Annotated in this window: 117 protein-coding genes, 1 pseudogene and 1 other annotated feature (1 of these 119 cut by a window edge); of the genes and pseudogenes, 27 read left to right on the top strand and 91 right to left on the bottom strand. The window is 40.5% G+C overall.

Annotated elements, in window-relative coordinates:
• From J7E38_RS18490 to J7E38_RS18505, 4 genes are all read right to left on the bottom strand, one after another.
• Positions 1–458 carry the start of a DUF6449 domain-containing protein gene (locus tag J7E38_RS18490; RefSeq protein WP_214708661.1) on the bottom strand. 1,498 nt of this gene lie to the left of the window's left edge, so only the first 458 of its 1,956 coding nucleotides appear in the window; it begins with the start codon at positions 456–458; the stop codon falls past the left edge of the window.
• Positions 433–1,332: an ABC transporter ATP-binding protein gene (locus J7E38_RS18495; RefSeq protein ID WP_214708663.1), complete on the bottom strand. Its 900-nt coding sequence runs from the start codon at positions 1,330–1,332 to the stop codon at positions 433–435. Before J7E38_RS18495 ends, J7E38_RS18490 begins: the two co-directional genes overlap by 26 nt.
• Positions 1,307–1,714 carry a GntR family transcriptional regulator gene (locus J7E38_RS18500; RefSeq protein ID WP_214708665.1) on the bottom strand — a complete coding sequence of 136 codons (408 nt, stop codon included), beginning with the start codon at positions 1,712–1,714 and terminating at the stop codon, positions 1,307–1,309. Before J7E38_RS18500 ends, J7E38_RS18495 begins: the two co-directional genes overlap by 26 nt.
• A gap of 253 nt (positions 1,715–1,967) precedes the next feature.
• Positions 1,968–2,450, bottom strand: a complete 483-nt coding sequence (locus J7E38_RS18505; protein ID WP_214708667.1) for a GNAT family N-acetyltransferase — start codon at positions 2,448–2,450, stop codon at positions 1,968–1,970.
• Between the two features lie 198 nt (positions 2,451–2,648).
• On the opposite strand from J7E38_RS18505, the gene J7E38_RS18510 reads away from it, so the two are divergent.
• Together J7E38_RS18510 and J7E38_RS18515 are read left to right on the top strand one after the other, a co-directional pair.
• A complete protein-coding gene (locus J7E38_RS18510) occupies positions 2,649–3,557 on the top strand; it encodes a VanW family protein (protein ID WP_214708669.1) in 909 nt (302 codons plus the stop codon).
• A 235-nt stretch (positions 3,558–3,792) separates the two neighbouring features.
• Positions 3,793–5,877: a peptidoglycan D,D-transpeptidase FtsI family protein gene (locus tag J7E38_RS18515; RefSeq protein WP_483297184.1), complete on the top strand. Its 2,085-nt coding sequence runs from the start codon at positions 3,793–3,795 to the stop codon at positions 5,875–5,877.
• A 41-nt stretch (positions 5,878–5,918) separates the two neighbouring features.
• Here J7E38_RS18515 and J7E38_RS18520 read toward each other — a convergent pair whose 3' ends face one another.
• Complete coding sequence (locus tag J7E38_RS18520; RefSeq protein ID WP_214708673.1) at positions 5,919–6,419, bottom strand: hypothetical protein; 501 nt, start codon at positions 6,417–6,419, stop codon at positions 5,919–5,921.
• 158 nt (positions 6,420–6,577) lie between these two features.
• The gene (locus J7E38_RS18525; protein WP_353049962.1) at positions 6,578–7,039 is read right to left on the bottom strand and encodes a GNAT family N-acetyltransferase; all 462 of its coding nucleotides are present in this window, start codon (positions 7,037–7,039) and stop codon (positions 6,578–6,580) included.
• Between the two features lie 443 nt (positions 7,040–7,482).
• Here J7E38_RS18525 and J7E38_RS18530 point away from each other — a divergent pair, with 443 nt between their 5' ends.
• Entirely contained in the window at positions 7,483–8,046 is a 564-nt protein-coding gene (locus tag J7E38_RS18530; RefSeq protein ID WP_214708677.1) for a GNAT family N-acetyltransferase, read from the top strand.
• 171 nt (positions 8,047–8,217) lie between these two features.
• On the opposite strand, the gene J7E38_RS18535 is transcribed toward J7E38_RS18530, so the two are convergent.
• From J7E38_RS18535 to J7E38_RS18555, 5 genes are all read right to left on the bottom strand, one after another.
• Positions 8,218–8,715, bottom strand: a complete 498-nt coding sequence (locus J7E38_RS18535) for a GNAT family N-acetyltransferase (RefSeq protein ID WP_214708679.1) — start codon at positions 8,713–8,715, stop codon at positions 8,218–8,220.
• Positions 8,716–8,775: 60 nt separating this feature from the next.
• On the bottom strand, positions 8,776–9,696 hold the full coding sequence (locus J7E38_RS18540) for a DUF1002 domain-containing protein (RefSeq protein ID WP_215038790.1): 921 nt from the start codon (positions 9,694–9,696) through the stop codon (positions 8,776–8,778).
• A 171-nt stretch (positions 9,697–9,867) separates the two neighbouring features.
• Positions 9,868–10,617: a hypothetical protein gene (locus J7E38_RS18545; RefSeq protein WP_214708683.1), complete on the bottom strand. Its 750-nt coding sequence runs from the start codon at positions 10,615–10,617 to the stop codon at positions 9,868–9,870.
• 1 nt (position 10,618) lies between these two features.
• A complete protein-coding gene (locus tag J7E38_RS18550) occupies positions 10,619–11,323 on the bottom strand; it encodes a hypothetical protein (RefSeq protein ID WP_214708685.1) in 705 nt (234 codons plus the stop codon).
• A gap of 29 nt (positions 11,324–11,352) precedes the next feature.
• Positions 11,353–11,943: a YdcF family protein gene (locus J7E38_RS18555; RefSeq protein WP_214708687.1), complete on the bottom strand. Its 591-nt coding sequence runs from the start codon at positions 11,941–11,943 to the stop codon at positions 11,353–11,355.
• Between the two features lie 242 nt (positions 11,944–12,185).
• Here J7E38_RS18555 and J7E38_RS18560 point away from each other — a divergent pair, with 242 nt between their 5' ends.
• A complete protein-coding gene (locus J7E38_RS18560) occupies positions 12,186–12,707 on the top strand; it encodes a MerR family transcriptional regulator (RefSeq protein WP_214708689.1) in 522 nt (173 codons plus the stop codon).
• An 85-nt stretch (positions 12,708–12,792) separates the two neighbouring features.
• On the opposite strand, the gene J7E38_RS18565 is transcribed toward J7E38_RS18560, so the two are convergent.
• The 7 genes from J7E38_RS18565 to J7E38_RS24190 all read right to left on the bottom strand — a co-directional run bounded on the left by J7E38_RS18565 (position 12,793) and on the right by J7E38_RS24190 (position 17,100).
• Positions 12,793–12,993 (bottom strand): cold-shock protein, encoded by a 201-nt coding sequence (locus tag J7E38_RS18565; protein ID WP_144480592.1) that lies wholly within the window; start codon positions 12,991–12,993, stop codon positions 12,793–12,795.
• Positions 12,994–13,131: 138 nt separating this feature from the next.
• On the bottom strand, positions 13,132–14,160 hold the full coding sequence (locus tag J7E38_RS18570; protein WP_214708691.1) for an ion channel: 1,029 nt from the start codon (positions 14,158–14,160) through the stop codon (positions 13,132–13,134).
• A 16-nt stretch (positions 14,161–14,176) separates the two neighbouring features.
• Entirely contained in the window at positions 14,177–15,409 is a 1,233-nt protein-coding gene (locus tag J7E38_RS18575; protein WP_214708693.1) for a glutathionylspermidine synthase family protein, read from the bottom strand.
• A 10-nt stretch (positions 15,410–15,419) separates the two neighbouring features.
• Entirely contained in the window at positions 15,420–15,884 is a 465-nt protein-coding gene (locus tag J7E38_RS18580) for a hypothetical protein (protein WP_214708695.1), read from the bottom strand.
• 15 nt (positions 15,885–15,899) lie between these two features.
• Positions 15,900–16,298, bottom strand: coding sequence for a DUF350 domain-containing protein (locus J7E38_RS18585; RefSeq protein WP_214708697.1), 399 nt, complete (start codon positions 16,296–16,298; stop codon positions 15,900–15,902).
• Positions 16,299–16,313: 15 nt separating this feature from the next.
• A complete protein-coding gene (locus tag J7E38_RS18590; RefSeq protein WP_214708699.1) occupies positions 16,314–16,754 on the bottom strand; it encodes a hypothetical protein in 441 nt (146 codons plus the stop codon).
• A gap of 220 nt (positions 16,755–16,974) precedes the next feature.
• On the bottom strand, positions 16,975–17,100 hold the full coding sequence (locus tag J7E38_RS24190; protein ID WP_285291757.1) for a hypothetical protein: 126 nt from the start codon (positions 17,098–17,100) through the stop codon (positions 16,975–16,977).
• An 87-nt stretch (positions 17,101–17,187) separates the two neighbouring features.
• On the opposite strand from J7E38_RS24190, the gene J7E38_RS18595 reads away from it, so the two are divergent.
• The gene (locus tag J7E38_RS18595) at positions 17,188–18,162 is read left to right on the top strand and encodes a LacI family DNA-binding transcriptional regulator (RefSeq protein ID WP_214708701.1); all 975 of its coding nucleotides are present in this window, start codon (positions 17,188–17,190) and stop codon (positions 18,160–18,162) included.
• Positions 18,163–18,213: 51 nt separating this feature from the next.
• Here the strand turns inward: J7E38_RS18595 and J7E38_RS18600 are convergent, their stop codons facing one another.
• The 8 genes from J7E38_RS18600 to J7E38_RS18635 all read right to left on the bottom strand — a co-directional run bounded on the left by J7E38_RS18600 (position 18,214) and on the right by J7E38_RS18635 (position 24,060).
• The gene (locus tag J7E38_RS18600; RefSeq protein ID WP_214708702.1) at positions 18,214–18,783 is read right to left on the bottom strand and encodes an MEDS domain-containing protein; all 570 of its coding nucleotides are present in this window, start codon (positions 18,781–18,783) and stop codon (positions 18,214–18,216) included.
• A gap of 207 nt (positions 18,784–18,990) precedes the next feature.
• The gene (locus J7E38_RS18605; protein ID WP_214708705.1) at positions 18,991–19,989 is read right to left on the bottom strand and encodes an NAD(P)H-dependent flavin oxidoreductase; all 999 of its coding nucleotides are present in this window, start codon (positions 19,987–19,989) and stop codon (positions 18,991–18,993) included.
• Positions 19,990–20,105: 116 nt separating this feature from the next.
• Entirely contained in the window at positions 20,106–20,294 is a 189-nt protein-coding gene (locus J7E38_RS18610; protein ID WP_214708707.1) for a hypothetical protein, read from the bottom strand.
• A gap of 105 nt (positions 20,295–20,399) precedes the next feature.
• Entirely contained in the window at positions 20,400–20,960 is a 561-nt protein-coding gene (locus tag J7E38_RS18615) for a glycerol-3-phosphate acyltransferase (RefSeq protein WP_214708709.1), read from the bottom strand.
• Between the two features lie 108 nt (positions 20,961–21,068).
• Positions 21,069–22,322: an MFS transporter gene (locus J7E38_RS18620; RefSeq protein WP_214708711.1), complete on the bottom strand. Its 1,254-nt coding sequence runs from the start codon at positions 22,320–22,322 to the stop codon at positions 21,069–21,071.
• A 173-nt stretch (positions 22,323–22,495) separates the two neighbouring features.
• The gene (locus J7E38_RS18625; protein WP_214708713.1) at positions 22,496–22,729 is read right to left on the bottom strand and encodes a hypothetical protein; all 234 of its coding nucleotides are present in this window, start codon (positions 22,727–22,729) and stop codon (positions 22,496–22,498) included.
• 122 nt (positions 22,730–22,851) lie between these two features.
• Positions 22,852–23,583, bottom strand: coding sequence for a ZIP family metal transporter (locus tag J7E38_RS18630; RefSeq protein WP_214708716.1), 732 nt, complete (start codon positions 23,581–23,583; stop codon positions 22,852–22,854).
• Positions 23,584–23,676: 93 nt separating this feature from the next.
• Positions 23,677–24,060: a VOC family protein gene (locus J7E38_RS18635; RefSeq protein WP_214708718.1), complete on the bottom strand. Its 384-nt coding sequence runs from the start codon at positions 24,058–24,060 to the stop codon at positions 23,677–23,679.
• Positions 24,061–24,148: 88 nt separating this feature from the next.
• On the opposite strand from J7E38_RS18635, the gene J7E38_RS18640 reads away from it, so the two are divergent.
• Together J7E38_RS18640 and corA are read left to right on the top strand one after the other, a co-directional pair.
• A complete protein-coding gene (locus J7E38_RS18640; RefSeq protein ID WP_214708720.1) occupies positions 24,149–24,661 on the top strand; it encodes a CBO0543 family protein in 513 nt (170 codons plus the stop codon).
• A gap of 97 nt (positions 24,662–24,758) precedes the next feature.
• The gene (gene corA, locus J7E38_RS18645) at positions 24,759–25,709 is read left to right on the top strand and encodes a magnesium/cobalt transporter CorA (RefSeq protein ID WP_214708722.1); all 951 of its coding nucleotides are present in this window, start codon (positions 24,759–24,761) and stop codon (positions 25,707–25,709) included.
• 60 nt (positions 25,710–25,769) lie between these two features.
• Here corA and J7E38_RS18650 read toward each other — a convergent pair whose 3' ends face one another.
• From J7E38_RS18650 to J7E38_RS18660, 3 genes are all read right to left on the bottom strand, one after another.
• Complete coding sequence (locus tag J7E38_RS18650) at positions 25,770–25,943, bottom strand: hypothetical protein (RefSeq protein WP_214708724.1); 174 nt, start codon at positions 25,941–25,943, stop codon at positions 25,770–25,772.
• Complete coding sequence (gene spoIIP, locus J7E38_RS18655; RefSeq protein WP_214708726.1) at positions 25,936–27,066, bottom strand: stage II sporulation protein P; 1,131 nt, start codon at positions 27,064–27,066, stop codon at positions 25,936–25,938. Before spoIIP ends, J7E38_RS18650 begins: the two co-directional genes overlap by 8 nt.
• Positions 27,067–27,204: 138 nt before the next feature.
• The gene (locus J7E38_RS18660) at positions 27,205–28,143 is read right to left on the bottom strand and encodes a magnesium transporter CorA family protein (RefSeq protein ID WP_214708728.1); all 939 of its coding nucleotides are present in this window, start codon (positions 28,141–28,143) and stop codon (positions 27,205–27,207) included.
• 458 nt (positions 28,144–28,601) lie between these two features.
• On the opposite strand from J7E38_RS18660, the gene J7E38_RS18665 reads away from it, so the two are divergent.
• Complete coding sequence (locus J7E38_RS18665; RefSeq protein ID WP_214708730.1) at positions 28,602–29,000, top strand: hypothetical protein; 399 nt, start codon at positions 28,602–28,604, stop codon at positions 28,998–29,000.
• Between the two features lie 1,088 nt (positions 29,001–30,088).
• Positions 30,089–32,197, top strand: a complete 2,109-nt coding sequence (locus J7E38_RS18670; protein ID WP_214708732.1) for a transglycosylase domain-containing protein — start codon at positions 30,089–30,091, stop codon at positions 32,195–32,197.
• 57 nt (positions 32,198–32,254) lie between these two features.
• On the opposite strand, the gene J7E38_RS18675 is transcribed toward J7E38_RS18670, so the two are convergent.
• The 3 genes from J7E38_RS18675 to J7E38_RS18685 form a co-directional block, all read right to left on the bottom strand.
• Positions 32,255–32,815, bottom strand: coding sequence for a GNAT family N-acetyltransferase (locus J7E38_RS18675; RefSeq protein WP_214708734.1), 561 nt, complete (start codon positions 32,813–32,815; stop codon positions 32,255–32,257).
• Positions 32,816–32,884: 69 nt separating this feature from the next.
• Positions 32,885–33,829 carry an ABC transporter permease gene (locus J7E38_RS18680; protein ID WP_214708736.1) on the bottom strand — a complete coding sequence of 315 codons (945 nt, stop codon included), beginning with the start codon at positions 33,827–33,829 and terminating at the stop codon, positions 32,885–32,887.
• The gene (locus J7E38_RS18685) at positions 33,826–34,767 is read right to left on the bottom strand and encodes an ABC transporter ATP-binding protein (protein WP_214708738.1); all 942 of its coding nucleotides are present in this window, start codon (positions 34,765–34,767) and stop codon (positions 33,826–33,828) included. The genes J7E38_RS18680 and J7E38_RS18685 overlap by 4 nt, the downstream gene beginning before the upstream one ends.
• A gap of 200 nt (positions 34,768–34,967) precedes the next feature.
• Here J7E38_RS18685 and J7E38_RS18690 point away from each other — a divergent pair, with 200 nt between their 5' ends.
• Positions 34,968–35,120 carry a YpzG family protein gene (locus J7E38_RS18690; RefSeq protein ID WP_214708740.1) on the top strand — a complete coding sequence of 51 codons (153 nt, stop codon included), beginning with the start codon at positions 34,968–34,970 and terminating at the stop codon, positions 35,118–35,120.
• 68 nt (positions 35,121–35,188) lie between these two features.
• Here J7E38_RS18690 and J7E38_RS18695 read toward each other — a convergent pair whose 3' ends face one another.
• The 6 genes from J7E38_RS18695 to J7E38_RS18720 all read right to left on the bottom strand — a co-directional run bounded on the left by J7E38_RS18695 (position 35,189) and on the right by J7E38_RS18720 (position 41,502).
• The gene (locus J7E38_RS18695; RefSeq protein WP_214708742.1) at positions 35,189–36,016 is read right to left on the bottom strand and encodes an undecaprenyl-diphosphate phosphatase; all 828 of its coding nucleotides are present in this window, start codon (positions 36,014–36,016) and stop codon (positions 35,189–35,191) included.
• Positions 36,017–36,329: 313 nt separating this feature from the next.
• Positions 36,330–36,824, bottom strand: a complete 495-nt coding sequence (locus J7E38_RS18700) for a GtrA family protein (protein ID WP_214708744.1) — start codon at positions 36,822–36,824, stop codon at positions 36,330–36,332.
• On the bottom strand, positions 36,781–37,815 hold the full coding sequence (locus J7E38_RS18705; protein ID WP_214708746.1) for a glycosyltransferase family 2 protein: 1,035 nt from the start codon (positions 37,813–37,815) through the stop codon (positions 36,781–36,783). The genes J7E38_RS18700 and J7E38_RS18705 overlap by 44 nt, the downstream gene beginning before the upstream one ends.
• 18 nt (positions 37,816–37,833) lie before the next feature.
• Entirely contained in the window at positions 37,834–39,504 is a 1,671-nt protein-coding gene (locus J7E38_RS18710) for a DUF6044 family protein (RefSeq protein WP_214708748.1), read from the bottom strand.
• Between the two features lie 99 nt (positions 39,505–39,603).
• Complete coding sequence (locus J7E38_RS18715; protein ID WP_214708750.1) at positions 39,604–40,107, bottom strand: CBO0543 family protein; 504 nt, start codon at positions 40,105–40,107, stop codon at positions 39,604–39,606.
• A gap of 159 nt (positions 40,108–40,266) precedes the next feature.
• The gene (locus tag J7E38_RS18720) at positions 40,267–41,502 is read right to left on the bottom strand and encodes an MFS transporter (RefSeq protein WP_214708751.1); all 1,236 of its coding nucleotides are present in this window, start codon (positions 41,500–41,502) and stop codon (positions 40,267–40,269) included.
• A 325-nt stretch (positions 41,503–41,827) separates the two neighbouring features.
• On the opposite strand from J7E38_RS18720, the gene J7E38_RS18725 reads away from it, so the two are divergent.
• Positions 41,828–43,570 (top strand): AAA family ATPase, encoded by a 1,743-nt coding sequence (locus J7E38_RS18725; protein ID WP_214708753.1) that lies wholly within the window; start codon positions 41,828–41,830, stop codon positions 43,568–43,570.
• 48 nt (positions 43,571–43,618) lie between these two features.
• On the opposite strand, the gene J7E38_RS18730 is transcribed toward J7E38_RS18725, so the two are convergent.
• The 3 genes from J7E38_RS18730 to J7E38_RS18740 form a co-directional block, all read right to left on the bottom strand.
• The gene (locus tag J7E38_RS18730) at positions 43,619–44,449 is read right to left on the bottom strand and encodes an STAS domain-containing protein (protein WP_214708755.1); all 831 of its coding nucleotides are present in this window, start codon (positions 44,447–44,449) and stop codon (positions 43,619–43,621) included.
• A 113-nt stretch (positions 44,450–44,562) separates the two neighbouring features.
• On the bottom strand, positions 44,563–44,838 hold the full coding sequence (locus J7E38_RS18735; RefSeq protein WP_214708757.1) for a YkvA family protein: 276 nt from the start codon (positions 44,836–44,838) through the stop codon (positions 44,563–44,565).
• A 222-nt stretch (positions 44,839–45,060) separates the two neighbouring features.
• Positions 45,061–45,822: a MerR family transcriptional regulator gene (locus J7E38_RS18740; RefSeq protein ID WP_214708759.1), complete on the bottom strand. Its 762-nt coding sequence runs from the start codon at positions 45,820–45,822 to the stop codon at positions 45,061–45,063.
• A gap of 461 nt (positions 45,823–46,283) precedes the next feature.
• On the opposite strand from J7E38_RS18740, the gene J7E38_RS18745 reads away from it, so the two are divergent.
• Positions 46,284–47,015 (top strand): uracil-DNA glycosylase family protein, encoded by a 732-nt coding sequence (locus J7E38_RS18745; protein WP_214708761.1) that lies wholly within the window; start codon positions 46,284–46,286, stop codon positions 47,013–47,015.
• Positions 47,016–47,113: 98 nt separating this feature from the next.
• Here the strand turns inward: J7E38_RS18745 and J7E38_RS18750 are convergent, their stop codons facing one another.
• The 10 genes and pseudogenes from J7E38_RS18750 to J7E38_RS18790 all read right to left on the bottom strand — a co-directional run bounded on the left by J7E38_RS18750 (position 47,114) and on the right by J7E38_RS18790 (position 56,452).
• On the bottom strand, positions 47,114–47,746 hold the full coding sequence (locus tag J7E38_RS18750; RefSeq protein ID WP_214708763.1) for a hypothetical protein: 633 nt from the start codon (positions 47,744–47,746) through the stop codon (positions 47,114–47,116).
• Complete coding sequence (locus J7E38_RS18755; protein WP_214708765.1) at positions 47,736–48,260, bottom strand: sigma-70 family RNA polymerase sigma factor; 525 nt, start codon at positions 48,258–48,260, stop codon at positions 47,736–47,738. The genes J7E38_RS18750 and J7E38_RS18755 overlap by 11 nt, the downstream gene beginning before the upstream one ends.
• A gap of 147 nt (positions 48,261–48,407) precedes the next feature.
• Positions 48,408–50,699, bottom strand: a complete 2,292-nt coding sequence (locus J7E38_RS18760) for an ATP-dependent DNA helicase (RefSeq protein WP_214708767.1) — start codon at positions 50,697–50,699, stop codon at positions 48,408–48,410.
• Between the two features lie 109 nt (positions 50,700–50,808).
• The gene (locus tag J7E38_RS24195) at positions 50,809–50,937 is read right to left on the bottom strand and encodes a hypothetical protein (protein ID WP_260983664.1); all 129 of its coding nucleotides are present in this window, start codon (positions 50,935–50,937) and stop codon (positions 50,809–50,811) included.
• A gap of 363 nt (positions 50,938–51,300) precedes the next feature.
• Complete coding sequence (locus tag J7E38_RS18765; RefSeq protein WP_214708769.1) at positions 51,301–52,521, bottom strand: tetratricopeptide repeat protein; 1,221 nt, start codon at positions 52,519–52,521, stop codon at positions 51,301–51,303.
• A gap of 184 nt (positions 52,522–52,705) precedes the next feature.
• A complete protein-coding gene (locus J7E38_RS18770; RefSeq protein WP_214708771.1) occupies positions 52,706–53,992 on the bottom strand; it encodes a S8 family peptidase in 1,287 nt (428 codons plus the stop codon).
• Between the two features lie 390 nt (positions 53,993–54,382).
• On the bottom strand, positions 54,383–55,129 hold the full coding sequence (locus tag J7E38_RS18775; RefSeq protein WP_214708773.1) for an STAS domain-containing protein: 747 nt from the start codon (positions 55,127–55,129) through the stop codon (positions 54,383–54,385).
• Entirely contained in the window at positions 55,116–55,775 is a 660-nt protein-coding gene (locus J7E38_RS18780) for a cobalamin B12-binding domain-containing protein (RefSeq protein ID WP_214708775.1), read from the bottom strand. Before J7E38_RS18780 ends, J7E38_RS18775 begins: the two co-directional genes overlap by 14 nt.
• Before the next feature lie 22 nt (positions 55,776–55,797).
• Positions 55,798–56,151 (bottom strand): hypothetical protein, encoded by a 354-nt coding sequence (locus tag J7E38_RS18785; protein WP_214708777.1) that lies wholly within the window; start codon positions 56,149–56,151, stop codon positions 55,798–55,800.
• Positions 56,148–56,452 (bottom strand): annotated as a pseudogene (locus J7E38_RS18790) (antibiotic biosynthesis monooxygenase family protein). The gene J7E38_RS18785 and the pseudogene J7E38_RS18790 overlap by 4 nt, the downstream one beginning before the upstream one ends.
• A 166-nt stretch (positions 56,453–56,618) precedes the next feature.
• On the opposite strand from J7E38_RS18790, the gene J7E38_RS18795 reads away from it, so the two are divergent.
• The gene (locus tag J7E38_RS18795; RefSeq protein ID WP_214708780.1) at positions 56,619–57,401 is read left to right on the top strand and encodes a GNAT family N-acetyltransferase; all 783 of its coding nucleotides are present in this window, start codon (positions 56,619–56,621) and stop codon (positions 57,399–57,401) included.
• 36 nt (positions 57,402–57,437) lie between these two features.
• Here J7E38_RS18795 and ltaE read toward each other — a convergent pair whose 3' ends face one another.
• Positions 57,438–58,463 carry a low-specificity L-threonine aldolase gene (ltaE, locus tag J7E38_RS18800; RefSeq protein WP_214708782.1) on the bottom strand — a complete coding sequence of 342 codons (1,026 nt, stop codon included), beginning with the start codon at positions 58,461–58,463 and terminating at the stop codon, positions 57,438–57,440.
• 250 nt (positions 58,464–58,713) lie between these two features.
• Here ltaE and J7E38_RS18805 point away from each other — a divergent pair, with 250 nt between their 5' ends.
• Complete coding sequence (locus tag J7E38_RS18805; RefSeq protein ID WP_214708784.1) at positions 58,714–59,139, top strand: CBS domain-containing protein; 426 nt, start codon at positions 58,714–58,716, stop codon at positions 59,137–59,139.
• 18 nt (positions 59,140–59,157) lie between these two features.
• On the opposite strand, the gene J7E38_RS18810 is transcribed toward J7E38_RS18805, so the two are convergent.
• The gene (locus tag J7E38_RS18810) at positions 59,158–59,640 is read right to left on the bottom strand and encodes an STAS domain-containing protein (RefSeq protein ID WP_214708786.1); all 483 of its coding nucleotides are present in this window, start codon (positions 59,638–59,640) and stop codon (positions 59,158–59,160) included.
• 115 nt (positions 59,641–59,755) lie between these two features.
• The gene (locus tag J7E38_RS18815) at positions 59,756–59,893 is read right to left on the bottom strand and encodes a hypothetical protein (RefSeq protein ID WP_214708788.1); all 138 of its coding nucleotides are present in this window, start codon (positions 59,891–59,893) and stop codon (positions 59,756–59,758) included.
• Between the two features lie 153 nt (positions 59,894–60,046).
• Here J7E38_RS18815 and J7E38_RS18820 point away from each other — a divergent pair, with 153 nt between their 5' ends.
• Positions 60,047–60,499 (top strand): hypothetical protein, encoded by a 453-nt coding sequence (locus tag J7E38_RS18820; RefSeq protein ID WP_214708790.1) that lies wholly within the window; start codon positions 60,047–60,049, stop codon positions 60,497–60,499.
• Between the two features lie 231 nt (positions 60,500–60,730).
• Here the strand turns inward: J7E38_RS18820 and J7E38_RS18825 are convergent, their stop codons facing one another.
• Complete coding sequence (locus J7E38_RS18825) at positions 60,731–61,336, bottom strand: hypothetical protein (RefSeq protein WP_214708792.1); 606 nt, start codon at positions 61,334–61,336, stop codon at positions 60,731–60,733.
• Between the two features lie 339 nt (positions 61,337–61,675).
• Positions 61,676–61,825, bottom strand: coding sequence for a hypothetical protein (locus tag J7E38_RS18830; protein ID WP_214708794.1), 150 nt, complete (start codon positions 61,823–61,825; stop codon positions 61,676–61,678).
• Between the two features lie 264 nt (positions 61,826–62,089).
• On the opposite strand from J7E38_RS18830, the gene J7E38_RS18835 reads away from it, so the two are divergent.
• Positions 62,090–62,224 (top strand): BA3454 family stress response protein, encoded by a 135-nt coding sequence (locus tag J7E38_RS18835; protein ID WP_214708796.1) that lies wholly within the window; start codon positions 62,090–62,092, stop codon positions 62,222–62,224.
• Between the two features lie 230 nt (positions 62,225–62,454).
• Here the strand turns inward: J7E38_RS18835 and gloA2 are convergent, their stop codons facing one another.
• The 9 genes from gloA2 to J7E38_RS18880 form a co-directional block, all read right to left on the bottom strand.
• A complete protein-coding gene (gloA2, locus tag J7E38_RS18840; protein WP_214708798.1) occupies positions 62,455–62,841 on the bottom strand; it encodes an SMU1112c/YaeR family gloxylase I-like metalloprotein in 387 nt (128 codons plus the stop codon).
• A gap of 12 nt (positions 62,842–62,853) precedes the next feature.
• A complete protein-coding gene (locus J7E38_RS18845; protein WP_214708800.1) occupies positions 62,854–63,255 on the bottom strand; it encodes an anti-sigma regulatory factor in 402 nt (133 codons plus the stop codon).
• Between the two features lie 4 nt (positions 63,256–63,259).
• Positions 63,260–63,616 (bottom strand): STAS domain-containing protein, encoded by a 357-nt coding sequence (locus J7E38_RS18850; protein ID WP_214708802.1) that lies wholly within the window; start codon positions 63,614–63,616, stop codon positions 63,260–63,262.
• Between the two features lie 207 nt (positions 63,617–63,823).
• Positions 63,824–64,834, bottom strand: a complete 1,011-nt coding sequence (locus J7E38_RS18855; RefSeq protein WP_214708804.1) for a C40 family peptidase — start codon at positions 64,832–64,834, stop codon at positions 63,824–63,826.
• A 422-nt stretch (positions 64,835–65,256) separates the two neighbouring features.
• The gene (locus J7E38_RS18860) at positions 65,257–65,685 is read right to left on the bottom strand and encodes a hypothetical protein (RefSeq protein WP_214708806.1); all 429 of its coding nucleotides are present in this window, start codon (positions 65,683–65,685) and stop codon (positions 65,257–65,259) included.
• Between the two features lie 104 nt (positions 65,686–65,789).
• On the bottom strand, positions 65,790–66,650 hold the full coding sequence (locus J7E38_RS18865; RefSeq protein WP_214708808.1) for a DUF421 domain-containing protein: 861 nt from the start codon (positions 66,648–66,650) through the stop codon (positions 65,790–65,792).
• A gap of 11 nt (positions 66,651–66,661) precedes the next feature.
• The gene (locus J7E38_RS18870; RefSeq protein WP_214708810.1) at positions 66,662–66,865 is read right to left on the bottom strand and encodes a DUF1657 domain-containing protein; all 204 of its coding nucleotides are present in this window, start codon (positions 66,863–66,865) and stop codon (positions 66,662–66,664) included.
• A 52-nt stretch (positions 66,866–66,917) separates the two neighbouring features.
• Positions 66,918–67,121 carry a DUF1657 domain-containing protein gene (locus J7E38_RS18875; RefSeq protein WP_214709038.1) on the bottom strand — a complete coding sequence of 68 codons (204 nt, stop codon included), beginning with the start codon at positions 67,119–67,121 and terminating at the stop codon, positions 66,918–66,920.
• A 160-nt stretch (positions 67,122–67,281) separates the two neighbouring features.
• Entirely contained in the window at positions 67,282–67,743 is a 462-nt protein-coding gene (locus J7E38_RS18880; protein ID WP_214708811.1) for a hypothetical protein, read from the bottom strand.
• A gap of 229 nt (positions 67,744–67,972) precedes the next feature.
• Here J7E38_RS18880 and J7E38_RS18885 point away from each other — a divergent pair, with 229 nt between their 5' ends.
• Positions 67,973–69,142 (top strand): TIGR04053 family radical SAM/SPASM domain-containing protein, encoded by a 1,170-nt coding sequence (locus tag J7E38_RS18885; RefSeq protein ID WP_214708813.1) that lies wholly within the window; start codon positions 67,973–67,975, stop codon positions 69,140–69,142.
• Positions 69,143–69,312: 170 nt separating this feature from the next.
• Positions 69,313–69,609, top strand: coding sequence for a HesB/YadR/YfhF family protein (locus tag J7E38_RS18890; RefSeq protein WP_214708815.1), 297 nt, complete (start codon positions 69,313–69,315; stop codon positions 69,607–69,609).
• A 73-nt stretch (positions 69,610–69,682) separates the two neighbouring features.
• Here J7E38_RS18890 and argS read toward each other — a convergent pair whose 3' ends face one another.
• The 6 genes from argS to J7E38_RS18920 all read right to left on the bottom strand — a co-directional run bounded on the left by argS (position 69,683) and on the right by J7E38_RS18920 (position 74,332).
• The gene (gene argS / locus J7E38_RS18895) at positions 69,683–71,380 is read right to left on the bottom strand and encodes an arginine--tRNA ligase (RefSeq protein ID WP_214708817.1); all 1,698 of its coding nucleotides are present in this window, start codon (positions 71,378–71,380) and stop codon (positions 69,683–69,685) included.
• Between the two features lie 43 nt (positions 71,381–71,423).
• Positions 71,424–71,637: a binding site (T-box leader), on the bottom strand.
• A 39-nt stretch (positions 71,638–71,676) separates the two neighbouring features.
• Positions 71,677–72,153 (bottom strand): GNAT family N-acetyltransferase, encoded by a 477-nt coding sequence (locus tag J7E38_RS18900; protein ID WP_214708819.1) that lies wholly within the window; start codon positions 72,151–72,153, stop codon positions 71,677–71,679.
• 89 nt (positions 72,154–72,242) lie between these two features.
• Positions 72,243–73,151: a hypothetical protein gene (locus J7E38_RS18905; protein ID WP_214708821.1), complete on the bottom strand. Its 909-nt coding sequence runs from the start codon at positions 73,149–73,151 to the stop codon at positions 72,243–72,245.
• Positions 73,135–73,680 carry an RNA polymerase sigma factor gene (locus J7E38_RS18910; protein ID WP_214708823.1) on the bottom strand — a complete coding sequence of 182 codons (546 nt, stop codon included), beginning with the start codon at positions 73,678–73,680 and terminating at the stop codon, positions 73,135–73,137. Before J7E38_RS18910 ends, J7E38_RS18905 begins: the two co-directional genes overlap by 17 nt.
• Positions 73,681–73,801: 121 nt before the next feature.
• Positions 73,802–74,071 (bottom strand): OsmC family protein, encoded by a 270-nt coding sequence (locus J7E38_RS24380; RefSeq protein WP_214709040.1) that lies wholly within the window; start codon positions 74,069–74,071, stop codon positions 73,802–73,804.
• Positions 74,072–74,332, bottom strand: coding sequence for a hypothetical protein (locus J7E38_RS18920; protein WP_214708825.1), 261 nt, complete (start codon positions 74,330–74,332; stop codon positions 74,072–74,074).
• Positions 74,333–74,471: 139 nt separating this feature from the next.
• Here J7E38_RS18920 and J7E38_RS24200 point away from each other — a divergent pair, with 139 nt between their 5' ends.
• The 3 genes from J7E38_RS24200 to J7E38_RS18930 all read left to right on the top strand — a co-directional run bounded on the left by J7E38_RS24200 (position 74,472) and on the right by J7E38_RS18930 (position 76,015).
• Positions 74,472–74,600 carry a hypothetical protein gene (locus J7E38_RS24200; RefSeq protein ID WP_285291758.1) on the top strand — a complete coding sequence of 43 codons (129 nt, stop codon included), beginning with the start codon at positions 74,472–74,474 and terminating at the stop codon, positions 74,598–74,600.
• Positions 74,601–74,709: 109 nt separating this feature from the next.
• Positions 74,710–75,144, top strand: coding sequence for a hypothetical protein (locus tag J7E38_RS18925; RefSeq protein WP_214708827.1), 435 nt, complete (start codon positions 74,710–74,712; stop codon positions 75,142–75,144).
• Between the two features lie 130 nt (positions 75,145–75,274).
• The gene (locus tag J7E38_RS18930; RefSeq protein WP_214708829.1) at positions 75,275–76,015 is read left to right on the top strand and encodes a class I SAM-dependent methyltransferase; all 741 of its coding nucleotides are present in this window, start codon (positions 75,275–75,277) and stop codon (positions 76,013–76,015) included.
• A gap of 54 nt (positions 76,016–76,069) precedes the next feature.
• Here J7E38_RS18930 and J7E38_RS18935 read toward each other — a convergent pair whose 3' ends face one another.
• The 6 genes from J7E38_RS18935 to J7E38_RS18960 form a co-directional block, all read right to left on the bottom strand.
• Positions 76,070–76,240, bottom strand: a complete 171-nt coding sequence (locus J7E38_RS18935) for a hypothetical protein (protein ID WP_214708831.1) — start codon at positions 76,238–76,240, stop codon at positions 76,070–76,072.
• 52 nt (positions 76,241–76,292) lie between these two features.
• Complete coding sequence (locus J7E38_RS18940; RefSeq protein ID WP_353049959.1) at positions 76,293–76,688, bottom strand: HIT family protein; 396 nt, start codon at positions 76,686–76,688, stop codon at positions 76,293–76,295.
• 108 nt (positions 76,689–76,796) lie between these two features.
• Complete coding sequence (locus J7E38_RS18945; protein ID WP_214708835.1) at positions 76,797–77,234, bottom strand: NUDIX hydrolase; 438 nt, start codon at positions 77,232–77,234, stop codon at positions 76,797–76,799.
• A gap of 16 nt (positions 77,235–77,250) precedes the next feature.
• On the bottom strand, positions 77,251–77,955 hold the full coding sequence (locus J7E38_RS18950; protein ID WP_214708837.1) for a class I SAM-dependent methyltransferase: 705 nt from the start codon (positions 77,953–77,955) through the stop codon (positions 77,251–77,253).
• A 22-nt stretch (positions 77,956–77,977) separates the two neighbouring features.
• Entirely contained in the window at positions 77,978–79,093 is a 1,116-nt protein-coding gene (gene dnaN, locus J7E38_RS18955) for a DNA polymerase III subunit beta (protein ID WP_214708839.1), read from the bottom strand.
• A 114-nt stretch (positions 79,094–79,207) separates the two neighbouring features.
• Positions 79,208–79,804 (bottom strand): class I SAM-dependent methyltransferase, encoded by a 597-nt coding sequence (locus tag J7E38_RS18960; RefSeq protein WP_214708841.1) that lies wholly within the window; start codon positions 79,802–79,804, stop codon positions 79,208–79,210.
• A gap of 311 nt (positions 79,805–80,115) precedes the next feature.
• On the opposite strand from J7E38_RS18960, the gene J7E38_RS24205 reads away from it, so the two are divergent.
• Together J7E38_RS24205 and J7E38_RS18970 are read left to right on the top strand one after the other, a co-directional pair.
• Positions 80,116–80,247: a hypothetical protein gene (locus tag J7E38_RS24205; protein WP_285291759.1), complete on the top strand. Its 132-nt coding sequence runs from the start codon at positions 80,116–80,118 to the stop codon at positions 80,245–80,247.
• A gap of 568 nt (positions 80,248–80,815) precedes the next feature.
• Complete coding sequence (locus tag J7E38_RS18970) at positions 80,816–81,352, top strand: DUF3231 family protein (protein WP_214708843.1); 537 nt, start codon at positions 80,816–80,818, stop codon at positions 81,350–81,352.
• Between the two features lie 75 nt (positions 81,353–81,427).
• Here J7E38_RS18970 and selB read toward each other — a convergent pair whose 3' ends face one another.
• The 7 genes from selB to J7E38_RS19005 form a co-directional block, all read right to left on the bottom strand.
• The gene (selB, locus tag J7E38_RS18975) at positions 81,428–83,287 is read right to left on the bottom strand and encodes a selenocysteine-specific translation elongation factor (protein ID WP_251030399.1); all 1,860 of its coding nucleotides are present in this window, start codon (positions 83,285–83,287) and stop codon (positions 81,428–81,430) included.
• 265 nt (positions 83,288–83,552) lie between these two features.
• Entirely contained in the window at positions 83,553–84,494 is a 942-nt protein-coding gene (hutG, locus tag J7E38_RS18980; RefSeq protein ID WP_214708846.1) for a formimidoylglutamase, read from the bottom strand.
• Positions 84,466–85,746 (bottom strand): imidazolonepropionase, encoded by a 1,281-nt coding sequence (gene hutI / locus J7E38_RS18985; protein WP_251030389.1) that lies wholly within the window; start codon positions 85,744–85,746, stop codon positions 84,466–84,468. Before hutI ends, hutG begins: the two co-directional genes overlap by 29 nt.
• 110 nt (positions 85,747–85,856) lie before the next feature.
• The gene (gene hutU, locus J7E38_RS18990; protein ID WP_215038836.1) at positions 85,857–87,518 is read right to left on the bottom strand and encodes a urocanate hydratase; all 1,662 of its coding nucleotides are present in this window, start codon (positions 87,516–87,518) and stop codon (positions 85,857–85,859) included.
• 30 nt (positions 87,519–87,548) lie between these two features.
• Positions 87,549–89,069 (bottom strand): histidine ammonia-lyase, encoded by a 1,521-nt coding sequence (gene hutH, locus J7E38_RS18995; RefSeq protein WP_214708850.1) that lies wholly within the window; start codon positions 89,067–89,069, stop codon positions 87,549–87,551.
• 101 nt (positions 89,070–89,170) lie between these two features.
• Positions 89,171–89,605, bottom strand: a complete 435-nt coding sequence (gene hutP / locus J7E38_RS19000) for a histidine utilization transcription antiterminator HutP (protein WP_214708852.1) — start codon at positions 89,603–89,605, stop codon at positions 89,171–89,173.
• Between the two features lie 163 nt (positions 89,606–89,768).
• Complete coding sequence (locus J7E38_RS19005; RefSeq protein ID WP_214708854.1) at positions 89,769–90,344, bottom strand: hypothetical protein; 576 nt, start codon at positions 90,342–90,344, stop codon at positions 89,769–89,771.
• 190 nt (positions 90,345–90,534) lie between these two features.
• Here J7E38_RS19005 and J7E38_RS19010 point away from each other — a divergent pair, with 190 nt between their 5' ends.
• Together J7E38_RS19010 and J7E38_RS19015 are read left to right on the top strand one after the other, a co-directional pair.
• Positions 90,535–91,587, top strand: coding sequence for a CotY/CotZ family spore coat protein (locus J7E38_RS19010; protein ID WP_214708856.1), 1,053 nt, complete (start codon positions 90,535–90,537; stop codon positions 91,585–91,587).
• A 228-nt stretch (positions 91,588–91,815) separates the two neighbouring features.
• Positions 91,816–92,559, top strand: a complete 744-nt coding sequence (locus tag J7E38_RS19015; RefSeq protein ID WP_214708858.1) for a CsxC family protein — start codon at positions 91,816–91,818, stop codon at positions 92,557–92,559.
• 120 nt (positions 92,560–92,679) lie between these two features.
• On the opposite strand, the gene J7E38_RS19020 is transcribed toward J7E38_RS19015, so the two are convergent.
• The 3 genes from J7E38_RS19020 to J7E38_RS19030 form a co-directional block, all read right to left on the bottom strand.
• A complete protein-coding gene (locus J7E38_RS19020; RefSeq protein ID WP_214708860.1) occupies positions 92,680–93,732 on the bottom strand; it encodes a hypothetical protein in 1,053 nt (350 codons plus the stop codon).
• A 133-nt stretch (positions 93,733–93,865) separates the two neighbouring features.
• Positions 93,866–94,645 carry a CsxC family protein gene (locus tag J7E38_RS19025; RefSeq protein WP_214708862.1) on the bottom strand — a complete coding sequence of 260 codons (780 nt, stop codon included), beginning with the start codon at positions 94,643–94,645 and terminating at the stop codon, positions 93,866–93,868.
• A gap of 304 nt (positions 94,646–94,949) precedes the next feature.
• Entirely contained in the window at positions 94,950–95,702 is a 753-nt protein-coding gene (locus J7E38_RS19030; protein WP_214708864.1) for a CsxC family protein, read from the bottom strand.
• Positions 95,703–95,902: 200 nt separating this feature from the next.
• Here J7E38_RS19030 and J7E38_RS19035 point away from each other — a divergent pair, with 200 nt between their 5' ends.
• A complete protein-coding gene (locus J7E38_RS19035; protein ID WP_214708866.1) occupies positions 95,903–97,093 on the top strand; it encodes a ParM/StbA family protein in 1,191 nt (396 codons plus the stop codon).
• A 5-nt stretch (positions 97,094–97,098) separates the two neighbouring features.
• A complete protein-coding gene (locus J7E38_RS19040) occupies positions 97,099–97,473 on the top strand; it encodes a hypothetical protein (RefSeq protein ID WP_214708868.1) in 375 nt (124 codons plus the stop codon).
• A gap of 68 nt (positions 97,474–97,541) precedes the next feature.
• On the opposite strand, the gene J7E38_RS19045 is transcribed toward J7E38_RS19040, so the two are convergent.
• From J7E38_RS19045 to J7E38_RS19060, 4 genes are all read right to left on the bottom strand, one after another.
• A complete protein-coding gene (locus J7E38_RS19045) occupies positions 97,542–98,198 on the bottom strand; it encodes a hypothetical protein (RefSeq protein WP_214708870.1) in 657 nt (218 codons plus the stop codon).
• 106 nt (positions 98,199–98,304) lie between these two features.
• Positions 98,305–99,231 carry a glutaminase A gene (gene glsA / locus J7E38_RS19050; RefSeq protein ID WP_214708872.1) on the bottom strand — a complete coding sequence of 309 codons (927 nt, stop codon included), beginning with the start codon at positions 99,229–99,231 and terminating at the stop codon, positions 98,305–98,307.
• A gap of 66 nt (positions 99,232–99,297) precedes the next feature.
• The gene (locus J7E38_RS19055) at positions 99,298–100,974 is read right to left on the bottom strand and encodes an ABC1 kinase family protein (RefSeq protein ID WP_214708874.1); all 1,677 of its coding nucleotides are present in this window, start codon (positions 100,972–100,974) and stop codon (positions 99,298–99,300) included.
• Positions 100,975–100,988: 14 nt separating this feature from the next.
• Positions 100,989–101,372: a phasin family protein gene (locus J7E38_RS19060; RefSeq protein ID WP_214708876.1), complete on the bottom strand. Its 384-nt coding sequence runs from the start codon at positions 101,370–101,372 to the stop codon at positions 100,989–100,991.
• Positions 101,373–101,753: the final 381 nt, after the last annotated feature.

The following is a 101,753-nucleotide window of genomic DNA, read 5'->3' on the forward strand; positions in this document are numbered from 1 at the left end:
AAAATGACGATTCCGGTCCAACTGAGAATGTCACCAAGCTGAAAATATAAATCCAACCCTAATGCACCGTGGATGATAACCGTAATCAAAGCAATCAATACGACTGGGATAATCAGAAATACAAACCCTGTCAGTGTATAAAAATGGAAAATATTTTCCCGTTTCAAAGGCAAACTATGCATTAAATCAGCTGCCTGTTTAACATGCAGGAAACGGTAAAGAAAGATTGCCATCACCACAGGTACGGTGATGATCATGACTAACTGTATCGCAAACTCGAAGTCAAATAATCCTTCTGCAGGTGTAAAATAACGGTAGTCATCACCGGAATAGTGCATCATGATCCTTAATGGTATGGCGAAAAATAACGCAAGAAAATAGATGACGGATATCCAGCCGATATTCCTTCCAACCTGGAGGATCATTTCCTTATTAAACAATGATATTTTTGATGGCATAACCGATATCCCCCATCTCATAAATGAAGATTTCTTCTAAGGTCAATGGAAGCAAGTCGAAGATGACAGGGTGAGATTGATTGAAGACCTTTACGATTTCTTCTTCTTTCCCCCGGATGATACATACCATTACGCTTCCTCTTTTTTCGCAATGGAGCATTGTCAGGCGTTGTTCGAGATATTCCGGTGCTTCTCCCTTATAGGCAACCTGTACTTTATGAATATCAGACTTAAGATCATCAAGGTCTTTTTCCAAAAGCAGTGAGCCTTGATGCAAAATTCCAATATGGTCACAGATGTCCTCGATTTCACGCAGATTATGGGAAGAAATCAAAATGGTCATTTCCCGATCTGCCACATCCTGAATCAATAGGTTTTTAACTTTTTTCCTTGCCACTGGATCGAGCCCATCCATTGGTTCATCAAGAATCAAAACTTCTGGCATCGCGGATAATGCAAGCCAGAATGCTGCCTGCCGTTGAATTCCTTTTGAAAAAGTGTGCAATTTCTTTTTCATGTTGAAATCAAAGACTTGAGCTAATTTTAAAAATCTTGCTTCATTCCAGGATGGAAAAATACTTTTATAAAAATTCGCCATCTGCCTTACCGTGTATTGAGGAAAAAAATAAGGCTGATCGGATATGTAAAAAACTTTTTGCTTTAATGCCTGGTTTTCATATATGGCATTTCCTTCAAGCAACACTTTCCCCGAATCCTGTCTGTAAATCCCGGCAAGCAATTTAATGATGGTCGTCTTACCTGCTCCATTGGAACCGATTAAACCATAAATTGAACCTTTATTGATTGTCATATTGACGTTTTTTACAGCTTCTTGTTTTTCAAATGCTTTATTGATTGCGATCATTTGAATCATCCTGTCCGTGTCCCCCTTTCATAGCTTCCAGGCTTTTGACCATTTCATGGAGTTCCTCTGCAGATACGCCAAGGTATAATGCCTCATGCAGGAGTTTTTCCAAGTCCTGCTTCACCTGCAGAATCTTATCGACATCTTTCCCAGTCTCCATGGGCTTAACGAAACTCCCCTTGCCTTTTAAAGAATAAATGAACCCCTGTGTTTCCAGTTCTCTATATGCCTTCTGGATTGTATTCGGATTTATAGTCAACTGCTGTGCCATCTGTCGTACGGAAGGCAATTGTTCATCAGGTTTGAGCACTTCATTGATGATCAACTCTTTCATCTTATCCACCAGCTGTTCGTATATCGGTTTTCGGCTTCTCAGGTCAAGCTCAAACATAATGACCCCCTATCTGTACTAAGTGTACTATTATTATTAATACAGTTAAATTATATGCCAGCCTCTTCCAAAAAGATAGGGGGAATTTTCTTAATAAATTCTTAAGAAAAATTAAGAAATGCGAGCATGCTGATTTCAATTTAAAATTTCCTCTCAGTGTAATATTACACAATTATTAACATTAAACTCAATAGTTATGATGGAAATTTTCGGAATCTCTCTCTTCTGCAAAAAAAAACACCCTAGCATTCAGCTAGAGTGAAAATGAATAGTGTATAAATTTTTCTTTGTCTATGTGGTCTTTTGTAAATAAACATCTCTCTAATACTTTTTGTGAAGGCATGTTGTCTAATGTTGTTTTTGCTTGCAATTCAGTTACTCCCATTAACGCGGCTTCTGACTTCAGCTTTTCGAGTGCATTGACTGCAACTCCTCTGCCAGTGAATTGATTGCCTACTCGATAACCGACATGACCTATTCTGGTTTCCCAATCAATATCAACGAGATTCATCCTTCCAATGATTTTACCACTTTCGTTCTTTATTGCATAAAACAGAGACGTTTTATTTCTCTGCTCTTCCATAAGAGCTTCGAATATATGGATGAATTCTTCATATACGAAATATGAATCAGGTCTTGCCGGAACAGACTTCTCGAAAAACTCTTTGTTTTCTTTCTCAAAATCGAATAACGCCTTTGCATCAACCATTGATAATAACGACAAAATAATATTCATGATTTCACCCTTTCGATCCTACTTTTCCTCAAACTTCGGGCACTATCCCGCGCGGTACAATATAAAAAACCAGATGTGATGAATGTATTTCGACAAAATTTAATAATAATCCTTTTCGTTTTTCCAAAAAACACCATCAATCCCAAAATACATGAAACGTAATTTGTTTATCCATAATATTACGGGAGGTGAATTTCTATGAAATGGTTGCTGGCAATAGGAATTATATTATCGAGCAGTACTACGGACAGCCATGATGATATCTCAATTATCTGGGAAGATGAGCCGGTTGCAGAAGTACATCGAACGGATTTTTCCATTCCGTGGTTCGGATTCCCCATCCTTAACCATACATTGCTTGACACATTGAATAAGCAACTTTCCAATCAAATTAAAAAAGAACCGAAGAATGCAGGACTTGATGATTATGGAAATATCATTCCTGAAAAGGTTGGATACATTCTTGACGAAAAAAAATTCAAAGAAAGATTCGCTGAAAGTTTTTTCGATCACGGGCCCACGCGAATCCTTGTCCCGACACTTAGCGTGTACCCCAAGGTCGATAGTGAAATAATCTCCAACATCCGGACAAAACTAATTGGCCATTACATAACCTATTTCAACAGTGCCAATAAAGAGAGAACCCATAATATCTCCCTTGCTGCAGAAGCAATCAATAATCATGTCGTGTTTCCTGGCGAAATATTTTCTTTTAATAAAGTTGTCGGAAAAAGAACAGCTTCCCGTGGTTACCAGCCCGCACCGATCATTGTGAGAGGAGAACTATCGGAAGGGATCGGCGGAGGCATATGCCAAGTGTCTTCAACCCTTTTCAATGCTGCAGACCGCTCAGGTTTAAAAATTCTCGAACGATACTCACACAGTAAGCAGGTCCCTTATGTCCCTCCTGGGAGAGACGCAACTGTCAGCTGGTATGGCCCGGACTTTACATTTAAAAACAAACATAACCAGCCAATCTTGATCAGAGCAAAAACCTATCCTGGAAAAATGGTCGTCTTAATTTATTCATCCGAGGAAATCAATGTAGAAAAACGTAAAGTGCCGAGTACGGATAGTAATGCCATCATTCTTGAAGAACCATTATAAGTGTCAAAAGGAATCCTATTCAATTAAGGATTCCTTTTATTTTACAGGAAAACCTTTACATTAGAGTAAATAATTCCGTAAACTAATGGTAATAGATGGTTTCAACCTAGCCCAAACTTATTATGTGAATATCAGTTCTTCCTGCCCATACATCAAAGCCAAGGATTTAATCAAAACGTTTGAAGATCTGCAAATCTCAAGAAACTAGTTTTATAGAAATATAATTGCATAGGATGTGAGAAATTTGCCTAAAAAAAAGAATACAACACCCATTCGAGTCAATGTTTTGTTCTTTTCTGTTTTTCTCCTTTTTTCACTGCTGGTCCTGCGTCTCGGGATTGTTCAGATTGTACATGGTGAGGACTATAAACGGGAAATCAACCGGAAAGAAGATGTTACCGTCAATAACCCCGTGCCGCGAGGAAGAATGCTGGACAGAAATCTGAAGCTCATTGTGGACAATAAACCTCTGAATGCTATTACATATACCAATGAAGGTGCCTCCCAGGAGGAAATGCTCGATGTAGCAGCAAAGCTTGCCAAAATCATCGACAAAGATACTGATAAAGTCCGTGAAAGAGATATGAAGGATTTCTGGATGCTAAAACATCCGGAGGAAGCACAAGATCTGATAACGGAAAAAGAAATGGAGCTGTTCAGAAATAAAAAGCTGAAAAATAAGGATTTATATAAGCTCCAAATAGAAAGGATCACAGAAAAGCAACTTAAACAATTATCAGAACAGGATATTGAAGAGCTGGCCATTTTTAGGATCATGAACAGCGGTTATAAGTTCGTTCCGCAAATCATTAAAAATAAAGATGTCTCACAAGATGAATTTGCGATGGTCAACGAAAACCTGGCTCTCCTTCCAGGCGTCAACGCCACAACAGACTGGGACCGGGAGTATAAATATGAAGACACCTTCAAACCTGTACTAGGCAAAGTTACGACGAGCAGTGAAGGACTGCCAGCTGACAGGATTGATTATTTCATTTCAAGAGGATATACCCGAAATGACAGGGTAGGAAAAAGCTATCTGGAACAAGAATATGAAGATGTTTTGCAAGGCCAAAAAGAGCGGGTAATAAATATTACCGATAAAGCAGGCGCTCTGTTGGAAAAAGAATTAATCTCAGAAGGCCAGCGCGGGAAAGATTTAATTCTAAGTATAGACATGGACCTGCAAGTTGCTGTTGAAGAAATCATCGAAATGGAATTATGGGCTGCCAAGAGGTCACCAGGAACAGGACTGCTGGACAGCGCTTATGTCGTACTGATGGATCCCAATACTGGTGAAGTATTGACCATGGCCGGAAAAAAGATCGTAAAAGATAAAAAAACGAAAGAAATGCGAATGGAAGATGACGCATTAGGTAATATCATCAACACGTATAATGTTGGATCCGTCGTCAAGGGAGCGACCGTACTGACTGGTTATAAAACAGGTGCAATCCGTCCTGGAACCCCATTCGATGATCGGGCTTTGGACATTAAAGGTACACCGATAAAGAAATCGTACAGTTATTTAGGTGTCCTGAATGATATCGAAGCTTTGAAAAGGTCCTCCAACGTTTATATGTTCCATACGGCAATTAGGATCGGGAATGGGGTCTATCGCTATCAAAAGCCATTGAATCTGGACCCACAGGTTTGGGATACGATTCGCAACTCATTCGCTTCATTCGGTTTAGGTATCAGGACAGGAATTGACTTGCCCAGCGAACAAACCGGTGCAAAAGGCGCAAACTCTCCAGTCGGTAAAGTACTCGATTTGGTCATTGGTCAGTATGATACCTATTCGAATATGCAGCTAGCCCAGTATATCTCTACGATTGCCAATGGAGGACACCGGATGCAGCCAAGGATTGTAAAGGAGATCCGTGAACCAGCCATGAACGGCGATCCGGTTGGACCTGTTTATAAATCCTTCTCCCCAAAAGTTCTCAATGATATTGGCATGGAAGAACAATGGCTTGCACGCGTCCACACTGGCTTTAAAAAAGTCATGCAGGAACCAGGTGGTACAGCTTATCGAAATTTTGGCAATGCCCCCTATTCACCGGCAGGAAAAACGGGTACAGCCGAAGCCTTTTATGATGGCCAGTATAGAGTAAAAGGTGACCCACTCATCGAAACAATGAATATTAGCCTAGTTGGCTATGCCCCTTCGGAAAATCCGGAAATCGCCATGGCGGTCATCGTTCCATGGGCTTACCAGGGCAGTGTTGACCACGGAGCCAATAAAAAAATAGGCCGTGCGGTGATGGACGCTTATTTTAACATGAAAAACGCCTCCCAACAGCCGGCGGATGAATAATAAGAAAAGCTGTGCCGGCTGGCACAGCTTTTCTTCTGTTTTTACAATTCTTTTGCTAGAGAAGGCTTTTTCATCTCAACACTTTCAAATGCTGCACCAATTTTCTCTTCAGCCTGCGCAAATTTCTCATCGGCTGCTTCCATTGCTGGAGCATCCTTCTTCAGCTCTTCAGCTTTCATATTATATGATTCTGCAAGATCTTTAATTGCAGCTTCAAGGTCTGCTTTTTGATCCTTCAATTCAGCAGGAACTTCCAGGCCTTCAACTTTACTTGCAACTGCAGCTGCTGATTCACTTGCCGCTGCTTTATCTTCAGGTGTCGGCTCTTCTGCACCTTCGTATGCATTCAGGTCTGCATCTGCCTCATTGATTGTGTTTACAACGCTCATGTAGAATTTGTACATAGCGCTCTTAGGGTTTACAGCCGGCTTTTCAACTTTTTCCGTTTCAGCTTTTTCTGGTTCTGCTTCTTTGTCCGCTGAACATGCTGTCAATCCAAGTGCAAATGTAATTGCTGCAAATAAAATCCAAAACTTTTTCATCCTAATACTCCCCTTCAATCTATATATATGCTTGTAGTGAAAACGAAATTTCACACAGCTTTTTCATTATAAAGGGATTATTTAACAAAAATCAATTTTTTTATTTACTTTTTTAAAAAAAGTCCCCACTTACATGGAAGCAGCAATGCATTATCTTTTCATCGCTTTACCATGGTAATGAAATCATTCGTTAATGTTTTTAATTCTGATTCCTTCCTGAATCCGATGTTTTCATATAATTTAATGGCCCTTTTATTGAAATTCGCTACTGTCAGCCTAAGTGGGTGGTTTTGTCTGCTGCACTCCAATTCTTCCAATACAAAAGAAAAGAATAGATAACCATATCCTTTTCCAGTCATCTCTGGAGCCATCCCTATCCCTATATCGATTGCCGTTTCACGATAAACCCCTTCCGCTCTTCCTGCAGGAACTTGCGCGGAAGGTCCTGTGCAATAAAAACCGGTTAATGAACCTGCCTCATCTACTACGGCACGGTAACCTTCATTCAAAAGCTCCTCTATTGATTCCTCACTGACATCATTATTATAGAAGTCATAAGGAGTGTCATACTTCCAGTTCAGAATTGTTACTGCCAGGTCTCTATTCATCTTTTCGCTCACGAATTCCAACTCTATGCCCCCTCTCTTTCATTTTTATGGACAAACATAAATTTCAGCAGGAAGCATAAAATTCCTTCTTTAAGAAAAAAATTTTGCTGATTTGTCATTAATTTGTAATATCAGGTTTAATAGATTTATATATGGGAATATTATAAGTAACAAAACGATGACAGGAGCGATTACATAATGATGACTACATTTGTATTACTTGGTGGAGCTTTCGCAATCGCCGCTGGTTTAAATTTCTTTGCAGTGAATGATGAAAATGCATTTATAGATGACGAAGCAATTAACTAAAGAGACGCTAGTGCAGCGTCTCTTTTTTCTGTGGCAATTTTGAAACTTTTATTGTATTTTTAAGCTGTCGCAGGAAATAATAGAATAAAAGAGAAATACTTAAGCATAAACTGCTAGCCTCATTTCGATGAAGGAGGTACGGATTCATGCAAACCCCAGATGTATTGCCAGGAGAACAGGTCGTACTTTGCAAGGTGAAAGAAGAAGATCTAGAAAAATGGTGGAGCCTCATCCATAATGATGAACACCCCGAGTGGAAAAAATGGGATGCTCCATATTATCCGTTGAGGCATATTGAATATGAGAAGTTCAGGGAACAGATGAGCAACTTGATTCAACAGGGATATGATCGGAAATACCTAATTAAAGTCGATGATGAAATCATTGGAATGGTCACATATTATTGGGAACACGAATCTTCCCAGTGGCTTGAGTTCGGAATCGTCATCTATCTTCCTGAATTTTGGAATGGGGGATATGGGACTGATGCTCTTATTGTCTGGATTCAGCATCTTTTCGACACCTTCCCCATTCCCCGTATAGGCTTTACCACCTGGTCTGGAAACTCTAGGATGCTGACTGTCGGCAAAAAACTCGGGATGGTAGAAGAGGCAAGAATCAGAAAGTGCAGGCTTTATAACGGAAAATACTATGATTCAATCAAAATGGGGTTATTAAGAGAAGAATGGGAAGCACGGTACAAAGGATAATCTCATAATCCAACAAAACCACCTGGCATCTGTCGGGTGGTTTTTGTTGGATCTCAATATTTTCGTCAGGACAATGGATTGGTGACCTAAACCTGCGTATTTCTGTAAAAGTGGTCTCCAATGGAATGCCTAACTCCAAATAAGCCAAAAATCCTGAAAGAATCCCCTGTTCTAAAGAATCCTCGACATATAATACTCGTCGTAAAATTGACCATCCTTGAACATTGAATCCTTCTTGGTTCCTTCTATTTGAAATCCCATTTTTGTATATAATGAGACGGCTCCCTGATTCTCCGTTACAACGGTTAATTCCAGTCTGCGCAGCCCTATGCCGCTCGCCCAGTCCAATAATTCAGTAAAGAGACTGGTCCCAACCCCTTTTCCGCGATAAAGATCTTTTATTCCGATTACCAGATAGGCTGAATGCTTTGTTCTTGGCGCACTTCCGCCTTTTGCGATTAAATATCCAGTTAATTGACCAGCAGTCTCTGCCAGAAAGATATTTGAGTTTGGTTCTGATTTAAGTACATGAATCATTTTCTTTTGGGCTTCCGGGTTGAACTTCCTTTCACCTGGCCCAAAAAGCATAAAATCAGAGGAATTTTCCACTTCTTGTATCAGTCTTGCAAACTTATCTGCGTCCCGTTCCTCGGCTTGTCTGATCTCCATGCGAACACCTCTATCATTATAGTTTTTTAGAAAAAGAAAACAGAGGAAGAGTCCTCTGTTTTATGAAAATATGCTTTTGATGCTTTCAATTAGTTCCTTGAAGAAGTTGGAGACAGATTCCAGGAACCCCTTATCGCCCACTGCTTCCTCGATCCTCTTCTGGATATCATCTGAAAGCGTTTCTAATTGGGTTTTTACATTGTCAAAATTAATATTCAGATCCCTCATTTTATTGAACAGGTCAATTAGCAGCTGCCTGTCTTCAGGGCTAAGCTGAATTTCAAGGGTCTTCAGCTTTTCATCAATGATTTTTTCGATTTCTTCTTTTGTTGCCGGATTTTGCTCGGCAATTTCCTTCTTGATTTCTGTCAGGAGTTCACTGACTTTATCCTGATCAAGGCCCTCTTTTTTAGCCAGTTTTGTCGCCAGGTTCAATTCCTGATTCGCTACTTCTGTGCGGTCTTTGTTGAGTGCGGTTCCGTCACCTTCATCATATGCCTTGTAAATTCCTACTAGCGCTGAGTGCCCTGTAACTTTCACCGGTGACACCACATCCACGACTGCATCCTCAATTCCTGCCGTCAACAGGGCGTTCGCATACATTTCATCGGTTACTTCTGTAATATTTTCGGGTGTGACCTGGTTAATCACCAGTCCCTCTCCTGTATCTTTCCTGGTGATTTTGGCTGATGAGTACATGTTTGAATGTTCGTCACCGTCGATATAATTTACCAGGTCTTTTCCTGTTACGATGATTTCCTTAACTTTTGAGGAATCCTTTACGCCTAGCAGCTCTCTGACTTCTTCCTTCTGTTTTTCGGAAAGAGCTTCACCGTATACAACAATCGGAAGGCCGTATTTTTCATTAATGGCCTCCTCATCATCATCATTGGAAGCAAATGCTGGTACAGCAATCATCCCTAAACCCAAAATGAGCAGACTGAATACTGCTGTGATTTTTAACAAATGTTTCAATTTCATCATATGTTTCTCCTTTTCAACCTAATTCTTAAAAACTATCTCATTTGTCATCAGATTCAAGCTTTCTCGCCACTTGCCTTTTTAGTACATATATATGTACGACCAAAATGATATAAAAGTTTCAAGTAAGTTCATAACGTAATTTTGCTGCTCCAGATGGGATCCGGAAAATTATTGATAAATTTCCTCCTTATTCAAGTACCTGATATGTTCAATATGGTTGTCTCCACTCTCAAAACCATGTGAGTTCCCAGGAAAAGGAGGATACTCACCGCTTCCATCTTTGTTCATAAAGCTCCAGCCAATATAGAATTGTGCGGGCGGAAAAAAGTCAGAAAAAATTGTATTCGGCATACTGGAAGCAGTCAATTGATTTTCTCCGGTGATAAATTCATTCCATTCATCCGGGATTTTAGTGAACCCATAACTGGACTTCTCGCCTACGTCTATTTTTAATTCCATTTGTACCTTTGGAAAGTAGTGGTGCTTTCCATCGGAAATGCTGAAGTTTCCGTCCTTCTTTAAATAAAAGTTCAGGTTTGCAAGCTGATTATCCGGATGAAAATTCCAGGTGATATAGTAACTCCCCGGATCTTTAGGGTTTGTTTTCCATAATTGAGGAGTTGCCCCTGAGTCAATACGGGCAAATTCCCACCTGTGTTTTCTCCACTCCCAATAACTCAATCCATACCCATCATCTTTAGTGATAAAAGGGGCAAGTACATGCTCAGAATCAATAAAAATGATATCTTGAATCAACTCTATGTCTGCCTCAGGATATTCCTTCATCATTTCTTTTATTGCCTGTTGTTTACCAGGAAATCCGCCTGGGGGTGCGAAATAGAACCAGTAGCCAACCAGAATCAACAGGAGTAACAGTGCGGCACTCGCAAGGAATAGCCTTCTTCTCTTATTTACCACCCTACTCTCCCTCCTTTAAAAAAGGTTTTTGAGAGCGAAAATAAAATTGTTCCTGCACTGTTGAAATTAAAATTCCCTTCCCATCTTCTTCCACAAAGATGACCGGGTGAAACCCACTGCCCATTCTTGGTTTTACCCCGGTCATTTGATAAGGAAATCGTTCATCTGCCTGAGCCAGGTGTTCAACATTCTGCACTGAATCATAATACCAGGCATCGCTTGAAATTTGCCTCAATTCCATATTTGAGATTTCAGATCTCAACGACTCTGCATCGAGGACTTTATCGATTCCAGAAGGATGAGTTTTCAGGATGTGTGCTCCACTAGTGTCTGATATGTACGTTGTTAACTCGCCTTTTGGATAAATGCTCGATTGAATCAGTGGACTCAATAATGCTGACAAAAGGAAGATATAATTAGCCAGGAATCCTAAACACGCATATTTCCGGTATCTGTCCCAGCCAGTACCTTCGTTTCTTTTATGATAAAGAGCGTACAAAATCCAGGCACCAAGTGGAAGGACAGCTACTTTAATCGGCTGATTCATATACGGCAGATTAATAGAAAATGAAAATAAACCTATGAAAATAACCACCGCCATTTTCCATAATCTTGGTTTAATCTCCTGTTTTCGGTAAATCCTGAGAGCGATAAATAGAATTAGCACCCAGGATACAAGATTCATAACTAAAGCTGTAGCGTTCATCTATACACCTCAAATCCCTTTAAATCTTTTCAATTGAATGCGTTGACCAGAAAATACTTTGTCAAGGCAAAATATTCCCTTGCATACGATTTTACTACTGCTTGTACGGGGGTATCAGCTGGCAGTCCGTTCAACTCCAGCCCCTCTTTTTCTGCAATCATGCTGGCGCGGTAAATATGAAAATCGTTCGTAACTACCAGTCCTGTCGCAGCATTTTTCGGTATTAACTTTTTCGAGAAACTTATATTTTCATATGTATCTGTCGATTGATCTTCGAGAAGTATTCTAGATTCTTCAATCCCGAATTCGATCAATTCCCGTTTAATCGATTCTGCTTCGGATATATCCTCACCTGGACCTTTGCCACCTGACGCTATGGCGATTGTGTTTGGATTTGCCTTTAAATAGTCCGCCGCACAATCTATCCTGAATTGAAGTGCCAGTGATGGTGTTGTCCCTTTCACCCTGGCACCTAGAATGATCAAGTAATCTGCATTTTCTGGTACATCTTTATTTGCATGTTGGATGATTTGGTAATGGAGGGTGCCGCAGTATAAAAGGAAAAGAACAAGCCCAGCAGAGAACCACTTTTGGAGAACCTTTTTTACCTTTATCTTCATCTTATTTACCTGTCTTTCTAATGATTACTTCCATATTACCATCCTTTTTTGGTAATTGTATGGTATTCCACAAAAATATTGACAAAAATCTGACTATTACGAACAGATTTAGAGTCCTTAAAATGAAGCATCAATCACATTCTGTTGCTTATTCACTATCTTTGACGAAAGACAACTAGTTTTGTCAGGCACAAAGGAATCGTCTATTGTAATGGCGAAATTTTTTTATGGGAGGGATGAACATGAACACTAGTGCAGTAGCAAAGTTGCTTGCGGTGTCGCCAAGTACGATTCAGCGTTGGGTGAAACAGGCGAACCTTCAAATGGAACGTACCGAGCTAGGTCATTATCAATTTTCAGATGAGAGCATCGAAATCTTGAGGGATATCAAAGACCAGCTTAATAATGGTGTTCTGCTTCAGGATTTGAAGATTAAGGGGAGACAGCCTAGAAAAGCAACCATAAAGGGCGGGGCAACTGAGGTGGCTCTTGGACCGTTGGTGAGGCGGATGGATGAATTTGATCAAAGGCTTGAAAGAAAGGCTGATGAGGTGGTTGCCTATCAGATTCTCCAGCATAGAAGGGAAATAGATGAGCTACAGAGTGAGATAGCCCTTCTTAAGAATCTTATAGTCAGCATGCAGGAATCTGCCGCTGAAAGGGAAAATGAAGCAGCGGAGGCAAAGACAGAATTATCAACGTCAATTTCAACTCTAAGGAAATTTAAAAAGAAAAACTTCATCAGTTCCTTTTTTGGATTTTAAGCACCGCACATCAAGGATGTGTTTTTTTTTTTGTATACACAAAAAAACAGACCCAAATAATTGAGTCTGTTCTGGATATCCTTAGTTAGAGCTTCTGTACGTTTGTTGCCTGCGGACCACGCTGGCCCTGTTCAACATCAAACGATACTTCTTGTCCTTCATCTAAAGATTTGTAGCCTTCACCCTGGATTGCTGAGAAGTGTACGAACACATCGTCTCCACCTTCACGCTCAATGAATCCAAAGCCTTTTTCACTGTTAAACCATTTTACCTTGCCACGTTCCACTATTGTTGCCTCCTAGCGATTAAAAAAATTGCAATTTAACCTTGCGTGATTATTATATCCATTTATGTTTATTTTAAACCCTAAAAACGAATTTTTTTGAGGAAGGACGATAAACCAACAACGGATTTCTATTCATTTTCAACTGCTGATTTTCTTAAAAGTGTCTTCATCACAGATGACAAACATCTTTGCTCCGTCTGGAATAGGTTCATTATGCTTTCTGGCAACATCAAGTGCATGGCCGTCTGAAATGAGCGTCGCCCCTAAATCGAACAGCTCCATCGCTGCCTGCTTGTATGTGCCCCAATGCGGTTTCTTTTCGACCTCATACAAGTTTTCACCTTCCATGTTGCTGAGCAATTGTTTGAATAGCTTGCTTGAGCCAGGAAAGATTGCTGCCTGAGCCATCAGTTTGGATACTGATTCATTCGCTAATATGAATTCATCGACGTTTGCATGTTCGAACAGTGCAATATGCTTTTCCTTCATAATCTCGGCAATTGTGTATATATTTTTTCCAGACTGTTTGGATATATGTTCCACCCTTGAAGCAATAAGCAAAGTTTTCCCATCAGCATATTCTGGCAGCTCGATACGATCATCTGTAAATACTGCCACTGACTTTGACTCCAGGATATTAGCCTGCATCAGCACCTCTTCCTCAGCAGGGTTGCCACTGACAAAATGGACTCGTTCATGCTGTACTGGTGACTCATTGCTATGGTCGACAATTACGATATCACAATTCTTATTGGAGTTCAGGATTTCTTCAACAACATTTATCAGCTTATCTTTGGATGAACCTATCAGAATATAGTGGTCCTTTCCTTTGTATGCCAATTTCCCTTCCTCCTTCATCTTCTTATACAGTGCCAGGCTGTCAAAAATTTTGCCAATGATAATCCCCATTGCTCCGATTCCAACAGTATAGAGCAGTATCATTGTGAAAATCCTTCCGATGTCACTGCTTGGAGAGTAATCTCCATAACCAACTGTGACGACTGTTGTCATTGTCCACCAGACAGCATCCAGATATCTCGGAAAGGTTTCAGGTTCCAGCGTTTTAATAATCAGACTGCTCAACAGGATTACTGTCAAAACAATCAGTGTGATTTTCCACAGACTGATTCTCATCATCTTTGTGAATAATCTTTGTAAAATCCACATGTTTGTACCTCCTATCCTAGACGGTCAAGCCTGCCGGTAAAAAGCAAGATAGGTTGTTAGTGATCTTGCCGCCAACTCTGTAACCAAATGCGGATGCTTCCCCATAGACAAGAAAGCTCCCGGTCAGTATATGCCCGTCTTGTATCCCTTTTTCAGAAAGGTACTTGGCGGAAGGCAATTTGATGTACTGCTGAAAAATTGATGGTACTTGATCGTAATTTCTCTGTTGCTCTTCAAGGACCAATTGACCGGCACAATCGAAAATCTGGACTGTGTCGCCTTCCCTCCCGAAAATCGGTTTTTTCACATAAGGCATTTCTTGTTCGAGAAAATGGTCCTCTTCCAAATACGTCGGCAGAAAATATTGCTGTATCCACTGATGCTCTTCTTTGGTGAAGAAAGGATCTTTATTTTCATGCATCCCCCAAATTACCGCCTGTACTGCTTTGTTTTGCAATAGGAACGCAGATGGAGGGTTGATCACAGCCAATTTCTTTGTTTTTATAAGATCCATCAACCAGAGCCCGATTCTATTCCCTGACTGGTCTTCATCCAGGACCAGGCTCTCAATCGGGAAAGTTTGCCTGTAGAGAATGTCGATTTTTCGTCCATCTTCGTCAAAAAGGCCCTCTCCCGGCTGGATTCTTAATTTATCCAGTGAAATAAACCTTGAAGGCAATCCGTATAACTCTTGTAAATAAAGAACAGTATTCTTGTCCTCGATATTGTCTTCATGTGCTGTAAAAATTACGTATGGTTCGATTTCTGCAAGCCAATTGGCAGATGCCTTAATGGCTTTCCTTACAGCTAATGCTAACTGCTCTTCTTTTGATTCATTTGGATTCCCATAGCCAAAATCCTGTGCAACAAGCCCGTTGACGTGGAACAACTCTTTAATAAAAGTAGGAGTATCTGCGTTAATTTCAATGCATTTGTATGTATCATCCGTTTTTATGAGATCAAGTCTTGCAATGACACTTTCAGGATTCAAGGTTTTTAGCCGGATAAAATCTACGGTTTCTCCTGGAAACCCTAAGTCGAGTAAGGTATTTTTATCCACCTTTCTCAGCAGGTCACAAATTTTGAAAAATACTTTTCCAATCCTTGAAGTACATAGCCTGATTTCATCCGCTTCCTTCTGGGGAATGGCGGCTACATCATATAAAGCATACTCTTCTCCATATAAATCAGGCCAGAAATTCCTGATCCCTCTATAGAAATTCCTTCGTCTTATTCGATGGTCTTCCATGGAATGCCTCCTATTCCATGTCGTTTTCATGCAAATCTTTCACATACAGAACATAAACTCCGCGGTCCTCATCAATTTCAGTCGAAGTAACCACCATTTGGCCAACTTCCGGGACATCCGTGACATCCTTTAAAAGATAGCGGATGACATCGAGATGGGTTTGGCAAGGGACAGCGGAGAGCAATTTGTAATTCTCACTTTCACGGTACCTGCGAAATTCGACGTGAATGCCCAATCCCCTATAATTTTTCTCGTCAATGAATGAATTGTTCCTTCCACGGTCCTCAAGGACTAGGATTTCTTCTTCTCCATTCATTTCATTGGACACTAATTCATATTGGTTTCCTTTGATCACGAAATACGTGCATAACTGCCGGGCATAAAATTCATCAATGCCAACAGCCGCAGACGTATATTCATATAAAGCTTCATAGCCGCCTTTTCCATCATGGATAAAATAAGTCAGTTTTTTCATGGCTGCTGATCTCCCTTAATACGATAGACTCTTGGCTACAATCCAGCCAACAGCGAGGGAAAGTGAAAAAAGAATGACACCAACGGAACGATTATCTTCCTCAATCGCTTTTTGAAGGCTGTACCTGATTGTTACAACCTCGGCGATAAAAAACACCAGGATTTGAGTGAAAATCCCAATAGAGCCCCAAATTGCCATATCCAGGAGGGAAATTGAATATTCCGCCGCAGCCCCAAGGACAATCGCGAGTCCCAACATTTTCCCGCCAAGCGAAAGAGCAGCTGTAACGTTTCTTTTGCCAATCAGTTCGAATTCCTTGATTTTAGGAGTAGCCAGCACGAATAATCCTACCCCTGCGGTCAGCAAAAGCAATCCAAGTCCTAAATATGAGGCAAAATTCATATATAAATTCATTATTCCTTCTCTCCCTTAGCCGCCAGTAGTGCTTCTTGACCCGCTTCCGAATCCTGAGCTGCCCTTTGGCGTCCTGTTTTTATAATTGCTGTCCAGCCTGGCTCCCTTAAATGATGAGCTGTTCTTATATTTCATATAATCATTGCTCTTATAAAGCATCGATCGATTGGCAAAGAACATACCAGCAAAAAAGAAATGGCCAAAGTACGGTGAATTGTTATCGTTACATTCCCAAACTCCATCTTCAGCATCCCATTCCCAGTCACTGCAATCTGTTCCTTCTGGCACAGGCGGAATATCCTGATCCTGTGCGGCACTCCAATCCTCTCCATCACCTGCAGATGAGCCCTCATCCCAATCTCTGTCTGGAAGTGCTTGTGGATTATTACATGCCGTAGCCCCCATTAAAAGAGCAGTTGCTGAAATCCCAGCCATGACCTTTTTTGTTTTATTCATATTTTTCACCTCCTATTCAACAGATGTATTTACGGCAACCTAGGTAAAAAGGTTTCATAATTTTGTGCCATCTTTCATTCTAACATTTCTTTTCTGTAAATCGATGCTTATTACAGATCTCATCTATACCGTACTTGATAAACGTAGATCTGTCGCCATTGACCGATTTTCTTCCTGCTAAGGCATCTTCAGGGATCTCGAAACCTAAAGTCCTCTGCAATTAAGATTCCCCATTAAAGAACTCCTCAAAATTAAAATCCTCTATTTCTGACTTTCCCAATGCAATTTTTGCTAAAATAATTTCTAATAGGCATAATCCTGCTAACGTAACTATTCCTGTAACCATAATGACAGCTCCCTTAAATTCTATTTGCTTATACCATAAATTATGGAACGCGTTTCAGGTCAAGAATATTTTTGTGAGGTTTTTCAAATGGCTAATATACGAGAAATTGCCCGACTGGCTGGAGTCTCTGTTTCAACCGTGTCCCGGGTGTTGAATAACCATCCATATGTAAGTACGGAGAAACGGGATGCAGTGTTGGAAACGATGAAGAAGCTGGATTACAGCCCTAATATTAATGCTGTCCACTTATCGCGCGGCAGGACGAATATGGTTGGAGTCGTACTGCCAACCATTAACCACCCATATTTTTCTGAGCTGCTCGAAGGTATTGCTGAGGAGGCGATGCACCATAATATCCAGCTGGTCATATTCCAGACAGGCTATCATGAAGAAAAAGAGTTCGAAGCATTAGAACAATTAAGGGGCCAGCTTATTGATGGAGTCATTTTCGCATCACGGGCAATTCCATTTGGAACTTTAATGAACTATAAGGGTGCGGGTCCAATTGTGTTATGTGAAGACTCTGATCAAGATGAGTTTCCTTCAATATCGATAAAACATGTTGACGCGTTCAATCTCGGGCTTGACTACTTAATCACAAAAGGTCATCAAAAAATTGCGATATGCCTGGGAAGGCTTGAAGGGACCAATAGCCGGAAACGAAAAAATGCATATGTAAAGAAGATGAAGATGATTGGCGAGGATGTGCGTTCAGAGTGGATCCTTGGTCAATGTTTAATGATAGAAGATGGTAAAGAAGTGATTGATCAATATTTGAAAATGGAGGTAAGGCCGTCTGCCTTCATTGTTGGTAATGACCAGGTCGCAGCAGGCATGATGACAGCGGCACATAAACTTGGACTTGATATTCCCGGAGATCTGGGCATAATCAGCTTTGACAATCATCCTGTATCAGAAATCCTGGACATCACGACAATAAGCATACCCACCAAACAATTAGGTACCACCGCCTTAAAAGCCTTGATCAAGCGCTCAGCGGAAAAAGAATTTGCGAATAAGATCACCCTGCCCTTTCAATTAATCGAAAGGGATTCTGTTTGAGGGAAACTACCAGTCAAAAGAAAAACCTGCCTATATTAGGCAGGTGATGTATTAGTTTATGCTGCTTTTATGTTCGATCAGGTTTATGCAGTCATCGGTCATATGGTAATCATGGCAATCCATAAGTGTTTTTTCCAGTGAGGCTGGAACCCTCTCGAAATCATAGGCACAGATTGTAATCAGCTTTGTTTCCTTAAGCATAATATCAGCTTCTCTTTCATATTCGCCAAGATTCTGGAAGATTTCTTCCTGATCTCTCCATTCTACATGGGCCCAAGTCTGGATTGGAATATTTTTTTCGAGGAAAGGTTCAATCATATTTTCAAGATAACTTAAAATCGTTTCTTTATTGAAGTTGCCTCGATAGCAATAGAAATCGTAATTATTAAGGGTATGGATCATTTCTTGCTGCGTCTCATCAAACTCGGTTTTGATCCTATTTTGGATTTCTGGCATAAACCGGTCATTTTCAATAATCATGACATGGTTCCCAAGTCCAATCGCAGCATTTATATAGACTAAAAGATTGCTAATATATTTTTGGTCATCCTTGAATGAATAAAAGATATGGGCACCAGATTCTTCAACAGACGAAATCAGGTTCTGGATTTTATTGTGCATTGTTATCAGTCTCCTCCGGAATTCAAGGGAAACAAACAATGAATTCAGATATTCAAATATAACCCTTATCTTATCATACTTCCTTCCAATAATCGATTAATCTTGGTTTTCATTTTAATGACAGACCCATTTTCCCAATCAAGCAACCGCCATAATCAGGAACATTTACTATTTAACAAAAATAAAAAACAGGTGGAGAATTGGTGTTTATTTTACGGCATTGGCAGCCAATCTGTCCGCTTTTCCGTTAAGAACAGATAAGGCCTCATGATATTCAGCTTCTAATTGTTTAATAATCTCAGATGCAGGCTGAATTTTACTGATGGCCCCAACCCCCTGGCCCGCTGACCAAATGTCTTTCCACGCTTTTGCATTGGTCTCCCTCTGCATGGAATCAAAATTGACACTGTCCTTTTTCTTAAGTGTTTCTGGATCCAGTCCGGCTTTCACGATGCTTGGCTTTAGCATGTTCGCTTTTACACCTGAAAAAGCATCAGTAAGGATAAGGTCTTCCTGTGTTGCGTCAACGACCATCTTCCTGTATTCTTCATTTGCCATACTTTCCTCAGCAACAATGAATCTTGTTCCCATATAGGCAAGATCTGCTCCTGCGGCCTGGGCAGCAAGAATCGATTTTCCGGTAGTAATAGATCCAGCCAGCACAATGATTCCATCCCAGAAGGTCCTGACAGAATCGACAAAAGCAAAGCTGTTCAATTCTCCAGCATGCCCTCCAGCTCCATTAGCAACCAGAATAAGGCCATCTACTCCGGTTTCTGCTGCCTTCCTGGCAAACTTCACATCACTTACATCAGAAAACACCAATCCGCCATATTCGTGGACAATTTCAACTACTTTCCTTGGGCTTCCCAGAGAAGTGATGACGAGCTGCGGCTTATGCTTTTTTAATAATGCCAGCTCTTCATCAAGACGGCTGTATGTACTATGCACGACCATATTCATTGCCCATGGTGCGATTTTCCGTTCGGGCTCAAGAGTTCTCGCATCTGCTAACTCTTCATTCAGCTTGCCCATCCACTCATCAAGTACCTCGATTGGCCTGGCATTAGGGGCTGGAAACGACCCAATCACTCCGTTTTTACAGCATGCGCTCACAAGGTCAGGCCCGGAAACCAGGAACATCGGTGCTGCTATAGCTGGTACTGTCAATTGATCCCACCAGCTTTCAGGAACCACTTTACTCATATTATCATCCTTTCTTTGCATGTCAAAATTTTCTGAATATCTATATCATAATTTAATACACTGAATAATTCAATAAAGAGTAGTACCTTATTATATTAAAAAAAGAATCCGCCACCTTAATGTGAAGGATCCTTTCGATACTTTTTCAATGTGCCTTTCATACTATTTCGGATTCGAATAAACCTTGATTCATGATCTTCTTCCGTATTTTTTAAATAACGCCGCCAAATGAACTGACTGATCTCTTCTATTAACAGCAACAATACGATTGGCAGAATCAAGTACCATCCCCACGTCCACATCATTCAGGCTCCTTTCGAACGGATATATTATCCTATTCAATTCTTTACCTCAACATGTGCATTAGATAAACATTGGATATTACCACAGACAAAAAAACATTTCCTTCCTTATCTTAATCTCTCCATGATATCTTCACGGTGGATATAAATGATTGCCAATACGAGAAATCCGGTGACCACAATAACTGCAGGGTCGGTTCCCAGAAAATAAAAGCTAAACGGAATCAATAGAAAGGAACCAAGTCCGGCAAACGTAAAACTCTTCAAAAAAGGATAAAGTAACAGGAAGCCTGTGATGATGACAAGTGCAGTAAACGGTTCAAAAGCGAGCATCCCGCCGATGAATGTGGAGATACCCATCCCGCCTTTAAATTTCAAAGTAATGGGTTTTACATGACCTAAGATTGCAAATCCCAACCCTCCAAGAACTAATTCAGATGAAAATCCAAAGTAATGGCCTGCGATAATCACAATCGCACCTTTAAGGGCATCACCAAGAAATGTTAGAATGAATGAAATCTTCCCATTTACCCGTCCTGCATTGCGTGCTCCTACATTTCCGCTGCCCTCATCTCTTATATCTTTTTTTCCCAGCAGCTTTACTACAAGGAAACCGGCCATCAAGCTTCCCAATAAGTATGAACATACATAAAAAATAATTATAGCCAATATAGACACAACCTGTCTTAAATGATTATTAAAGCTTATTCGGTAAAAAAACATAAATTCCTTCAAATGATCATCCATTAGAAAAAGGAGCCTGTGACCGGCTCCTTACTAGGATTTCTGAACAGAAACTATAGTGCGTCTGAAGTATTGCTTCTTCCTCATATAATAGTAGAATACTAGAAAAACAGCACCGCTGACTAGACGCATACCGGCAGCAAGATTCATAGCCGTATTGATTGAACTGAACTGCAGCAAAAACACTCCAACTTGCGGAGCGACAAAACCGATTATAGCTAAATTGATATTATATTGTGCAATAAAGCTGCTCCGGTTTTCCTCCAATGTAACTTCAAGAAGTTGATTGAATAGTAAAAGCACAGTTCCAGAAACAAACAGGCCTGAAGTGAAATTCACAAATGTCAAATAGTACATATTTGTCGAAAGGATCGTTAAAAAAGGTGCGGTCGCCATGCCAACGGCTGTAATTGCCAGCATTTTGGCATTGCTGTGCTTATCGGCCATCCTTCCCCACCATTTGAAACTGATGATTTGTCCAACCTGATTTGCCACTGTGATGATGCTGATCCAAAACCCTGTCATGTGGGCAATTTTAATATTATAAATATTGAACAACGGCCAAGCCAGCTGCCAGGCAAAGTTGAAGAATAAGCCGCACACCAGAAAATAAATGAATGGTTTATGTTTATAGGCGTCCCAGCCGAAATTTACTCTTTTCAGTTCTTTTTTAAATTCTTTTTTCGGTTCTATATGTTTATTTAAATAAAAAACTTCCACGATCCCAAAGAAGAATGCCAGAATAAACAGGATCTGATATGGCAAAGGATTGGCTTTATCAAACCACTGCAGCCCAATACCAATTGCCAATGTCGTGAACATGCCAGCGATTGTCAGTATCCTGTTCCTCTCACTGAAAAAACCGCTCCGCCTGCTATCAGAAATAAGATCTCCAATAAACGACTGCCAGCTGAGCATAGCGAATGAGCCGGGAAGATTCATAAGGCCGATTAAAATAACAAACGTCCAGGCCCTGTACTCCTGAGGCAGGTAAATGACAAGGAACATCGCAAGCAAAAAGAAGCGTGTAAATAAAATTGATAACCCGGTGAACCTCTTCTTTTCCTGAAGCCGGCTCATAATTGCGGTGCCGAGAATCATGGCGAACATCCCAATGATTTGCGGCAAGGAACTGATTAAACCTACTTGATAATTCGTCGCACCAAGGACACCAATCGCGAAAAGGGCAAAATAATTATTGCTCATGCTTGTTACAATCGTCGAGGCCACACCATTTAAGATACTATTTTTCTCATTCCGCATTGCCTGTTCAGAAGGACTTTGCATATCTTCTTCCTCTTTCAAATGATTCAAATTATTTTGTATATCGAAATTTCCACCTAATTTTACTCCTTCTGTTTTTTACTGGCAATAAGAATTTCATCCATTATATAAACAAAGATTATTCTGTGAATTTCTTCCCTAAGGCACAAAAAAAGGAGCTAAATGCTCCTTTTCGATTAAACGTTTTTCAAAATCAAATTCAATCTGTTATTCCGCTCATTTCTTTCCTCTTCGGTCGCAAGGTCATACTTTTTCAGCAGATGGAATACCTCATTCAGGATATCCTGAGTATGTTCTTCCTCCAGAAAATTGCTGAATGAATTCTGGATATCCTGTGGCAGGAACTCCTTCTGTGACTCGTATTTTTTTTGGACATCTTCCTTGCTATGGTCAAGTTTGCATTCTCCCATTTCAAAAATCCCTCCTTACTATGGATACTGTTAGCATACCAAACAATGAATTCCTACTTCAATTCACTTTATTTATTACTTGGATCCCCTTATTAAGCCTGGCGAAAAACTTCACTCCTGATTCAACTAAATTTAATGGTTAGATATAGCATCGAAATCAAGCCGAGGATAAAAGAATATGTTGGAAACTTCACATGGTGGTCCTCCTGGCTTTCTGGGATCAACTCTTTGTAGATAACAAAAAGCATCGCCCCAGCCGCAAAACTTAAACCGTATGGTACCAGTCCGTCTACATCCGCTGCAAGAAAATACCCGATTAACGCTGTTACAATTTCAACAGCACCTGTAAAGGTAGCAATCAAAAGTGACTTCAGCTTGGACATATTCTGGTGTATTAAATAAATCCCAACAAGGAATCCCTCGGGTGCATTCTGCAGACCAATTGCAAACGCTATGATGGCACCGAGATTATCCTCTCCGGATCCATAGCTGACACCGACAGATAAACCTTCGGGCAAGTTATGAAGCGTGATCGCTGTTACTATTACTAATGTTTTACGATCAACACCTGATAAAAGTTTAAAGTCACTTGTATCGAGATCTTCCGTTTTTGAATTGATGAAATTCAAAACAAATGTACCCAGTAGCATACCAATGCTTAACACCCAGATATTGGATGCTTTTAAAGACTCCGGTATCAAACTGAATGTTGTCGCTGCCATCATGATGCCTGATGCGTATCCAAGAAGAAGGGACTTCAATCTGGAAGAGACATTATTTAAGAATAAAACTGGTATTGCTCCTAAACCTGTTGCCATCGCAGAGATGACAATGCCCAAAAAAGCTTCTGCCATAATTTTTTCCAATGCCTCCTATTTTACAAAAGTAAAATACTATTTCCCTTAAAATAGGGAAATTACACTTGGAAAAAATTATTATATGTAGTTTCATGGAGCAACCAATTCTACTTTTATTCGATCGGGATCTTCAAAAAAGACCGCATAATGTCCGTTCCCTCCGGCAAAAGGATGCCTATCTTGATACAGAATACGGATATTTTTTTCTTTGAGTTTCTCGGTCATCCAATCTACTTGTTCCCTTGAACTTGCATGAAAAGCAAGATGGTTCAGACCGACTTTGGCGCGATGATATCCTTTTTTTATATACTGATCATCTGTTTGCACAAAGACCAGATACGTCGACTGGTATTTCCAGCTGATTCCCCGATCCCATTTTTGATAAAGCTCGTAACGTAATTCGCTTAAAAACCAGTCCCAAAACGCAATTGTCTTATTAAGGTCAGTTACATTGATTTCAATATGATGCAGCATCTGATTTCTCTCCCTTTCTATACCACCTTCTGTATCGGGAACCTTATAATTGGAAACAATATCATAAAATTATAAAGGACGTCATGTTATGTATCTGGTTATAACCGTCGCTGTATTTTTAATACTAGGATATTTTGTCGTTGATTGGAAACGTTGGCGGGATTTTTATCCAACAATACAATTTTATATAATATGCAATTTAATGTATAACTTTATTTTCTTTAACCATACCTTGTGGGCATACAATCCGAGGGCTCCGTGGCTGAATCACACGGTTATTGATCTGGTTTTCAGTTTAATCATCATGCCAATTATTATCATGATCTACCTTGACCATATTCCTGCATTTTTCAAAAAGAAACTTCTTTATTGGACAGGATGGGTTGTGCTGTTTACTGTCATCGAGTATTTTTTTCAAAAAATGGACTTATTTATCTATCAAAATGGATGGGGAATCATGCGTTCAGCAATGTTCAACGGCATTATGTTCACGGTGCTTGGGGTTCACTATAAACGCTCTTTAGCAGGCTTATTGCTCGCGATTCCAATCATTATCCTTCTGTTATATTTCCACCATCCATCATTCCAGGATTTAAAATAGGTAAGTTTTCCGGCCTTTAGCTTTGCTTCCTGTTCGCCTTTGTTACTATAATAATGAAAAGTGATTAAAGACGAAACTTTCATTCAGGGAGATTCTAATGATACGTACAATTTCAATTAGTCATACTGGTCAGATCCGAACTGGCCAAACCATAGAGACATTAATTTCAAACGATGACTTATGGTATTGGATTGATTTCAATGAACCAACAGATGAGGAAATTGAATTTTTAAGGGAGCCGCTTAAATTCCATCCTTTATCGATTGAAGATTGTATCCATACCTTGCAAAGACCCAAGTTGGACTATTATGATGATTATCATTTTTTTGTGTTTCAGGCATTGAATTCAGAATCTATGCAAAAGGAAGAAGTTGACCTGTTCCTGGGAACGAACTATATCATCACCTTCCATAGTGACAATACACGTGAAGTGGAGGATGTATGGAAGAGATTAGAGTTGTCCAAGACACCTGGAGAGTGGAACCCTTCGATTGTTCTCTATCATGTTTTGGATAAAATAGTTGATAATTATTTTCCGCATGTCTATCGAATTGAGGATTTATTGAACGAAATAGACGAAAATTCAGCAGACCGTTCAATGGAAGAATTGCTCGAGGACCTATTCGACACAAGGCATGAACTCCTTTCACTCCGTCATACCATCACCCCTATGAGGGATCTGGCATACAGGATGATCAATTCTCATCGTCTCTCTGGTGTTCTTGAGCAAAAGGAATATTTTGCGGACATCCATGACCATTTATTGAGATTGGCTGAAAAGGTTGAAGCAAGCCGAGAGTTGACCACAGATATTCGTGATAGCTATTTATCGATGAACGCTCATGAAACGAACCGGGTGATGAAAGTACTCACTGTAATCACAACCATTTTCATGCCTCTTACTTTCATTGCCGGAATCTACGGAATGAATTTTGGGAAAATGCCGGAACTCTCATGGGAATATGGTTACTTTGGAGCTTTATTCGCCATGTTCATCATTGGAATAAGCATGTTTCTCTGGTTTAGAAAAAAAGGCTGGTTTAAATAAAGTGCCATATCAGGACAAAAAACCATTGAAGACCTAATCTCAATGGTTTTTTTCGTTTTGCTATTCATCATCTTCATGAAAGCGGATAAAATCATCCACAAGGCATTTACTGCTCACAAGAAGGCCGGACAGGAAACAGGCAATAGTGGTCTCATAAGAAAAAAAATGAAAAGAAAAAAGAGAAAAGACAACCGTCAATACCAGCCAAAGGTACTTCTCCCGATGATCAGCCATTCACCTCTTCCGCCTTCCAATAAATTTGGCTGATGGCCTCTGCTAGTGCTTCCACTGTATTTTTCAATTCTTTCATATTATTATCGACACCGCCAACTTCCACGACTAGAGAATTGGCATTCAAATCCTGATTGTAAATCCCATCAACGCCAATACCTTTTTTGGGAAGAACCCCCTTGCTTATGCCTGGGTATTGCTTATTCAGGATTTTATGAAGCTCGTTCGCAAACTTGAGGTTTTTTTGGAAGTTTTTGTTTTCCTCACCAATGACAAAGACAATCCTCGCATATGGTTGATTATTTATGACCGTTGTGGTTGAATCCTTTCTGACTGAATCTCGGTGCAGGTCTATGAAATAATTCAGTTTTTGATTACCCGCCATCGCCTTTTGGACCAATGAACGTGAAATCTCATAAGACTTAAAACTCTGCCATCCCTTTTTATCCAACTCCTGGCCAATATTGGTCTTATCCACGCTGGCTCCCACACCGCGCTTTTCCAATTCCTGTCCGAGCAGTTCACCCACAATGGTGATGTTGGTCTTGCCATCTACAGCTTCGTTTTCATTCTCCGCACCCTCCATGCCGAGCAACGGCAAGTAAGATTCCCAACTATGTGTATGATAAATGAAAACAGATTTTTCTGATGGTGAAGACCCTGAATACACCTTTCCACTATTGAGCTCCTTCAGCTCATTCGCTGCCATATTCCTTTCCTGCAAAAGCACATCAATAGGCGGAGCAGATTCAATCGGTATATCCGTAAAATCCACACCTTCTTCTGCGATGATGAAATTTGAATCAAAGGACATGAAACCTGGCATCTCACTTCTAATCAAGCTCCTGATATCATTCATCTCAATGTTTGTAAGCAATTTGAATCCTGTGGAAAAAATCGGGTAATCTGTATTTGCACCCGTTAAAGCATGTCCTATAAGCGGATTCTCATAACCGATAATACGCAGGAAAACCTCAGCACCGATATCACCGTTTACTTTGAACTTAAAAAAGCTGATATTCGAAGAAGATAAAAGACCTGCGACCAAAAACAAACCCGTTGTGCTGATCAGAATAAGGAAAACCATCAAAACTTTTCTGTATATTTTAACAAATATATCAGTCATTCAATCACCCTTTTGCATGTGATACGAATTCTTTTAATCCATGAATATGTAAAAAACAAGATTTTAGACTAAAAAACGCCTGGACATATGTCCAGGCGTTTTAAAATCCGCTTTATCTTCATGCACTTTCCTCTTACTCTAAAAATATCTTTTTTTCCAGAAAATGAAGGCTGTGACTCCCGCCAGGAGGACGGCCATGCTGATAGCCAGGAAGAACGCATGTGGATTGTGCTGGAAAGGCAAATCGACGTTCATCCCATAAAAGCTTGCCACCATTGTTGGGAACGACAGGATGATGGTGATGGAGGTTAAAAACTTCATCACCATATTAAGATTATTTGAAATAATAGAAGCAAAAGCATCCATCATACCGCTTAAAATGGAGCTGTATGTCTCAGCCATTTCAATCGCTTGCGTATTTTCGATGATGACATCCTCGAGTAAATCCTTGTCTTCTTCATACATTTTCAAGTAATTAAAGCGCATGATTTTTGCGAGCACTACCTTGTTGGATTTCAATGAAGTAGTGAAGTATACAAGACTCTTTTCAAGAGCAAGGAAGGCATATAATTCCTTGTTTTTCATGGATTGGTGCAACTCCCGCTCTATTTCATTCGTCTTTTTATTAATTTGTTTCAAATACCGCAAATAATATATTGAAATTACGTAAAGGATCTGCAGAGCAAATCTTGTTTTTTTGAATGTATAGAATTCCTTTACCCGGTTAGTGCGAAATTCCTCCAGTACTGGTGTTTCTTTTAAAGAAACAGTAATGATACAGCTGGAGGTCTGGATAATTCCTACAGGGATTGTTTCATAAATTGGAAACCCCGATTCATCATGGGTAATATATGGATAGTCGACAATAATATATACATTGCCATCTTCCTTATCAATCCGGGGGCGTTCTTCGTCATCAAGGGCGTCCCTGATAAAGTCAACCGCTATCCCCGTTTCACCGGCTACTCTCGTAATTTCATCCTCAGATGGATGAACCATATTGATCCAGCAGCCTTTTGAGATTTCTTCAACAAGTGTTAAACGTCTATCTTCATTGCTTTTGTAGATTTCTAACATTTCCGCCACCTCCTCGTTTTTAAATGAGGAAGTCAATTACCGTTTATCAGAGTTGATAGTCTTCCAGCTTTCAATTGTATCAAATCTACTAGATTATCGACTTCCCCGCGCCTATCGGGATCAGGTTCTATTGAATAACCCAAAGATACCAACTCCTCTCTTTTTTCACCTCTTACATATTACTCCTGACTGCGTTAAAGTACAATGGTATTTTTCAATTAAGGGTCTATTCGTAAGCTTTGTTGCTTTTACACCCATAATGACAATTCAAGTAATCGGCATCTTGTCAATTAGCTACTTTAAATAGCACGATAAACAGCAATCACTGCGGGAACAGCCTTAATGAAATAGAAAGTAACCACAAAAATTCAATTAGGATATTGACAATATACCTATATGGGTATATATTAAAGATATTACAAATACCCCATATGGTATGTAAATTAGGAGGAAAATTAATGAAGAATATGATTGCAAAAACAGTTATAGCATTTACACTTGTTTTTTCCATGATAGCAATGGGTGGTGCCGCACAGCAAAAAGCTGAAGCTGCCACAACCGCTGCGGATGTATTGGTTACTGTCGGCCAACAGGGTGCAGATTCTTATTCCCAAACTTTGGATGGCGTTTTATATACAGTCGACTCAATCGGTATGATGGCTGACAGAATCCTATGGACTGAACAACAGATCGGCTTCATGGCAGACAGAATTGTCTATGTAACTGAATTCTCGCAGGACAATACCATCAAAGTAATCTACATGGCTACCGGATTATGGCCTACAGGTACAAAAGATGGTGGGTATACTTATAAAGTTTACCTTACACCTGTAGCTATGCTTCCAGCAGGCTGGTAAGATCAATGTAAAAGGCGGACCTTTAGAGGTTCGCCTTTTTTTATGGTAGATTGCCCTTTTGGGGTTATATTTTTCCCCTCTTTTTTGAATTTGTTCCCAGTGATATTCTCCTCTTCTAGGGTATTTGTGAAGAAAAAAAGTGAAATTTGCGCTGATCATCCTCTAATATATGTTCCATTCATTAATAAGTCATATAATTACCGCTTAATACAAGTATTTTTCATTTATTGTCATACTAACAGTACAGGCACAAATAGCTCCAGCTTTTCCGCAACTGCAAAAATAGATATAATGAAAGATAAATTAGGTTGATGGCCTAATTTTTATTTTGACAGCTTTCAAGTAAAAGTAACTAAAGCTGTCAAGAAAACACCTTTATTTTACAGCTTTTATGGATGAGAAGCCAAAGCTGTCAAGAAAACATCGTTTATTTGACAGGTTTCCAGCAAAGGAGCACAAAGCTGTCAAAAAAACACCGGTATTTTGACAGGTTCCCGGCAAAGGAACACAAAGCTGTCAAGAAAACACCTTTATTTTGACAGGTTCTCACCAAAGGAACCTAAAGCTGTCAAGAAAACACCGGTATTTTGACAGGTTCCAAGCAATGGAGCCCAAAGCTGTCAAAAATACACCGGTATTTTGACAGGTTCCCACCAAAGGAACCTATAGCTGTCAAGAAAACTTCGGTATTTTGACAGGTTCCCACCAAAGGAACCTAAAGCTGTCAAGATAACTTCGGTATTTTGACAGGTTCCCACCAAAGGAGTCTAAAGCTGTCAAGAAAACACCTTTATTTTGACAGGTTCCCACCAAAGGAATCCAAAGCTGTCAAGAAAACATCTTTATTTTGACAGGTTCCCAGCAAAGGTACCCAAAGCTGTCAAGAAAACACCTTTATTTTGACAGCTTCCCAGCAATGGAACCCATAGCTGTCAAGAAAACACCTTTATTTTGACAGCTTCCCAGCAATGGAACCCATAGCTGTCAAGAAAACACCTTTATTTTGACAGCTTCCCAGCAATGGAACCCATAGCTGTCAAAACGCTACCTGAATTTATAAAGCTTCATTTTGAAAAAGGAGATATTATATGCAATTGTTGCAACGATTATGGGAGGCTATTGTCCGATTCTGGAAGAGACGCCACCTGACACAAATTTTGTTATTGATCTTATTGATTTTTGTATTGCTGTCTATCCTTTGGTTTGCTTTTATTGCCAGCCGGGCCAATGTCCAAACGTTAAAGGATGGTTTAAGCCAGGCTACCACAATCTATGACCAAAATGGAGAGGAAGCCAGCAAACTTGCGACAAACCGTACTGGCGGGGTGCCGATTGAAGATATGCCAGAGCATGTGCCTAATGCGGTAGTCGCCATTGAAGATGAGCGATTTTACGAACATAATGGTTTTGATATCAAGGGGATTGCTCGTGCGTTCTTTGGAAACCTGTTTGCAGGACAAATTACTGGAGGCGGCAGTACGCTGACCCAGCAGCTGACGAAAAATGCCCTGCTTTCTTCTGAACGGACTTATAAACGTAAAGTGGAAGAACTTTTTCTGGCCGTAGAACTTGAAAAAGTCTATGAAAAAGATGAAATTATTGAAATGTACCTGAACCAGGTTTATTTTGGCAGTGGTGCATTCGGGATCAATAATGCCAGCAAGAAGTATTTTGCCAAGGATATTCAAGATGTGACGATCAGTGAAGCGGCATTGCTCGCCGGCTTGCTTAAAGCTCCTTCCGCTCTTGATCCCTATAATAATTACGAAGCTGCCATTAAGCGCCGGAATGTGGTTCTCGCGAAAATGAACGAATTAGGGATGATCACTGATTCGGAGTTTAAGAAAGCAAAGTCCGAGGAGATACGATTAGAAGACGGCGGCGGTTCACTTGCAGATCGTAAATATCCTTCCTATGTCGATGCTGTATTGGATGAAGCTACGAGCAAATACGGCCTGACACAGGATGAAATCATGACAAGAGGCTACCGGATTTACACGGAACTTGACCAAAATATCCAATCTGGCCTTGAAAAGGTATACCGGCAGGATTACCTGTTCCCTGACCGTACCAGAGATGTACTGGTACAAAGCGGATCCGTGCTGCTCGATCCTAAAAGTGGCGGAGTCCGATCCCTGGTCGGCGGCCGCGGCGAAAAGGTCTTCCGCGGATTCAACCGCGCGACACATTTGAAGGCCCAACCAGGCTCGACCATGAAACCTCTGGCTGTTTACACACCCGCACTAGAAGAAGGTTATGAGTATGATTCTATGCTGGTTGACAAAAAGATGAGCTTTAAAAATTACAGTCCCAAAAACTTCTCAGATACCTACAAGGGAGAAGTGCCAATGTATGAGGCAATTGAAAATTCAATAAACCTCCCTGCTGTCTGGCTATTAAATGAAATTGGCTTGAACAAAGGAATCGATGCTGTCAGGAGGTTTGGCATCAAGGTCGAGAAAGAAGATCAGAATCTTGCGCTGGCTTTAGGTGGCATGCATAACGGAGTTTCACCGCTTAAGATGGCGGAAGCCTACTCTGCATTTCCGAATGGCGGAAAACGGCAAGATGGGCACCTGATTACGAAAATCGTCGGTCCAACAGGCAAAGTAATCGCTGAGCATGATGGCACCACCACTCGTGTAACCTCTAAGTCAGTGGCCAATAAAATGACCTCCATGCTATTGAATGTTGTGGAATCAGGTACCGGCAAAGGAACGTATATGGAAGGAGTCGATCTAGCCGGAAAAACAGGTTCAACGCAGCTCCCTTTTGCAGACATCAATGGGACAAAGGACCAATGGTTTGTTGGATATACACCGAATATCGTCGGAGCTGTCTGGCTCGGATATGATCAGACAGACCGCAAGCATTATTTATCCAGCAGCAGTTCAAAAGATGTCGTTCCTTTATTCAGGGCCATTATGGAAGAAACCTTGCCCCATGTGGAGCAAGAGGAATTCGCAGTCAAATCAATCAATGAAAGCAACTCTGGAGACTATGAACAAACCGAAAAGGCAATCAAGGAAAAAGCGGATAAATTAGAAGAAGAATTAAAAGCTCGTGCTGGTAAGGTTGAAGAAAAGTTAAAAGAGGAAGCACCGAAGTGGAAAAAGGTTTTTGATCAGATGCAGGAGGATGCCGGTAAAGTCGGCGATAAAGTCATCGACAAATTACGCGAATGGAAAGGTCAGTAAAAAATGAGAGAGCGGCTTTGACGAGCTGCTCTCATTTTTTATTCTGTTCCCTAATCTTTAAAAAGTCTTAGAATAAATACAAGTATCCCGCAGATCACCATCAACAGAAACAGATTCGTTTTTCAATATAGCATCGAGGGAAAATCCTAATCTTTCGGGAATTGCCCTGCTCTTACGATTCAATGAGTCACATCTGATTTCAACCCTGCGAGCTTTAAGCTCCTTATCCGCAAAGTCTGTTATTCCCTGTACCGCCTCTGTCATATACCCTTTCCCACTAAAACGTGTGTCGATCCAATAACCTATTTCGAATTTGGGAACGTCCCAGTTAATCCTATGTAAACCAGATGAGGCTACAAATTCCCCAGTATCCTTCTTGAATACCAGCAGCCTGAGGTCTGTGCGATTTAAAAAATTCAGGTGACCCTGCCTGATCACCACTTCTGTTTCTTCAACTGTTTGTTCCTTTTGGGCAAATGGCATCCAGGGTTGAAGTTCTTTTAAAGAAGCGTTGATTGATTCACATGTAACCGCACCATCTCCGGGAAGCGGCATCCTGATCAAAAGTCTGTTTGTTTCAAATTCACCTGGAAATTCCAACAAAATAGGATTCACCATACCTACCTCTCCTTTCTCTAATTCCCCCATATAAAAAGAGCAGCCAAAGCCGCTCTCTAATTATTCTCCCTATATGCTGATATCCCTCTTTTGGAAAAAGAAAAAGGTTAACATCATAAATATTGCGTAATATACAGCTAGTATCGACAGTGATACTGGCAGTGTTATATCCTCCAGGATCCTTTCCTGAAGAGCATAGACTGTTAAATCCAGATGAGGGAAAATTAAAAACTTCGCCCAAGTATACTTGTCAGCAAGCATGAGGATTATGCCACCAAGTGTCGATGAAAAGAAAAGGACAAAAATACCGATACCTACTGCAAGAGCCTGACTTTTAAATAACGTAGAAAGCATGAAGGCGATCGTCATGATCATGAGCAGGCTCGGAATGAAGTAAAGCATTTTCAATAGGAATTGTTCACCGACAATTGCTACCTTCCTTCCCTCTAATGTGATTTCAAAGATTTTCATATTAAAATCACCGTTTCCGAATAGAACCAATCCAATAATATAACCTGAAACAATCAACGTAATGACCAACAGCAATGCATAAATGATGACGGCTATGTACTTTGACAGCAGGATCCTCCATCTCTGATGCGGGCGGATCAATAACTGCTTTATCGTTCCATCAGAGAATTCTGCTGCTACATTGGCACTCCCTACTACAACTACGAACAACGTGACAAGCGAGCTGACGCCGACAACGACATCATTCATGAAGTGCCAGTTAGTCTTGGCATTTGGATTGATGTTCTCATCCAAAAACTCCTGCGTTTGATCAATTTGGCTTTGGATCAACGCTTTTTCATCATCAGAGGCAGAAGCCAACTGGTTTTCAAGCATGGCGATTTCCGCCTCTGTATCCTGACGCCAATTTGGATTTGGATCAGCACTGAATTTCATATAGATAATTCCAGCAATCAATATAGCCAAAACCATAATGACCATATAAATCCAGCTTGCCATTTTCCCGAATATCTTCATTAATTCATTTTGGATCAAACCAATCATGTCAATTGCTCCTTTCTATCTTTATTTGTGATTTCCAGGAAGCGATCTTCCAACGTGGCTTTCACATTCAATATTTCAAAAACATCAATATTGTTTTCAACTAAAAGTTTGTTAAGGCCAGGTATTTGTTGTTTTCTCAATGATAATGTCAGTCGCGATCCATCTCTTGAAGTCACTTTAATGTCTGGCATATGCTCTGCCAGCAGCCTGGCTGCTATGACAGGGTCTGATATTTCCACAACAACCGTTCTTGTCTTCTCTGTCTCTGATATTTCATTCTCATGCATGGATGAGATATGTATGAGCTTGCCTTGTTCAATAATTGCGAATCGGTCACACATCAACTGCATTTCAGACAATAAATGAGATGATACTAATACGGATGTTCCCTGGCTGGTAAGTAACCGCAAATAATCACGGAATTCCCTGATTCCCTGGGGATCCAGTCCATTAGTCGGTTCATCCAAAATCAAGATGGACGGCTTATGCAGAATGGCTTGTGCCACTCCAAGCCGTTGACGCATCCCTAAAGAATAGGTACGAACTTTATCATGTATTGCGTTCTCCAGTCCTACGAGTCCGGTGACTTCATTGATTCGCTCTTCACTTACCTCCCCCAAAGCCATACGGGCATAATGCCTGAGGTTTTTAAAACCACTCAGGTATTTGTAAAACTCAGGGTTTTCTACGATGGCCCCCAGTTCGTTCATTGCTGCCGTAAATGAATTGTCCAGGTCGTGCCCATTCACAAGCACTGTCCCACCCGTGCGGTTGATCAGGCTGACAATCATACGGATGATTGTTGTCTTCCCTGCGCCATTTGGGCCAAGAAGTCCAAATATCTCGCCTTTTTCTACTTGAAAGCTGACGTCATCCACGATTGTTTTTTTACCAATCGTCTTGGTCAGCGACTTCACTTCTAATGCAAAATGCGACATAGAATCTCCTCTCTTCATCAAAAAAAATACTTCTATCCTATGATTAATACGAAGAATATTGTAAAAAGTTACAAAAAAGACTAAAAAGATTCTATCTCGCCTCTGAATGGCCAGTATATTGCCCGTCAATAATACAAACGATATAAGTGATATTCAAGCGAATATCCTGTGTTTCAAAAATCCAATCATGAGGTGATTGTATGAGTTACAAAGATCATTTGGATCCACACTCACAACTATTCCACCACACTTGGACTAGGCGGAAGCATACCAATTCGCAGGTCAATGGTGAAACCCAGGTTACCAAAAACACTATACTTGCAAGAGGTAATGCGAAAGCACACCGTTTTTGAATTTTTGAAACCAAAAAGGAAAAGACGCCCCAGGGCGTCTTTTCTTAAAAAGCTTTAACTGACAAGATTTAAAGAAAAATAAAATAAATTACACCTGCCAAAATGATTCGATAAATCGCAAATGGCATTAATTTAATTTTATTGATCAATTTAAGGAAGAATCGGATGAAAAGTAAAGCAAATAAAAATGCACTAATGAATCCTACTGCGAAAAACGGCAGCGCATCCAAGGTAAAATACTGCCAATTCTTCAATAATGATATCCCGCTTGCACCGAGCATGATTGGTACCGCCATGATAAAAGTGAAATCAGAAGCTGCACGGTGGTTCAAACCAAGCAGTACACCACCTGAAATCGTGGATCCTGATCTTGAAAACCCTGGCCATAAACCCAGACATTGGAATAAGCCGATACCAAGTGCCTGCTTATAGCTGATTTGATCGACATCATCAATCTTAACCACACGAGGATGTAAGCGGTCAGCGATGATCATCAGGACGGCACCGATTACTAATCCAACTATGACTGTTTCCACAGAGAATAAGTGCTCATCAATATAATCCTCGAATAAAACACCAATTACACCTGCAGGAATCAAACCAACGATTACTTTTGAAAGACTAAGTCTTCCCTTGGAATCCGTGATGGAAACTCCCTTTTGCAAGCCCAGCAGGTTTATGAATCGCTCCTTAAACACGATTACTACGGCAAGTATAGATCCTAATTGGATGACGACTTTAAACGTATTGGCAACAGGTTCCGTAAATATGTCTTTAGAATGCAAAAGAAGGTCATCGACAATAATCATATGCCCTGTTGATGAAACAGGAGCAAACTCGGTTAATCCTTCTACCAGACCAAGAATGAATGCTACAAACAATTCCCAAATATCCATTAAGTATATTCTCCTTTAGAAGATGAAAGTATGTTGCTATTCCCGCCACTATGTGAAATGTAAAGGGGCCAAATCAGCATGCACTCTTTCAGTTTTATCTCCAATAGGCAAAATAGTCAAGAACAAAAAGCGCAAGCGCCCTGGTCAGCCCCGACAAGCGCTGGAGGGCCGACCGGTGAAGTCGTTCTTTGACTTCATTGGGCGGACCGAAGCGTCTCGAGGGACTAGGCGCTGGAGCTGGATTAAGAAAACCATATATAGTTATCAACAACCAGGGTAATTTATAATTTTTTAACAATAAAAAAATGCAGCTTCAAGAGCTGCAGTATTCCCCTTCTTTAAAAACAAATAATTTCTGGCCGATGAAATTCGTTATAGTATAGAAAATTGACCCTAAAATAATTGCAATAGTGTCTAAACTTAAATAAATATTAGCTATCGTAATTTCATTTATTCTTTCCGTTATACTGTGACTTACGGAGAATGAAAGAATATAACTGATCAGTACCACTAAAATGAATCGAGGTGCCCCTTCCCGTATGGAAACACTGCTCTTAAAGGTAAATGCCCTATTTAATATGAAACTGACAGCAGCTCCAATCGTGTTGCCAGTAAAGGTGGCATGCCAATAGGGCCAATCAAGCCCATTTTTCAGCAAAATCATCAAACCCATTCCAATCATGGTATTAAGCATGCCGACTAGCATGAATCTTAAGAATTGCATGGAATTTACAAAACAGCCTCGGATCCACTTATTCAGTTGGCTAGTTGTTCTCAGATAGCTTCCTTGTTTCAATGATTGACTCATACTCGTCCTCCTCCATGTTCACCAATTTCCTTGGTACAGGCAGGTTGAACAGGTCAACATCGACAATGTATTTGGGCCTGCGCTTAGTTTCTTTGTAGATTTTCCCAATATATTCCCCAACCAACCCGAGGGCAATTAGCTGCAAGCCGCCAATAAGCCAAATCGAAGTGATCAACGACGTCCATCCAAGCTCAGTATTTCCAAAAAGCTTTAAAGTCAAAAAATATATTCCAAACAACAGGCTGACAATAAATGAGAGGCATCCGACAAGCATGACGAGCCTGATTGGAGTGACAGAGAATGATGTAATGCCATCGAAGGCAAATGCAAGCATCTTTTTCAATGGGTACTTTGTTTCCCCCGCAAACCTTTCCTTTCTTTCATAATAGATATTAGCAGAGTTGAATCCAATTAACGGAACAATTCCCCGCAAGAACATATTACTCTCAGCAAATCGCTCCAATTCATCTACCGTGCGCCTGCTCATTAAACGGAAGTCAGCATGATTAAAGATCAGTTTTACCCCCAGCTTGTCCATTACCTTATAAAATCCCTCCGCAGTAAACCGTTTGAAGAATGTATCCGACTCTCTGCTGCTTCTGACACCATAGACAATTTCGTAACCTTCAATGTACTTTCTTACCATTTCATTGATTGCATCGATATCGTCCTGAAGGTCTGCATCAATGCTCACGAGACAATCTGAAGAATCTTTTGCGGCAAAAAGGCCTGCGAGCAATGCATTTTGATGGCCTGCATTTTTTGAAAGCTTCAACCCTTTTATTAATTCATTCCTAAGACTTGCTTTGTATATCAAATGCCATGTATTGTCTTTGCTCCCGTCATCAACAAACAGAATTTTACTGTTTTTCGATACCAGGTTTTCACTTATCATTTGCTCAAGTTTTGCGGTTAGCTGCTCAATAGTCTCTTCCAACACTTCCTCCTCATTGTAGCAGGGAACGATAATAGATAAGATTGGCAAATTCATGGATGGACCTCCTTGGTGTTATAAAACCTGATAAAGATAAATTTTCCAGGCACTCGCATCTGAAGTGAAAATAGCATCAAGCTTTAAATCATTCTCGATTGCATTATCGATCGGGACTGCTGAAAAAATGTATTCGCCTCCCATTTGTTTGAAGGGCTCGATATCGATATCCAGATTCTTGATTCTTTTTTTGGAGTTTTTCTTGAACATGTAATGCTTGCCTAATTCATCTGTGAAGATGTAGCATCTTCCACCCCACTCATCAAAATAAGTACGGATTTTCTTGTTCTTTTCCAGCTCGTTTTCGATAATCTTGCGGAATTTATGCTTATACTTTAAGGGATAAAAATTATTATAGGTATCAAGTGTGTAAAATCCGTTATATTGGGCGATAGCAGGATGCAGCCCAATACTGGCTATTCGGTAGCTGCTTTGAGGTTTCCCGATGTGGTCCTTTATTGCTTCAAATTGTTTTTCAGCATAAAATTCACTTACACTCGGTTTTTTGCTATGAACAATTTCTTCATTGCTGAACAACAATAAGATAATTTGTGCTCCAATCAACAGCGGAACAGATTTATGAAGTACCTTTTCTTCCCAGAGAATCCTAAGGCCAACAGCAAAAAGAATATAAATGATCAATGGCCGCAAAAAATGGTACCTGGCAAAATTGAAAGTATCAAGAAAGTGGAATCTTTCTGTTAAATGAACCCATCCTTTATAAAACCAGAATGCGTACCATGCAGAAAATAGAAAATTCAGCAGGAATAAAAGAACAAAAATACGCTCATTTTTCCATCTCCGGTGCTTCCATACGATCAGCATGGCCGCAATAATAACCGGCAAAATGATTAACGTATGTACCGTCATGACATGGGTATGACCGAAAAGGAAGTTCTTAAACGTAAGCTTTACAGAATGAAAGAACGACAGACGGGCGTGGAAATATTCATCCCGACTATTCGGCTCACTATCAAATAGAAACGAGTAAACAAGTCTGTAGTCTGCAATCAAGTAAACTGATGTCATATAAACAATCGCAACCAAGAAACGCCAGTTGAACGTTTTTTTGCGGATGGCATCACTAATCCAGAGTATACCCATAGCGCTGAGGAAAAAGAAAAAACCCAAAACAATGCTAGAGTAAAAAGGCAAGAGTGTAAGGGTAAGATAATGACTCCCCTTTCCATTGCCTTGTCTTATATGCAAAAAAGCCCATAGTGCCAATGGCATTCCTAACGTACTCAGCATCCCTGAGGGCCAAAAAGGAGTTAAGGCAAACGCCAATGCCGTACCGACACGAATCAGGGTTCTCTCCCTTTCTGGAATGAAATGGTCCTTTAAAAGTAAATACATACCAAGAAAGGCAAAAAATCTAGTAATACTCTGGCTAATTCCATAAGCGATCATAGTCGGGAACCAAACATATAGCCAAACAATCAGGCTGAATTCGCTCCCAAGCGCATTTCTTGGAAGTCCATTAATTACTTGAGGAATAACAGATTCGGCTGAACCAGCGATTTGGCCACTCTCAGCAAGGATTTTATACCATGCCAAATTGGAATCCAGATTATCATGGACCCGAATATGGGCATCGTTCCCCAAGATAAAATACGGCGATACGAAGACTGAAATAACGAGAAGAGATAGTATGATGAATTTATTCTCTTTTTCCTGCAAATAAGCCAAATCAAATTACACCTCAAATCCCATGTTCGCCTTCTTAAGATTTGCACAATGACAGAAAATATTCCCTGAAAAGTTAATCAACTTCCTAGTCTGTTTTTATCAGAAAAGATGGTAATCAAAGACAATCAGATAGAAGATCACAAAAAAGACTGATAGGACCAATGCCGTCAAAGGCTTTTTATAATGGAGCCTTAGCATGGGATACATCGTACTATAGAAGAAGAATTCCCATACGATCGACCATCCATGATCAAATTTAATGGCTCCATACTTTAACGCCAGAGCCTCTATCAGGACGGACAGTGAGATCCATTTTAAATAATGCCTAACCTTCTTGTTTCGGTCTTCAGGGAAATTTCCCAAAAACAAAATGATCATACTCGGATAAAAAAGAAATGTATACAAGGATTCCGTTACAAACAGACTGATGAAATTCCTGTCAAACTCCCACAAATGTTTATTTCCAATGTACGATATATATTCATAGAAGCAGCTAAACAATGCCCAATAATAAAAGGTAGGTAAAAACTCTCTCCATCTTTGCCAATTCCCCTTGCCAAATGACAACAAAACCCCGCCCACAATAACTGCTGCATGGAACAAGCTTTCACCCTCCTTTACTAAGGACCCTAAATAGACCCATTAATCAGAGGTATTTTTTAACTCTCATTCATATTTTATGTATGGCCCAACAAATCTCTATAACAAAGAAAAAAGGCTGTAATGGCATTTATAACACCATTACAGCCTTAAAGATCTTATTTAATTCAAATTCCTATCAGATTCCAGTACAAAAAGATTCTTTTTTGATTGAAGAAAAACGACAGATGTCAACGCTATTGCCAATAGCAGTCCCATTGCCGAAAATCCGATGGTTGCTGTTTGCAGTTTTATGATTTCAGCCAGGTATCCCAACAAAAGTGTCAGCAGAATTTGGAGCATCGCCTGAAAAAATGCAAAAGCACTGCTAAACCTACCCATCAAATCTAAAGGAACATTGTTTTGAAAAAAAGTTGTGTATCCTGTAAATGAAAATGGTGAGAAGAATCCAATTATGATAAAGCCTATTACAGCCATAGGCACAGTATCTGATGAGGCGAGAAAAAACATAAAGTATCCTGTCACGGATAAAACAGATCCCAAACCCAGCAGCGTCCGGATTGAAAGCCTCGTTGCCAACGCAGATACTGCGAAGGATCCTGCCACATAACCTGCGCCTGTAAGGCTGACAAGCAAGCCATAATTCTTTTCTGATAAGCCGATGACCTGCTGGATAAAGGTTACTTCCTGTGAATCAAGCGCAAATGATATCAGTGTGATGAATTGGAAAATCAGGAAAACCACCATGAATCCAACCGCTGTCTTTCCAAAATCGGCAACTGCCTTCCAATCAGCAGCAATCATCTTCAAACTAATAGTATCTCTATATTTTTCTTTCCGATCTTCCTCATCGACGTCCGGCAGGAAGTATATTGCCGCTGCACAGAAAAAGAATGTTACCGCATTAATATAAATGCTGGTATTTATGCTTCCATACATGATCAGCAAGCCAGAAACACTTGGCCCAACCAACATGGCTCCGGAAGTCGCAAATGAAAAAATGGAATTGAACCGTTTTCTTTTTTCAGGGGGAACCAGCTTTGCTATGTATGTTTCCGAAGTGGGGCCAAAAAATGCGCCAGCAATATTAGTCAAAAACATAATGCTATATATAGGAACAAGTGAGGTGAAAAAGGGAATGATTGCAATGAAGATCCCCCTCAGAATATCAATCCAAATCATCAATTTTCTTTTATTTACACGATCGATGACGCTTCCGGCCCATGTGTTTGTCAAAAGGATCGCCAGGGGCCTGATGATGAACAAACCAGCAATAGCTGCTGCTGATCCTGTGATCTTTAATACCAATAAGTTAATTGCCACAAAATAAATCCAGTTGCCAATATTCGAAATCCCAATTCCCAGAATCAATAATATGGGATTTTTCCATCCCTTCAAGCAAACCCCTCCTGAATATAGACTAAGTTGTCGGAATTTTATTAACCTTTTTCTCTTTCATCCTAGCGGTAACTTCCAAAAGTTTCAAGTACCTATTCTTTTAAAATTTACATTTTATCCCAATTATAAAGTTTGTCACAATTTGTCCATATTAATTTTCCCAACAAAATTATTCGAAATATGCATTATACCCGCATTTTCGACGCCCTAAAACTCTTCTATTAAAAGTTTCATATATTTACCACCTTCTCCACGACAATTTACCCATTTATAACATTGGTATATTACTTATAATGGTATATAGATTCGATAAGGAGCTGAAAGTATGAATTCAAATCAGAAATTTGTTTCTAAGGTCCTTCCGCTATTTGCGGCGTTTATGGTAATGGTTACAATAGCAGCGACTATAGTCGTTCAAAATAATGATGATCAAGTATCGGTTCCGTTTAGTTCCCTTGTCAAGTCAGTAGAAAGTCTTAACGGCCATGAGGCAACCCTGATTGAAAAAATAGATGGAACCCTTATACTCAAAACAAAAGATTCAACATTTGTTTCCCAAGTTCCCCCTGGCAGTGATATGGTCGATAAATTAGTAGAAAAATATAATATTAATTATGAATACATGAACAATAGTAAGTATGGTGCATGGATTCTTGGCGGTGTTCTGCTGCTCTTGATGGGTGGTGCATTTGTAATCCAGAAGAAAACCGGAGGGATTGGTGCCGGTAATCGTATGAAAAATAGCCTGTCAAAGCCTAATCCTTTGCCCTCCATCACGCTAACTGACGTGGGCGGGTTGCAAGAAGAAATGAAAGAAGAGATTAGCCAGACACTTTCCATCCTGAAGAACCCAGAAAAATCAGCGAGGATGGGAATCAAGCCACCCAAGGGGATACTATTGTATGGTCCTCCAGGTACCGGCAAGACTCTCCTTGCCCAGGCAATTGCCCATGAGCTCAATGCAAACTTTTTCTCAGCCAGCGGATCGGCTTTCAATGAAATGTTTATCGGAGTAGGTGCATCACGGGTGCGAAGCTTGTTCCAGAGTGCACGAAAGCAAGGTCCTGCAGTCATTTTCATTGATGAAGTTGACGCACTTGCGGGCAAGCGTAAACCACATGGCGGTGAAGAAGGCGAAAAGACACTTACTGAGCTGCTTGTCCAGCTTGATGGCGGACATTCAAACGATGGCATCCTTTTCATTGCGGCAACAAACAGAAAGGACATGCTGGATGATGCATTCCTTCGCCCTGGACGAATTGATTTCTCTTTCAATGTGCCTCTGCCGGATACTAAAGGCAGAAGGGAAATCATTGATATCCATATTAAAGGTAAAAATCTTACTCCAGATGTATACTCATCACTGGATGACCTGGCAGAAAGCACTTCAGGTTTTTCAGGTGCCGAGCTCAACTCATTGTTTGAAACTGCCAGCAGGCGTGCATTGAGAAACGGACAGGATATCATTTCAAAAAGCGATATTGATTATGCCCTTGACCGTACCATCCTTGGCAGCACATCCCGGACTCTCCAGGATGCCGACACGAAGCGCAGGGTTGCCATACACGAAGCTGGACATGCTCTTGTGTCTGCCGTCACCAAACCTGGTTCTGTCCGGAAAGCGACCATTATTCCGCGCGGCCAGGCCCTTGGATATGTAGCACCAATTCCAAAAGAGCTTCAATTGTCGACGCACAGCGATTTGATAGACCGCATTGCAATGATCCTTGCTGGTGGTGTCGCTGAAAGGATGTTCCTCGGCGAGCATAGTATCGGCGTAAGCGGGGATGTTCAACAGGCAAAACAAATCATTGAACAAATGGTTGACACCGGTTTGTTGCAGGAAGGTTTCTCACTCACATTCAGCAAAGGGTTAAGAGAAACAAAAATGCAAGAACTGTTTGATGACGCACTTGAAAAATCCGAAATAATTATCAGGTCTCATCAAAATCAGTTTGGAAAACTTGTCGATGCATTACTAAAGAAGGAGACACTCGAAGGCTCCGAAGTAGATGAAATTGTTCAGGATCAAGCTGGTTTTCGTGAAGATCAATATGTAATGGTGTAAAAGATTTATAAAAAAAGGATTTCCGAATAAAATTTCGGAAATCCTTTTTTATTTACGCTGGTCAATAGCCTGGGCAAGATTTGTCTTAATGTCTATTTCTTTAAAGGAAATTCCCAGCTGTACGGCTGTTTGGGCAATTTCAGGGCGCATGCCGGAAAGCGTCGCATTTACACCTATTAGTTTCAAGGCATTCAACAGCTGGAATATTTGATGGGCAACCATGGTATCAATCATTGCGACACCTGATAAATCAACAAATAAATGGTGAATATCCCTTTGAGAGCACTGCTGCAACGTATTTTCAAGGATCATTTTAGCCCTTGTAGTATCTATATCACCAATCAGCGGCAGCAATCCCTGGTGGTTCGTCAACGAAATGACAGGGGCGCTTAATTCATTGATTGTTTCCTGTTGGGCTTTCAACACACCCTGGGAGTATCTATAAGTAGCTTCTATAAACCGCAGGATCACCTCATCCATTTCTTTGAGGATGATATCATACCAGATATCGACCTCTTTTCTTGCTATTTCAGGATGTAACTCTGCAAATCGGCGGATATAATCAAAATACTGGTTCCTTACATTTTTAAATTCCCTGATCACAAATTGAATCGGAGTTTTAACATGCTCAACATCACTAGCAATTTTCTCAATCCATGGCTTAAAGTCCTTAAAGAATTCCCCTTCCTCCTTTTTGAATAATTCAATGAAATGAAGGTGAAACTCATGATTTTGTTCTTTCAATGCATGTACAACATCAGGGTCACTAGATGCATATACACCCGCTGTATTTTGTTTATCGATATTTTCGTGCCATTCCTCAGTCAGGTTCCGACTGTTTCCTTTTAAAAAAGTGTATAATTCCTGATTTCTATGCAAAGAAATCCCCCCTTGTCTGGAAGCAACAGATGGAAAAATATGTATAGGGCTGAACTCAGCCTAGTACAATTATAACAAACCTTCTCCTATTGAAAAATTTTAAACGCGCTGCTTTACTCTAGTTTATGCTTCTCCCTTAATTCTGCAGGTGCCATCTTTATAATTTGCTGAAAAACGATTAACAGCACACCAACATCATCCACGATGCCAATTAGTGTCAAAAAGTCTGGAATGATATCAAATGGAAGCAAAAAATAACCAATGATTAAGCCAGCTGAAATTATTTTTTGCTTGACCGGAACACTTCCCGTAGTAAAAAATTCTATGAGAAAGGGAACGAATTTTTTCACCTTAAAAACCAACCGAATTCTTTTAAAGAATTTCTTCATTCTGATCCACCCCTTTTATAGAGACTATTATATCCTTCTTTCACCATTTGTCAGATTTAAAACCTACTTGGGACATACTTATTTACGAATCAGCAGGTGGATTCGTTTCATTTTAACGAAAACATCATTGATTTCATCCAAAAGCAATAAGGGTTTTTGCATGTTTGCTCGAAAACAGCCAATTAAAGAAAGAAGCAGCCACTTCAATGGCCGCCCAGTTTCTTACTTTTCTTGTTGATCGCAATAATGATGGATTGCCCTTTTGAAGAATGCAGCCAACCCAGGCTGATATTTATCAATATTCTTTGTGAAGCGCCGGTCATCGACGTAAAGATCCCCCAGCCCTCGAAAAATATCAATGGTACATTCATAATAATGATCAGTGATGAACTGCCTCCAATCCGCAACTGCTTCCTGAACAGCCGGATCATTCGGGCCATCTTCCATACCGGAGATCAACCGTTGGTAAATCTCTTCTGTTTTCGCCTGAATATTTCCCCAATCCTCTGGCGTATAATTAGCTGTCTTCTTTTCTACCTTTTCAACTGTCTCTTTTCCGTACCTTGTCTTTGCTTCATCACTATATTTCTTCTGATGTTCTTCAATTTCTTTCATATCGAAGCCTTCGAACATATCTTTCTCCTTCATTTGATATCCTCCTTCAATTGAATGAATCGTCTTTTCCACTGTCTTGATGATCTCATCCAGCCGCTTCTTTTTCTTTAAAAGCAATGCTTTATGCTTTTTCAAGGATTCTTTCCTGTTGAAGTCCGGCCGGTCCAAAATATCTTTTATTTCTTGCAGGGTAAAATCCATTTCCCTAAAGAACAATATTTGCTGCAGGCGTTCGAGATCTCTTTCTGAATAAAGCCGATACCCAGCCTCAGAAACGGCCTCTGGGTGAAGCAGGCCAATCCTGTCATAATAATGCAGTGTTCGTATACTCACTCCTGTCAGATCGGCAACTTCTTTTACCTTGAACATGTTGTCTTGATCACCTCCACATGTATAGCGTAAACCCTTACCTAACGTTAGGGTCAATAGAGAGTTGCAATTATTTTGATGTTTACATAATATTTTTATAATCAACTGATTGTCTAAGGTTGAGTTTTTTCAATTACACTTCTTATTTTAATAGACATTTCGGCATGCTCCTTCTTATGAAATGTCTATTAAATCCGGTTTCTTGGACATTTTGCCATGCTCCCGCTTCTGAAATGTCTATTAAATCTGGGTTCTTGGACATTTTGCCCTGCTCCCGCTTCTGAAATGTCTATTAAATCCGATTTCTTGGACATTTTGTCCTGCTTCCACTGCTGAAATGTCTATTAAAGACCGCCTATTAGCCATCCCAGCCTTAATGTCGCTTGCCAGCCGATTAATATAATTGATATTTTTAAAAAGGTACGATCATAATAAAGTTACTAAACACAAGGGGGTCATTCATGGCCAGACTGGTAGAATACATAGATAAGATTGCTGAGCTCCCTTTAAAAGAAAGTTATTCTCGAGATGAACTGTTGACACAGGAATTTTTATTGGCAAATGAACGCCGCCTTGCGGTCTATTATTGTACGCATAATGAATACGTAAATCCAAATGCAAAGGTGTTTATCGTAGGAATTACTCCTGGTTTCCAACAAATGAGCAAATCCATTGCTGTTGCCCGCTCCCTGATTGAAGAGAGATTTCCTGTTTCCGATATTCCTTATTTTTGCAAGCGTGAAGCAAGATTTTCCGGGGTACTTCGCAATCATATCATTGAGATGCTTGATGATCTCGGCTTACAAAACTGGTTATCGCTAGAATCTTGTTCTCATCTTTTTAATGAGAAAGACAACCTGCTGCATACAACTTCTCTCATTCCATATGCTGTTTTTAATGATGGGAAGAATTACACTGGACATAATCCCAAGATTCTAAAAAATAATATGCTTTTGAATTTCTTAAAGAGTTACTTTGAACCACAGGCGGCCATGCTTAGGAATGCGCTTGTGATCCCACTTGGGAAGAGCGTCGAAGAAATCATGAGGGTGTATGTGAGTGAAGGCCTTCTGGAAGAAAATAATATTCTCTTTGGATTCCCTCACCCTTCAGGTGCAAACGGACACCGCCTGCAGCAATTTACCAGTAACAAAGATAAAATGAAAAATACCATTACAGGCTTTTTCCAGTGATTTTAAAAACAACTAGCTGTTTGAGCATGTAAAGAATAATAAAAAAAGAGGCTATGATCCATAGCCTCAAATCGTAAGTTTTGTCGTCACCAATCACCTCATTCAAACGGAACTTCATTTTCATAGGCAGCTTTATAGATGGCAATCAATTCCTCTTTTTGTGTTTCATTTTCTATCATAATATCTCCATAAGCAGGAACAATCGTGTGCCATCCGTGTTGTTTGTTTTGGCGTGACACGAATAAATAGCTCTCACCTTCTTTCAGGAGTTGATCATTTTCAACTAAGACCAGTTTATTCCCTTCAAATCCCCCCTGTTGGTTCACCATGATCCTGCCGTTCAATTGGCCTTTGATATTTTCAGCTACCTCAACCTCGTATTGAGTTTCAAGTATTCCATCTTCATTACTTGTTCCCTTCGTCTCTTCTACCTTCCCGATAAAAACATTATCCGCCCATCCAACGAGTTGTTTTTGGTCGGTTACATCAAATGCATAGCTCGCCGGGATGTTCTGTACTTCCGGATTTTTCGGAGTATTTTCTAAAAACAAGGCTGATCCGGCCACTGAAAGTGCGATGACTGCTGCGATGGCCGGGGCAGCCAGCACTATCCGTTTTTTTGTTTTGCTGCTCATTTCGGTCTTAGCCATTTGAATTCCAAGTTCACTTCTTCTGCTTAAACCCTCTGGTATATCGATTTTATTAATCTCTGATTGAATATTATTGTTCATTAGCTTCTTCCTCCTTTAAATTCTTTCGAAGTTTCCCCAGACTGCGATAAAGAATGGTCTTTACTGTGCCAAGCGGAAGTTGGAGAGTGTTAGCTATTTCCTTAAATGTCATTTGCTGATAGAACTTCAGGAGAATGACACTTTTTTCTTCTTCCTGAAGTTTTTCAATTAAGTTCTTCAAATCAATTCCAGAGATATCATCATCTTGAGCAACCTCTGTTGTATACTCAGCAAATTCAGGTTTTAAAGGTACAATGTTTTTTCTTTTTCTCAATAAGTCAATGGAACAACTGATGGCAATTCTAATCAGCCAGGTTTTAAAATATTTTGGCTCCTTAAGCTCCTTGATGGATTTGAACGATCTGTAAGCCGTTTCCTGGACAACATCCATGGCGTCATTCTGGTTTTTCACATAGATGAACGCCATTCTGTACAAATCCTGTTCATATTGCTGGAACAACTCCAAAAATGCCTTATCATTGCCTTTTTGAGCTTTTTTTATCAATTTCAGCATTAGATGCACTCCCTTGTACTCCTTGTTATCCATTAGACGTTAGATTCGCCAGTTTGGCTTTAATATCCTGTAAAAAAATTCAAATGTAGCGGAATGTAAATCCAGTCGTCTTGCAAAAGAAAAAAACACCCTTTAAAGAAAGGATGTTCATCGAGGCAGAAGCGTGTATTTTTTCCAGGCATCCGGGAGAAGCGCCTGATATTTATGGTGGAGGTAACGGTCGTCAATCAACACTATCCTGCCTGTATCACTTTCTGACCGAATCAGTCTTCCTCCGGCTTGCAGTACTTTGTTCATTCCAGTGAAGACATAGGCATAATCATAACCATGCTTACCAGTACCAGCGAAATGTTTTTTAATCAAGTCTCTTTCGAATCCAATCTGAGGCAGTCCTACCCCAACAATCACTACCCCGTTTAGCCTGTCCCCTTTTAAATCGATGCCTTCAGAAAACACACCACCAAGAACAGCAAAACCAATGAGTGCTCCTTGATTGTCAGCTGTGAAAGATTCTAGAAATGCGGCACGTTCTTCTTCATCCATCACTGTCCCCTGGACAATCGTAGTGATATCCTCATTGGAGATTCTCCACTCCTCAAGAACCATATTTAGGTATTGGTAGGATGGAAAGAAAAACAGATAATTACCCGGAGCCTTGTGAACTAGATCAGTCATTGTTTTGACTATTGGTTTAATTGATTTTACCCGATCCTTGTACCTTGTTGATAACGCTTGAACCTTCACATCAGTCTGTTCACTAGAAAAAGGGGAAGGAATCAAAGAGATATAATCCTCGTTATTACCGCCAAGCATATCCTTGTAATAGCCCATAGGATTTAGAGTGGCAGAAAAAAAGATTCGAGACTTAAAGCTTTTTCCTGCCTGTTTAATCAAATGAGAAGGATCCAGACAAAACTGCTTAATACGCACATCATTTTTTTCGATTTCAGCATATAAAATGAAGCGTTCATCAAATAATCTGTTGATTCGTTGCCAATGTTGGGCAACGAAAAAAGTTTCAAGCAACAAGTCTGAATCTCCTGTACTTCCTCTTAGGAGTTCTTTTTCCGCATGTTCAATAAACTCAGCCACTAACTGATTCAATTCCTCGAATGGCTCCTCGTACTTCATTGTTGTTGAGGTTCCAGCCTGTTTTCTTAATTGGATAAAATAGTCATTTAAACGTTTGGATATGTCACCTAAAGAATGATTTTTTTCTTTAAACTCCCTTTTCAACTGTAGAAAAGCTGATTTTTCCAATGTCGCAGAGAACATATCCCTCCCTCTGTCAACGAGATTATGTGCCTCATCGACAAGGAGGGCGGTTTTCTTTTTTTGTTCATCGAATAGTCTTTTCAAAGAGACTTTTGGATCAAAAATATAATTGTAATCACATATGACCGCATCTGCTGCGTATGCCAGGTCCAATGAAAACTCAAAAGGACAGACTTTATGTTTTTTGGCATACTTTTCAACACAGTATCTATCCAGGGTTGCTTCATTCCTGAGGATATCAAGTACCGCATCGTTGATCCTGTCATAATATCCATCTGCAAATTCACAATGATCCTTGCTGCACTTTCCCTCACTGGTAAAACATACCTTATCTTTTGCTGTGATTGTCACAGTCCTTATTTCCAAGCCTTTTTTTATCATGAGACTGAACGCTTCCTCTGCGGTCTGTCTTGTCGTCGTTTTCGCAGTTAAATAAAATAACTTCCTAATCTGATCTTCCCCTATTGCCTTAACTGCAGGAAATATCGTTGAAATGGTCTTGCCGATCCCAGTGGGTGCATTGGCAAATAATGTCCTTCCTTCCTCGATGGTCTTATAGACACCCCCGGCAAGCTGTCGCTGGCCCTGCCGGTATTGAGGAAAAGGAAAGTCCAGCTTTTTAATGCTCTGATCCCTTTTCAAACCATGTTCCACCTGCAACCTGGCATATGGTGCAAAATCTGCGAGCATTCCTTTAACAGATCTTTCCAACTTCTCTTTGGTAAATGTCCTTTTAAAAAACTTCTTGTCACCAGTAGTTTTATGAACATAAGTCAGCTGGATATCAATCTCATCGTTACCGTGTTCCTTTAAATACATATAGCCATAGCATTCTGCTTGCGCCCAGTGAGCAGGGTTTGAATTTTCTCCGATACTTTCCAAAGGCATAGAAGTCGATTTAATTTCATCAATCGTAATTTTCTCTCCTGAAAAAAGCAATCCGTCACAGCGGCCTTCGATAAGAAATAAGAGGTTATCAAATTCAATTTCTGTTTTTAAAAAGACTTCACTCTGATCCATTTCTTGATAAGTTTTTTGGATTTCCCGATGGATCCTTGAGCCTTCAGAGAAGGATGAGGCCGTTTTAAAACCGGATTCAATGCTTCCAGTTTTAAATACATATTCAGCCAGCATCCTTACCGGAATTTTTATTACATGCTCCATCCTGCTCACCTCCTGCCTAACTTCCAACTCCATTATAGTACATATGTTCCCTCACGTTCAATAAAATAAAAAACCCGCTCCAGGAAACCTGGAACGGATTGATATCTATTTACCAATGGCGTGTATTTTCAAGCAAACTGTCAATCTCAATCGGGTTCAGTGAAAAACTCAAATCATCCTCAGCAATTTCCATTGTATCTTCCAACAGCTCGTCAATATCCATGCTAATTCTTCCCATACCGAACCTCCTCGTTCACTTTTGGCCATCCATTGTCCATGTGGGCCTCGTGAAAATAGTTCGTTTATTATATGAGGGTTCTGGGGGTCATTTAACGCAGTGAAAATTTTCCCAAGTTGTTGTTAATTTGATATGATTTTTTGAAAAGTTTTACAAAAGGGAATTCGAAGGACATGACAATTACTTTTTATTAGACAGTTCTATTCATTTCTTTTTTGCTTTAAAAACAAAAAGGCCTAATTAGGCCTTTTTGGTAGCTACTCATGCTGGAGGTAAAATTGGCGGCATACCCGCTACTAATACACCTAGTGCGATAGCACTTGACAATAATGCAGTCAAAATCTTTTTCATTAGAATTCCTCCTCAATTGATTTTTTCTATATATTTTACTGCTTGATCAAATCTTCCCATCTCTCGATAGTGATTTGATAGCATTTTGTAAAACCAAATTAATTCTTCACTTTTCCCATCGCTTTCCTCAAGAAATGGTATTACTTTGGTTTCTGAGTAATCTAACGATTTTTCTGGAGAGTCCAGCGTCATTAAATAATAGTTTGCTAAGATTCTATACTTACGGTTTTCAGTATCCTTAGATAATTGGTATACCTCTTCAAAGGATGCCCTTGCTTGTTCTTCATTTTGCAGCTCAAATTGGATTTCTCCAATTGAATAAAGAGTAATAAGATAGTGTTGTGTTCCTTTTGTTTGTAAAGATAAGCTTTTCTCAAAAAAGAAAAGAGCCTCTCGATAATTCTTAAGCTTTTTTTGTAGATAACCCATATTGTGATATATTTCAGGTAATAATTTTTTCTCCTGTAAAATCTCTGCGTTTCTGATGAGATTTTTATAGCAATCCTCTGCTTCTTCATAGATCTTAGAATTAGTATAGTTAATTCCAAGCAACATCAATACATGTAGGATTCTTTTAAAATTGTGTTGTTCCATAAATTCCTGAAGTGCCATCTTTCCATAATAAATGGCATATCCTAAATCTTCAGGAGAAGTTTTAGCCAGAGCACGATGATAAAGTAATTCACCATCGGGTATATCAAACTTTGATCCCCTGTTAATGGTGTCTAAGATCTCATCTGCTTTCTTATACAATCTCTTCTTTAATAACATTACAGCATGTAGATAGGAAAATAAAGCCATCTGAGGTTGGGAAAATATTTTCTTCTGTTTCTTTAATAATTCATATTGTTGCTGAGCTTCGGTAAATTTGTGTTTGAATATTAAATACCTGAATTTGGTAAGTTCATATGTATGTAGATTTGTTGTAAATGGAATAATTCCTTCAAATTCCTTTAGCATTTCCATTGCAGTATCTGCTTCTTCATCTTGAATGAAATCAATTTTTTCATTAAGTTCTTTAATTAACTGCTTAATCTGCTCTTCGTTTTCTGTAATGGATGAAAGGTTGACTCCCAGCCTTTCAAGCAGGAGGCCCATGGTTTCTTCATTGGCTTCTTTTGAGTTGCTTTCAATCTTGCTTAAGTGTGGAACTGAACATATGCCATTAGCCAGTTCCTTTTGTGTTAAACCTTGCTGGATCCTGTAAAATTTGATTAGTGGTCCAAACTGCATACGTTCACCTTCTGTTTTCTTATTAATCTACCATCTTTTCCAACAATTTAAACAGTCCAAAAGAACTATTTTTATAAAATTCTATATATTAAAAATTGTTTCTTCATATATTACCTCAAATAAGAAAATAAAGCCACCCGAATCAATCATTTAATCCGGATGGCTTGCAAGTGAGTGCATTAAATTATTTTACGCGAGGGAAACCGAATCCTGAAGCGTAATCATCACCAGTTCCTGCTCCTGTACCACCTTTGATGTCATAAAGTTTTGCTCGCCTTTGGATTTCCGAACGTAGCTGTGCGTTGCTCCATGACTTATTTGCGGACCAAAGTTTAGCTGCAAGTCCAGAGATATGTGGAGTTGCCATGGAAGTGCCGCTCATTGTCGTATAGTTGCCATCTACTGCAGTAGAATAGATTCCGCCGCCAGGTGCTGCAACTTCAACATCCTTTTCCTGGATATAGTAATCACCATCAGTATTTGGGTTGCCACGAGAAGAGAAGTCAGATACTTTATGGGTACCATTTACAAATGTATTGTCCAGTGATGCAACAGCAATCGCATTCGTAAGTGCACCAGGATATCCAATTGTATTGGCACTTGGACCGCTGTTCCCTGCCGCGGCAACCACTAAAGCACCTTTGCTGTATGCATAGTCAACTGCACTTGCGATCATTGAATCCTTGCCGCTTGAGCCTAATGACATTGAGATGACAACCCGTGTTCCAGTTCGGACACCTTCATCAGCAGCATGGCGGATTGCACCAGCAATATCATCGGAATATCCGGATCCATTGTCCCCGAGGACTTTATAGCCCCAGAGTTCTGCTTGAGGAGCAACTCCATAGATACCTGCTCCATCATAACCACCATTAGCTACAGCCGTACCGGCTACATGCGTGCCATGGCCCTGACGGTCTGTACAAGATCCATTGACCATTGAAGAAGAAGATTGGGTAAAGTCTTTACATTGTTCAACATTGTCTGTCAAATCAATATGGTCTCGGTTGATGCCTGTGTCTAGGACAGCTACCTTGATTCCGTCTCCGCCACTTGTTGATTGAATATAGTTATCGTTATAGATTGCCTGGATGCCCCATGGTGTCTGGTCGGAAGGGTAGGATGCCTGGACAGTATAGTCACCCTTGCCCTTCCCGTTTCCATTGCTATTTCCTTCGACTCGGGCATCGACTGTATACGTACCAACCTGAGCGATTTCGATATTCTTATTTTTCAAAAGTGCCTGATATTGCTTGCTGTTCACTTCAGTTGTGAAACCTTGTTTTCCAAAATCCCAACGCTTGCCGTATTGTTCTTTAACTTTTGCTTTTTCTGCACTCGGACCCTGAATTAACACCCGATAAGTATCCTGGCTTTCCTGTGCACCGGCACCAAAAGCGCCAGTTGCGAACATGGAAACCCCCATTGCCAAACTAAGTACAGCGGATCCGAAAACTCTTTTCTTCTTCATCCTTTTGCTCCTCTCACCTTTGAAAAATTTGCAGCTTGCCGGGCTGCAGGATTAAGTATATTGCAAATTTTCTGTGTTTATCAACGAATAACCAGGCATACATGATTGGGAAAAACGAAAAGCAAAAAGGTTGAAATAATGTATTTTTACCATTACCTTCCTATTTGATTTACCAATTCGTCTCTCATTGTTACACCTAGGAATCATCAAATTGTATTTATCCTTTTCAATATATATAACGTAAAAATGTGATGACAAAGAGAGTTAAGGAACCAAGGTCAAAAAATGGTAAAAAAGAATATTAACTTATCGGGAAAACGCTTGCTTTATCCGTTCGTTGAGGAAAAATGAGCAAGAAAAAACACCTCGATTCCCATCGAAGTGTTCATCTTACTGAGATATTTTAAAGGCCTTGCTTAGACTATTCAGATACGGAACATCAGGAATGGATGTTGAATGATTCAGGAAAAAGGCATGATTGGGTTTAACACCAATTATAGACGGCTGCAAACCCATCATTTGCAGTTCCTTAACTAAGGAGATGAATGCCTCTACTCCCTCTATGGTCAGTTCCCCTACACCATTTAAATCAAACAGAATCTCTTGATATCCACCTTCCTGTGATCGATTCAGCACTCGATCTTCATTCTGCCTGATCAATTTATCATCTAAATTTCCAAAAAGCGGAACCAATGCTGAGGTCCTTGTTAATTTTATAAATGGACAAGAAAGGCTTTTTATTTCCATAAGTGATTTTTCTACCTGCTCTTTTTTTTCAAGCAGCTCCAAATCTGTTTCAGCCAGTCTGATCCTATGTTTCTCAACAATACTTTCCAATTCTGATAATCGATGATCTTTTTCTATACAAATGACATGGCCTCTATCTTCATGCCAATTTACACTAATATCAAACAAGGCATAAGGGGAAAATTTTGTTTTCATGATCAGTTCGCCTTCTGCCTTGATTTCTTTGAGTTCCAAAAGGCTCTTAATCTTTCTATGGCTTTCCCAATCCACTAGTTCCAGAAATTTTTTCCCAACCGAAAAAACCTCTTCACTTGCATCAGAATAGGCAAGAATATTGTGTTCGATATCTATTAAAAAATACGGTAATGGCAAATATTTAAGATCCGACATTCATTTTCACTCCATGCTGATGGCTAAGCCATTTTTTCACGTCATCCATACTTTTATGGAAAAGGGTACGGTCTGACCCGTAGCGATGAAATTCATATTGATCCAGCAACCTGCCCCCAACAATTACAACCGGCTGGCTTGGAAGTTTTTCCAATGCTTGGATATATGGGCTTAGATGTTCAGCATGGTACAGAATTGAAAAAGAGAGACATATAACATTTGCTTTCCATTCTTGTGCAGCTTTCATCACATATTCTAGCGGAAGATTGGGACCATGGAATTTTGTTTCCCAACCATACTCATTGAATAGCTGGCTGGCCATTTTCAGTCCGAGATAGTGCTGTTCATTTTCAACGCAAAGAAACATCGCTCTTTTCCCATTAGGAGAAATTTGCAGTGTTCTTCTTTTCTCCCAATTGTAACGAGCAAGCAGATAATCACAGGTTGCTGTCGCCAAATGCTCATCAGCAACAGTGATTTTGTTTGTTTCCCACATATAACCGATATGTCTCATTGCAGGGGTGATGATTTTTTCATAGATATATAAACTTTCTTTTGATTCCTCGCACTCTTGTTCAATTAGTGCCCATGAATCATCCTGATTGCCCTCGAGCAAAAGCCGGGCTAATTCGATTGCTTTTTCCATTGGCACTCACCTCATCCTGGTGTTATTTCACACCCCTTAATGAATTAATCGCACTTTCAAGCATGTTGATAAATACTCCCTTATGATCTTCTTCTGTTTTTTCAAAAGCCGTCTTCAATCTCACAAAATTATCAACCAAATGTTCCGTCTTCATTCCTCTGGAGGTCAAAATCCCATTTAGCCAGTGTGCATAATCAATGAAATATTTGTCCTCATTCATATCTGCTGCAGTCTGCAGATATTTGATGTGATGTCCATTGTCTTCTCTGCACTTCTGGCGTCCCCTCTCTCCATATTTTTCAAGCAGAAAGGGGAAATCTTTGTATATGCCTTCAGTAACATCCTCAATGATCGACGATATAACAGCCTCATTCATTTTGCTACCACCTTATAACGGCCAACCGAGGGACGTATGGCTGCAAGTTCCTGGTCTGGATAATTTTTTTCCAGTTCATGAACCTTCTTGTATGCATCACTTGTGATATATTTTATGTAATTTTCTTTTGTTTCCCATGATATTTGTACAGTCAATTCTGTTGGATTATTTTCGTTCTGGAGCAATTGGAAGGAAACGAACCCCTCATACTCATCTACCAATCTAGATCTTTTTTGATAGATGCAATCACTTCATCAACTTTATCCTCAGGAATAACCACTGTTGAATGAACGATATACATGTTCGATCTCCTCCTGTTCTTATCTGCAAACATAGTCCAATTATACATATCCTCTTACCGCCTATCAAATTATGCATTTTCCAAAATGCCCAACTGAAAAAACACTTGTCATTTTTCTCCATTTAGACTATCATACTAAAAAGCTATTTAAAGGGAGATTTTGGTTATGATCAGAAAACTTAATGAAAGAGATAACGAAATAGCAATGAAATTTTTAATGGAAGAAGCAGCACTCAACCTATTTATCATAGGTGATATTGAGGCATTCGGATACGAATCTGATTTCCAGGAACTATGGGGCTTCTTCGATGACGATGAGCTCTCGGCGGTATTGCTCAGATTCCATAATTCTTTCATTCCTTACACAAATAATGGTAGGCTTCCCGTTAAGGGATTCTCAGAAATTATCAAGAATTACTCAGGAAAAATCTTTTTATCAGGAAAAAGTGAACTCGTTGAACAATTCGAGGGAATACCTGGAATAGATCTTGGTAAAAAGCAGATTACCTATTTTGCGGAGTGCACAACGGATTCCTGCTTAGAAGAGACTGACTTTGATATTTTCACAGCAGGTCCTGAGGATGTGGATCGAATTATCGAGTTAAGAGCCAGTATTGAGGAGTTCTTTCCTAATCCGAATGCACGTGAAATTTTTTTACAGTCGCTGGAATCTGGCACTGGGAGAACTTACTATATTGAAATCGATGGAAAAATGGCCGCTTCAGCATCAACTGCAGCGGAAAATTCACGATCAGCGATGATCGTTGGTGTTTGTACACATAAGGAATACAGGAGAAAAGGGCTTGCATCAGCTGTGATGCAAAAGCTTTTCAAAGATGTTATGGATGAAGGAAAGCTTCTATGCCTATTCTATGATAACCCTGAGGCTGGCAGGATTTATAAACGGCTGGGCTTTACAGATATCGGCATGTGGACAATGTATAGATAAAAATCAGGGCTGGATGCCGAACATCCAGCCCTGACTTTAATTTCTGGCAACCTTGGCAATTGCTTCAATTGCTTTCTGGATTTGGTCCTCCGTTACATCGTAATGCGTAACAAAACGAACAAAGGTTGGACCAAAAGTTCCTGATATCACTCCTTCTGATCGCAATTTCTCAACAAAAGCTTCAGAGGTGATATTTAAATCTGTAACATCGGCAACTACAATATTTGTTTCCGGCTGCCTCGCAAGTTTCATTCCCGGAATCGATTCGATTCCTTCTGCGAGAACCCTGGCATTCCACTGATCTTCTCCAAGCCGGTCTTTCATTTTCGTCAAAGCGATTAAACCCGGCGCAGCGATGATACCGGCCTGTCTCATCCCTCCACCTAATCGTTTTCTCCATTTTCTTGCTGTTTTAATAAATTCGGAACTTCCGGCAATGATGGAACCCACCGGGGCCCCTAATCCCTTTGAAAGACATATTTGAACGGTATCGGTGTGTTTAGCAAATTCCTTTACATCGACTCCAGCTGCTGCTGCAGCATTGAACAATCTGGCGCCATCGAGATGAACAGGCACGTTATTCGCTCTCGCTACATTGTAAATGGCTTCCATGTTTTCAACTGGGATTACTGCTCCTCCAGCCCTATTATGGGTATTTTCGAGGCAAATCAATCCTGTTTCCGGATAATGGATATCTTCTGTACGGATGGCACTTAGAACATCTTTAGGATCCATAGCCCCTTTTTTACCCTTGATGGTCCTCGTCTGGACTCCGGCAAGTGCAGCTACTGCACCTGATTCATAATAAAAAATATGCGATTCTTCTTCAAGCAGCAATTCCTGACCCGGACGGCAATGCGAAAGCACGGCAATTTGATTTCCCTGTGTACCACTTGTAACAAATAATGCCTTTTCTTTTCCAAGTATTTCAGCAGCAATTTCTTCTAATTCATTTACTGTGGGATCTTCCTGATATACATCATCACCCACTTCTGCAGAATACATTGCCCTGCGCATTTCATCAGTCGGTTTTGTAACGGTATCACTTCTTAAATCGATCATTCCTTACCCCTCATTTCTATGTAAAGTTTTCTAATATCTTTTATTTTAACAACCTAACCTGCAAAAAACTAACAGTTTCTTTTCATCTGCCTTCGGGTAACTCCTTAACAAAGGCTGATTCTTCTAAAAAGGTAGTTTCGATATTAATTAACAGACTTTGGGCTTCTCGTCGCCGGATATTATTTATATAAGAGAGCTACAAGGTTAAAATAGAGCCTTTATACATTCAACAAGGAGGAAGATTATTGTTATGAATATTGAAAAAGTAATGACAAGAGATGTAGAATATTGCAGACCTGATACACCGATTCATCAGGTAGCAGCAAAAATGAAAGAACTGGATGTTGGAGTCATGCCAATTTGTGAGGGTGACCAATTAACAGGCCTGGCAACTGACAGAGATATTGTTTTAAAAGCTGTAGCTGAAAACACTTCAATGGATTCCCCGATTTCTGATGTAATGACAACTGATCCTGTCAGAGGGACCGTCCATATGTCAGCAGAGGAAGCAGCAGATTTGATGGCAGATGTTCAAATACGCAGACTGCCTATCGTAGAAAATGGAAAGATGATCGGAATTGTATCATTAGGAGATCTTGCAGTTACAGATAATCTCGAGGATGATGCAGTAAATGCCTTGGAGGATATCTCGACTCCTTCAGAGCCTGAAAAATAAAACAATTCAAAAACCCCGTCATACAACGGGGTTTTTTTCGTCTGATATTTGTCTGAATTCCAGCCCTTTTTCCTTCATTAAATGAGATAATGCAGATTGAAAATTTGCGAAGGTTTGCGCTTCCAATCGAATACCATCGAGTACCATTTTCTTGACGAGCCCCGGATTAAGTCCAACAAATAAAGTCCTTACACCCATCAAAGACATAGATGAAGCCATTTCATGAAGCTCTCGCCCAATCTCTTCGAGGCATAGGTCAGCAACGCTTTCTCCACTGATATCTGTCAAATCAATGATTGCTGTTTCAATATCTTTATTGTGAATAAAGTCAAGCAGCTTTACACGTATTTTATCGAACCGCTCTGCTCGAATTAATCCTGTTAATGGTACTAGGATGGTTTGAGGTACGATCGAAGGGATAATTGGCGCGGACATTTCAGAAATAATTGTTTCATACTCTCGAATTTTTTCTTCGAGTTCTTTCAGCCTATTCGTTTCCAAGCTGTACTAAACCCCCTAAAAAGCGCAGTAATCTCTGTTTATCTACCTTTCTATCATACATTTATACCTCCGCTTTGTATAGCCAAAAACCCCTTCCCTGGAAAAAGCTGAATATTCAATGGATCACATTGATTAATTGCATGATATCTTCATAAATCTGCTCTTGATATTCATCATCACAGCATCTTTTATAGTCATCGATCAATCGTCCAAGTTCTTTTAAAAAGATTAATTTTTCTTCATCGTTTATCATGGCAAAGTTCTCCTTAACAGGACAAAAGTCATGTGTGGTTAAAAGTTAACACAAATATTTCCAGAACACAACGGAAATTTTCCAATGTACATTATTATATTTTGTAAATCTGGAGAAACTATACCTAATGAAACTGAATTTAAAGGAGCAGATATGTTACATAATATATTCAGGTTAAGTATGGTTTTAGTATCCTGGTCAACTTTGTTGCTTTATCCCAAAAAGGAATTCAAACGTTTTTTGCCAGTTACTGTATTCGTCACAGGCCTGGTATCTATTTTGTTGATTTTATCTAGTCCATATAGATTATGGAGAGTATCAGGAGGGTTGAAGTCAAAAATCTTCAATGATTTAAGCTTTACTCTCGGTCCATTCTTTGTTGCTAATCTCTGGGTGTTCCGACTCGCCTACGGCACCATCTGGCAATACCTAGGCATTAATCTCGTGATCGATTATTTATTAGCATACCCAGTTAGCAGTCTCTTTAAGAAGATGAATATTTACCAATTGGACAGGCTGAAGCCTTTATATTTTTTCAGCATTATTTATTCCTTTGCAATCCTGGCATATGGCTTCCAATATTTTTTTAGAGGCGGCAGGCGTTAATGTAAAAAACCTTCCATCACGAAAAATGGAAGGTCTTTTTTTAAGGCTCTTTTCTCAAACTTTGTTGCTATTGGCTACAAAATAGGATTGAATTACCTAAGATTTTTCACACAATTCATGACTATTATGAAAAAAGAGCTTGCAAACTTAGTACCGACATACAAAATGGCTATTATCAGGTTAAAATCGGCTTTAGGATTTTAACAACAATCTTTACGAAAACAGCCTTTTTTAATTTTCTGTGGTTATATTCTCCATGACCAGCTCGACCCCTTCGACATTTTCAACAAAATCAATGACTGGGTCGATTTCATTCCGGAGTTTCGGAGTCAATGGTAACTCAATAGTTTCGTTCCCGTATGTAAAAACTAATTTCTCGGGCGTTAGAGACCCCCCATCATTTTTGTTTATTTGCTTCATGGCGGTTATGTCATTCCATGAATAAAAGCTTTTGTCCAGCTTCCAAAGCTCGTCATAATGCAATCCAGTCTTATCGATATAATAATAATTGTCAAGACTCAGGTAGCTGCCTGAAACCATTACGAACAATGTGATAAATGAGGCAATCAAGACATTCACATTCCTCTTCCTCGATTCATTTGTCCTGAAAAGATAGATAGCGATTATGATCAGAAAAATTGGAATGACCAATAGTACGGTTACCATTGTTACATAGGATGACATCGGGCTGTCAAAAAACCAGTGTGACCTATCCAGATAAATTGATTGGTGTACGAAAGAAACGATAAAGATTCCAATTGGTACAGATGCGAAGAGCAGGATTACTGCGGCTGTAATCAATAAACTCCCTGCACGATCAGCATTATGTGCGCTCAAATCATTGTTCCCCTTTTCTAATTCTATATCTCCATAATATATATTCAATATAAGTAAAAAATTTCCTTCTTCAAAACAAATATTTATTTACTATTTTTTCTAGAAACTAACTATTTACAAAGCGGCAAGTAAAGTGGAGGTTTGAATCTACCTCTACGGAAACAAGACCTGTATACCAGCCCCTCTATTTTTTTCTATCGGTAATATATCAACTAAAGGAAGGTGTTCCAAGATAGCTGCTGGATATTAATGGCACTCCCTCCCCAACTCCTCTTGAAGGCATCTGTAGCACCCGTAAAAAAACCAAGCCAGAAATATTGCCGGCTTGGTTGCTTCGTTTTATTTTCTTAAATTTTCCTGATCCTTTAATCTGTTTTGCTGGTCAGGAACTCTGCCTTGATCTTTGAACTCATCAATCTTTTTTCCTTCTCCTAATTTCTCACGTTCATATTCCACAAGGCTCTGCTGATTACTTTTCGAATTTTCCATAGCATTTCCCTCCTTGTTTTTGTTATTATTCTATTCCCTTTTAAAGCAGGAACAAACACCGCTTTTTGTCATCCAGCAGAGGCATTAAAATTTTACTTCCATCATTTTAAAGGCTTTATAAAATTTAATAACATAATGAGTTTTTTAAGGGGTTTCTATATATACCATGTAATCACTATGTTTACTTAAGCGGTTTAGATGGTAATTTAAATAGCACGGAGGGAATCCTTCAATTTGCACTACATTTAGAAAGGAAAATGTTTTATGAGACAAATTACAGTTACTGTAGATTTTAAGGGGAAAAATTATTTAACCAATGTTATTGCTGATCATGATACATCAGAAGAAGAAATCATGGAGACGGCAAGAAAGCAAATTAAAGAACAGTGGTTATTTTAAATTCGAAAAATATTTAAACAAGTCAGCAGCTTTTTTTGATTGGTTTTAAATTGATTTATACAACCCTAAAAAAGGAGGTTCAGTTTACAAGGGCTGAACCTCCTTTTCTTAATGGCCATTTTGGTGATATTAACTTTTTCATTTTCCATAAGAAGGGGATGTACAAAAGGAGATTGGCATAGAAATATACCATTGTGGAAAAAGGGGTTTAAAATTTGAAACAGGAAAATTTACTCTTCATACAGTTCAATAGGTAATCCATCGGGATCCGCAAAGAATGTAAATCGTTTTCCAGTCAGAGGGTCGATCCTTATTTTCTCCACTTTCAACCCCTGATTTGCAAGATAATCAACATGTGCGGAAAGGTTCTTAACGGAAAAAGCCAGATGCCTGAGGCCTGCTGCTTCTGGATAGCTGGCCCGCGCTGGAACTTCTGGGAAGGAGAACAATTCAATCTGGAAACCGTCTCCTACACTTAAATCCAATTTATATGACTTCCTTTCTTCCCTATATACTTCCGAAATGACCTTAAAGCCAAGAACCATTGTATAAAACTCCTTGGACTTTTCATAATCAGCACAAATAATGGCGACGTGATGAATTTTCTCTAACTTCATCGAGATCTCCTTTTACCTTGCCCATTTAGTAATGGTGATTTTCGTACCGGCCCCTGGCATGGAATCAATATCAAAACTATCCATTAACCTTCTAACTCCCGGTAGGCCTGCACCAAGTCCGCCTGACGTCGAAAAACCATCCTGCAGAACCATCCTGATGTCGTTTATTCCTGGTCCATTATCAGCAGCAGATATTTGGATTCCTTTTCGGCCATTTTCATTCAAGACCTGAATCGTAATCTCGCCGCTGCCTGCATAAAGGTATATATTTCTGGCAAGCTCGGAAATCGCAGTCGTGATCCTTGCCTGATCCACCCCTCCAAATTGAAGCTCTTTTGAAACTTCTCTCCCTTTTTGTCGGGCAAGCACTATATCAAATTCATTATTTATATTTATTACAATCGATTCTGTCATATGGCTAAACCTCTAACAAATGGCTTAATATCGAAATTCCTTGTTCAAGATCCAGAGCAGTATGGACATTTTCCATTGTTATGCCCAACTCGATCAGTGTAATGGCAACCGCTGGCTGTATGCCCGTCAGGACCGCTTTTGTGCCCATCAAGCTTGTCATGACAATGACATCACCCAAAACTTTTGCAATGAATGAATCAATCATATCGACAGAAGTCAGGTCGATCACAACACCTTTTGCTCCTGTGTCTTTTATTTTATTCAACAAGTCCTCCTGGAACGTAAGTACGGTCTGGTCATCCAATTCCACTTGTATAGAAACCAGCAGGTAATCTTTTAGCTTTAATATAGGAATCCTCACTTTATATGCCTCCAAATCATTAAACTCACTAGAAATCCACTTTGCATTTGTAAAGAAGAATTTAATTGGATTATACGCTATGTAAGAAGTGCTTTACAAATTAAAAGCAGTATTTATATGATTAAATAGGCTTTAAGCATTAAGAAAAAAATAAATTAAAAAACCTCCTAAAAAGGAGGTTTCAATCACTAAACAAACGGGTATAAGTTAAAAAGTAGTTTTTGCACCAAGATATCGAGGTTTCCAGTATGAGTTATTCATATCACTGATTTCGACTCCTCTGGAGGATCCTGCATGAATAAATTGGCCGTTTCCTAGATAGATACCAGCATGAGATGGACCTGCTTTATAAGTTTCAAAGAATACTAGGTCTCCTGCACGTGGTGAAGAAACAGACTTGGTTGCATCCCAAATGGAGGCAACAGTTCTTGGGATAGAGATACCTGCCTTATTATAAACATAGTTCAGGTAACCAGAACAGTCAAAACCAGATGGAGTGCTGCCAGCCCAAACATACGGAACTCCAATGTATTTTTTTGCTTCAGCAATCAATGAACTCACCTGTGAAGCTGAGCTATATGATGCTACTACAGGTGTAGATGCTGTTGAGACCTTTGTAGCAACTGGCGTTGAAGTTGCCACTGATAATTTTAGTACCTGTCCAGGGAAAATAAGGTACGATTTAAGATTGTTGATAGAAATCAACTGCGAAAGCGATACATTATGGCGAGCAGCAATAGATGATAAATTATCACCGCTGCGGACTGTGTATGTGCTTGATGTACTTGCAGGTGCAACAGAAGCTGGTGCAGCCGAAGATCCTGAAACCTTCAATTTTTGACCAGGATAAATGACATCAGAAGTTAGTCCATTCAGGGATTTTAGTCCATTGATAGACATTCCGTATGATTTTGAAATTCCCCATAAAGTATCGCCCGATTTCACGATATAGCCATCGACAGTTGTGCTTGTTGCAGCAGTGGTTGAGTGACTATGAGGAGCCAGGACTGAAAGTTTTTGATTTACATAGATTGTAGAACCTGATAGGTTATTCCATTTTTGAATATCATTAATTGCAACATTATATGTGTTAGAAAGCTTCCATAAAGAATCACCAGATTGAACTGTGTGTAATTTTTCATGTGCACTTGCAGATCCATTGAACGATGTAAATAAAAATCCGGCTGTTGCAGCCACCGTCAGAATTTGTTTTTTCATGTTGAGCAACTCCCTTTGATTTCGATTACAAATTAATAGTAGAGTTTCCCAAACTAGTTTTGAATCTATAAATTTTGGTTTACAAGGAATTGTTTTCCTTTGGTAAATAATTCGTTTTCTTTCCAGAATACCTCCTAATCCTTTTAATTACAGGGATTTCAGCCTGTTTTTTCCACTGAAATTTCATCTTTTGTAATAAAATTGCAACATAAGCTTAACTTTGTTGTAATTTAATTACCCTATGTAACTATTCCTATTAAGATTGTATTACAAGGGAAGAAAGAACTAATAACATGTCAAAATGGTGAATTTTTCACATTAGCTCATAATCATTGTTAGGCAATTTATTATTGATCCGAGAATACCTGCGCAGCCAAAAGCCCACTGTGGAATCACACAGTGGGCTTTTCTTTTATTTCATGTTAGAGATTCCGTTTGATTAATTGTTCCGCCATCTGGTCAACCTGCTGGCTGTTTCCTTCTTGCTTTGCGGCTGAAGCAATTTGACTGATTAACTGACTGCTTTCCGGGTTTGTCGCAGCATGGTAACCAGAATTAGTGTTTGTTGTTTGGGAATCCGTCATGCCTGAAGTAATTTCTTTTGCGAATTCCGTTAATCCCGCTGAAACCGGCCGATTGAATGAATTTCCTGTGCTTGTATTCTGAAAAAGCTGCTTCATTCCATCTCCCATTCGATTCCTGAAAGCAAATGCAGCAGCTGCACTTGCCACAACACCCATGATGGAAAACGTCATGGAGCGAGATTTCTTGCGTTTGTATCCGAACATCTTCATCAGATTTTGAGGTATATTCGATTTCATTAACGCAGACATCCATGCAGATCTATTCATCGGCAGCACCCCTTTATGAATTAGAGGAGAAACATCCCCTCCACTCTTTAGTATTAGGTTCTAGTCATTCAATATACCGGTAAAAGTTTTACAGTGACGTCCGTTTACTCATTAAGGAATGGCTTCAATTTCTGTATAGCCTGCTGCAGCTTATTAGCGTTTTTACTGTACATTTGTTTCACTCCAGAAGACTCTGTCCCGAGAGCAAATAATTCTAAATCTGCCTGGCATTTATTCATCATCGCGAGCAATAGTTTCCTCGGCTGCGGAGCTGGAATCTCAAACTGATCATCATAAGTATCAATGGTGAGCTTTCCGAATGAATCCACCTGTCCCAAAAATACATTATCAACCGTTACACCTAAGTTTGCTAATTCTATATCCAGCCACCCTCTGTTCTTGCCTGCAGAAGCTAATGAATCGTTCAGTATATTTCCATCCATGATTACGGTATACGGTTCTTTCTCTGGAGCCACTGTCAGATTCAAATCTTTCGCCGTAAGAGGCTGCAGTTCTTTTTTTAACAAGACACTCAGGTCCCCTTTTGGTTCCAGAACTGCAAATTCGACATCTGCTGTTTTAAAAACATTTTTCTGGCGCAATAAAGAGTTCAATTCATCGATGGTATATTTTTCTTTCTTAAGATTTTCTTCAAGGACTTTCCCATCTTTAATTAACACTGTTGCTTTTCCTTCAAATACATCCCTGAACTTTTTGCTCTTAACGCCAATGACGTCATGAAAATATGTAAACGCACCAAATATCATAATCGCTAATACACCATGGAAGAAATTCCCGTCAAGTCCCATGATGACTTCCGCGGCAATACTACCTATTGTAATTCCTGAAATATATTCGAAGAATGACAACTCGGAAAGCTGTTTTTTCCCGCCTATCTTGGTAATTGCGTACAAGGTGATTGCAAACAATATGGATGAGACAAGAATATGTGTAATATCATTCATTGCTTCACCTTCTAGTTTTTATATTGGGGTTCTTCTATCTCTACCTGGATTTTCCGTTTTTCTAAATCTGTCTTGATTTCCGTGATGACAAGCATGGTTTCATGGAAAACCCTGCTTGCTTCCGGAATCGTTGAGTTTAAGGCCATTGCAGACAGTTGCGCTTCTATCCCTTTTATCGTCGATAAAACTTGATTCACATTCGAACCTACTGTCATTTATCATCACCTCTTTGATGCAGAAGAGGGCGGGTTGCCCTGCCCTCCCTGATTACTGCTTATATTGTGGTTCCTCTTGTTCAATTTCCTGCAGGCGAGGCTGAAGGCTGTCAATTACTGCTTGTGTCTGTTGTGCTGCAGTTTGATAAATCTGTTTTGCCTGCTGATTTTCTGTACCGAGTGCAAAAGTCTCCAAACTAGCCTGGGCACTTTTCAAACCTGCCATTGTTTGTTTAACCTGAGCTCCAACTGTCATCCTATCCCCTGCTTTCTGAAATAATATTGGTACTGTTTTAGTATTGCTACTATGGATTGAATTATTCTCTGCTATATTCTTTTTCATTGATCCCTGCTTCAGACTATTTTATGCAAAAAAAAATAGCCATTTCGGCTGATATAACAATATTTCTCCATGACTATTCCTCATTCACTTGTATCCTCGTATTGTAAAGTGCGTAGCCAACTTCCCATTTGGCCCGGATTTCCATTGCATAATCACCCGAAGAAACTTTCAATTGAGCAAGATCCAATGGTAATCCATCCAGGCTTTTATATGCGAGTCCTCCTGTTTCCATATCCCATAAATAGCATGTCACAGAAACGGGTGAATGCTCAAACTGCATGTTAATGCTGTCATTACGACCGACCTTAATCGGAGGAGTTTCTCTTACAAATAATGCAGGATCGGTATTGGCATCTGCCGCTGCTGCCCTCCCCCATTTTCTCAATGAATAGGTTGCAGCTTTGACCTCCACCGTTTGTTTGTCTACAATCATTTCTAAATCAGGAGGAGTTGGTCTATAGCTTTTATATGTATTCCAGCCAACGATTACGGCTAACAATAATAAAGCTGAGATTCCCAATAGAATTGTTTTCACCAAACTCCCCCATTTCAAAAAGTTATGAATCTTTACCTCTAATTAATTAGACGGCTATGCGGAGAAGTAAGTTTCAAATTTTCAGTTTTTTTCGAAACTAATATTGAGGGGCTTCAATGGTTCATTTTTCGCATAAACCTTTTGTCGTTATTATGTAACATTCCTTACATGAAAATTTTCCCGCCTACTTTATAATATATGAATAAATGATGAAAAGTAGGTGATTAAAGTGCCTGAAACAGGACATAACCTTTCCACTGGCAGCCATCCAGCTGCAATTGATTTTAACATAAACCCTTATATTGTTATTTGGGAAGTGACCAGGGCCTGCCAGTTAAAATGTATCCACTGCCGGGCTGATGCACAAAACAGGCCTGACCCAATGGAATTAAGCCCTGAGGAAGGACTGAGGCTAATCGATCAAATCCATGAAATGGGCAACCCCATGCTTGTGTTTACAGGTGGAGACTGTATGATGCGAGAAGATCTTTTTGAGCTTGCTGAATATGCGGTGAAGAAAGGCATGCGTGTGTCGATGACACCAAGCGCTACAGATAATGTAACAAAAGATAAAATGCTTAGAGCTAAGGAAGTTGGATTATCCAGATGGGCTTTCAGCCTGGACGGACCTATTCCGGAAGTACATGATCATTTTCGAGGAACTCCTGGTTCATTCAATCTGACAATCGAAAAAGTTAAATACCTAAATGAATTAAAAATGCCATTGCAGCTTAACACAGTCATCTCACGGTATAATTATGAGTACCTTGAACAAATGGCTGAACTGATGAAAGAACTCAAAGTTGTGATGTGGTACATATTTCTTTTGGTCCCTACCGGCCGAGGCCAGCTGGATGCCTGTCTGACACCTGCAGAACATGAAAAAGTGTTCCGCTGGCTGTATGAATTAAGCAAGACTGCTCCATATGATATTAAAACGACGGCAGCTCAGCATTACCGCCGTGTGGTTTTCCAACAAAAAGCCAGGGAACATAGCGTGAACAAGGATGTAATCCGGTATGAAGACACATTAACGAAAGATATGGCTTCAGTCATCGATGGCCTGAAACGTGCCCCAAAAGGTGTCAATGATGGCAATGGATTTGTTTTCATCTCTCACACAGGAGATGTAATGCCATCCGGATTGCTTCCTTTAGTTGGCGGAAATGTGCGTGAAAAGCCGTTGGCGGACATTTACCGCAACTCTCCAATCTTTAAGGACCTGCGTAATCCCGATCAATACAAAGGAAAATGCGGTGTTTGCGAATTCCGCTATGTCTGCGGAGGGTCCCGTTCAAGAACCTATGCAATCACAGGCGACTACATGGGCAGCGAGCCATTCTGTGTCTATATCCCGGAGGCAATGCGCAAAACAAAATCGCCGATATCATGCCGATAGCCCCTGTTCAAGGAGCTTTCTTTATTTAGTGTTCGGTTCTAATTCAAATCTAGAATCCTTCTTTGGACAATATTGAACCTTTTATGACATCACCTTTTACTGTGACATAAAGCACGGAAAACAATACCATCCAAGTTTTACAATAAAGTTAACGAAAGGATGGTGCAAATATGACAATCAAGATTGATCAAGAAGCATTTAAATGGTTTGAAAGAGAATTCGACACACCAAAACCGTTTCACATCCGCCTTTATCCTCAATATGCCGGGTTTGGCGACAAGAATAAAGGCTACAGCCTGGCATTTTCGCTAGAAGCTCCAGCCATTGCCGCAGAACAGCAGGAAATTGACGGAATTACATTTTATGTAGAGTCCAATGACACCTGGTTCTTTAATCAGACAGATGTAGAAATAAAGTACAGCGATACTGCCGGTGAAATATTTACAAAATACCTTGAGCATCATTAAACACACTCTATAAATAGCAGCAATCCTTGCATAAAGAATGAAGTTGAGCTCCCGGCAGGGCCAGGAGCTCTTATTACATTTCTTTTGGAGCCTTGATTCCTAAAAGTCTAAGGCCTTCTTCAAGAACAACGCTGACTGCACTCACCAAAGCCAGGCGTGCATCTTTTTCCTCATTTTCTTGCAGAATCCGTACTTCTCCATAATATTTATTGAAAGCCTGGGCGAGATTCAGCACATATTTTGCGATTTGCGATGGATCATTTTTGTCGAAAGCTCTTATAACCGTTTCAGGAAAAGCCATAAGTTCGGTGACAACGGGCCATTCAGCATTACCTTCAAGCTTGATTTCCACATCGGTTACTGAGCTTGCTGCCTTTCTTAATATGGTTTTGGCCCTGGCATTTGTATATTGCACATATGGACCTGTTTCTCCTTCTACCTTCAACATTTCCTCCAGGGAAAAATCAATATCATTCATTCTAAAATTCTTCAGGTCGTGAAAAATGATTGCTCCTGTACCCACCAGATCAGCTGTTTCTTCCTTATCTTCGAGTAGTGGATTTTTTTCCTCGATATTCTTTTTTGCCAGCTCAATCGAATTTCTAAGGACATCCTCCAGTAAAACAACTTTCCCTTTGCGCGTCGACATTTTTTTGCCATCTTTCAGCATCATTCCAAAAGGGACATGGATGATCCTATCCGCCCACTCAAAATCCATTTTTGCGAGCACAGCTTTTAGCTGTTTAAAATGAAGACTTTGCTCATTTCCCACAACGTATAAAGATGTGACAAATGTATGCTGATCATATCGATACTTGGCCGCGGCCAAATCCCGGGTCGCATACAATGTAGCGCCATCTGACTTCTTAATCAGGCATGGAGGCAGGGCAGCATCTTCCAATTGAACGACCATAGCCCCGTCCGATTCCACAAGCAGTTCTTTTTCGGCTAAAAGTTCTACGATGGGCTCCATTTTATCATTATAAAATGCTTCCCCAGCGTATGAATCAAACTCAATACCCAGCAGATCATAAATCTTTTTGAACTCTTTCAATGATTCTTCCTTGAACCATTTCCATAGTTCGAGAGCCTCTACATCCCCATTTTCAAGGCGCCTGAACCAATTTCGGCCTTCTTGTTCGAGTTCAGGGTTGATTTCTGCGGCTTCATGAAACTTAATGTAAAGGGCAAGAAGCTCCTTTATCGGACTCTCTTTCACTTTCTGTTCACTGCCCCATAGCTTATAGGCAGTAATCAGTTTGCCAAATTGTGTCCCCCAGTCTCCCAGATGGTTTATTTTAATCGTCCTGAAGCCACACTTTTCATAAATTAACGAAAGGGAATTTCCTATAACGGTTGAACGCAAATGCCCCATGGAAAAGGGTTTGGCAATATTAGGAGAGGAAAAATCAATAGTCACGATCTGTTGACGTCCACAATTACGGTCTCCGTAATGGTTTTTCTTTTCTGTAATTTCATGGAGGATTTCAGCAGCTGCTTTTGATTTATTCAAAAAAGCATTCACATATCCGCCAACTGCTTCAAAACGGTCAAAGTCAGATTCATTTCTGGACTGCAACTTATGGCTGATGTCCTTGGCAATCTCTACAGGAGACTTTCTCAGGATTTTTGCCATCTGGAAGCAAGGAAAGGCCAAATCTCCTTGTTGAAGGAATTTCGGTTTTTCGATCAAACGTTCAATATCGTTCAAAGAAAGTATTCCATTGAATTCTTGGGCGAGTAATTCAGAATATTTTTTGCCGTATTTCATAGTAGACCCACCTTTTTAAAAAATAAAAAAACTCCCGCCTCTAAAAAGAGACGAGAGCTTAATCCCGCGGTACCACTCTAATTGTTCCTGAAAAAGAACCTGCTTTCATTGATAACGGAGTTCGTTCCGGCCAACCCTACTGGTTTTCAGGGAGGCATCTCAAAAGTGCGCTTCATTACCCTGTTGCACCAGGCTTTCACCGACCCTGGCTCGCTAATGCAAAGAAGGATAACTACTCTCTTTCTCATCGATTAGATATTTTTACCATTATAAACAACAACTTTAATCATTTGCAATCATTTTTTTACCGCTAATACTGTATTAAATTCCTGGGTTGAACAATTGTTATCATTAAAGGTTTCAATATAATTTCCATCGGTATAGTCTCCTATAACCTTCCGCCAAAAACTCCTCGCTGGTTCATTCTTCTCTACCTGAAGGACACTCCATCTGCCCGGGAATTGATCAAAAAGTCTTAATGCCGCAATTCTGCCAAACCCTCTTCTGTAAAATTTCCTCATGATAAAAAATTCCAGGATGACATTAGACTCTCCGCTTTCAACCATGGCAAATCCAGCATTTTCACCTTCATGAATGATGAAGAAAGCATGGAGAATCGGGTCGGTCCAATATGGTTTCAAATCAAACGGTGCAAAACTTCCGTTCTCTTCAAGTTTGATTTCCTGAAATACTGTAAACTCGTAAATATAGAATTGAATCAGATTTTGGAGGATCGCCTCATCCTCCTGTTTCACACGTACCAAATCGATCACAAGGATTCCCCTTTTTAAAACTGAATTTTTACATATAATTATTCGTTAAAATAAGAGGAAATCCCTTTTTTCTTTACCCGCTTTCCTTTTTACTCCTCTCTGCCAGGATAAGTGTATTGATAGGTAAGCTCCTTCACATCTCTTGTTATCTTAACTATTACCATGCCATCAGCAGACTCAAAAATAAAGGATGAACCTTCTCCTCCAGTCTGCTTCCAAACATCTGTTGCCTGTATCTTAGCAAGATAATCCTTCATGTTTCGGTCCGTACCTCGGTCCCATATATATTTTTCAGTGTCCCCATTGATTTCTGCCGGCTGTAACCCTACTGGATAAGGAAGATTTCCATAGCCATGTGTAACATATAGCGGCTTTTCGTGATGATAAGGGGCTGGATTTTTGAGTCTAAGTGACCCAATAATCTGAAATATATCTGCATATTCAAGCTTTGGATAATCAAAGCTCAAATATAATGTTTCATTGCCCGCTTCCACAAAGAAGTGATACCGGAGGCTGACATCCATCATTTTTACATGTTCAATATATAATTTTGTCGGATAGGGAAAATTCTGAAGTTCATCTTCAACATTCATTGCTTTAGAACTAAGGATTTCTTTCTTTTTACCATCATTCACGAATTCGGCAAAACCAACCTTTTCAGATTCTCCTTTTTTATAAAAATCATAGCCCTCCTGACTTCTTTCACTGTATACAGTATCTAAATCCCAAGTCAGAATGAACTTCTTGACAGCCTGTGAATGACCTGCTCTGTCTTCACGTTGATCATATTTTTGAACTTGAAACAACAAGCCAGCAGATAAAAGCAGGAATAGCGACGTTAACACCACGTTTTTCAAGTCAAAAATTCTTTGCTTCTTTTTTTGTGCTTTACTATTTCGAATGGATGACCTTAAATGCATCCTCATTCGGTCCCTTTCGCTTTCACTTGGTGTTAGCTTTTTTAGCAATTCCCATTGTTCCTCAGAAAATTTGCTCATTATGTCCGCCTCCTTCCCCTATATCCTTTTTTCTTAGTGCCGCAAGTCCTCTCGATAGTGTTTTCCTGATTTTTGATTCCGAACAGCCCAGGATTTCGGCAACTTCTTTAGTGGAACATTCCTCGATTTTTTTCAGAGTGATCACAAGCCGGTAGTCAGGCTTAAGCTGTTGAATTGCTTTCAGGCTCCTTTCTACCATATCCCGGTTTTCTATATATTGTTCGATGTTTAGAGGTGATGCTATGTCTTGCCCCTCAGAAAATAACGTGAAAATCCTTCTTCTTTTCCGCCTGCGTATTTCATCCAATACGAGGTGCTTTGCAATGCTAAAAAGCCAGGTCTTTACACTCGCCCTCTTTTCAAATTTCTCAAAGGAAGTATAAGCACGCAGAAATGTATCATGAACCAGGTCCTCACAGGATTGGCGATCCCCCAGCATATAATAGATAAAACGGTAAATATCCTTATAATACAATTCATACCATTCCATGACTTTTTGTTCTTTTAAGTTATCACTAATTTTCCCCACCTCATTTTCCCCTATCTAAAAGATAGGTCGAAGAAGAATCAATAATGTGACACTTTTCCTCCTCTTTTTTCCATTATAAAGTAAAATGGGCCCTTATCTTATTAAGATAGTGGCCCATTTTTTAATCTTCTTCTATATTCCATGTATGTTCAAATTGTATGCTGCCTTTTAATGTTTGGGAAACCGGACATCCTCTTTCGAAAACATTCAACGCCCTTTCGGCTGCTTCCCTTTTACCTGCTGGAATCTTAAGCATATAATGACAACTGATCTTCGTTATTTTCAATACTCCTTCAGGTGCTTCAATCGTACCTTGCACCTGCGCCTTTACTTTATCGGGTGAAGTTGGTATTTTACGCGCCTCCAGCGCGCCTGATAGAGTGCCGACCAGTCAGCCGCCGGCAGCAGCAACAATATGGTCCAGGGTTGAAGGGTATTCCACTTCTGGATTGACACCATAGAATTGTTTTACTCCCCCATGAACACCGAATAACAAAGGTTCTTGAAAACCATCGATGTATGCTTGTTTAATTTTATTGGAAATATCCTTTTGAATTACCGTTATTTTTGTTAAGGCAATTGGTTCGGACAATGAAACGATCCCTCCTTTTTTAGTTACTATCACCATAATGGAAAGGGTATTATTTTTCAAATAAAATCCTTCTCATAAAATAGGCTGCCCTTATTTTATTTTATATGATACAAGCTGATGCTCGTCCGATATTTTTACATATGCTGTTGTTGTAAGGTTCGGATCTTACCTATCTTCTTAACAGAAGGGGGGTGGGGAGATGTTAATCACTGCTATCGTAGTACTATTGTTAGCGCTGGCTTTGGTCGTTGCTATCTTGTTGAACCAGGATGAACTTGCTGATGTCCTATACACCTGCATCGGCGAAGTAAAGGATGCTAACCAATAATGGTGCTGCTTAATCTCTTCAAATGATGTAAAACCTGAACCTTGTGTCTGGCTCCCTGGCTATACCGGAAATGGCCAGGGGGACCCATATAATGAAAGGATCGATGAGGATGAAAGAGAATGACTTAAACCTGGATATTGACATTGACCGTTTGAAAAAAGACCCCTCTTTAAATGAGGTACTTAATTTTACCAAGGCTATCTTTAAGAAGCTGCCACATGAAACAAACGGTGAGGAATCGGTATATCTGAAACCGCATGAAACAAACCGTATAAATCAAGAAAGTATTTATTCATTGTTAACAACAGCACAAAGTATCATCAATCCTGCTACTTTATCCCTTCTCTCAAATTCATTGAATCAACCAGAAAATAATAGTGACAAATCAGAGATTTCTAGCCAGGCGTTTGATCAGCTTACCTCCAGTATGAATGCTATAAAAGAGGAATTGAAACAAACGAAAATCGAGTTAGAAGAAAAAAGCCAGCGTTTGGCGGCCCTGGAGTCAGAAGTGAAATCCCTCAAACGCCGCAGAAGACGGTAATGAACAGAGAGTCCTTCATCCATATATGAAGACTCTTTTTCTAGTTTATACCCTCTGTTCATGATTTTTAAAAAGGATTTAACAGATTTTTGAAGAATACTGTCATATCATGAATTGGAGGTTTTTGATTTTGAATACTGATACTTTGACAATCAATAAGACGAGCTGGGATGAAGTGGCCCAAAACTTCTTTGGCAGAACGGCTTTGCCGGAATATGGTCCTTTTGCTCCTGACGAAAAGGAACTGAACCTATTCGGGGATTTAAATCATAAAAAAGTATTGGATATCGGGTGCGGAAGCGGGCATTCCCTGAAATACATGCACGAAAAAAATGTCGACGAGCTGTGGGGTCTCGATCTATCCAGCTCACAAATTCAGGCGGCGGCAGAATTATTACAAGGGACGAATGTCAAATTATTTCAATCTCCTATGGAAGTGAACCCTGGAATTCCTGAAAGCCATTTTGATATTGTATACTCTATTTTTGCTCTAGGCTGGACAACCAATCTGGAACAGACGCTGACTAACATCAATCATTATTTGAAGCCGGGCGGATCGTTTATTTTCAGCTGGGAGCATCCACTGTTTAGCCGGGTGCGAAATACAGAGCATGGACTTTTATTCACAAAGTCTTATCATGAGGAAGGTCCTTATGACCATGAGGCATGGAACCATCCCGCCATCATGCAGCAGCATAAGATCAGCACCTATGTCAATTCAATGATCAAAACCGGTTTTAAAATCGAAAAAATAATAGAAGAAATCAGAGTTTCCGAAGAATTATTGTCGAGAGATTCTAACAGGTGGTATAACTGGGAGAAAGTTAAGGCCGTTCCGACGACTATCATTTTTAAATGTGTGAAAAGTTAGAGACCTACTATACGATGCCAAAAGAAAAGGACTTAATTAAAAGTCCTTTTCCAGTCAGTCTTTAATGATTTTCTTTGATATAAAAAATACAGCAAGACTAATTATAAAAGCATAAAAACCATGGTAAAATCTGTTATCCCACTCAATTCCACTAGTTAGGGTCAAAATGGTTGCAATAAAAAAGGCTGAAAAAAGTCCCTGGGCACCATTTAGTTTAGTCTTCAATCTTATCCCTCCATCTGCTCAAATCCGTATAGTCCTTTAGTTTCAACCTTTACTATACTAAACTACTATTTTGGGGGCTTTGACCATTAAGCAGCTGTCCCTTCTCGTCTCTTACCCTCGAACCATAATGGACATGCCAATGCATATGTTTATTGCTTTGATAGTTTCCTACATTTGTAGAAATGGTGCAGGCCCCATATTCTTTTTCAAGCCTTGCTGCTACTTCCCTGACAACCTGGAGCACATCCTCTAGTAGATCCTTTTCCTCGGCCGTGACAGTCAAGATAGATTGTATATGTTTTTTGGGAATGACAATGATATGTACTTCATAATAAGGGCGCGTATGATAAAATGCGAGACTATGTTCCGTTTCCATGATGGTCTCCACATCCGTTTTGCCAGAAAGCACCTCATCGCAATAAAAATCTTCCCATTGATCGTTAGCCACCATTCAACACCCCTATTCATTCATCTTTCTCGTTTACTTTCAACTTCTAATAGTGCGCTTCTATGAGAAAAACTATTCCTGCAAATGGACTAAGTCTCATTTCTTTTATCAAAGATAAGCTTGAATATATTTCATATAGCCTAACTGCAAGTCTTTCGGTAAATGCTCCAAATGAAAGAACTTAAGATCGACTGATTCATGTTCATCTATTTCCAAAATCCCATCATATTCCCTTGTTGAATAAACGGTTGTAACAGAATAAAGTTCGTCTCCGTTCGCCACTTTTAAATAGTAATCAGCGCCTGAGAATACGCCTTCCAGCTTGAGATTGCCTATAATGAGCCCTGTTTCTTCCATTACTTCCCTTCTTGCTGTTTCCTCAAGACTCTCCCCTAACTCCATTAATCCGCCAGGCAGACCCCAGCCACCATCACTCCGAAGCTGCAGAAGCAATTCATCTTTCTCATTAAAAACCATGACAACTGCCCCGGGCAATATCAGTGGCCGATGGCCGGCCAGCTTTCTTAGCTCAGCAATATATTCCAAAGGTTTCACCCCATGCCTATTTTTTAAATAATCCTGCCAGCAATTCACTTGTACCAAACAGGCCTTCTTCAGTTGACTTGTCATTCATTTTCCTGAGTTCCACAACATCAAAATCACTGAAGATTCGAGTTAGTTTTTCATGTGTATAACCCAATCCGCCTCTCATGCTTTTCCCTCTGTAAACTTCCCAATCGGAAATGTCCGACCCGCCCAATTTACCTCCCTCAACAAAGCAGGTAAGCGCAAAATGGCCACCTGGCTTTAAAGCACGAGTTACCAGGTCAATATAATCCATTCTCCTGTGCGGAGGGATATGGTGAAAGCACCCTGAGTCATAGACTAGGTCGTATGAACCCTCTTTTATATCCAATTCAAAAAGATTTTGCAGGATAAAATTCACCGGCACATTTTGAGCAAGTGCCCTTTCTATTCCCCAGTTCAACCCCTCTTCAGATTGATCCACCGCGTCTACTGAAAAACCCTTACCAGCCAAATAAATGGCATTCCTTCCTGGACCGCATCCCAATTCCAATACCTTACCAGGAGTTAGTTTCTTTGTTTCCACATACTCTGCCAGATTCTCATCAGGGAAGTTTTTAAAAAAAGGGACCCCTTTGTCTCGATCAGAATAAAAAACGTCCCAATTGAATTGCCTTTTATCACTCAAAAGCTTGTCAAGCATCTCCAATAAATCATCATAGCTGTATATACTTTCTTTCATCATTTTCCTCCTTAATTTTCACTTATCCCCTCACTGGAGAGATCAACTGCAAGTGTTGTTTATCGCTGTTTGGCTTAATTACAACGGGCCTCATAGAACCCGAGAAACTCATCACAATTTCCTCATCAGGAATTGATTTAAGAGCATCAATCAGAAAACTATTATTCAATGAAATCAATATCTCGGGATCTCCTTGCAGTTCCCTGATTGGGATCGTTTCCTCTGTTTCACCTAAATCTGAAGAATAGGAAGCTACCCTAAGTCTCCCTTCTTGTGTTACATTCAATTTCACGTTGTTTCTGCTTGAGTCGCGAGTAAAAAGGCTGGCACGGTCAATAGCATTCAATACTTTCCTGGTAGATAGGATCATTGATGTTTTTGATTCGGATGGAATAATACTGGAAAGGTCAGGATAATTCCCCTCAATCAGTCTTGAGTACAAGGATAAATCTTGTGACTCAAAGACAAAGTAATGATCAGATACATGGATTGCAATGGTACTACTATCATTGAATAATCTAATGAATTCCCTTATTGTATTCAGAGGAACTATGTATGAACCGGCAATGGCTGTATCAAAATCAAGTTCACTTATTGACAAACGATGAGAATTTGTGGCTGCACATCTTATTTTGTTGTTAAGGAATGTGATCAATATCCCGGTAAGAACCTGGCGAGAATCATTTACTGAAGCTGCGAATGCAGTTTGTTTAACCATCTCAAGCAAGTGGTTTGCCGGCAGCTGCGCGGTTTCATCACTATTCACTTTTGGCAATGATGGATATTCGTCAACATTGAAACCATTTAACTGAATCCTTATCTCATCTGCCTGTAAAAAAAGTTTGTTGTTTTTTCCGGTTCCCACTGTAATCTCACCAGGCAGCTTTTTAATCAATTCTGCCAAATACTTAGCAGGCCCTACAAAGGTGCCCTTTTCAATGATATTCAGGTTTCCGTCACAATTAACAATCTCTTTTTTTAGAAAAAAGTTATGGTTGCTGACAATAAGAGTCAAACCTTCAGAATGGGCAACTATTTTAATGCCGCATAAAATTTGCGGAGTAGGATTCGCCAAAACACTTCTGCTTAAACTTGAAAGTGCATCGTATAAACATCCACTATTAATGGTAAATTTCATGATTCCTTCCTTTCCAATTTCTATATTAATAAATTCGACAAATTCTTGGAAAATCCTTGTAAAAATTAAAAAAGTGATCCCCCTTTAAGGAGAATCACTTTTGTCCATTTTGCATTACTTTTTGATGATAACCTGTATAACATGCCCTGTTCCTGTGTGCAATTTACCTTCCACTCTTTCCTTTTCTCCATAAAAGAAATGAAGGACTTTGTAGTCTTTAATCCAATCTAAAACATCAGATGGGTTGTAAAGCATATCAACGGTCTTTGGTCCGCCTGTTCCGTATTTCACCTGCTCTTCTGAATATACCTCAAACATAATGGTGCCCCCAGGCTTGACAGTTGAAATCAACTTATCCATCACGGTTTTTTGATCATTTTTATCAAAATGGCCAAATACCATAATGGCTGCGTCGAATTCTTCAGCAGGTACTGGATCATGTATTAAATCCTTTAGTTCCGTTGAGATGTTTACCTTATAGCGCTCGGCCAGAGCGTTCGTCTTATTCAAGCCATTTTCTGCATAATCATAAGCCGTAACTTTATTCCCCTGCCTCGCAAGATAAACTGCATTTCGGCCTTCTCCTTCAGCAAATGCCACGATTTTGCTTCCCTTTTCCAATCTTTGTGACTGTTCTTTTATAAATTGATTTGGATTTTCACCATAAACATACTGTTCCGAGCCAAAACGTTCATGCCATGAATTCCCCATACTATCACTCCTTCCTAATCATTATACCCATTACCCTTTTTCTAGTATGATAAAAGTTCATGTGGCTATTCTATTTTTAAACGGGTATCAATAAAGAAAGGAGTTGATTTCAAATGAAAGAATTAACATCTATGGATGACGTAAAAAAGTTAATCAATGATAACGAATTAAGCTTTATTTATGTCTTGACCGATGGTTGAAGCGTCTGTCATGGATTGCTTCCTCAGGTCGAGGAAGTTTTAAAAGATTTCCCTAAAATTGAGGCTGGACTGGTCAATGCCGGAAAGGTCGAGGAAATAGCAGGATTCCTTATGGCGTTTACAGTGCCCGTTCTCGTCTTGTATGCAGATGGCCGAGAATATTTAAGAGAGGCAAGAATCGTCCAGGTTGAGAAATTCAGGGAAGACGTCTCCAGGATCTATGAAGGATTCTTTGGAGAATAAGTTAGGAGCTTGGTTAATCCAGGCTCTCGTTTTCTTTTATATCGAGGATATTCCGTTAGGGTCCATCAATCATGAAATTACTTTATACTTCAACTTCGGACGAAATCTTGCTCGGATACCTGCAATTTGGCTGAACCTGGTACTATTTCGGACAAATTTAGGTTCTGATTCCTGTATTTTGTCTGAACCCCGTACTACTTCGGACAAATCTGGGCTCCCGCTACTATATTTTGTCTGAAGATGGTGTTGCTTCAGACAAATTCCCGTTCTGTTTCCTGTATTTTGTCTGAACCCGGTATTACTTCGGACAAATTTAGGTACAGATTCCTGTATTTTGTCTGAACCCATTACTACTTCGGACATATCCAGTTTCGATTTCCTCTATTTTGTCTGAACACGATACTGATTAAGATAAATTCTGTGTTTTAATCCGCTCTCATACCCAATCTGATAGTCCTCTCATTTTTCCTTCTTTTTCTGTAAACATTACTCTGAAATAATGTATGAATTTTTATTTTTAAAGCAAAATAAGCCTTGTTGACTATTTCCTTCCTTAAGGAGGAACAATATGAATATAAACACTATAAGGAGTGCGGTTATGGGAATTTTAAGCGGAAATCCAAAAGATGAACCTATGCATTATGGTGAGGTATATGGGGCCTGGACTCATTTATCAGTCAATCATGGTCTGATTGCTGCATACCAGACCTTTATCAATCACATTGGTGATGAGGACCTTAAAAAGCTTGTTCAAGAAGCAATCGAGGCGATGCAGGAAGAAAATAAGCAGGTTGAAGAACTGCTTAAAACGAATGGCATCGGGCTCCCTCCTTCACCACCTGAACGTCCTGTTGCCCATCTGGAAGATATTCCTCCAGGAGCAAGATTCAGTGACCCTGAAATTTCGGCTGCAGTCTCAAAGGATGTTGCAGAAGGCCTTGTTGCCGCGAGTACCATGATCGGCCAGTCCATCAGAGAAGATATTGCAATGATGTACGGCCAATTCCATATGGCAAAGGCACAATTTGGCGCTAAAATGCTAAAGTTAAATAAAACTAAAGGGTGGCTGGTTCCTCCACCACTGCAAGTGAAATCAACCGAGTAACAAATAATTATATTATGTAAAAACGCCTGACAAATACAGCAGAACCCATAACCACGGGCTCTGCTGTTTTTTAGTTTAATTTTTTCTCCAGACCCTTTTGTTCTCAATTCTTCTCGTGTACCCAAGTGCATCGAGACGTTCAAGGAATGGAATCATATACTTACGTGATAACTCTACTGCTTCCTTGGCTTGAGAGACCTCAAATTCATCTCCCGTCTGCTCTTTCAGTTTCCTCACTGCATCCGCAAAATGTTCACCATACCAGGCGTATTGGTCATCCAGCAGCACAATTGCTCCCTGGTCTTCAAGGAAGCGTTTTAGCTCAAAGGAGATAGAATCAGGAATCCCTGCATTTTTAATATAGTCATTTAAATAAGCAACCTTTAAGCCATCTTTCCTAAGCTCGTTGATCATATTCTCTGTCCGTTTTTCCCAGTTCTTCGGGACATGCGCAGCAAAGGCTGCAAGTGAGATATATTGGTCTTTCCTCAGGAATATGCCCTTGCTGATTCCATTTTCGATTATGAATTCCAGCAATGTTTTAGAGAAGGATTTTTGCAGCGTTTGCAGTAATTCAGCCTTATTCATGCCAGGACGCATTGGGTTTTCCTGGTGATAATCTTCCAGTCGATCCATGATATCTTCTTCAATAAGGTCAATGACTGATGTCAGGGCATATTCCTTATTGGAAATTTTGACAAACTGTTCATCTTTAAGGTTGGACAAAATAGAACCCTCATCCAGTGCTGTCCGCTTAATCAGCTCTTCGACCGTCAGGCTTTTTGCCTCATATAAGGCTGCGTTCATTCTCTCGATTGGTGTTCCAGCTTTCTTTTTCTCCAATTCCTCAATTGTCTGCTGTCCAAATCGATACTTGTTACCACGTGGGTCTATCACCCAGCCGCCGCCAATCGTCTCCTGCGGACTTGGCCTGCGAACAATGAAACGGTCTCCACGTTTTGTGACGATTTTTTCATCAAGTCGCAGCTGGCAAAGAATCTCCCCATTGTCTTCTTTTAGTTCGTTTCGGTCAAAAAAGACAATCCGTCCCATAACTTCGGCCGTACCGATATGGCACTTTATAGGCGTCCTTTGTTTTACCAGGTGGTCAAGTTCCTCAACGACTCTAATTGCAACATCAATTGTATTGGTCACGATAAAATGTTCAGTTGAAACCAGCACTTCACCCCGTTCGAGTTCGTCCCTGGATACCCCTGAAAGATTAATGGCAGCCCGCTGACCCGCAAACGCTTTTTTGGCAGGCTGATGATGTACCTGAAGCTGGCGTGCCCTTACTTCATGCCCTGACGGCAAGACTTTTAATTGCTGCCCTTCTTCAACTGTCCCCTCGTAAACAGTGCCTCTGACAACGGTCCCCTGGCCTTTTACCGAAAATACCTGGTCGATTGGCAGACGAAAAGCTCCCTTTACGTCACGCATTTCCTGTTCTTTCAGCGTGCTAATAATCAGTTCTTTCAGTTCGGTGATTCCTTTTTTAGATAGGCTATCGACCATCATAAAAGGTGCATTTTCAAAAACGGTACCTTTAAGCTCGCCGAGAATGTCTTCTTTCACAAGTTCGATGAATTCTTCTTCCACCCTGTCAATCTTTGTGATCGCAATAATTCCTGAACGGATTCCCAGAAATCCAAGAATGTCCAGATGCTCACGAGTTTGCGGCATGACCCCTTCATCGGCAGCGACAACGAGAACGACAAGGTCGATCCCCGCTACACCGGCTATCATCTGGCGGATAAAGCGCTCATGACCAGGGACATCCACCACCGAAATTTGCAGTTCTTCATCTTCATATAGTGGCGCAAAGCCCAGTTCAATTGAAATTTGCCGTTCTTTTTCTTCTTTCAGGCGGTCAGTGTCCACATTCGTCAACGCCTTGGTCAACGACGTTTTCCCGTGATCAATATGACCTGCCATCCCGATGGTAAAATACCTCTTGCTCAAATGCTGACACCTTCTTTTACTATGTATAAAATAACTCTAACTTTAAATCCAAAATAGTTCAAGAGACGAAAATGGGACAAGCATTCCCCTTCTCACAATAATTGTAAGAGAAGATACATCAAACCTTGGTCACTCCATAACCAGGCTGGACCTTTTGTCAATTAGTTCTTCTCACTCTCGTTATAAAAAAAACCCACAGACACCTTATATCTTGTCTGCAGGTCTATTTTAATAGTAATCAATGATTAAACATAAAACGCAACATCGCGGCAGCAGCCAGTCGGCTTGTGACATCTCGGAAATCTCTAGAAGGGTCTATTTCTACGATATCCATTGCTTTCACTTTTTGATGAGATGCTGCAGCAGAAATGCTGGTAAGCAGTTCTCTGCTGGTTATGCCCCCGGGACCGATTGCCGGGCATCCTGGAGCAAAGGTCTGGTCTACGACATCCATATCGACCGATAAGTAGATTGTATCTACTACTTTAGATAATCTGTCCAGTTCCTTTTTTATGATTGGCACTATGCCTGTAATCTCAACATCGTTCATTGTATAGACGATAATCCCTTTTTCCTTCGTGTAATCATGATAGACCTTCGCATTCGCATAATCACGGATCCCGATCTGGACAAGATTCTCACCTTTAAGGTGACCCCCTTCAATGAGACTGCGGAATGGAGTGCCGTTTGTCCGTCCGCCATCTTCCAGATTCCTGACATCATGGTGTGCATCCCATTGGATGACTCCTATCTCTCCATAATGCTCACTGAATGCGCGGATTGAAGGGTAGCTGACTCCATGGTCCCCACCGAGCAAGATATACCTGTCGCAGGCATTCCTTGCAAGCATCTCCCCGACGCTTATACGGAGTCTTTCAATGGATTCCTCCATGTCAGTTGGATGCACCTGCACATCACCAAAGTCAAGGACCTGGATATTCTTATAATCTTGGTCTCTTTCTCCCGAAAAAGTAGAGAATGTACTCAGGCATGCCCTTATCGACTTAGGTGCATCCGATGCCTGCGACAAAGAAATAGAAGTTTTCGAGAACGGAAGACCGATCAATCCGATTTCCCCTCTAGCTCCGTCTTTATAAGATGCCAGGCACTCATTGACCTTAGTGACAAAATTGTCCTTGAATACTGCCGGCCTACCTGGCTGAAGATAGCTGAACTCCACTATAAGCCATCCTTTCCCAAAGTTTTTTGCCAGAACGGAAAACGCTTTGAGCATGATTCACACCATAATGGTACGGAATGTATTGATAATTAGGCACATCCCAGATCACGAAATCTGCCGAGCGTCCTATTTCCAGTGTCCCTGCTTCTCGGGACTTGCCGATTGCATGGGCGGCATTGATCGTAACTGCATTCCATATTTCTTCCGCTGACATTTTCAGTTTTAAAGCTGCGAGTGACATGATCATTTGCAGGTTTTCAGTCACACAGCTGCCTGGATTAAAATCTGTTGCCAGGGCGACTGCTGCTCCCTCATCAATCATTTTCCTGGCACGAGCATACTGGTCCTTACCGAGATAAAACGTTGTACCTGGCAGTAAAACGGCTACAGTGCTGCCTTCAGCGAGCATTTTGATTCCTTCATCTGAAGCTGCAACTAAATGATCCGCACTTGCAGCACCCAACGACACTGCAAGCTCGGTACCGCCAAGCGGATCGATTTCATCAGCATGGATCTTCAATCCAAAACCCTTGTCTTTTGCAAGCTTTAAGTACTTCCTTGATTGTTCAATCGTAAAAACACCTGTTTCACAAAAAATATCGACGAATTCCGCCAGCCCGCTCTCTTTGATTTCATCGAATAAATCAGACATTTGCTCCAGGAACTGAGCTTCTTTTCCTTTGAATTCGGGAGGAACAGCATGTGCTCCCAGGAATGTTGAAATTATCGAAACCGGATATTTTTCTTTTAACCTCTGGATCACACTCATTTGTTTGAGCTCTGTCTCAGCATCCAGTCCATATCCGCTTTTGGCCTCCATGGTTGTCACACCATAAGAAATCATCCTTTCAAGGTGGAAGGATGCCTTTTTGAGCAACTCCTCCTCGGATGCTTTCCTAGTGGCTGACACAGTGGACAAAATACCTCCGCCCTGAGCCAATATTTCCAAGTAAGGTACACCGGCCTGCTTTAACGAAAGCTCATGCTCACGGGAACCCCCAAAAACCAAATGAGTATGAGGATCCACAAGGCCGGGGGAAACAACTTTTCCCTGGACATCGATTCGCTCAGAGGCTTTTAATGATTCCGCCTCAACGCTTGAGCCGAGCCAGGCCACTTTTCCTCCGCTGATCCCCATTGCGGCATTCTCTCTTATATGAAGTTCTTTCATTTCCTCCCCTTTTAGGGGTCGATTTTTGAAAATCGGCAAAATGAGCTGTCCAATATTGTATAGAATCAAATCATATGTCAATAGTTTCCCACCCTTTCTATATGCACTTGAAAGGCTCTATATCGAAATAGGAAGTATATTCCAAAAGAGCCATTAGACCGGTAAGAATCGTATTCCAAATTCTTTTTGCATTACGGAAGCATTGGAATATCTACGCCTTTTTCTTTCGCTGTTTCAATCGCTTTTTCGTAACCTGCGTCAGCGTGGCGCGCAATGCCCATTCCCGGGTCAGTGGTCAGCACTCTTCTCAGTCTTTCTTCGGCCAGTTTCGTTCCATCAGCAACTACAACCATACCGGCATGAAGAGAATAGCCCATGCCTACTCCGCCTCCATGGTGGACAGAAATCCACGAGCCGCCCGCAGCGACATTGATCAGCGCATTTAGGATCGCCCAATCGCCGACTGCATCGCTTCCATCTTTCATCGCTTCGGTTTCCCGGTTTGGAGAAGCAACGGACCCGCTGTCCAAATGGTCGCGGCCTATGACAATCGGAGCCTTCAATTCACCATTACGTACCAGCTCATTGATTGCCAATCCCATCTTCACTCGCTCACCATAGCCAAGCCAGCAAATCCGTGATGGAAGACCCTGGAATTCAACTTTTTCCTGAGCCATGTCAATCCAGCGCTGAAGGGCTTCATTTTCAGGGAAAAGTTCTTTGATCAGCTCATCTGTCCGATGGATGTCAGCAGGGTCACCTGACAAAGCTGCCCAGCGGAAAGGGCCTTTTCCTTCACAGAACAGCGGACGGATATAGGCAGGGACAAATCCAGGGAAGTCAAAAGCATGCTCTTCTCCATGGTCCTTCGCCACCTGGCGGATATTGTTTCCGTAATCGAAAGTAACCGCTCCTCTGCGCTGGAACTCAAGCATCGATGCAACATGCTTAGCCATTGAGAAGGAAGATTGCTTAACATACTCCTCAGGATTATTTTCCCGCAGCTGTGCTGCCTCCTCTAGATTTAACCCTACAGGTATATAGCCATTCAAAGGATCGTGGGCCGAAGTCTGGTCCGTTACAATCTCAACCTTGAAGTTTCTTGACAAAAGTTCAAGATGGACTTCTGCTGCATTGCCTACAAGACCAATCGAAAGTGCTTCACCTTTATGTTTCGCTTCCTTTGCCCATTGAATCGCCTCATCGATTGAATGGGTCATCTTGTCGCAATAACGCGTATCAAGGCGTTTTTGGATACGCTGCGGGTCGATTTCCACCGCGATGCAAACGCCTCCGTTCATCGTGACAGCCAGTGGCTGGGCTCCGCCCATGCCTCCAAGACCCGCCGTCAATGTAATCGTGTTTTTTAGCGTACCGCCAAAATGCTGTCTCGCAACCTCCGCGAATGTTTCATATGTGCCCTGCAGAATCCCCTGTGAGCCAATATAAATCCAGCTTCCCGCAGTCATCTGCCCATACATCATCAAACCTTTTTTATCAAGTTCATGGAAATGATCCCAATTTGCCCATTTAGGGACCAATACTGAATTCGAAATCAACACGCGGGGAGCTGCTTTATGTGTTTTGAATACAGCAACAGGTTTACCAGATTGGACAAGCATTGTTTCATCATTTTCGAGCCTTTTTAAGGTTGCAACAATTGCATCGAACGCCTCCCAATTACGGGCAGCTTTGCCTATTCCTCCATATACAACAAGGTCTTGTGGTTTTTCTGCAACCTCGGGGTCAAGATTGTTATAAAGCATTCTTAATGCCGCTTCCTGTTCCCAGCCTTTACATTCGAGTTCCAGTCCCTTTTTCGCTTTAATATTGCGTTTTGCTTCGATTGTCATCATTTCCACTCCTCTTAATAGGTTAGATTATTAAACTAAGCTCCCATGCTTTTTTATAGCTGTCCACTGCCAGTTATTTTTTTTTAGCCACTCTGCAAGTCTCTCAATATCCTCAGAGAAAACGCGATCTTCTGTGATCGAAGGGACAATCTTTCTGGCATCCTCGTAAAAGGCTCTTGTTTTTGGCGCCATTTTTTCGATTCCCCGGTATTGGACTGCCTGGAGTGCACAAATACATTCTATGGCCAGCACACGCCTGACATTCTGAATAATGCTGTATGCATGGCGGGCTGCAATGGTCCCCATGCTCACATGGTCCTCCTGGTTGGCTGAGGATGGGATAGAATCTACACTTGCCGGGTGTGCGAGCGTCTTATTCTCGGAAACAAGAGAAGCCGCGCTGTATTGCATGATCATCGCACCAGACTGAAGTCCAGGCTGTGGACTCAAGAATGGCGGAAGGTCATTTAATTGAGGATTGACCAGTCGCTCAATACGTCTCTCAGAAATACTCGCAAATTCTGCCACAGCAATTTTCATGAAATCCATCGCAATGGCAATCGGCTGGCCATGGAAGTTGCCGCCCGATATCACTGTCTCACCATTGTCAAAAATAAGCGGATTATCCGTAGCAGCATTCATTTCGATTTCAAGCTTTTCTTTTACATAATCAAGTGCCTGCCAGGAAGCACCATGCACCTGTGGTATGCATCTTAGCGAATAAGCGTCCTGCACACGTTTTTCTCCCTGGCGTGTCGTCAGCTTGCTCCCTGCCAGCAACTCTCTCATACGTTCAGCTACGTCCATTTGCTGCTGGTAACCTCGTGCCGCATGGACAGCGGGATGGAATGCATCAATGACGCCCTCCAGTCCTTCCATAGTAAGGGAAGCAATCCACTCGGACTGATATGCCAGATCATTTGCCTCCAGCCAGTTGACAACCCCCATCGCCGTCATTGCCTGTGTACCATTAATTAAGGCAAGCCCTTCTTTAGCTTTTAGCTCGATCGCTTCCAGACCTTCTTTTTCATAAGCTTCTGAAGTGACGCACACCTTACCCTGATAAAAAACTTTCCCTTCTCCAAGCAGAACCAGTGCCAAATGTGAAAGCGGAGCTAAATCTCCGGAAGCACCAAGCGAACCTTGCTGCGGCACAACCGGATGGATCTGCAGGTTAAGCAATTCCTTTAATCGTTCTACAATCACTGGCCTGATCCCGGAATATCCTTTGATTAAAGCGTTAAGCCGCAGCAAAATCATCGCCCGTGAAACCACTTCCGGAAAAGGATCCCCCACGCCGCAGGCATGCGAACGAATCAAATTCAATTGAAGGGAGTTAACATCCCGTTCATCGATGATGACATCACTGAATTTGCCAAAACCTGTATTTATCCCGTAAATCGTACGCTTTTCTGCTACGATTTTTTCTACTGCTTCCCTGCTTTTTTCAACCTTTTCCATACTTTCCGGACTGATCGCAACGATTTCATCCTGATAACAAACCTGCCTGATTTGTTCCAAGGTTAATGATTCACCTGTTAATACAACCATTCACGCTACCCCCTGATCGGATAAAATAAAAAAGAGACGATAATGGCATACTTAAACCATCATCGCCTCCTTATGACTAGTGGACTATAGGCAATGCAACTTCATATATGATTGATTCCCAACCCGACCGTTTCGTGTTCAGAACCTTTTACTGGAGCGCCAATCGTTCCATAGAACGCGACAGCAATCCATTCACCCTCTGCACGATCCTCGAAGGGTGTTCCTCTTACAACAGCAAATCTCAGACCGACCGTCCGGCTCATTTCGCCAATGGATAGATGGCCGCGCGTAACACCTTCCATCCCCTCCATAATTGCATGATACAGAGCATGCGTTTCACGGTATAAGTGTGGATGTATGAGTCCATGGCGTTTGGCAGCTGTTTCCACTGCGGAAATAACCTTTTGCAAATTCATTGATCCTACCTTGCCAAGACAATAACTTACATCTTTCAACCTATCTTGAAAAAAGACCATCTCTTCTTCTGTGAAAGATGCCAGCAGGACCGCTGTTTTCCCAATCGCAATTTTACTCATCACTAACTCCATTTTCTGAATTTTAACTATTGACTAATAACTTACATTAATTTTATGTTTTCGGATGGCCGGTGTCAACCGTTTTGGTAAATTTTAGTATTCTAATATAGTAGTATGATACTCTGTTAAAGCACTAAAAAAAGCACCATGAAGGCGCTTTGCATTACTTATTTTCTATAGATTCCGCCATCCTGAAGAGGAAGTCATAAATTAGAGAAAAAGCATCTTTTATAGATAAGCTCTCCTTGTATCCTTCCAGACCATTCAATGCGAAATTAAGGCTCCACAACCCCTCATTGCCGTCAAACATCAAATCGTATCCCGAATCCTGAAGGTGCTGCTCCAAATAGTTTTTTATGGCCGGCTCCATCTTTTTTTGCAGCTTAAGGCCGAGCATAACATCATAGGTCCCAAATACATCATCCTTTTCAAAACTCACAGCATCGACACCAATCAAATCAAACCAATTCGATTCCATGTACATGAATTCATTTTTCCGGTCTTTAAAATAGGAGATTGGTTGTTCAAGGAAATCGGATGACTCTTGACCAAGGAATTCCTCCGTTTCCTTGTCCCCTCTTTCAATATATGCACTGGCAAAAAGGGTACCCGAATCTAAAACTTTGGCCTCTGTTCCCTCAAGCAGTCCTTGTCTTTCCGCATAGTCTTTTACGACATTATGTAATTCGACAGTCCCATCCTGTGTTGCGAGATACTTCTCCACCTGGTTTTTCAGCATTTCATTACCCTCCATAATTGGTTAACTGTTATTTATATTGAATGGTTCTTTCGGAAATAGCAAATATTCTTAATCATTATTCCCAGAATTCACTAAAGTTTTACGATATAGTCACATCCCCATACATTCCACTGCTTTTCCCCATATCCTGTTATTACACCACCATTCGAATGAAAGGAGAGGCGAATTCATGAATTATTATTACAAGGATGACCATCGGCCAGACGACAATGACCACTGGCATTCCAAAGACAAAAATAAACAACGGAAACATGATCAGCATAAACAATGGGATGACTGGGATGACCACAAGGACCTTAAAAAACACAAGGATAAGGATAAACACAAGGACTGGGACTGGGACCATGATCACGATTGCGAATCGGATGACTGGGATGACCGCAAGGACCGTAAAAAATGCAAGGATAAGGATAAACACAGGGACTGGGACTGGGACCATGACCACCATACCGAATCAGATGACTGGAATGACCGCAAGGATCATAAAAAATGCAAGGGTAAGGATAAACACAAGGACTGGGACCATGACCACCATAACGAATCGGATGACTGGGATGACCACAAGGGTCGTAAAAAATGGCGGGAAAAAGATAAACACAAGGACTGGGACCATGATCACCATTACGAATCCGATGACTGGGATGACCGCAAGGATCGTAAAAAATGGCGGGAAAAAGATAAACACAAGGACTGGGATCATGATTTCCATGATTGCGGCTGTGAAAAAGACCATCACCATGATAAACATTCCCATAATTGCGTTTGCAAAAAGGTAAGGGATATTAATGAAGCACAGCATAAGGTATCAAAAAGGAAAAATGGCTGTGATGTCAGCTGCGAGCGTTCGATTCAGGAACTGCTGCAGCAATGCAAGCATCCAAACTTTGATACCATTCCCTTCAAATTATTATGCGGTTGCAGCAAAGGTGACTGCGAGACATTTGTAGGTACCGGAGTAGTGAAAATCGAAGGGTGTTTTTATGATATTAAATCTACCTTTTTCCGCGTTGTTGATTTTGTAAAAGGATCTAGCTGCTGCGCGATTCTAGAACTGCTTTGTCCTGAAAGATGTGATGGAAAACATCATGGCATCGAAGGCTTTATCAGAACAGGAGCTTGCTTTGAAGTCGATTTAAAAGATTTCGTAGGCATTACCTGCTTTCCGCCAGTCAAAGCAAAAAAAATGGACCCACATAAGCTCTTATGCTCTGGACGCGGGTGAACCGAATAGATTGAATGCCCCACTTTTGTGGGGTTTATTTACTGTTAGTTCATAAATACCTATCAATTTCTCACATCTGTACTTTTCGGCAAAAATATGTGAATGCCCTCTATCATTCGTCTATTCAATCGTTGGTGTACTGGCATATACAATAGTAAGTCAAAAGAAAGGAGCAGAGTCAGACTGTTCCTTGAAGCTTTTGATATAAAAAAATAAGGAGTGAAAGAAATGAGAAAAAATACAGGTTGCAACACTTCCCATGGCTGCCCGCCACAGACTTCATGCGATAAGGCAAAAACGCTTCGTGTTGATTGCGATAATGTGTCTTCACCACCTTCTGGTACGGATCTCACTTATAATGTTGCAGATGTCGATGTTCCTCTTGCAGTGGTAGACCTTCAGGTTGATGTTGAAAGTGATATTGATTTACCAACACCAGCTCGTGAGATCAAACACATGCGCAGGAATGTATCCCTGACACAGTGTAAGGCGATCATTTCATCAATGAATAGTGGCGTAGTCAAAGTCTATGTCTCTGGTATTGTGCACAAGAACATCCAGTATGTGGAGAAATGCAGCGGTTATGTAAAAGATTTTAGTGTCGATGTACCGTTTACATGTATTCAGCCAGTAGACCTTTTCAATTACCCTTCACCAGAATTGTGGAGCAAAAAGAATTCTGTAAAAGAAAGAAGGTTCATTGACAAGAAAGGCATGGGTGCCGATAACTGTACTGCAGGAGCCTATACGTATGAATATTACAATGATCCTATTGAATGTAAACTGCTATTCTCTTCCGTCAACGACATTGATCTTTACAAGGACTTTGACAATTGGGGAAGATTCAGCCGTATTACTGAAAAAATGGAAGTAATTTTAACCTTCAAATTGCTGCAAAAGCAGCAGGTTAACTTGGGCTATTGCAGTGCTCCAGAACCAGCACTAGACGAATCTTCTTCGTCTTCTTCCTAAGATACAGGCTGCTAAATGAGATAACAGCCGAGGAGCAAAAGTGTCGCTTAAAAGGTTTAATGAATCTGCATCAAGCAGCATACAGGCAAGGGTGTCTCGTCTGAGGCACCCTTTTTAAATTTATCGTGAGATCAGCTTTTGCAAGTCCACACATTGTTTCTGAAATAGATCAATCTTCATCCCGGCAGTGCCCTGAAACATGATTTTATCTTGGTCAACAAATTGTTCATTCCAAACACAATGCAGATTCGCTAAACTGAAGTCCACCTTTTCCACTAAACTCTCTTTATACTCACGTGTAAATCCTGCTTCCGTTCCAAGCGGGGAAGTGAACATATATTCTTTGCTGTGTTTTGAGGAAAGTTCGGGCTGATGAATCCAATGAACCGGGATGATTTTTTTCCATGGCAAGTGGATTTTGAGTGAATGCATGGTCCCCAGATCGTCAGTATTTACATAATCCATTGTCAAAAGAAGAATCCCCTTCGTAAATAAGTTTGCCGATGGCAGCAATACTTCTGCATCAAGTGAATGCAGAGAGCACTCCACATTTGATATAGACGAGATTGGTCTTGAGAGCTTGAATGTATCAAATATGTCTATTTCTAAATTTACAGCTGCCAGCTGTAAAGGAAGCCTCACCTTAGTCCTTTCATACGTTTTATTGATTCCACGGTAAGCAGCCGTTGCTAATTTGATAGGTTGTGATGATGACTCTTCATCAGACTCCTCCGAATCCTGAAAATCATGTTCAAAATATGCATCTTCTTGAGACTCTTCGTCCATCCTGGGTTGATTGTAAGATTCTTGATCATGATTGAATTCGCTAGATTCCTCTAATATTTCATTAAACACTTCATCAGGACTTTCCTTGAAATCTTCCTGATCGATATCATCCGATTCGGCAACAACAGAAATTCCCATGTTATCACTTGACTCGTCCTCTATTTCATCCATCTGTAGTGTACTTTTCTGGGATGTCTTTTCTTCAACACTTTTAATTGTCGGCGGAGCGAGTATTAATGGTTTTCCTGAACCCTTTGGATTCCTGCTTGTTCTATTCTTGCTTAAATTGGTATTATTCTTATCATTCTCAAACTCCTCTGAGCCTCTGTTGCGTCCTCCAGAGGAATCTCTAAAACCCCCGTTGAAAAAATTCATTTCTTGAAACATTCGATTTGTGTTATCCATCTTAACTGGATGGTTCTGCTACTATTGCAACCAATCCCTGCCCTCCTTCCTGTATAAAGGTAAAGGGGTATATACTATAGATTGCCTAGTATAATACCCCGTCTTTTGCTGTTATTTATTCTGATTCGTCATAGCAATCAGGATCATTCGTTGCTGAAGATACCCGGATTTGCTGGTTTTGAAGAACGCGTACGGTAAAATCGATGACCATTTTTTCTTCAATTGTCTGGAAAAATCCTTCGTCGATTGGTGAAGTTGTTGGAAGCGGCTGACGGTCAATTGCCTCATCCCATTCAATAATTTGGCTGGAAACTAATTCACAGAAAGGCAGTTCATTATAGTGCTGTGAGCTTTCCTGGTGGAATTGACTCAAGTCGCTGGTCAATAATTCATCTTTTTCCGGAAACCCTGTTGACAATGGTTTGGATACGAAGAAATCAAATTCCTTTCGATTATTCACCTGCGGCATTACAGGGTGTGAAAGGAAGTGCTTCACTTCTGTCACAACCTGGAAAGGAATGTCGACTGTATACGAATGCAAGTCAGAAGCTACTGATGAGGATGAGGAAGCTTCAATTTCCTGGCTAGGGCTGGCATATTGGATGTTCTTCCTTACAAAACCTTTGATAAATAACTTATTGGTCGGCAACAGCAATCGGCATTGGGTCAATTTAATCCTCTTTTTTATATCCTTGATTTCAAGCACCGGTTCTGGAAAATTGATTAATGTATCCAGATTCACGTGCAGCGTCAGTTCTGCAAGGACAACAGGAACTTTCGTTACGACCTTCCCTAAGCTTACATGTGGGTGATGATGCTTTGGAGTGCATTCAAAATGGTCTTTTGAAGGCTTACACTCATAATCGGGCTTTTTATTTTTATCTAATTCAAACATACATGGCTCCTCCTTAAACTCCTTAGAGTGAAGATGTTTTATCCTATGCACCGTGATTTTTTGGGTCTAGGCGTATGCCCCCCCTGTGTTAGTTAAAAAAGGGCCTGGACCTTATTAAATCATTTATTTTCATTGCGATGTACTGGCCAGAAAAGAACTAAAAAAATTTTTTGATTCATTTTATACGACAGTACTACGGGCAGCTTGAAGAGAATCGGAATATGTATAGAAGAGTAATTGAAAAAGGCGAAGACCTTAGCCTTCGCCTTTTCATTCCTAATGAATCGTGGTTATTGGTTGGCCATTACAAGGCGACTTGCTGGTTCTGAAAAACTCTGATACGGAATTGAAGGAAAGTTTTTTCCACAATATTGTGGAAGATGCCTTCTTCAAATGGTGCATGATGTGGTGTTAAAGGTTCACGGTCAATAGCTTCATCCCATTGAACAATGCTGCTGGATACCAGTTCACAGAATGGAATCTGATTGTAGTTTTGAGTACTCACTTGATGGAATTGTGATAAGTCACTGGATAGCAACTGATCCTTTTCCGGGAATCCATGTCCCAGGTTCTGTGCCCTGAAGAAATCGAATTCTGAACGAGAATTGCTTTCCGGAAATACTGGTGGACGCAGGAAGTCTGTAATAATCGTTACACACTCAAATGGTACGTCTACAGTTAGAGATCGCATTTCTGACGCTACACAGTCACTTGATGAATGAGGACATGGTGTTGCGTACTGAATATTCTTGCGAATGAACCCTTTGATAAATAGCGGGATACCTGCAGCAAGAGTCATTGCAGGATTAGAAGTTGGACCTATAAGAAGCCTGCACTGTACGATTTTCACTCTTTTCTTAATATCCTTGATTTCCAAGACTGGATCCGGAAAATGGATGTTGGCAACGAGATGATCAGATACTGTAATATCCGCTAGAGTAACGGGAATATTGGCAGACGGCCCCAAACCCGGTGTAGGTACGTTGGTACATTCGCTCCTGGATGCTGATTGATTTACATTTACACATCCATGCTTACCTTTATGGTCATTAGTCATTTTTGTTCCTCCTTTTAAATTTCTTGTACAATTTATCCTATTCTTTCTAGATTTTTTGGACTAGATGAATCAATCAGAACAAACGCGGATTTTTTAGCTTTTATCAGGCTTTTTCTTTATTTCTTCCTTTTTCTATTTCTATTGGGTACTTGCACAATGGAACATACCTTTTGCATAGGATTCAAAAGGAGGAGGATGAAATGAACAATTATAATTATCTTGCAGTCGACATAGGCAACAGCTGGTATAAGGTTCTTGCCTCTGATCACGGGCAGCTGAGCGAATACCAAATGCCGAACGCAATCGCACTATACGACGACGAGTTCTATGAAAAGCCTTATGACGAGGAAGATATTGACCTCGAAGAAAATTTGATCGTAGAGATAAAAAGCCCGGCGGTCACAAACAAAAGGGAAGTCTTTTATGCAGGAAAGGCAGCCGCAAGACAAAGGAATGTGAGCCTGACCGCAAGCAACAATCAAAAAGCCGATGAAGACCGGACCTATATCCTTCTATTCGCCGCTGCAGCCTATCATGCTTCCATCTTAAACCCTGAGGACATTGAAATAAGCTACTGTGTGGACCAATTAGCTGTATCACTTCCGACAACTCAGTATAAGGAAAAAAAGGAATTACTTAAGCAGCGTTTAATTGGCAGTCATACCATCACCCTTCATAAGGTACCTGGCATTTCCGAACCTAAAGAACTGATCGTCAAGCTTGAGATAAAAGATGTGATTGTCGGGGCAGAAGGAGCATGTGCATATCTAGGTTTAATCCGTGACATTGACACACTCGCCATTAAAGATGACGGTCTCGTGAAAGATTCCAGGAAAGGAGTCATTATTGGTGACCTTGGCGGTGATTCGGTGGACTTTGTCGGCATCAAAAACAGCAAGCCTGTGGCTTCGGTTGAAGGTGACCATTTTGGCATTAATTTGTTCCTTGATACAATCATTAAGAAGGTAAGCAAGAATGAACTCTATACCTTCGATTCCAGGTCAGAACTCGAGGAAAAACTATCTGCAGGGCAATCAGAATGGTATGTCGAACCTTTTGCAGGTGTCAGGAAAGATATCAGCAAATACGTGATCCCTCAACTGAGAATCATGGCAATCAAATACCTCGAGCATTTTGACCGTGCGAGGAGCAGTTCCAGCGAAATCAAGGGTGCGTCCCGCTATATTGCCGTTGGCGGTGCAGCTAAACTTGCCCAAAAGCAAATACAGGAAGCAGCGGTAAGATGGGCTGATAAGGGGCGTCCGATTGAACTGACTTTTCCTGAGAACCTGGAAAAACTGAATGTCTTCGGACTCATGATTTTAGCGAAAATGAATCAAATTAAGAAACAACATGAGAATACCGAGGAACTAATTCCCATTGAAGGGTGATCGGTATGTCAAACACCTATACGGATTATGTTAATAAAGTTGCGATAACAGTCCCTGATCGATATATTGATGTCAAAACGGGCGAGTCTTATTCCATATCACCAAAGGTAGTCGAACAAATTGAATACCATGCAGAAAACAGTTCTTTGAGCCACCTCGTCCTGGCTGCCCTTCATCATTACCTTACTCCAAAGCCTGTGTTAAATGGGGGTTCAGCTGAAATCCTCCAGCAGCTCGCTGACATTCGATCAATACTTGAAAATGGCTCTTTTTTCATTCAGCCATCTGTAAAAACAAGGGCTGTGAAAGAGCAAACAGATGCTGCTAAATTGCTCGATATGAAGGAAGTTGAGGACATCCTTGATGCATTTGGGGGCTAAATATGAAAAGAAAGGACGGTACTTATGTACGCGTCCTTCACTTTTTGAAAGTTAATATATGTTCTATTTCACTGTTGAAGAACGCTGGAAACGATGGAAAGCAGTTTAGGATAATGATGGACGTGGAACTCAAGATCAGAGGCAACGGCTTTTTTATTATAGTAATCAATGATTCTATGGACCGCTTCTTTTTTGTGATGAGCTGGTATGTGGAAGAAATCGATAATTGGTGAATACGTGCCATCCCCGGCCGGCAGCAGATATCCCAAAAGTAAGTCACTGTCACCAGGATGATGGTATATTTCATTATAGATGGCAACCAGCCTCTCTTTCATGCGCAATACATCATGGACAACCAGCAAACGGTCTCCATAAAATTCATTAATTGTATAAAAACCTGGTGATGCATATTTCCACTCACTGATAATTCGGTGGATTCTTGGCTTCCTTCTGCTTTTGTATTCAGGTGAATTTAGATATTTGTCGAAGATTGTCTTCTTCCTGTTTGGGAGCTGATGGCAGAACACTGCCCAGGAAATAAAATGAGGAATTAATGCTGAGGCTATTTTTTCAGGTATTTGTTCTGACTCAATGAAATCATCAACTAAATGAAGTAAATATTCACCATAATATTCGTTGGTGAAATAAAACAGTTCCTCTATTTCCTCAAAAGCCTGATCTTTTAATCGTTCCTGCATGGAAATTACTTTTTCATCCATGACCATACATATAATTCTCCTTTCAGTTAATATAAACCACCCCCTAATGTTACCACGCAAAAAAATACTCGCACGGGTAATATTTGTCTGAATTTTTACAAATCTCTACTTGCTAGAACATGCTCATATCGTATTTGGCAGACATCATTTCCAATAGCTTGATGCCGCCAATGCTGTTGCCCTTTTCGTCAAGTGCCGGTCCTAAAATACCAAGCCCAAACCGGTTTGGTACAGAACCCATGATCCCTCCGGATACCCCACTCTTCGCAGGAATCCCTACCCTGACTGCGAACTCGCCAGATGCATTATACATTCCACAAGTGACCATGAAAGTTTTGCATAGGCGGGCCACATGTGCAGGAATCAGCCGGCGGTTGGTGACAGGCTCCAAACCATCCATCGCAAAAACACAGCCAATACGGGCAAGGTCCAGACAATCCATTTCGATTGCACATTGCTTTGTATACACCATGAGCAGTTCTTCTACATCCTCTTCAATGACGCCATGCTGCTTCAAAAAATAACATAAGGCCCTGTTCAAGTCAGAAGTTTGGAATTCAGAATCAGCAACTTCCTTGGAATATCCGATTGAGGAATTGCCGGCAAGATCTTGGATAAAAGTCAGGATCCGATTGAACCTCTCATCCGCATCCTCCCCTTTTATCATATGTGTTACCGCAAGAGCACCAGCATTGATCATCGGATTCAGCGGTTTCGATGGACTAAACTCCAGCTTGACGATTGAATTGAATGGATCACCTGTTGGCTCATACCCCACTTTATCAAACACAGCTTCTTCCCCATAATCCATCAGCGCCAGTGCAAGTGTAAGGACCTTCGAGACACTTTGCAATGAAAGCTTTTGCTGGATATCACCGGCGGATACACAGGTTCCATCATCATGGAAAATAGCGACTGAAAGTTCCTCAGGATTGGCTTTTGCCAGCGCAGGAATATAATCTGCAACCTTTCCGCCAAACGTGTAATGTTTTGCTTTTTGAACAAGCTCATTCAATTCATCAGTTGTTCTGCATGGCATACTTTGCTCCTCCGATCTTTTTTTGTAATAGAAAAAGGCAATGATAGGACCATTGCCTGAATTCCCTTAAAATCTTCCCGATCTTAAAATAGAATAAATAATCAATAAAAACATTCCGAACGCTATGAAAAATCCTATTTCTATAGCAGGTACGCTAGTCAATATCGTATTATTCCCAAAAGTGGCTCCTACTATCAAACCGAGGACTACAATACTGAAAGCAAGCAGCGTGAGGCTAAAAGAAACCTGGTTGCTGATCCGGTCGAATTTATTGAGGATCCGATTGATTTCCGCAAGGCTGATTTCAAATTTCAAATCGCCTTTGGATGCCTTGTCCAGGACATTTTCAACTTGATTTGGGATATTAACAAATGTATCTGATAAGTCTTCTGCTTGATTCAAGAACCTTTTCCCCATCTTGATCGGATCATAGCGCTCCCTCATCAACTGTTCTCCATAAGGTTTTGCAATCTCAATCATATCCAGGGTTGGATCCAGCTCAGAAATGATTCCTTCTATCGTGACCAAGGCTTTACCCATCATCGTCATTTCCTTCGGCAGGATAATCCGGTGTTCCTGGGCAGCGGCAAATAGCTCCTTCACGGTCAACCCTAAACTCAAGCCATCTTTGGATGATAGTTCTACTGTTTTCCTGATGCCATCCACGTGGTCATAAAAATGCTGTTCATCTATGTCGGATGGAACATATGCCATCCGGAATATCGCCTTGACAATTCGATGGGTATCCTGCTGCATGATTCCCATCATCATCGAAGCGGAATGGTATCTCATACTTGCCGAAAGCCTTCCTACCTGGCCAAAATCAATAAACACCAGCTGCTGTTTTTCCAGGTTATAGAGGATATTGCCCGGATGCGGGTCTCCATGAAAAAATCCTTCTTTAAGAATCTGGGTTATAAATGCACTTACCAGTAAATCTGCAATTTTTCGTTTTTCTTCTTTCCCTGCAGCCATTGCGTTTAGCTCATTCAGCTTGATTCCTTCAACCTTTTCCATGGTGAGTATTTGGGTTGTTGAGTAATCATGGAAGATGACAGGAACTTTAATTGAGTGACAATCCTCAAATTGCAATTGAACCATATCTGTATTCCGGGCCTCTTCAGAATAATCCAGTTCCCTTCTGATTGATTCAGATAGTTCCTCAACCATATCGGTTATATTATAATACTGCGCCCAGTCGTATCGCTGTTCGATCAGTTTTGCGAAATCCCTTAAGATCTCGAGGTCAGTAAGCACAGTATGCTTGATCCCCGGACGCTGAACCTTGACCATGACTGATTCTCCACTGTGTAAAACGGCTTCATGGACCTGTCCGATTGAAGCTGCGGCTACATAATCTTCATTGAAGAATTGGAAGATTTCAGTAACAGGTCTGCCAAATTCATGCTGGATCTTCTCTTTTATTTCCTCTACATAGACGGGTGGCACCTGATCCTGGAGCAGTTCCAATTCCTTTACAATCTCATCCGGCAACAGGTCGCTCCTGATGCTGAGAAGCTGCCCAAGCTTTATGAAAGCCGGTCCCAGTTCCTCCAGCATACAGCGGATTCGATATCCAATTTCCTGTGTGTTGCCATCCTTCACCTCTGCTGTTATCTTATCTTTTATAGATAAGATATGAAAAAGGCCGACTTCTTCCAACACATAGCCAAATCCGTATTTCACAAATAAGGAGCCAATCTCCTTATATCTATTTAAACGTCTCAAACGGTCCGTCAACATTCCATCACCTGCTGCTAATCAATGTCTTTTGAAAAACCAGGTGGGACATTCTCCATCCCATTCTCCGCCTGGTCGAGTTCTCTATTCATATTATTTTTGCGAAGCAGTGAAACTTCTTCCTTCAATAATACAAGCTGTGCCTGGACAACATCTAATTCTTCTTTCGTCACAAATCCCCATTCGCTCAGCTGGCTCCTAGCCATCTTTTTAAATTCATCATTCCACTCCCCACTTTTGCTTTCACCTTTTTTAAAAAGGTCATCAAAAATCGTATCTGCCTCTGTCTGTGTCATATTTCCCTTTTCAACCAGCTTCATGATCGTTTCATCGACCTTTTCCTTCCCTGCAACCGCAGCTCCAAGCCCAAGTAAAAAACCACTTTTAAGAAAATTATTCATGTCAAGGCCCTCCTATATAAAATATATTTACTTATTAATACCCCAAAACCAGGGACAATTACCCTTTTACATAAAAAAAGCACCTGGCTCGTTAAAACCAGGTACTTGGATACTTTGGATTGGCACATATTTTCTACGGGAACTTATAAAGCTGTGTTTAGATATATAAATTGTTATTTAAAGGGTAATAACAAAATGTTTTAATTGGTCGAACTGTTGCTTACTTAGACATGATGATGGCGAAGAAAGTACTGTTATCCGGACCTGTTTGTACTTTGAATAAAATCCTCTTAATGTGCTGGCGTTTTGTCCGTACCGCCACCTGCTTCAGACATTTTCTTCATGGTATGCCGACGTTTTATCCGAACCTGCACCTGCTTC

Origin of the sequence: Bacillus sp. ISL-35 (assembly GCF_018613355.1) — a bacterium.
Classification (GTDB): Bacteria; Bacillota; Bacilli; order Bacillales; family Cytobacillaceae; genus Mesobacillus.

What these genes read in the sequence shown, in the direction of transcription:
- J7E38_RS18495 (WP_214708663.1), bottom strand. Translation starts at nt 1,332, where the DNA reads ATGATTCAAATGATCGCAATCAATAAAGCATTTGAAAAACAAGAAGCT.
- J7E38_RS18500 (WP_214708665.1), bottom strand. Translation starts at nt 1,714, where the DNA reads ATGTTTGAGCTTGACCTGAGAAGCCGAAAACCGATATACGAACAGCTG.
- J7E38_RS18505 (WP_214708667.1), bottom strand. Translation starts at nt 2,450, where the DNA reads ATGAATATTATTTTGTCGTTATTATCAATGGTTGATGCAAAGGCGTTA.
- J7E38_RS18510 (WP_214708669.1), top strand. Translation starts at nt 2,649, where the DNA reads ATGAAATGGTTGCTGGCAATAGGAATTATATTATCGAGCAGTACTACG.
- J7E38_RS18520 (WP_214708673.1), bottom strand. Translation starts at nt 6,419, where the DNA reads ATGAAAAAGTTTTGGATTTTATTTGCAGCAATTACATTTGCACTTGGA.
- J7E38_RS18530 (WP_214708677.1), top strand. Translation starts at nt 7,483, where the DNA reads ATGCAAACCCCAGATGTATTGCCAGGAGAACAGGTCGTACTTTGCAAG.
- J7E38_RS18535 (WP_214708679.1), bottom strand. Translation starts at nt 8,715, where the DNA reads ATGGAGATCAGACAAGCCGAGGAACGGGACGCAGATAAGTTTGCAAGA.
- J7E38_RS18540 (WP_215038790.1), bottom strand. Translation starts at nt 9,696, where the DNA reads ATGAAATTGAAACATTTGTTAAAAATCACAGCAGTATTCAGTCTGCTC.
- J7E38_RS18550 (WP_214708685.1), bottom strand. Translation starts at nt 11,323, where the DNA reads ATGAACGCTACAGCTTTAGTTATGAATCTTGTATCCTGGGTGCTAATT.
- J7E38_RS18555 (WP_214708687.1), bottom strand. Translation starts at nt 11,943, where the DNA reads ATGAAGATAAAGGTAAAAAAGGTTCTCCAAAAGTGGTTCTCTGCTGGG.
- J7E38_RS18560 (WP_214708689.1), top strand. Translation starts at nt 12,186, where the DNA reads ATGAACACTAGTGCAGTAGCAAAGTTGCTTGCGGTGTCGCCAAGTACG.
- J7E38_RS18570 (WP_214708691.1), bottom strand. Translation starts at nt 14,160, where the DNA reads ATGTGGATTTTACAAAGATTATTCACAAAGATGATGAGAATCAGTCTG.
- J7E38_RS18575 (WP_214708693.1), bottom strand. Translation starts at nt 15,409, where the DNA reads ATGGAAGACCATCGAATAAGACGAAGGAATTTCTATAGAGGGATCAGG.
- J7E38_RS18580 (WP_214708695.1), bottom strand. Translation starts at nt 15,884, where the DNA reads ATGAAAAAACTGACTTATTTTATCCATGATGGAAAAGGCGGCTATGAA.
- J7E38_RS18585 (WP_214708697.1), bottom strand. Translation starts at nt 16,298, where the DNA reads ATGAATTTATATATGAATTTTGCCTCATATTTAGGACTTGGATTGCTT.
- J7E38_RS18590 (WP_214708699.1), bottom strand. Translation starts at nt 16,754, where the DNA reads ATGAATAAAACAAAAAAGGTCATGGCTGGGATTTCAGCAACTGCTCTT.
- J7E38_RS24190 (WP_285291757.1), bottom strand. Translation starts at nt 17,100, where the DNA reads ATGGTTACAGGAATAGTTACGTTAGCAGGATTATGCCTATTAGAAATT.
- J7E38_RS18595 (WP_214708701.1), top strand. Translation starts at nt 17,188, where the DNA reads ATGGCTAATATACGAGAAATTGCCCGACTGGCTGGAGTCTCTGTTTCA.
- J7E38_RS18600 (WP_214708702.1), bottom strand. Translation starts at nt 18,783, where the DNA reads ATGCACAATAAAATCCAGAACCTGATTTCGTCTGTTGAAGAATCTGGT.
- J7E38_RS18605 (WP_214708705.1), bottom strand. Translation starts at nt 19,989, where the DNA reads ATGAGTAAAGTGGTTCCTGAAAGCTGGTGGGATCAATTGACAGTACCA.
- J7E38_RS18610 (WP_214708707.1), bottom strand. Translation starts at nt 20,294, where the DNA reads ATGATGTGGACGTGGGGATGGTACTTGATTCTGCCAATCGTATTGTTG.
- J7E38_RS18620 (WP_214708711.1), bottom strand. Translation starts at nt 22,322, where the DNA reads ATGCAAAGTCCTTCTGAACAGGCAATGCGGAATGAGAAAAATAGTATC.
- J7E38_RS18625 (WP_214708713.1), bottom strand. Translation starts at nt 22,729, where the DNA reads ATGGGAGAATGCAAACTTGACCATAGCAAGGAAGATGTCCAAAAAAAA.
- J7E38_RS18630 (WP_214708716.1), bottom strand. Translation starts at nt 23,583, where the DNA reads ATGGCAGAAGCTTTTTTGGGCATTGTCATCTCTGCGATGGCAACAGGT.
- J7E38_RS18635 (WP_214708718.1), bottom strand. Translation starts at nt 24,060, where the DNA reads ATGCTGCATCATATTGAAATCAATGTAACTGACCTTAATAAGACAATT.
- J7E38_RS18640 (WP_214708720.1), top strand. Translation starts at nt 24,149, where the DNA reads ATGTATCTGGTTATAACCGTCGCTGTATTTTTAATACTAGGATATTTT.
- corA (WP_214708722.1), top strand. Translation starts at nt 24,759, where the DNA reads ATGATACGTACAATTTCAATTAGTCATACTGGTCAGATCCGAACTGGC.
- J7E38_RS18650 (WP_214708724.1), bottom strand. Translation starts at nt 25,943, where the DNA reads ATGGCTGATCATCGGGAGAAGTACCTTTGGCTGGTATTGACGGTTGTC.
- spoIIP (WP_214708726.1), bottom strand. Translation starts at nt 27,066, where the DNA reads ATGACTGATATATTTGTTAAAATATACAGAAAAGTTTTGATGGTTTTC.
- J7E38_RS18660 (WP_214708728.1), bottom strand. Translation starts at nt 28,143, where the DNA reads ATGTTAGAAATCTACAAAAGCAATGAAGATAGACGTTTAACACTTGTT.
- J7E38_RS18665 (WP_214708730.1), top strand. Translation starts at nt 28,602, where the DNA reads ATGAAGAATATGATTGCAAAAACAGTTATAGCATTTACACTTGTTTTT.
- J7E38_RS18670 (WP_214708732.1), top strand. Translation starts at nt 30,089, where the DNA reads ATGCAATTGTTGCAACGATTATGGGAGGCTATTGTCCGATTCTGGAAG.
- J7E38_RS18675 (WP_214708734.1), bottom strand. Translation starts at nt 32,815, where the DNA reads ATGGTGAATCCTATTTTGTTGGAATTTCCAGGTGAATTTGAAACAAAC.
- J7E38_RS18680 (WP_214708736.1), bottom strand. Translation starts at nt 33,829, where the DNA reads ATGATTGGTTTGATCCAAAATGAATTAATGAAGATATTCGGGAAAATG.
- J7E38_RS18685 (WP_214708738.1), bottom strand. Translation starts at nt 34,767, where the DNA reads ATGTCGCATTTTGCATTAGAAGTGAAGTCGCTGACCAAGACGATTGGT.
- J7E38_RS18690 (WP_214708740.1), top strand. Translation starts at nt 34,968, where the DNA reads ATGAGTTACAAAGATCATTTGGATCCACACTCACAACTATTCCACCAC.
- J7E38_RS18695 (WP_214708742.1), bottom strand. Translation starts at nt 36,016, where the DNA reads ATGGATATTTGGGAATTGTTTGTAGCATTCATTCTTGGTCTGGTAGAA.
- J7E38_RS18700 (WP_214708744.1), bottom strand. Translation starts at nt 36,824, where the DNA reads ATGAGTCAATCATTGAAACAAGGAAGCTATCTGAGAACAACTAGCCAA.
- J7E38_RS18705 (WP_214708746.1), bottom strand. Translation starts at nt 37,815, where the DNA reads ATGAATTTGCCAATCTTATCTATTATCGTTCCCTGCTACAATGAGGAG.
- J7E38_RS18725 (WP_214708753.1), top strand. Translation starts at nt 41,828, where the DNA reads ATGAATTCAAATCAGAAATTTGTTTCTAAGGTCCTTCCGCTATTTGCG.
- J7E38_RS18735 (WP_214708757.1), bottom strand. Translation starts at nt 44,838, where the DNA reads ATGAAGAAATTCTTTAAAAGAATTCGGTTGGTTTTTAAGGTGAAAAAA.
- J7E38_RS18740 (WP_214708759.1), bottom strand. Translation starts at nt 45,822, where the DNA reads ATGTTCAAGGTAAAAGAAGTTGCCGATCTGACAGGAGTGAGTATACGA.
- J7E38_RS18745 (WP_214708761.1), top strand. Translation starts at nt 46,284, where the DNA reads ATGGCCAGACTGGTAGAATACATAGATAAGATTGCTGAGCTCCCTTTA.
- J7E38_RS18750 (WP_214708763.1), bottom strand. Translation starts at nt 47,746, where the DNA reads ATGAACAATAATATTCAATCAGAGATTAATAAAATCGATATACCAGAG.
- J7E38_RS18755 (WP_214708765.1), bottom strand. Translation starts at nt 48,260, where the DNA reads ATGCTGAAATTGATAAAAAAAGCTCAAAAAGGCAATGATAAGGCATTT.
- J7E38_RS18760 (WP_214708767.1), bottom strand. Translation starts at nt 50,699, where the DNA reads ATGGAGCATGTAATAAAAATTCCGGTAAGGATGCTGGCTGAATATGTA.
- J7E38_RS24195 (WP_260983664.1), bottom strand. Translation starts at nt 50,937, where the DNA reads ATGGGAAGAATTAGCATGGATATTGACGAGCTGTTGGAAGATACAATG.
- J7E38_RS18765 (WP_214708769.1), bottom strand. Translation starts at nt 52,521, where the DNA reads ATGCAGTTTGGACCACTAATCAAATTTTACAGGATCCAGCAAGGTTTA.
- J7E38_RS18770 (WP_214708771.1), bottom strand. Translation starts at nt 53,992, where the DNA reads ATGAAGAAGAAAAGAGTTTTCGGATCCGCTGTACTTAGTTTGGCAATG.
- J7E38_RS18775 (WP_214708773.1), bottom strand. Translation starts at nt 55,129, where the DNA reads ATGTCGGATCTTAAATATTTGCCATTACCGTATTTTTTAATAGATATC.
- J7E38_RS18780 (WP_214708775.1), bottom strand. Translation starts at nt 55,775, where the DNA reads ATGGAAAAAGCAATCGAATTAGCCCGGCTTTTGCTCGAGGGCAATCAG.
- J7E38_RS18785 (WP_214708777.1), bottom strand. Translation starts at nt 56,151, where the DNA reads ATGAATGAGGCTGTTATATCGTCGATCATTGAGGATGTTACTGAAGGC.
- J7E38_RS18795 (WP_214708780.1), top strand. Translation starts at nt 56,619, where the DNA reads ATGATCAGAAAACTTAATGAAAGAGATAACGAAATAGCAATGAAATTT.
- ltaE (WP_214708782.1), bottom strand. Translation starts at nt 58,463, where the DNA reads ATGATCGATTTAAGAAGTGATACCGTTACAAAACCGACTGATGAAATG.
- J7E38_RS18805 (WP_214708784.1), top strand. Translation starts at nt 58,714, where the DNA reads ATGAATATTGAAAAAGTAATGACAAGAGATGTAGAATATTGCAGACCT.
- J7E38_RS18815 (WP_214708788.1), bottom strand. Translation starts at nt 59,893, where the DNA reads ATGATAAACGATGAAGAAAAATTAATCTTTTTAAAAGAACTTGGACGA.
- J7E38_RS18820 (WP_214708790.1), top strand. Translation starts at nt 60,047, where the DNA reads ATGTTACATAATATATTCAGGTTAAGTATGGTTTTAGTATCCTGGTCA.
- J7E38_RS18830 (WP_214708794.1), bottom strand. Translation starts at nt 61,825, where the DNA reads ATGGAAAATTCGAAAAGTAATCAGCAGAGCCTTGTGGAATATGAACGT.
- J7E38_RS18835 (WP_214708796.1), top strand. Translation starts at nt 62,090, where the DNA reads ATGAGACAAATTACAGTTACTGTAGATTTTAAGGGGAAAAATTATTTA.
- gloA2 (WP_214708798.1), bottom strand. Translation starts at nt 62,841, where the DNA reads ATGAAGTTAGAGAAAATTCATCACGTCGCCATTATTTGTGCTGATTAT.
- J7E38_RS18845 (WP_214708800.1), bottom strand. Translation starts at nt 63,255, where the DNA reads ATGACAGAATCGATTGTAATAAATATAAATAATGAATTTGATATAGTG.
- J7E38_RS18855 (WP_214708804.1), bottom strand. Translation starts at nt 64,834, where the DNA reads ATGAAAAAACAAATTCTGACGGTGGCTGCAACAGCCGGATTTTTATTT.
- J7E38_RS18860 (WP_214708806.1), bottom strand. Translation starts at nt 65,685, where the DNA reads ATGAATAGATCTGCATGGATGTCTGCGTTAATGAAATCGAATATACCT.
- J7E38_RS18865 (WP_214708808.1), bottom strand. Translation starts at nt 66,650, where the DNA reads ATGAATGATATTACACATATTCTTGTCTCATCCATATTGTTTGCAATC.
- J7E38_RS18870 (WP_214708810.1), bottom strand. Translation starts at nt 66,865, where the DNA reads ATGACAGTAGGTTCGAATGTGAATCAAGTTTTATCGACGATAAAAGGG.
- J7E38_RS18875 (WP_214709038.1), bottom strand. Translation starts at nt 67,121, where the DNA reads ATGACAGTTGGAGCTCAGGTTAAACAAACAATGGCAGGTTTGAAAAGT.
- J7E38_RS18890 (WP_214708815.1), top strand. Translation starts at nt 69,313, where the DNA reads ATGACAATCAAGATTGATCAAGAAGCATTTAAATGGTTTGAAAGAGAA.
- argS (WP_214708817.1), bottom strand. Translation starts at nt 71,380, where the DNA reads ATGAAATACGGCAAAAAATATTCTGAATTACTCGCCCAAGAATTCAAT.
- J7E38_RS18905 (WP_214708821.1), bottom strand. Translation starts at nt 73,151, where the DNA reads ATGAGCAAATTTTCTGAGGAACAATGGGAATTGCTAAAAAAGCTAACA.
- J7E38_RS24200 (WP_285291758.1), top strand. Translation starts at nt 74,472, where the DNA reads ATGTTAATCACTGCTATCGTAGTACTATTGTTAGCGCTGGCTTTGGTC.
- J7E38_RS18925 (WP_214708827.1), top strand. Translation starts at nt 74,710, where the DNA reads ATGAAAGAGAATGACTTAAACCTGGATATTGACATTGACCGTTTGAAA.
- J7E38_RS18950 (WP_214708837.1), bottom strand. Translation starts at nt 77,955, where the DNA reads ATGAAAGAAAGTATATACAGCTATGATGATTTATTGGAGATGCTTGAC.
- dnaN (WP_214708839.1), bottom strand. Translation starts at nt 79,093, where the DNA reads ATGAAATTTACCATTAATAGTGGATGTTTATACGATGCACTTTCAAGT.
- J7E38_RS18960 (WP_214708841.1), bottom strand. Translation starts at nt 79,804, where the DNA reads ATGGGGAATTCATGGCATGAACGTTTTGGCTCGGAACAGTATGTTTAT.
- J7E38_RS24205 (WP_285291759.1), top strand. Translation starts at nt 80,116, where the DNA reads ATGGCGTTTACAGTGCCCGTTCTCGTCTTGTATGCAGATGGCCGAGAA.
- J7E38_RS18970 (WP_214708843.1), top strand. Translation starts at nt 80,816, where the DNA reads ATGAATATAAACACTATAAGGAGTGCGGTTATGGGAATTTTAAGCGGA.
- selB (WP_251030399.1), bottom strand. Translation starts at nt 83,287, where the DNA reads ATGGCAGGTCATATTGATCACGGGAAAACGTCGTTGACCAAGGCGTTG.
- hutU (WP_215038836.1), bottom strand. Translation starts at nt 87,518, where the DNA reads ATGACAATCGAAGCAAAACGCAATATTAAAGCGAAAAAGGGACTGGAA.
- hutH (WP_214708850.1), bottom strand. Translation starts at nt 89,069, where the DNA reads ATGGTTGTATTAACAGGTGAATCATTAACCTTGGAACAAATCAGGCAG.
- hutP (WP_214708852.1), bottom strand. Translation starts at nt 89,605, where the DNA reads ATGAGTAAAATTGCGATTGGGAAAACAGCGGTCCTGCTGGCATCTTTC.
- J7E38_RS19005 (WP_214708854.1), bottom strand. Translation starts at nt 90,344, where the DNA reads ATGCTGAAAAACCAGGTGGAGAAGTATCTCGCAACACAGGATGGGACT.
- J7E38_RS19010 (WP_214708856.1), top strand. Translation starts at nt 90,535, where the DNA reads ATGAATTATTATTACAAGGATGACCATCGGCCAGACGACAATGACCAC.
- J7E38_RS19015 (WP_214708858.1), top strand. Translation starts at nt 91,816, where the DNA reads ATGAGAAAAAATACAGGTTGCAACACTTCCCATGGCTGCCCGCCACAG.
- J7E38_RS19020 (WP_214708860.1), bottom strand. Translation starts at nt 93,732, where the DNA reads ATGTTTCAAGAAATGAATTTTTTCAACGGGGGTTTTAGAGATTCCTCT.
- J7E38_RS19025 (WP_214708862.1), bottom strand. Translation starts at nt 94,645, where the DNA reads ATGTTTGAATTAGATAAAAATAAAAAGCCCGATTATGAGTGTAAGCCT.
- J7E38_RS19030 (WP_214708864.1), bottom strand. Translation starts at nt 95,702, where the DNA reads ATGACTAATGACCATAAAGGTAAGCATGGATGTGTAAATGTAAATCAA.
- J7E38_RS19035 (WP_214708866.1), top strand. Translation starts at nt 95,903, where the DNA reads ATGAACAATTATAATTATCTTGCAGTCGACATAGGCAACAGCTGGTAT.
- J7E38_RS19040 (WP_214708868.1), top strand. Translation starts at nt 97,099, where the DNA reads ATGTCAAACACCTATACGGATTATGTTAATAAAGTTGCGATAACAGTC.
- J7E38_RS19045 (WP_214708870.1), bottom strand. Translation starts at nt 98,198, where the DNA reads ATGGTCATGGATGAAAAAGTAATTTCCATGCAGGAACGATTAAAAGAT.
- glsA (WP_214708872.1), bottom strand. Translation starts at nt 99,231, where the DNA reads ATGCCATGCAGAACAACTGATGAATTGAATGAGCTTGTTCAAAAAGCA.
- J7E38_RS19055 (WP_214708874.1), bottom strand. Translation starts at nt 100,974, where the DNA reads ATGTTGACGGACCGTTTGAGACGTTTAAATAGATATAAGGAGATTGGC.
- J7E38_RS19060 (WP_214708876.1), bottom strand. Translation starts at nt 101,372, where the DNA reads ATGAATAATTTTCTTAAAAGTGGTTTTTTACTTGGGCTTGGAGCTGCG.